The 114427-nt window shown below is 57.2% G+C and carries 106 protein-coding genes, 3 tRNA genes and 2 pseudogenes (1 of these 111 cut by a window edge); 58 read left to right on the top strand and 53 right to left on the bottom strand.

The window, feature by feature from the left end:
- Positions 1-467 carry the 5' portion of a ribonuclease D gene (gene rnd, locus CU103_RS15215; RefSeq protein WP_106664886.1) on the bottom strand. Its footprint begins 694 nt before the window's first position, so only the first 467 of its 1161 coding nucleotides appear in the window; the start codon lies at positions 465-467; its stop codon lies beyond the left edge, outside the window.
- Between the two features lie 158 nt (positions 468-625).
- On the opposite strand from rnd, the gene aspS reads away from it, so the two are divergent.
- Entirely contained in the window at positions 626-2416 is a 1791-nt protein-coding gene (gene aspS, locus CU103_RS15220) for an aspartate--tRNA ligase (RefSeq protein ID WP_106664887.1), read from the top strand.
- A 77-nt stretch (positions 2417-2493) separates the two neighbouring features.
- Here aspS and CU103_RS15225 read toward each other — a convergent pair whose 3' ends face one another.
- A complete protein-coding gene (locus CU103_RS15225; RefSeq protein WP_106664888.1) occupies positions 2494-3690 on the bottom strand; it encodes a hypothetical protein in 1197 nt (398 codons plus the stop codon).
- Between the two features lie 226 nt (positions 3691-3916).
- Here CU103_RS15225 and parC point away from each other — a divergent pair, with 226 nt between their 5' ends.
- From parC to CU103_RS15245, 4 genes are all read left to right on the top strand, one after another.
- A complete protein-coding gene (gene parC, locus CU103_RS15230; protein ID WP_106664889.1) occupies positions 3917-6196 on the top strand; it encodes a DNA topoisomerase IV subunit A in 2280 nt (759 codons plus the stop codon).
- Positions 6197-6275: 79 nt separating this feature from the next.
- Entirely contained in the window at positions 6276-7022 is a 747-nt protein-coding gene (locus CU103_RS31430; protein WP_170117041.1) for a TetR/AcrR family transcriptional regulator, read from the top strand.
- A gap of 27 nt (positions 7023-7049) precedes the next feature.
- Positions 7050-8258 (top strand): efflux RND transporter periplasmic adaptor subunit, encoded by a 1209-nt coding sequence (locus CU103_RS15240; RefSeq protein WP_106664890.1) that lies wholly within the window; start codon positions 7050-7052, stop codon positions 8256-8258.
- A complete protein-coding gene (locus CU103_RS15245; protein ID WP_245448814.1) occupies positions 8255-11398 on the top strand; it encodes an efflux RND transporter permease subunit in 3144 nt (1047 codons plus the stop codon). Before CU103_RS15240 ends, CU103_RS15245 begins: the two co-directional genes overlap by 4 nt.
- 6 nt (positions 11399-11404) lie before the next feature.
- On the opposite strand, the gene CU103_RS15250 is transcribed toward CU103_RS15245, so the two are convergent.
- From CU103_RS15250 to hemB, 5 genes are all read right to left on the bottom strand, one after another.
- Positions 11405-12304: a DMT family transporter gene (locus tag CU103_RS15250; protein WP_106664891.1), complete on the bottom strand. Its 900-nt coding sequence runs from the start codon at positions 12302-12304 to the stop codon at positions 11405-11407.
- Between the two features lie 82 nt (positions 12305-12386).
- Positions 12387-13133 carry an arginyltransferase gene (locus CU103_RS15255; RefSeq protein ID WP_106664892.1) on the bottom strand — a complete coding sequence of 249 codons (747 nt, stop codon included), beginning with the start codon at positions 13131-13133 and terminating at the stop codon, positions 12387-12389.
- Between the two features lie 101 nt (positions 13134-13234).
- Positions 13235-13585 carry a hypothetical protein gene (locus CU103_RS15260; protein ID WP_146147804.1) on the bottom strand — a complete coding sequence of 117 codons (351 nt, stop codon included), beginning with the start codon at positions 13583-13585 and terminating at the stop codon, positions 13235-13237.
- 117 nt (positions 13586-13702) lie between these two features.
- Positions 13703-14173 (bottom strand): RDD family protein, encoded by a 471-nt coding sequence (locus CU103_RS15265; RefSeq protein ID WP_106664894.1) that lies wholly within the window; start codon positions 14171-14173, stop codon positions 13703-13705.
- Between the two features lie 80 nt (positions 14174-14253).
- Complete coding sequence (hemB, locus tag CU103_RS15270; RefSeq protein ID WP_106664895.1) at positions 14254-15291, bottom strand: porphobilinogen synthase; 1038 nt, start codon at positions 15289-15291, stop codon at positions 14254-14256.
- 159 nt (positions 15292-15450) lie between these two features.
- Here hemB and CU103_RS15275 point away from each other — a divergent pair, with 159 nt between their 5' ends.
- The 3 genes from CU103_RS15275 to ldtR all read left to right on the top strand — a co-directional run bounded on the left by CU103_RS15275 (position 15451) and on the right by ldtR (position 17810).
- Positions 15451-16506 carry an enoyl-CoA hydratase/isomerase family protein gene (locus CU103_RS15275; RefSeq protein WP_106664896.1) on the top strand — a complete coding sequence of 352 codons (1056 nt, stop codon included), beginning with the start codon at positions 15451-15453 and terminating at the stop codon, positions 16504-16506.
- Positions 16503-16931: a DUF6163 family protein gene (locus tag CU103_RS15280; protein WP_106664897.1), complete on the top strand. Its 429-nt coding sequence runs from the start codon at positions 16503-16505 to the stop codon at positions 16929-16931. The genes CU103_RS15275 and CU103_RS15280 overlap by 4 nt, the downstream gene beginning before the upstream one ends.
- Positions 16932-17294: 363 nt before the next feature.
- Positions 17295-17810 carry a transcriptional regulator LdtR gene (gene ldtR / locus CU103_RS15285; RefSeq protein ID WP_106664898.1) on the top strand — a complete coding sequence of 172 codons (516 nt, stop codon included), beginning with the start codon at positions 17295-17297 and terminating at the stop codon, positions 17808-17810.
- 114 nt (positions 17811-17924) lie between these two features.
- Here ldtR and CU103_RS15290 read toward each other — a convergent pair whose 3' ends face one another.
- The gene (locus CU103_RS15290; protein WP_106664899.1) at positions 17925-18644 is read right to left on the bottom strand and encodes a hypothetical protein; all 720 of its coding nucleotides are present in this window, start codon (positions 18642-18644) and stop codon (positions 17925-17927) included.
- 719 nt (positions 18645-19363) lie between these two features.
- On the opposite strand from CU103_RS15290, the gene CU103_RS15300 reads away from it, so the two are divergent.
- The 8 genes from CU103_RS15300 to CU103_RS15335 all read left to right on the top strand — a co-directional run bounded on the left by CU103_RS15300 (position 19364) and on the right by CU103_RS15335 (position 28158).
- Positions 19364-20644, top strand: coding sequence for a L,D-transpeptidase family protein (locus CU103_RS15300; protein ID WP_106664901.1), 1281 nt, complete (start codon positions 19364-19366; stop codon positions 20642-20644).
- 180 nt (positions 20645-20824) lie between these two features.
- Positions 20825-22132: a serine hydroxymethyltransferase gene (gene glyA, locus CU103_RS15305; RefSeq protein WP_106664902.1), complete on the top strand. Its 1308-nt coding sequence runs from the start codon at positions 20825-20827 to the stop codon at positions 22130-22132.
- A gap of 158 nt (positions 22133-22290) precedes the next feature.
- A complete protein-coding gene (nrdR, locus tag CU103_RS15310; protein WP_106664903.1) occupies positions 22291-22773 on the top strand; it encodes a transcriptional regulator NrdR in 483 nt (160 codons plus the stop codon).
- 5 nt (positions 22774-22778) lie between these two features.
- Entirely contained in the window at positions 22779-23882 is a 1104-nt protein-coding gene (ribD, locus tag CU103_RS15315) for a bifunctional diaminohydroxyphosphoribosylaminopyrimidine deaminase/5-amino-6-(5-phosphoribosylamino)uracil reductase RibD (protein ID WP_106664904.1), read from the top strand.
- Positions 23883-23892: 10 nt separating this feature from the next.
- A complete protein-coding gene (locus CU103_RS15320) occupies positions 23893-24507 on the top strand; it encodes a riboflavin synthase (protein WP_106664905.1) in 615 nt (204 codons plus the stop codon).
- A 48-nt stretch (positions 24508-24555) separates the two neighbouring features.
- Positions 24556-25017: a 6,7-dimethyl-8-ribityllumazine synthase gene (locus tag CU103_RS15325; RefSeq protein WP_106664906.1), complete on the top strand. Its 462-nt coding sequence runs from the start codon at positions 24556-24558 to the stop codon at positions 25015-25017.
- A 4-nt stretch (positions 25018-25021) separates the two neighbouring features.
- The gene (gene nusB, locus CU103_RS15330) at positions 25022-25528 is read left to right on the top strand and encodes a transcription antitermination factor NusB (protein WP_106664907.1); all 507 of its coding nucleotides are present in this window, start codon (positions 25022-25024) and stop codon (positions 25526-25528) included.
- A gap of 476 nt (positions 25529-26004) precedes the next feature.
- Positions 26005-28158: a sodium-translocating pyrophosphatase gene (locus CU103_RS15335; RefSeq protein WP_106664908.1), complete on the top strand. Its 2154-nt coding sequence runs from the start codon at positions 26005-26007 to the stop codon at positions 28156-28158.
- Positions 28159-28224: 66 nt separating this feature from the next.
- On the opposite strand, the gene CU103_RS15340 is transcribed toward CU103_RS15335, so the two are convergent.
- Positions 28225-28731, bottom strand: a complete 507-nt coding sequence (locus CU103_RS15340) for an outer membrane protein assembly factor BamE (protein ID WP_106665001.1) — start codon at positions 28729-28731, stop codon at positions 28225-28227.
- Between the two features lie 125 nt (positions 28732-28856).
- Here CU103_RS15340 and CU103_RS15345 point away from each other — a divergent pair, with 125 nt between their 5' ends.
- The 6 genes from CU103_RS15345 to CU103_RS15370 all read left to right on the top strand — a co-directional run bounded on the left by CU103_RS15345 (position 28857) and on the right by CU103_RS15370 (position 33403).
- A complete protein-coding gene (locus CU103_RS15345) occupies positions 28857-29417 on the top strand; it encodes a ubiquinol-cytochrome C chaperone family protein (protein WP_106664909.1) in 561 nt (186 codons plus the stop codon).
- A 13-nt stretch (positions 29418-29430) separates the two neighbouring features.
- Positions 29431-30000: a YceD family protein gene (locus CU103_RS15350; protein WP_106665002.1), complete on the top strand. Its 570-nt coding sequence runs from the start codon at positions 29431-29433 to the stop codon at positions 29998-30000.
- A gap of 212 nt (positions 30001-30212) precedes the next feature.
- On the top strand, positions 30213-31298 hold the full coding sequence (gene plsX, locus CU103_RS15355; RefSeq protein ID WP_106664910.1) for a phosphate acyltransferase PlsX: 1086 nt from the start codon (positions 30213-30215) through the stop codon (positions 31296-31298).
- 7 nt (positions 31299-31305) lie between these two features.
- Positions 31306-32277: a beta-ketoacyl-ACP synthase III gene (locus CU103_RS15360; protein WP_106664911.1), complete on the top strand. Its 972-nt coding sequence runs from the start codon at positions 31306-31308 to the stop codon at positions 32275-32277.
- Between the two features lie 123 nt (positions 32278-32400).
- On the top strand, positions 32401-32721 hold the full coding sequence (locus tag CU103_RS15365) for an integration host factor subunit alpha (RefSeq protein WP_008128366.1): 321 nt from the start codon (positions 32401-32403) through the stop codon (positions 32719-32721).
- Between the two features lie 124 nt (positions 32722-32845).
- Entirely contained in the window at positions 32846-33403 is a 558-nt protein-coding gene (locus CU103_RS15370) for a MerR family transcriptional regulator (protein WP_106664912.1), read from the top strand.
- A gap of 141 nt (positions 33404-33544) precedes the next feature.
- Here CU103_RS15370 and CU103_RS15375 read toward each other — a convergent pair whose 3' ends face one another.
- Positions 33545-33856, bottom strand: a complete 312-nt coding sequence (locus CU103_RS15375) for a hypothetical protein (RefSeq protein ID WP_106664913.1) — start codon at positions 33854-33856, stop codon at positions 33545-33547.
- A gap of 25 nt (positions 33857-33881) precedes the next feature.
- The gene (locus tag CU103_RS15380; protein ID WP_113172748.1) at positions 33882-34133 is read right to left on the bottom strand and encodes a hypothetical protein; all 252 of its coding nucleotides are present in this window, start codon (positions 34131-34133) and stop codon (positions 33882-33884) included.
- 1041 nt (positions 34134-35174) lie between these two features.
- Between CU103_RS15380 and CU103_RS15385 the strand changes: the two genes are divergently transcribed.
- Positions 35175-35251: transfer RNA gene (locus tag CU103_RS15385), tRNA-Pro, on the top strand.
- 104 nt (positions 35252-35355) lie between these two features.
- Here the strand turns inward: CU103_RS15385 and CU103_RS15390 are convergent.
- On the bottom strand, positions 35356-35697 hold the full coding sequence (locus CU103_RS15390; RefSeq protein ID WP_162707080.1) for a DUF1344 domain-containing protein: 342 nt from the start codon (positions 35695-35697) through the stop codon (positions 35356-35358).
- Between the two features lie 255 nt (positions 35698-35952).
- Here CU103_RS15390 and CU103_RS15395 point away from each other — a divergent pair, with 255 nt between their 5' ends.
- Together CU103_RS15395 and CU103_RS15400 are read left to right on the top strand one after the other, a co-directional pair.
- A complete protein-coding gene (locus CU103_RS15395) occupies positions 35953-36330 on the top strand; it encodes a response regulator (RefSeq protein ID WP_106664916.1) in 378 nt (125 codons plus the stop codon).
- Between the two features lie 2 nt (positions 36331-36332).
- Positions 36333-36656 (top strand): Hpt domain-containing protein, encoded by a 324-nt coding sequence (locus CU103_RS15400; RefSeq protein WP_106664917.1) that lies wholly within the window; start codon positions 36333-36335, stop codon positions 36654-36656.
- A 1-nt stretch (position 36657) separates the two neighbouring features.
- On the opposite strand, the gene CU103_RS15405 is transcribed toward CU103_RS15400, so the two are convergent.
- From CU103_RS15405 to CU103_RS15440, 7 genes are all read right to left on the bottom strand, one after another.
- Positions 36658-38082, bottom strand: a complete 1425-nt coding sequence (locus CU103_RS15405) for a glycosyltransferase family 2 protein (protein WP_106664918.1) — start codon at positions 38080-38082, stop codon at positions 36658-36660.
- Positions 38079-39122, bottom strand: a complete 1044-nt coding sequence (locus CU103_RS15410; RefSeq protein WP_106664919.1) for a HEAT repeat domain-containing protein — start codon at positions 39120-39122, stop codon at positions 38079-38081. Before CU103_RS15410 ends, CU103_RS15405 begins: the two co-directional genes overlap by 4 nt.
- Positions 39122-40885, bottom strand: a complete 1764-nt coding sequence (locus CU103_RS15415) for a tetratricopeptide repeat protein (protein ID WP_106664920.1) — start codon at positions 40883-40885, stop codon at positions 39122-39124. Before CU103_RS15415 ends, CU103_RS15410 begins: the two co-directional genes overlap by 1 nt.
- Before the next feature lie 2 nt (positions 40886-40887).
- Positions 40888-41268, bottom strand: a complete 381-nt coding sequence (locus tag CU103_RS15420; protein ID WP_106664921.1) for a response regulator transcription factor — start codon at positions 41266-41268, stop codon at positions 40888-40890.
- A 70-nt stretch (positions 41269-41338) separates the two neighbouring features.
- Positions 41339-42823, bottom strand: coding sequence for a hypothetical protein (locus CU103_RS15425; RefSeq protein ID WP_146147805.1), 1485 nt, complete (start codon positions 42821-42823; stop codon positions 41339-41341).
- Between the two features lie 174 nt (positions 42824-42997).
- Complete coding sequence (locus CU103_RS15430; protein ID WP_106664923.1) at positions 42998-45433, bottom strand: ATP-binding protein; 2436 nt, start codon at positions 45431-45433, stop codon at positions 42998-43000.
- 394 nt (positions 45434-45827) lie between these two features.
- Positions 45828-46490, bottom strand: a complete 663-nt coding sequence (locus CU103_RS15440; RefSeq protein ID WP_106664925.1) for a VOC family protein — start codon at positions 46488-46490, stop codon at positions 45828-45830.
- A 262-nt stretch (positions 46491-46752) separates the two neighbouring features.
- Here CU103_RS15440 and CU103_RS15445 point away from each other — a divergent pair, with 262 nt between their 5' ends.
- Together CU103_RS15445 and CU103_RS15450 are read left to right on the top strand one after the other, a co-directional pair.
- Positions 46753-47679 carry a Gfo/Idh/MocA family protein gene (locus tag CU103_RS15445; protein WP_106664926.1) on the top strand — a complete coding sequence of 309 codons (927 nt, stop codon included), beginning with the start codon at positions 46753-46755 and terminating at the stop codon, positions 47677-47679.
- A gap of 81 nt (positions 47680-47760) precedes the next feature.
- Complete coding sequence (locus CU103_RS15450; protein ID WP_106664927.1) at positions 47761-48153, top strand: GFA family protein; 393 nt, start codon at positions 47761-47763, stop codon at positions 48151-48153.
- A 110-nt stretch (positions 48154-48263) separates the two neighbouring features.
- Here the strand turns inward: CU103_RS15450 and CU103_RS15455 are convergent, their stop codons facing one another.
- Together CU103_RS15455 and CU103_RS15460 are read right to left on the bottom strand one after the other, a co-directional pair.
- Entirely contained in the window at positions 48264-49778 is a 1515-nt protein-coding gene (locus CU103_RS15455) for a winged helix-turn-helix domain-containing tetratricopeptide repeat protein (protein WP_106664928.1), read from the bottom strand.
- 56 nt (positions 49779-49834) lie between these two features.
- A complete protein-coding gene (locus CU103_RS15460; protein ID WP_106664929.1) occupies positions 49835-50323 on the bottom strand; it encodes a RidA family protein in 489 nt (162 codons plus the stop codon).
- Between the two features lie 196 nt (positions 50324-50519).
- Between CU103_RS15460 and CU103_RS15465 the strand changes: the two genes are divergently transcribed.
- Both CU103_RS15465 and CU103_RS15470 read left to right on the top strand, forming a co-directional pair.
- Entirely contained in the window at positions 50520-51218 is a 699-nt protein-coding gene (locus tag CU103_RS15465; protein ID WP_106664930.1) for a TetR/AcrR family transcriptional regulator, read from the top strand.
- A 170-nt stretch (positions 51219-51388) separates the two neighbouring features.
- Positions 51389-52552, top strand: coding sequence for an MFS transporter (locus tag CU103_RS15470; RefSeq protein WP_106664931.1), 1164 nt, complete (start codon positions 51389-51391; stop codon positions 52550-52552).
- Positions 52553-52617: 65 nt separating this feature from the next.
- Here CU103_RS15470 and CU103_RS15475 read toward each other — a convergent pair whose 3' ends face one another.
- Both CU103_RS15475 and CU103_RS15480 read right to left on the bottom strand, forming a co-directional pair.
- Positions 52618-53880, bottom strand: coding sequence for a TIGR03862 family flavoprotein (locus CU103_RS15475; RefSeq protein WP_106664932.1), 1263 nt, complete (start codon positions 53878-53880; stop codon positions 52618-52620).
- A gap of 143 nt (positions 53881-54023) precedes the next feature.
- On the bottom strand, positions 54024-54305 hold the full coding sequence (locus CU103_RS15480; protein WP_106665003.1) for a hypothetical protein: 282 nt from the start codon (positions 54303-54305) through the stop codon (positions 54024-54026).
- Positions 54306-54656: 351 nt separating this feature from the next.
- Between CU103_RS15480 and CU103_RS15485 the strand changes: the two genes are divergently transcribed.
- The gene (locus CU103_RS15485) at positions 54657-56822 is read left to right on the top strand and encodes a mechanosensitive ion channel family protein (RefSeq protein WP_106664933.1); all 2166 of its coding nucleotides are present in this window, start codon (positions 54657-54659) and stop codon (positions 56820-56822) included.
- A gap of 4 nt (positions 56823-56826) precedes the next feature.
- Here CU103_RS15485 and CU103_RS15490 read toward each other — a convergent pair whose 3' ends face one another.
- The 6 genes from CU103_RS15490 to CU103_RS15515 form a co-directional block, all read right to left on the bottom strand.
- Positions 56827-57108, bottom strand: a complete 282-nt coding sequence (locus tag CU103_RS15490) for an EAL domain-containing protein (RefSeq protein WP_106664934.1) — start codon at positions 57106-57108, stop codon at positions 56827-56829.
- A gap of 156 nt (positions 57109-57264) precedes the next feature.
- Positions 57265-57462 (bottom strand): hypothetical protein, encoded by a 198-nt coding sequence (locus CU103_RS15495; RefSeq protein WP_146147806.1) that lies wholly within the window; start codon positions 57460-57462, stop codon positions 57265-57267.
- 248 nt (positions 57463-57710) lie between these two features.
- Positions 57711-59015 (bottom strand): O-antigen ligase family protein, encoded by a 1305-nt coding sequence (locus CU103_RS15500; protein WP_106664936.1) that lies wholly within the window; start codon positions 59013-59015, stop codon positions 57711-57713.
- The gene (locus tag CU103_RS15505) at positions 59012-60553 is read right to left on the bottom strand and encodes an undecaprenyl-phosphate glucose phosphotransferase (RefSeq protein ID WP_106664937.1); all 1542 of its coding nucleotides are present in this window, start codon (positions 60551-60553) and stop codon (positions 59012-59014) included. The genes CU103_RS15500 and CU103_RS15505 overlap by 4 nt, the downstream gene beginning before the upstream one ends.
- A gap of 84 nt (positions 60554-60637) precedes the next feature.
- Entirely contained in the window at positions 60638-61774 is a 1137-nt protein-coding gene (locus CU103_RS15510; protein ID WP_106664938.1) for a glycosyltransferase family 4 protein, read from the bottom strand.
- A gap of 7 nt (positions 61775-61781) precedes the next feature.
- Entirely contained in the window at positions 61782-62303 is a 522-nt protein-coding gene (locus tag CU103_RS15515) for a polysaccharide biosynthesis/export family protein (RefSeq protein ID WP_245448834.1), read from the bottom strand.
- Between the two features lie 241 nt (positions 62304-62544).
- On the opposite strand from CU103_RS15515, the gene CU103_RS15520 reads away from it, so the two are divergent.
- Positions 62545-64740 (top strand): GumC family protein, encoded by a 2196-nt coding sequence (locus CU103_RS15520; RefSeq protein ID WP_106664940.1) that lies wholly within the window; start codon positions 62545-62547, stop codon positions 64738-64740.
- A 102-nt stretch (positions 64741-64842) separates the two neighbouring features.
- The gene (locus tag CU103_RS15525; RefSeq protein ID WP_106664941.1) at positions 64843-65427 is read left to right on the top strand and encodes a carboxymuconolactone decarboxylase family protein; all 585 of its coding nucleotides are present in this window, start codon (positions 64843-64845) and stop codon (positions 65425-65427) included.
- Here the strand turns inward: CU103_RS15525 and CU103_RS15530 are convergent.
- On the bottom strand, positions 65421-66560 hold the full coding sequence (locus CU103_RS15530) for a GNAT family N-acetyltransferase (protein ID WP_106664942.1): 1140 nt from the start codon (positions 66558-66560) through the stop codon (positions 65421-65423). The two genes, CU103_RS15525 and CU103_RS15530, sit on opposite strands and share 7 nt — an antisense overlap.
- Before the next feature lie 165 nt (positions 66561-66725).
- Here CU103_RS15530 and CU103_RS15535 point away from each other — a divergent pair, with 165 nt between their 5' ends.
- Positions 66726-67745 (top strand): polysaccharide deacetylase family protein, encoded by a 1020-nt coding sequence (locus CU103_RS15535; RefSeq protein ID WP_162707104.1) that lies wholly within the window; start codon positions 66726-66728, stop codon positions 67743-67745.
- 69 nt (positions 67746-67814) lie between these two features.
- Here the strand turns inward: CU103_RS15535 and CU103_RS15540 are convergent, their stop codons facing one another.
- The gene (locus CU103_RS15540) at positions 67815-68030 is read right to left on the bottom strand and encodes a DUF2842 domain-containing protein (protein ID WP_106665004.1); all 216 of its coding nucleotides are present in this window, start codon (positions 68028-68030) and stop codon (positions 67815-67817) included.
- 169 nt (positions 68031-68199) lie between these two features.
- Between CU103_RS15540 and CU103_RS15545 the strand changes: the two genes are divergently transcribed.
- Positions 68200-69297, top strand: a complete 1098-nt coding sequence (locus tag CU103_RS15545; protein WP_106664944.1) for a COX15/CtaA family protein — start codon at positions 68200-68202, stop codon at positions 69295-69297.
- A gap of 79 nt (positions 69298-69376) precedes the next feature.
- Entirely contained in the window at positions 69377-70504 is a 1128-nt protein-coding gene (locus tag CU103_RS15550; protein ID WP_146147807.1) for an SGNH/GDSL hydrolase family protein, read from the top strand.
- 63 nt (positions 70505-70567) lie between these two features.
- Here the strand turns inward: CU103_RS15550 and CU103_RS15555 are convergent, their stop codons facing one another.
- The 8 genes from CU103_RS15555 to CU103_RS15590 all read right to left on the bottom strand — a co-directional run bounded on the left by CU103_RS15555 (position 70568) and on the right by CU103_RS15590 (position 77951).
- Positions 70568-71419: an aminoglycoside phosphotransferase family protein gene (locus tag CU103_RS15555; RefSeq protein WP_106664946.1), complete on the bottom strand. Its 852-nt coding sequence runs from the start codon at positions 71417-71419 to the stop codon at positions 70568-70570.
- A complete protein-coding gene (gene argC / locus CU103_RS15560) occupies positions 71412-72347 on the bottom strand; it encodes an N-acetyl-gamma-glutamyl-phosphate reductase (RefSeq protein ID WP_106664947.1) in 936 nt (311 codons plus the stop codon). Before argC ends, CU103_RS15555 begins: the two co-directional genes overlap by 8 nt.
- Positions 72348-72407: 60 nt before the next feature.
- Positions 72408-73361, bottom strand: a complete 954-nt coding sequence (gene speB / locus CU103_RS15565; protein WP_106664948.1) for an agmatinase — start codon at positions 73359-73361, stop codon at positions 72408-72410.
- Positions 73362-73514: 153 nt separating this feature from the next.
- Entirely contained in the window at positions 73515-73991 is a 477-nt protein-coding gene (rpsI, locus tag CU103_RS15570; protein WP_106664949.1) for a 30S ribosomal protein S9, read from the bottom strand.
- 2 nt (positions 73992-73993) lie between these two features.
- Positions 73994-74458, bottom strand: coding sequence for a 50S ribosomal protein L13 (rplM, locus tag CU103_RS15575; RefSeq protein ID WP_106664950.1), 465 nt, complete (start codon positions 74456-74458; stop codon positions 73994-73996).
- A 325-nt stretch (positions 74459-74783) separates the two neighbouring features.
- The gene (locus tag CU103_RS15580) at positions 74784-75320 is read right to left on the bottom strand and encodes a GNAT family N-acetyltransferase (RefSeq protein ID WP_106664951.1); all 537 of its coding nucleotides are present in this window, start codon (positions 75318-75320) and stop codon (positions 74784-74786) included.
- Positions 75321-75326: 6 nt separating this feature from the next.
- A complete protein-coding gene (locus CU103_RS15585; RefSeq protein WP_106664952.1) occupies positions 75327-75899 on the bottom strand; it encodes a helix-turn-helix domain-containing protein in 573 nt (190 codons plus the stop codon).
- A 90-nt stretch (positions 75900-75989) separates the two neighbouring features.
- The gene (locus tag CU103_RS15590; protein ID WP_106664953.1) at positions 75990-77951 is read right to left on the bottom strand and encodes an elongation factor G; all 1962 of its coding nucleotides are present in this window, start codon (positions 77949-77951) and stop codon (positions 75990-75992) included.
- Between the two features lie 201 nt (positions 77952-78152).
- Between CU103_RS15590 and CU103_RS15595 the strand changes: the two genes are divergently transcribed.
- Positions 78153-80369 carry an adenylate/guanylate cyclase domain-containing protein gene (locus CU103_RS15595; RefSeq protein ID WP_106664954.1) on the top strand — a complete coding sequence of 739 codons (2217 nt, stop codon included), beginning with the start codon at positions 78153-78155 and terminating at the stop codon, positions 80367-80369.
- 16 nt (positions 80370-80385) lie between these two features.
- Here CU103_RS15595 and CU103_RS15600 read toward each other — a convergent pair whose 3' ends face one another.
- The 3 genes from CU103_RS15600 to CU103_RS15610 all read right to left on the bottom strand — a co-directional run bounded on the left by CU103_RS15600 (position 80386) and on the right by CU103_RS15610 (position 82158).
- A complete protein-coding gene (locus tag CU103_RS15600; protein ID WP_245448815.1) occupies positions 80386-80910 on the bottom strand; it encodes a YHS domain-containing (seleno)protein in 525 nt (174 codons plus the stop codon).
- Positions 80911-80943: 33 nt separating this feature from the next.
- Positions 80944-81534, bottom strand: a complete 591-nt coding sequence (locus CU103_RS15605) for an ankyrin repeat domain-containing protein (RefSeq protein ID WP_106664955.1) — start codon at positions 81532-81534, stop codon at positions 80944-80946.
- A gap of 162 nt (positions 81535-81696) precedes the next feature.
- Positions 81697-82158 carry a hypothetical protein gene (locus CU103_RS15610; RefSeq protein ID WP_106664956.1) on the bottom strand — a complete coding sequence of 154 codons (462 nt, stop codon included), beginning with the start codon at positions 82156-82158 and terminating at the stop codon, positions 81697-81699.
- 399 nt (positions 82159-82557) lie between these two features.
- On the opposite strand from CU103_RS15610, the gene CU103_RS15615 reads away from it, so the two are divergent.
- Positions 82558-83274: a pentapeptide repeat-containing protein gene (locus tag CU103_RS15615; protein ID WP_106665006.1), complete on the top strand. Its 717-nt coding sequence runs from the start codon at positions 82558-82560 to the stop codon at positions 83272-83274.
- 35 nt (positions 83275-83309) lie between these two features.
- On the opposite strand, the gene CU103_RS15620 is transcribed toward CU103_RS15615, so the two are convergent.
- Complete coding sequence (locus CU103_RS15620; protein ID WP_106664957.1) at positions 83310-83882, bottom strand: HdeD family acid-resistance protein; 573 nt, start codon at positions 83880-83882, stop codon at positions 83310-83312.
- A 302-nt stretch (positions 83883-84184) separates the two neighbouring features.
- On the opposite strand from CU103_RS15620, the gene CU103_RS15625 reads away from it, so the two are divergent.
- Complete coding sequence (locus CU103_RS15625) at positions 84185-86356, top strand: CHASE2 domain-containing protein (RefSeq protein ID WP_106664958.1); 2172 nt, start codon at positions 84185-84187, stop codon at positions 86354-86356.
- A gap of 33 nt (positions 86357-86389) precedes the next feature.
- On the opposite strand, the gene CU103_RS15630 is transcribed toward CU103_RS15625, so the two are convergent.
- From CU103_RS15630 to CU103_RS15640, 3 genes and pseudogenes are all read right to left on the bottom strand, one after another.
- Entirely contained in the window at positions 86390-87385 is a 996-nt protein-coding gene (locus CU103_RS15630; RefSeq protein WP_106664959.1) for a FecR family protein, read from the bottom strand.
- A gap of 107 nt (positions 87386-87492) precedes the next feature.
- Positions 87493-87818: pseudogene (locus CU103_RS15635) on the bottom strand (MocE family 2Fe-2S type ferredoxin).
- 37 nt (positions 87819-87855) lie between these two features.
- Positions 87856-88914: a fatty acid desaturase gene (locus tag CU103_RS15640; protein ID WP_106664960.1), complete on the bottom strand. Its 1059-nt coding sequence runs from the start codon at positions 88912-88914 to the stop codon at positions 87856-87858.
- Between the two features lie 152 nt (positions 88915-89066).
- On the opposite strand from CU103_RS15640, the gene CU103_RS15645 reads away from it, so the two are divergent.
- From CU103_RS15645 to CU103_RS15660, 4 genes are all read left to right on the top strand, one after another.
- On the top strand, positions 89067-90098 hold the full coding sequence (locus CU103_RS15645) for a LacI family DNA-binding transcriptional regulator (RefSeq protein ID WP_162739735.1): 1032 nt from the start codon (positions 89067-89069) through the stop codon (positions 90096-90098).
- Positions 90099-90256: 158 nt separating this feature from the next.
- Positions 90257-90682, top strand: coding sequence for a hypothetical protein (locus CU103_RS15650; RefSeq protein WP_106664962.1), 426 nt, complete (start codon positions 90257-90259; stop codon positions 90680-90682).
- A 3-nt stretch (positions 90683-90685) separates the two neighbouring features.
- A complete protein-coding gene (locus CU103_RS15655) occupies positions 90686-91915 on the top strand; it encodes an HlyD family secretion protein (RefSeq protein WP_106664963.1) in 1230 nt (409 codons plus the stop codon).
- 69 nt (positions 91916-91984) lie between these two features.
- The gene (locus CU103_RS15660) at positions 91985-92446 is read left to right on the top strand and encodes an AAC(3)-I family aminoglycoside N-acetyltransferase (protein WP_106664964.1); all 462 of its coding nucleotides are present in this window, start codon (positions 91985-91987) and stop codon (positions 92444-92446) included.
- Between the two features lie 22 nt (positions 92447-92468).
- On the opposite strand, the gene CU103_RS15665 is transcribed toward CU103_RS15660, so the two are convergent.
- A complete protein-coding gene (locus CU103_RS15665; RefSeq protein WP_106664965.1) occupies positions 92469-92930 on the bottom strand; it encodes an Lrp/AsnC family transcriptional regulator in 462 nt (153 codons plus the stop codon).
- Positions 92931-93040: 110 nt separating this feature from the next.
- Between CU103_RS15665 and CU103_RS15670 the strand changes: the two genes are divergently transcribed.
- Positions 93041-93652, top strand: coding sequence for a LysE family translocator (locus CU103_RS15670; protein WP_106664966.1), 612 nt, complete (start codon positions 93041-93043; stop codon positions 93650-93652).
- A 246-nt stretch (positions 93653-93898) separates the two neighbouring features.
- On the opposite strand, the gene CU103_RS15675 is transcribed toward CU103_RS15670, so the two are convergent.
- The gene (locus CU103_RS15675; protein WP_106664967.1) at positions 93899-94330 is read right to left on the bottom strand and encodes a winged helix-turn-helix transcriptional regulator; all 432 of its coding nucleotides are present in this window, start codon (positions 94328-94330) and stop codon (positions 93899-93901) included.
- A gap of 88 nt (positions 94331-94418) precedes the next feature.
- Here CU103_RS15675 and CU103_RS15680 point away from each other — a divergent pair, with 88 nt between their 5' ends.
- Together CU103_RS15680 and CU103_RS15685 are read left to right on the top strand one after the other, a co-directional pair.
- Positions 94419-95234 (top strand): oxidoreductase, encoded by an 816-nt coding sequence (locus CU103_RS15680; RefSeq protein ID WP_106665007.1) that lies wholly within the window; start codon positions 94419-94421, stop codon positions 95232-95234.
- Between the two features lie 59 nt (positions 95235-95293).
- Positions 95294-96295, top strand: a complete 1002-nt coding sequence (locus CU103_RS15685) for an NADP-dependent oxidoreductase (RefSeq protein ID WP_106664968.1) — start codon at positions 95294-95296, stop codon at positions 96293-96295.
- Positions 96296-96331: 36 nt separating this feature from the next.
- On the opposite strand, the gene CU103_RS15690 is transcribed toward CU103_RS15685, so the two are convergent.
- Complete coding sequence (locus CU103_RS15690; protein ID WP_210203765.1) at positions 96332-96748, bottom strand: PaaI family thioesterase; 417 nt, start codon at positions 96746-96748, stop codon at positions 96332-96334.
- 253 nt (positions 96749-97001) lie between these two features.
- On the opposite strand from CU103_RS15690, the gene CU103_RS15695 reads away from it, so the two are divergent.
- From CU103_RS15695 to CU103_RS15715, 5 genes are all read left to right on the top strand, one after another.
- Positions 97002-97550, top strand: a complete 549-nt coding sequence (locus CU103_RS15695) for a hypothetical protein (protein ID WP_106664970.1) — start codon at positions 97002-97004, stop codon at positions 97548-97550.
- A 19-nt stretch (positions 97551-97569) separates the two neighbouring features.
- Positions 97570-98385: an enoyl-CoA hydratase gene (locus tag CU103_RS15700; protein ID WP_106665008.1), complete on the top strand. Its 816-nt coding sequence runs from the start codon at positions 97570-97572 to the stop codon at positions 98383-98385.
- Entirely contained in the window at positions 98382-98825 is a 444-nt protein-coding gene (locus CU103_RS15705; RefSeq protein ID WP_245448818.1) for a CoA-binding protein, read from the top strand. The genes CU103_RS15700 and CU103_RS15705 overlap by 4 nt, the downstream gene beginning before the upstream one ends.
- 239 nt (positions 98826-99064) lie before the next feature.
- Entirely contained in the window at positions 99065-100351 is a 1287-nt protein-coding gene (locus tag CU103_RS15710; protein WP_106664971.1) for an O-acetylhomoserine aminocarboxypropyltransferase, read from the top strand.
- Positions 100352-100355: 4 nt separating this feature from the next.
- Entirely contained in the window at positions 100356-100700 is a 345-nt protein-coding gene (locus tag CU103_RS15715) for a cupin domain-containing protein (protein ID WP_106664972.1), read from the top strand.
- On the opposite strand, the gene CU103_RS15720 is transcribed toward CU103_RS15715, so the two are convergent.
- Positions 100701-101951: a cytochrome P450 gene (locus tag CU103_RS15720; RefSeq protein ID WP_106664973.1), complete on the bottom strand. Its 1251-nt coding sequence runs from the start codon at positions 101949-101951 to the stop codon at positions 100701-100703.
- Positions 101952-102063: 112 nt separating this feature from the next.
- Here CU103_RS15720 and CU103_RS32775 point away from each other — a divergent pair.
- The 4 genes and pseudogenes from CU103_RS32775 to lon all read left to right on the top strand — a co-directional run.
- A pseudogene (locus CU103_RS32775) lies at positions 102064-102168 on the top strand (FAD-dependent oxidoreductase); the annotation flags it as partial.
- Between the two features lie 233 nt (positions 102169-102401).
- On the top strand, positions 102402-103031 hold the full coding sequence (locus CU103_RS15730; RefSeq protein WP_106664974.1) for an ATP-dependent Clp protease proteolytic subunit: 630 nt from the start codon (positions 102402-102404) through the stop codon (positions 103029-103031).
- A gap of 209 nt (positions 103032-103240) precedes the next feature.
- Positions 103241-104515, top strand: a complete 1275-nt coding sequence (gene clpX / locus CU103_RS15735) for an ATP-dependent Clp protease ATP-binding subunit ClpX (protein WP_106664975.1) — start codon at positions 103241-103243, stop codon at positions 104513-104515.
- Positions 104516-104992: 477 nt separating this feature from the next.
- Entirely contained in the window at positions 104993-107410 is a 2418-nt protein-coding gene (gene lon / locus CU103_RS15740) for an endopeptidase La (RefSeq protein WP_106664976.1), read from the top strand.
- 68 nt (positions 107411-107478) lie between these two features.
- Here lon and CU103_RS15745 read toward each other — a convergent pair whose 3' ends face one another.
- Positions 107479-108081 carry a HupE/UreJ family protein gene (locus tag CU103_RS15745; RefSeq protein WP_146147808.1) on the bottom strand — a complete coding sequence of 201 codons (603 nt, stop codon included), beginning with the start codon at positions 108079-108081 and terminating at the stop codon, positions 107479-107481.
- A gap of 140 nt (positions 108082-108221) precedes the next feature.
- Positions 108222-108297: transfer RNA gene (locus tag CU103_RS15750), tRNA-Val, on the bottom strand.
- A gap of 187 nt (positions 108298-108484) precedes the next feature.
- Here CU103_RS15750 and CU103_RS15755 point away from each other — a divergent pair.
- The 4 genes from CU103_RS15755 to CU103_RS32780 all read left to right on the top strand — a co-directional run bounded on the left by CU103_RS15755 (position 108485) and on the right by CU103_RS32780 (position 111372).
- Positions 108485-108561: transfer RNA gene (locus tag CU103_RS15755), tRNA-Asp, on the top strand.
- A gap of 237 nt (positions 108562-108798) precedes the next feature.
- A complete protein-coding gene (locus CU103_RS15760) occupies positions 108799-110055 on the top strand; it encodes a glycosyltransferase family 2 protein (RefSeq protein WP_106664978.1) in 1257 nt (418 codons plus the stop codon).
- A gap of 2 nt (positions 110056-110057) precedes the next feature.
- Positions 110058-111113: an HlyD family secretion protein gene (locus CU103_RS15765; RefSeq protein ID WP_106664979.1), complete on the top strand. Its 1056-nt coding sequence runs from the start codon at positions 110058-110060 to the stop codon at positions 111111-111113.
- A 13-nt stretch (positions 111114-111126) separates the two neighbouring features.
- Positions 111127-111372 carry a TackOD1 domain-containing metal-binding protein gene (locus CU103_RS32780; RefSeq protein ID WP_425350608.1) on the top strand — a complete coding sequence of 82 codons (246 nt, stop codon included), beginning with the start codon at positions 111127-111129 and terminating at the stop codon, positions 111370-111372.
- 409 nt (positions 111373-111781) lie between these two features.
- Here CU103_RS32780 and CU103_RS15770 read toward each other — a convergent pair whose 3' ends face one another.
- Positions 111782-113914: an adenylate/guanylate cyclase domain-containing protein gene (locus CU103_RS15770; protein WP_210203766.1), complete on the bottom strand. Its 2133-nt coding sequence runs from the start codon at positions 113912-113914 to the stop codon at positions 111782-111784.
- Positions 113915-114427: the final 513 nt, after the last annotated feature.

Genomic DNA, 114427 nt, shown 5'->3' on the forward strand with positions numbered 1-114427 from the left:
GTCACGTCCGCCAGTGCGTAATCCAGCTGCTTTTCCGAAAGGGGCCGGCGCCGCCAGTCGGTGAATCGAGAGGATTTGTCGATTTGCGCTCCGACGATCCGCTGCACGAGCTGGTCGTAGGCGATTGCATCGCCAAAGCCGCAAACCATTGCCGCAACCTGTGTATCGAACACTGGATGCGGGATCAGATTGCCAAGATGGAAGATGATTTCGATGTCCTGCCGCGCGGCGTGGAAAACCTTGACGATCTTTTCGTCGGCCATCAGCCTGAAAAACGCAGCAAGATCAAGGCCTGGCGCCAAAGCGTCCACGATTGCCGTATGATCGGGCGACGCGAGCTGGATAACGCAGAGCTCCGGCCAGAACGTGGTCTCCCGGATGAATTCCGTATCGACGGTCACGAAATCGGATTGCGAAAGGGCGGCAACAGCCTGTTCAAGCTGATCTGTGGTTGTAATCATGGTCATGAAATTTCTATAGCGAATGGATAAGCGTTTGTCTTGGCCCTCAATCCTGATCTTGACAAATCACCCTCAAAATGCGCTTGTCCGCCCAAATTCTCGGGCTTTGCCGGGGCTTATCCCACGCTGTCCGGCCACCAGCATACATATCAGAGGCACATATCATGCACCGTTACCGCAGCCATACCTGCGCCGCCTTGCGTAAATCGGACGTTGGTTCGACAGTTCGTCTTTCCGGCTGGGTTCACCGCGTCCGTGACCATGGCGGCATTCTCTTTATCGATATCCGCGACCATTACGGCCTGACGCAGATCGTCGCGAGTCCGGATTCGCCGGCATTCGAATTGGCGGAGACCGTGCGCGGTGAATGGGTTATCCGTGTGGACGGCGAGGTGAAGGCCCGCACGGACGATACCGTCAACCCCAACATGCCGACCGGCGAAATCGAGGTTTTTGCGCGCGAAATCGAAGTCCTGTCCGCCGCCAAGGAATTGCCCTTGCCAGTGTTCGGCGAGCTCGATTATCCGGAAGATATCCGTCTAAAGTACCGCTTCCTCGATTTGCGCCGTGACACCCTGCATAAGAACATCATGTCGCGCACCAGGATCATTGCCGCGATGCGCCGCCGCATGACCGAAATTGGCTTCACTGAATTCTCAACCCCGATTTTGACGGCTTCTTCGCCGGAAGGCGCGCGAGACTTCCTTGTGCCGAGCCGTATCCATCCCGGCAAGTTCTACGCGTTGCCGCAGGCACCGCAGCAATACAAGCAGCTGATCATGATGTCCGGTTTCGATCGCTACTTCCAGATCGCGCCGTGCTTCCGCGACGAGGACCCCCGCGCCGACCGTCTGCCGGGTGAGTTCTACCAGCTCGACCTGGAAATGAGCTTTGTCGAGCAGAATGATGTTCTGTCGACGATGGAACCGGTTCTGCGCGGTGTTTTCGAGGAGTTCGCCGACGGCAAGCCGGTGACGCAGGAATTCCCACGGATCACCTATGACGACGCCATGCGCCGATTTGGTTCGGACAAGCCTGACTTACGCAACCCGATCGAGATGCAGGCGGTAACCGAGCATTTCGCCGGATCCGGCTTCAAGGTTTTCGCCAACATGATCGCCAATGATCCGAAGGTTGAAGTCTGGGCGATTCCGGCCAAGACTGGCGGTTCGCGCGCCTTCTGCGATCGCATGAATTCATGGGCGCAGGGGGAAGGGCAGCCGGGCCTCGGCTATATCTTCTGGCGCAAGGAAGGTGAAAACCTTGAAGGGGCAGGACCTCTCGCGAAGAATATCGGCCCGGAACGGACCGAAGCGATCCGTACGCAGCTCGGCCTCGACGAGGGCGATGCGGTGTTTTTCGTTGCCGGCGATCCGAAGAAGTTCGTCTCGTTTGCCGGAGCAGCACGTACGCGCGCAGGTGAGGAACTGAACCTCGTTGATCGCGACCAGTTCAAGCTGTGCTGGATCGTCGATTTCCCATTCTTCGAATGGCTCGAAGATGAGAAGAAGATCGATTTCGCCCACAACCCGTTCTCTATGCCGCAGGGTGGCATGGATGCCCTGGAGAACCAGGATCCATTGACGATCAAGGCGTTCCAGTATGACATGGTCTGCAATGGCTTCGAGATTGCCTCAGGTGGTATCCGCAACCATCTGCCGGAAACCATGGTCAAGGCATTCGAGGCTGTCGGTCATTCGCGGGAGACCGTAGAAGAGGATTTTGGCGCCCTCTACCGCGCTTTCCAGTATGGTGCACCTCCGCATGGCGGCATGGCAGCTGGTATCGACCGTATCGTGATGCTGCTTGTCGGAGCGAGGAACCTGCGCGAGATCACCATGTTCCCGATGAACCAGCAGGCTCATGATCTGCTGATGAACGCCCCGTCGGATGTATCGCAAGCTCAGTTGCGCGACCTGCACATCCGGCTTAATCCGGTGAAGAAAGAGGATTAGAAACCTCTGCTAACCGACACCGAATAAACAAAAAGCCCGGCGTCGCTGCCGGGCTTTTTGTTAGAATCCCTGCCCGATCATTGGCTGGCGGTGACCGTAACGCCAAGCGTTTTGATCAGCGATTTCGGATCGGCCATGCCACCCGCGGCGATGATGGCGAAAGGAACCGGCTTGGCTGGAGCGGCCTTGATCTCGATGGTTTTCGGATTGTCGAGATAGGTGTTCACCGCCGCTCCGAGCGACTGCGCGAATTCTGCATTGCCGAGCTGGGCAGCTGCCATCGGAAGGATTGCCTTGGCCTGGTTGATCAGATCACCACGCTTGGCTCCCTGTTGCTTGGCGACATAGTCAAGCGCCTTGTATGTGACCGACGCGTCGTCGAAACGGATGGACGCACCCGTGAAGCTCAACTGCTGCATCAGGCCAAGCATCGCCATGCTCTGTGCATCGTCAGGCTTGCCTTCCATGTTCTTGGTCGCTTCCTGCAGACCTTTGATGAAATCGAGCGTATAGCCGGAAATATCGAACTTCAGGCCAAGCGTTCCAGCATTGTCGGCAACGAAGTCCATCTTTTCGAAGTTGAGACGGCCATCGGACACGTTCCATGTTCCGTTTATGTCTATCTTTCCCGAAATGGTCTCGTAGCCAAGCGCCTTAAGCGCATCCTTGGTCTTCGGGTCTTCGATGTCGGAGAGATCCGCCTTGAAGCTCTCGACATTGGTTGTGAATGCGACGGGACTGGTTTGGGTGAGCGGCGAAATTGTTGCAGTCACATTGTCGGCGGTGAATACATCCTTGCCCTTCGCGTTGACATTGAGATGCTTAACTTCCGCCTTCTCGTATTGCAGGATTTTTGCCAGAGGCTCGGTTGCGCCTTCAGCGGGAAGGGTGATGCCTTCGAGGCTTATTCCGTCGACGCTTATCTTGTTGTCCGGTTCGCGTTCCGGGCTGAAATCGATATCGGGCATCGTCAACGACCCGATCTTGAAGCCGCCGCCAGAAACATCGCTGACATCGTTCAATGTTACATCGCCGGCGTTGAAGCTTTCCTTTATCCCGGTCGTGGAGACCTTCGTGTCCTTGAGAATGACCGTCGAGCCGTTGGTTTCGACACTGCCATACTCGATTGTGCCGCCCTGTTCGGCATAAACTGCCTTCAATCGTGCGGCCACCGCGTTGCCATCCACCGCATAGGCTGAACCGGCAAACACGACGAGAGCTGAGGTTGCAGCGAGAACGCGCAAACCGGACTTCAGAGGGTGGATTGGAGGCATGATTTGATCCCTGTTATTTTCAACATTAGAAGCTATTGCATGGGGCGCGGCAAAACTATGACGGGCGCTGATCAATGGGCAATAATTGCAACTTGTGCGCTAGAAAGTCAGATTTGCGGATTGAACGCAAGCTTCCAGCCGTTCATCGCTCCAAATGGCAATAACTGCCTGTGATCTTGGCGAATCATCGCTTGCCCGGGATTCCCCGAATTGATAGTTCATTGACATGGGAAAAAGCCTGATTCCGCCAGACAATGGCGATGATAATGTAGAACCGGTTGATCTGAAGGCGGCTCTGGAAGAACGCTATCTTGCTTATGCGCTTTCAACGATCATGCACCGTGCCTTGCCGGATGTGCGCGACGGATTGAAGCCGGTCCACCGCCGCATCATGCATGCCATGCGCCTGCTTCGGCTGTCGCCTGACCAGTCCTATGCAAAATGCGCGCGTATTGTCGGCGAGGTGATGGGTAAGTTCCATCCGCATGGTGACCAGTCGATTTATGACGCGCTGGTGCGGTTGTCGCAGGATTTTGCTGTACGATATCCCGTTGTCGACGGGCAGGGGAATTTCGGCAATATCGACGGCGATAATCCAGCTGCGATGCGTTACACTGAAGCGCGGATGACCGATGTCGCCATGCTGCTTCTGGAAGGCATCACCGAGGATGCGGTCGATTTCCGCCCTACCTACAACGAGGAAGACGAGGAGCCGATCGTCCTTCCTGGCGCTTTCCCCAATCTGCTTGCCAATGGTTCATCGGGCATTGCCGTCGGCATGGCGACGTCGATCCCGCCGCACAATGTTTCGGAACTCTGCGCCGCGGCGCTGCATCTGATCAAGCATCCCGATGCTACGGTCGAAGAGCTGATGTCGCAGGCCGAGGATGAGGATCCGCTGAAGACCAAAGTTCGCGGCCCGGATTTTCCGACGGGCGGCATCATGGTCGAAACGCCGGATGCCATTCTCGAAGCCTACAAGACCGGTCGCGGTGGTTTTCGGCTGCGCGCTCGCTGGCAGGTGGAAGAGCAGGGCCGTGGCACATGGATCATCATCATCACCGAAATTCCCTACCAGGTACAGAAATCCCGGCTGATCGAGAAGATTGCGGAGCTGCTGATCGCCAAGAAGCTGCCGCTGCTCGAGGATGTTCGCGACGAATCCACTGAAGACGTTCGTTTGGTGCTTGAGCCGAAGAGCCGCAGCGTCAATCCCGACATTCTGATGGAATCGCTGTTCAAGCTTACCGAGCTTGAAACGCGCTTTCCCTTGAATATGAACGTGCTTTCCGCCGGCAAGGTGCCGAATGTCCTTTCACTGCGCGATGTTCTGAAGCAATGGCTGGAGCACCGCAAGGACGTGCTCATTCGTCGCTCGCGCCATCGCCTCGGCGAAATTGAGCGCCGTCTCGAAATACTTGGCGGCATGTTGATCGCCTACCTTAATATCGATGAGGTCATCCGCATCATCCGCGAGGAAGATGAGCCGAAGCAGGAGATGATTCGCCGCTTTGAACTGACGGATAATCAGGCTGAAGCCATCCTCAACATGCGCCTGCGGTCCTTGCGTAAACTCGAGGAGTTCGAGATCCGCAAGGAGTTCGATGGGCTTACCGCGGAAAAGCACGAAATCGAGCAGCTCCTCGGTTCAGAGCCCAAGCAGTGGCAGACGATCTCCTGGCAAATCTCGGAAATGCAGAAGAAATATGCGCCGGACACTTTGCTCGGCAAACGCCGCACGACCCTCGCCGATGCCCCCCAGCATGATCTGACCGACATTCATCACGCCATGATCGAGAAGGAACCGGTCACGGTTGTCGTTTCAGAGAAGGGTTGGCTGCGTGCAATGAAGGGTCACTTGGCGGACTTCTCTTCGCTGACCTTCAAGGAAGGTGACAAGCTGAAGCTTGCTTTCCATGCGGAGACAACAGATCGCATTCTTGTCCTTACGACAGGCGGCAAGTTCTACACGATCGGCGCCAACAGCCTGCCAGGCGGCCGTGGCCATGGCGAGCCGATTCGCATCATCGTCGACATGGAGAACGACCAGGACATTGTCACGGCCTTCGTGCACAACCCCGAGCGCAAGCTGCTTCTGTCATCGCATGTCGGTAACGGCTTCATCGTGCCCGAGGCGGATGTCATCGCCAATACCCGCAAGGGTAAGCAGGTGATGAACGTCAAAACGCCGGACGAGGCGCGTCACTGCATTCCGGTCGTTGGTGACTCGGTGGCGATCATCGGCGAGAACCGCAAGATGCTGGTGTTCCCGCTCACCGAAGTTCCGGAACTCGGCCGGGGCAAGGGCGTTCGCCTGCAGCGCTACAAGGACGGTGGTGTTTCTGATATTCGCATCTTTACGTTGGAGCAGGGGCTGACCTGGCAGGACGCATCGGGCCGTAGCTTCACGCGCGGCAAGCTGGAATTGCTCGAATGGGCTGGACCAAGAGCCACGGCCGGCCGCATGGTGCCAAAGGGCTTCCCGCGTTCAGGCAAGTTTTCGTGATCGTCTGAAATAGTATCGCCGAGTCGAACAATACGAGAATGATCATTCTCGTATTGACGAATTCGGGTCTTTGCCGTAAATGAGAGAGAACGTTCTCTCTCTTATTGCTGCCGCCATGGTTGATAACATCCTGCCCAAACAGCCAGCGAGCATTGCCGACGAGGAATCGGATGGTTCCCGGCATTGTTTCGTCGCTAAACTATTCGGAAAACGGGCACGCAATCGTGAAGCGCAGGAAGAGCGCATACTGAATGCCGCGATGACCTGCTTTATCCGCTCTGGATTTCGCGGTGCATCCATGAATGAGATCTGCTCCGAAGCGGGCATGAGCCCTGGCGCGCTCTACCGCTATTTCCCGTCGAAAGAAGCGATAATCGAGAAGATATCGGCGGCGCACCGGCAGCAAAGCGCTGAAATCCTTGATCGTATGTTGAGCTCCAGCAATATCATCGATGCCGTAACACAGGTCGGTATCGACCATGTGCGGAAGATGTCGCTGAACACAACCGGACCCGGGCCGCGCGATTCCAGCGCACGTCTTTTCGTTGAAGTCCGTGCCGAATCGATGCGCAACGAGGGCGTTGCCGCAATCTGTGAGCTCCACGAAGGCTTGATGCGCGAGAAGCTTCTCGCTGCGTTTACGGCTGCCAAGGAACGCGGAGAGATCGATCCGGTGACGGATATGGAGCTCCTTGTGGCAACGCTGGCGGCAATGGGCGAGGGGATCATCATGCGTAATTTCCCCGCGCAAGGTGTTCCGGTTGAAGCACTGGAGCCAGTGTTCCACGCCCTCGCTGAGGCCATGTTGCGCCCGACAAACAAGTGAATAATTGCTCTCACCCCGGATTTTCCAATGAGCCACTACCGCAAAAAAGTTCTGTTCTCCCTGGCTCTCTCCCTGAGCCTGGTGTCGTCGTTGAGTACCAGCGGGTTTGCTGAAGAGAATGCAGTTCCCGCATCGCAGGAAGCAAAGGCGCCGATTATCAACGTCACGCCAGCCAGCAAAGCCGAAATGGTGGCGACAATCACTGTGACTGGAACAATCGTGCCCCGTCAGGAGGTTGCTGTTGGAACTGATGTCGCAGGGCTGCTCGTTCTTGAGCTCAATGCCGATCAGGGCGATGTCGTCAAGGAAGGCGATATTCTCGCCCGTCTAGACAAGTCCTCGCTGGAAATCCAGCTGGCTCAGATCGAAGCGCAACGTGCCCAGGCCGACGCATCCATCGCCCAGTCCGAAGCACAGATTGTTGATGCCGAGATTGCCGTTCGCCAGGCCCTGGAAGCGCTTGATCGCGCTCGTGCCTTGTCGGCCAAGGGCATCAACTCGAAAATGGAGCTGGATAACGCTACAAATGCGCATGACAGCGCCAACGCACGTCTCAATACGTCCCGGCAGGCGCTTGTCGCCACCAAATCCCAATTGCAGCTGGTTGCTGCGCAAAAGCGCGACGTGCTGCTGCGGCTGCAAAAAGCCGACGTCAAAGCGCCTGCAAGCGGTGTTGTGCTGAGCCGCAACGCGCTTCTTGGCGGCATTGTCTCGTTCAATGCGGGCCCGTTGTTCCGGATCGCGCGCGACCAGGATTTCGAACTGGCGGCCAACATTCCTGAAGTCGATCTGCCGCGCCTGAAAGAGAACATGCCTGTTGCCGTTCGGGTGTCAGGGATGGATGAGCCGGTTGCTGGTCGGGTCCGGCTTATATCGCCGGAAATCACCGCAAGCTCTCGTCTCGGCTCCGTAAAGATTGCGCTCGACAGAAATCCCGCGATCCGGCCCGGCAACTTTGCCCGCGCGGTCGTCGAATTGACACGCCGCGAGGGGATCAGCGTTCCCCTTTCGGCAGTCGTCTATCACGGCCGGTCTGCATTGGTGCAGGTCGTCAAGGATGGCGTCGTCGATAGCCGCAAAATTGAGCTGGGCATCCGCAACGACCGGGCAGTGGAAGTGCTGAAAGGATTGGCTGAAGGCGAAGACGTCGTTGCCCGCGCCGGAACCTTCGTCGCCAATGGCGACCGCGTCACGCCGGTTCGCGTGACGGATGAGGCTACGGGGGCCGTCCAATGAACTGGAACATTTCCGCGTGGTCGATCCGCAACCCGGTTCCGTCGATCCTTCTTTTTGTCGTGCTCGTCGTACTCGGCTTGATGGCCTTTGCCAAGCTGCCGATCACGCGCTTTCCGAACATCGATGTGCCGCTGATTTCTGTCTCGGTCACGGACCCCGGTGTCGCTCCCACCGAACTAGAAACGCAGATTGCCAAGCGCGTCGAAGATTCGGTCGCCAATATTACCGGCGTCAAGAATGTCACCAGCAATCTGACTGAAGGCAATTCGACGACCCTCGTCGAGTTTCGCCTGGAAGTTGATACACAAAAGGCGCTTAACGACGTCAAGGACGCCGTTTCGCGTATCCGCGACGATCTTCCGGCGACAATCAAGGAGCCGATCATCAACTCTGTTGATGTGGAAGGTTCGGCGATTCTGACCTATGGCGTCTCGGCACCGGCAATGACGTCAGAAGAGCTTTCCTGGTTCGTCGATGACAAGATCCTCCGCGACATCCAGGGGCTGAAAGGCGTCGGCCGCGTCGAACGCTATGGCGGTGTAACCCGTGAGGTCCGCGTCGCGCTCGATCCAGACCGCTTGACTGCGCTCGGAGTGACGGCCGCGGATGTCAATCGTGCGCTGAAATCCATGAACGCCGACCTGACCGGCGGGCGCGGCGACCTTGGTACGACCCAGCAGACGATCCGTACGCTCGGCGCGTCGCGGACGCTCGATGATCTGCGAGCCGTGGAAATTCCACTGGCAGGCGGACGTTCGGTACGGCTGGATGCGCTTGGAACTGTAAGCGATTCCTATGAGGAGCCGAAATCCTTTGCCCGGGTGAACAATCAGACCGTCGTCTCACTCGGCGTGTTCCGCGCCAAGGGCGCCAGCGATGCCGACGTCTATGCGCTGGTGCAGGCGCGCATGGACCAGCTGCAGCAGAAATATCCTGACGCGCGTTTCAATATCATCGATAATTCGGTGAACTACACCTATGGCAACTATGAATCGGCCATGAGTTCACTGGTCGAAGGCGCGCTGCTGTCGATTGTCGTCGTCTTTCTGTTCCTGCGTAACATTCGCGCGACCTTGATCGCCGCGGTTGCATTGCCACTGTCGGCCATCCCCACGTTCTGGGCGATCGATATGCTCGGCTTCTCACTCAATCTCATCAGCCTGCTCGGCATCACACTGGTGACTGGTATCCTCGTAGACGATGCGATTGTGGAGATCGAGAACATTGTCCGGCACATGCGGTCGGGCAAATCGCCGTACCGGGCTTCCCTGGAAGCTGCCGACGAGATTGGTCTGGCGGTCATCGCCATTTCCGTAACCATCATTGCCGTCTTCGCGCCCGTCAGCTTCATGAGCGGAATTGCCGGTCAGTATTTCAAACAGTTCGGCCTGACTGTGGCGGTGGCCGTGTTCTTCTCGCTTCTCGTCGCTCGACTGATCACGCCGATGATGACGGCTTATCTTCTGCGTGATCGCAAGAGCCTGCATCATGGCGACCAGGAAACCGGCTGGATTCGCGCCTATACGCGGTTTCTGACTGTGACTTTGCGTTATCGCTGGCTTACGCTGATCAGCGGCGTCGCCATATTTGCTGTGGCGATCTGGGCAATGGGCTTCCTGCCTTCCGGCTTCGTGCCGCCGCAAGATGAGGCGCGCGTTGCCGTCAGTCTTGAATTGCCGCCTGGTGCGCCGATCGAGGAAACTCGCCGGGTGACCGATCAGGCGGCATCGCTTATGCGCGAAATCCCGGAAGTGCAGCAGACCTACGTTACTGGCGGATCGTCGCCGACCGGGTCGCTTGACACGCGGCGCGCCACGATGATCGTCAAGCTCAGTCACAAGAGTGAGCGCGACCGGACGCAGAAGCAGGTTGAGGCCGACATTTTCAACAAACTCTCCGAAGTACCTGATTTGCGTGCGAATTTCGTCAATGATCGCGGCGAGCGCGAGTTCGCTGTCGGCGTTATTGGCAGCAACGGCGACAAGGTGAATGAACAGGCGCGTCTGCTCCAGAGCGCGATGACGGCAACCGGCAGTTTCCAGGCGGTGTCCTCGACCGCTGCGCTCGACCGGCCCGAAATCATTGTCACGCCGCGTATGGACAAGCTGGCCGAACTCGGTATTTCAACGACCGCACTGTCGGACGCATTGCGCGTGGCAACACTGGGTGACCTCGATCCTAACCTTGCCAAATACACGGTTGGCGATCGCCAGATACCGATTAGGGTTCAATTGACGGAAGAGTCCCGCCGCGATCTTTCCATTCTCAGCACGCTGACCGTAACGGCTCCTTCCGGTGTCGTCGTGCCACTGGAATCGATTGCCGAAATCAGCTTTGGGCAGGGTCCATCCTCGATCGAGCGCTTCAATCGCGAACGCCGCATCGTTGTCGGTGCCAATATGGCGGGCGGCAAGGAGATCGGCGAGGGGCTCTCGATCGTCAAGAATCTGCCCGAGGCCAAATCCATGCCGGATGGCGTGCGCATTCAGGAAACAGGTGATGCGGAAGTCATGGGCGAAGTCTTTGCCGGCTTCCGTGACGCGATGATCATGGGGCTCATGCTGGTCTTCGTCGTGCTGATCCTGCTGTTTGGCAGTATCTTCCATGCCTTCACTATCCTGATGTCCTTGCCGTTGTCGATTGCCGGCGTTGCAGTTGCCCTTCTGCTGACCAACAACTCGGTCTCGATGGCGGTGGTCATCGGAATTTTGATGCTGATGGGTATTGTTACGAAGAACGCCATCATGCTCGTCGATTTTGCCATTGAAGAAGTGAAACATGGCATACCGCGAAACGAGGCCATCATCGATGCCGGCCGCAAGCGCGTCCGCCCCATCGTCATGACGACAATTGCGATGTCAGCCGGTATGCTGCCAGCGGCCATGGCTTTCGGCGATGGCGGTGAATTCCGCGCGCCAATGGCCATTGCGGTGATCGGCGGCCTGCTGGTCTCCACTGTTCTTTCACTGGTTTTCGTACCGTCCTTCTATACGATCATGGACGATGTGAGCCACTGGATGGGCCGGGCCTTCTATTGGTCGTTCCGGCCGAACAGTCCGGATGAGGCTACCAAAAACTCCGGCACGCGTACTGTTCCGCTGCATCCCTCGAGCGGGCCTATCGCCGAAGCAGCCGAATAGGTGATATCAGATTGGATGGCGGAGAGCCGCCATCCGCACCCGCTTTCGAGCGTGGTACATTTGCCAGAGTGAGTGGCAGATGAGGGCAGTGATGATGATGACGCCGCCCACAAGAGTTGGATCGCTTGGTCTTTCGGCGAAAACCAGCCAGACCCATATGGGCGTTAGCACCGTTTCCAGCAGATAGAACATCGCCACTTCCGGACCGGAGATGAATCGAGGGCCCGTGGCGAGACACAGGAAAGCGATGGTCGTCACCACCGCGCCGTTGAAGATGATCCATCCGGGCACGGCGACAGTGTAGCCATGCTGTGACACCATGAAGGCGGCAACCAGCATTGGCAGCGCCGTTCCCATGATCGCGGCGAAACCCATATCCTTGCCTGACGAGCGAGTGACGGTAATCGCCAGGGAAAGTATGAACGTAGATAGGAGTGCGACAAGATCGCCAAATACGTGACCGGAGGATAGCCCTTCACGCACAATGATTCCAACTCCGATCAGCATGAAAAACATGGCGACGAAGGTAATTGTCTTTGGCCGCTCCTTCAGGAAAACCCACGACAGCAGGGCCGAGAAAACCGTGTTGAACGCAAGGATAAAGACGAGGTTTGCCGTCCTCGTGTTGTAGACAGCGATCATGAAGGTAATGGACGCAAGGCCGTAGAGCCCGGCCACGACGAACCCGATGCGGCCCGGGACGATTGTGCGCAGTCTGCCGGTTGCAAGACTCCAGACCGCCCAGATGATGAGCGCGCTGATGAATGTTGTGACACTGCGCAACAGCAAGGTTGACCAGGTCTCACCCTGGCCAAGCCGGAGCAGAGGTATATCGGCGGAAAGGACAAGCCCGCCAATGCCCGTGATGAGCAGGCCCTTGCGGTGATCGAGCTGTAATTGGGACATGCGGCGTTTCCGGAATTTTTATTATTATACCGCGTGGTCTAGCGGGGATTGATATTGTCGTCCAGAGCGACCATTGCTGACCTCAGTCGCGACGCTCCCAGCCCTTGGGTCCCAGATGTTCTTGTGGCTTGTAGCGGATCTTGTATTGCATCTTGCGTGATCCCTCGACCCAGTAGCCCAAATAGACATGCGGTAGTCCCGCCGCCGCGGCGCGCTGGATATGATCGAGAATCATGAAGGTACCGAGCGAGCGGTTCGCATGCTCCGGATTGAAAAACGAATATACCATGGATAGTCCATCGCCCATCACATCCGTCAGGGCCACGGCGATGAGCTCGCCTTCGCCTTTCTTGGTGATGAAGGAATCCGGTCCGCGACGCCGGTACTCGATGATCTGGGTTGGCACATGGGTGTCCTCGATCATCATCGCATAATCGAGCACAGTCATTTCCGACATGCCACCCTTGTTGTGGCGAGCATCAAGATAGTGGCGGAACAGGGAATATTGCTCAGTCGAAGGTTCGGCATGGTGGATATTGCCGATCAGGTCGCGATTTCGGTTCCAGACGCGACGCATCGATTTGTCCTGCCGGAACTCACCGGCGAGAATACGCACCGATACGCATGCACGGCAGTTCTCGCAGGCCGGACGATAGGCGATGTTCTGCGAACGGCGAAATCCACCCTGCGTCAGGAGATCATTGAGTTCGCTCGCTCGGCCGCCAACCAGATGCGTGAAGACCTTTCGCTCAAGCTGGCCCTCCAGATAGGGACAGGGCGAGGGGGCTGTCAGGAAGAACTGCGGTGACTGCTGTGGTTGGTGCGTCATTCAAGGTCCTGGAACGGTCTGCAATGCCTATAGAATCGTACGACCGCTTCAAACGTCAATTCAATTATATTGCATTCAGCTGTGAATGTCTTCGTTGAGACTTATCTCAAGGAAAGACTGGTGCAGCGTGTCCCGTTCCAGGTGTGACTGGCTGCATCGAACCTGCCATTGTTCGAACCGCCCCAGCGTGCCTTGAATTCCTTATAGTCATCGGAAAAATCGAGTTCGAGTAATCCGGTGCCGTACTTGTCGGTCCACACCAGCGTTCGCGACGTACCGGTACCTGGTTCCTTTTCCGTCACCGTGCCCTCGACACGGCCGTCCGGTTCGTCGAGTTCGTACGTGCCCGTTATGCGGCCGTCCTTATCCACATTCAGCATGGTTTCCACGTCTTGATAGTCACCACTGGAAATCACCTCACCGCAAAAGCGGCCAGCTGGCGACGCGGCCATGCTGCTTGCAGTTCCAAAACCAAATAACGCAAGCGCCACCAGAGCGAATGCAATTGAACGTATATTCATCATAATCAAGCCGAATGAAGAAGGGCTCCAGATCGGGAGCCCTTGGGATCAGTTGTAAGCGCGGACAACCACTGTGCCCAGAAGCAGGTCATGCACAGTCCGCTTGCGGTCAAGAAACAGCGTTGCCAGCAGAATAAGTGGTGTCAGCACCACATTCAGCCCCCAGAAAAGGACCGTGTGCACGACAGCAAGCAGGCTATCGACTTTCTGCCCGTCGAGCCGCTCCAGCCTTAGCCCCATCATCTGCATGCCCTTCGTCGCCTGGCGTGGTCCGCCCATTGTCGTCGCGACATAGGCAAGGGCAACTGCAGGAAACATGATGCCGTAGAGCATCCAGCCGACGCCAAGCGTTGCCACGCCGAGGATTGCAATCAGGAGCGCCACGGGAATACAAAGAAAGAACACGATCAGGTAGTCGATCAGGAAAGCGAAGACGCGGCTGGTCCGCACACCCTGATACATCCGCCAATCATCCAGGCGGTTGGTGATGATTTCGCCATCAAGGGTCTTCGCGTTCATTTCGTTTCCTGTTTCAATGGGACGGGCACATTGCCGCCCTCCAGAAATTGGGAATTCCAGAACGATAATTCAAGAAGAAATCAGGAGCCGGCTTTCAACCGCTCTGCGACCGTCGGTGCGAAGTAGGTCAAGATACCGTCACAGCCGGCCCGCTTGAAGGCGAGCAGGGTTTCCATCATAACCCGTTCCTCATCGATCCAGCCATTGGCGCCCGCTGCCTTGATCATCGTGTATTCACCTGACACCTGATAGGCGAAGGTCGGCATCGCAAATGTGTCTTTCAAGCGGCGGATGATGTCGAGATAGGGAAGTCCCGGCTTTACCATGAGCGAGTCCGCGCCCTCGGCCAGATCCTGTCCGGCCTCGCGCACCGCTTCATCGGCGTTCGCCGGGTCGATATAGTAGGTCTTCTTGTCGCCCTTCAGCCGCCCTGAAGTGCCTATAGCCTCGCGGTATGGACCATAAAACGCCGAAGCGAACTTGGTCGCGTAGGCCATGATCGCGACGTCCTGGAAGCCATTCTGGTCTAGCGCGTCGCGAATGGCGCCAATTCGTCCATCCATCATGTCCGAAGGCGCAATAATGTCGGCACCTGCAACAGCTTGAAGCACCGCGCCCTTGGTAATCTGTTCGACGGTTTCATCATTGACGATGATGCCGTCGCGCAGGATGCCGTCATGACCATGGCTGGTGAAGGGATCGAGCGCAACATCGGTGATCATGCCGATTTCCGGTACCGCATCCTTGATTGCTCGTGTGGCGCGATTGATGAGGTTATCCGGATCGAGTATGCCCGAGCCTGCATCGTCCCGCCGGGCGGGATCAATGTTGGCAAAGGTGGCAATGGCGGGGATACCAAGTTTGGCCGCACGCTCGGCCTCGCGCACGGCCATGTCCACGGAAAAGCGCTGAACTCCCGGCATGGCACTGATGTCCTCACGCCGGTTGGTGCCCTCGCACAGGAATATTGGCCAGATCAGATCATTCACCGTCAGCTGATTTTCCTGAACCAGACGCCGTGACCAATCAGCCTTGCGCATACGCCGCAGGCGGCGGCTCTGCGTGATTTCATCGACAGATCTCGGCGCGCGGGCCTGAAATGCGGGGTGTTTGTTCATGATTGCTGCCTTGTCCGCCGATCGCAGACATTTTTCCTGTTGTTTGGAATGGTTTTAACAGGGATCGCGCTGTGGACCAAGATGCCAGCCAATATATGTGATCCATTGACGCGGTGCGCCGGAGTTTCCTAACCTCCGGCAGGAATCCTGGAGGGGTGCATGGAAATCGATTTTGGCGGGCAGGGCGAAATCGTGTTCGAACGGCGGGGCAAGGCCGGCCTGGTGCGTCTGACGCGACCCAAGGCGCTGAACGCATTGACCCGAACCATGGTCAATGCATTTCACCGGGCGCTCATCGCCTGGTCGACCGATCCCGACGTTCATTGTGTTGTTGTCGAGGGTGAGGGCCGCGCCTTTTGCGCCGGCGGTGACATCCTTGCTGTCTTTCACGCTGGCCGGTCGGGTAGCCCACTCTATGAATTCTTTGCGGACGAATACCGGCTTAACGCCTATATCAGGCACTTTCCAAAGCCCTATATTTCCTTGATTGATGGTATCTGCATGGGTGGCGGCGTTGGCATTTCTGTTCATGGCTCGCATCGAGTCGTAACGGAAAACATCATGTTCGCCATGCCGGAGGTCGGTATCGGCTTCTTTCCGGATGTCGGTGGCAGCGCCTTTCTGCCGCATCTGCCTGAGCACTTCGGCACCTATCTTGCCTTGACCGGCAATCGCATCCGGCAAGGGGATTGCCTGCAAAGTGGCATCGCCACCCATGCGATCAAGGCCGAGGACAAGGAAAGGGTGCGGCGGAGTCTGATCAGAACCGGCAATCCCGACATAGCTTTGCGGGGCAAAATCATTAATCCAGACTTTGAAACGCCCGAGAAAATCCGCGATATGATAGGTGTTCTGTTCGATTCGCGCACACTTGGTGGTTGTCTTATCCGCCTTGCGGCCGCAGGAGTGAACGGGAACGAGTGGGCGCAGCAGGTTCTTGATCTCATTAATGCGCGCTCCCCGACCAGTCTGCACGTGACGTTCAGACAGATCGAGGAGGGACGTGATCTCGAGATGGATCAATGCATGCAGATGGAGTACCGGATTTTGTCACGCATGCTCGAGAATCACGACTTCTACGAAGGCGTACGCGCTCTTCTCGTCGACAAGGACAATGCACCTGCATGGCAGCCTGCGAGTATTGACGACGTTACGCCGGAAATGGTGAATGCCTATTTCGCGTCACTGGGCGAGCGGGAACTGCAATTGACATGAACGAAAGACCAACGCACCTGCCATTCGACCCGACGATGGCCCAGATGGGCTTTGTCTGGTTCCTGCGGCTTGTTTCAATCTATTGTCTTGTCGCGGGTGTCGGTTATTGGGCGCAACTCAGTGGCTATTACGAGGGGATGCTGTGGCGCTTCGACCTCATGCCCTGGCAGTGGAAAGTCGCTTCAGTGTCGCTCGCAATGCTTTATCCCGTGGCTTCCACCGGGCTATGGATGATGGTTTCCTGGGGGCCGGTCATCTGGTTTGTTGCTGCACTGGGTGAAACGTTGATGTTCACGGTCTTCTCCAATTATTTCTTCTACAGACCACAGATCGCCATCGTGCATGGCTGCGTGGCTTTTCTTTATATCTGCTTCCGCGCCGTAATTTTTCTGCAGAAACGCCAGCAGGCGAAGCCGGTGCGATAGAGCAAAGCCAGGAAAAGTGGGCACCGGTTTTCCGTCCGGTTTTGCGGCAGGCGATGAGCAAAGCCAAGAAAAGTGGGCACCGGTTTTCCGTCCGGTTTTGCGGCAGGCGATGAGCAAAGCCAGGAAAAGTGGGCATCGGTTTTCCGTCCGGTTTTGCGGCAGACGATGAGCAAAGCCAGCACCGGTTTTCCGTCTGGTTTTGCGAATGGCGTGACTGCCGGGTAAGTCTTCATTAAGATTGAATTTGATTCATTCACGGTAAGGTACTGTTAAGTCTGTGTTTTAAGTCGAATTTTATGCGTATTGGATAGTGTTGCCTCAACGGTGAGAAAAATACACCGAAACAACAGTGAGGCAGGTAATATGAACAACACACAAAGAAAGTCTGGCGCAAGCTCGCATTCAACACCACGTGACACAGCATTGCGGACACTTTATCTTGAGGCGCTTCAGTTGGTCGAACGGTTACATCGCCGTTTGCTTGATGTGGTCAAGGATGAATTTGACCGCAATGGCCGCAGCGACATCAATGCAATTCAGGCATTGCTGCTTTTCAACATCGGCAATGCAGAATTGACCGCCGGTGAATTGCGCAGCCGCGGATACTATCTGGGTTCGAACGTTTCCTACAATCTGAAGAAACTCGTTGAACTTGGCTTCATATCCCATGAGCGTTCACGCACCGATCGCCGCTCGGTTCGGGTCAGTCTGACCGAAAAAGGTTCTGAGGTCGCGGAACTGGTTGCGGGTCTGTACGAACGTCACATTGCTTCGATCGAACACGTCGGGGGCATCAAGGCGGAAGAATTCCAGTCCATGAACAAGGCTCTTCAGCGTCTCGATCGTTTCTGGAACGACTCCATCGCCTATCGCATGTAGGGGATGGCGCCCTGTAATTGCATCACTGCGGAATTTAAAGTGCTACGGAAAGGCGTAACGATGTATGAGATTGCATACCGGTGCACCCGTTTTCGTGGCACTTCCGTCCCCGCCCTAGAATGGGATTTCGTCATCCAAATCCCGGTTAATCTTCGGGCCTTCAATTTGCTTGCGCGGCGCTTCGAGCTTTTTTTGCTCTTCGGGGGCAGGTAGCTGCTGCTGTTCCGGCTCTTTTTCCTTGGCAGAGCCCATTAGCTCGTTGATGCTGTTCACAAGCTCAGTAACGGGTTTTACGGCCTCGCCAAGCTTCTTTGCAAGGTTCGCTACGTCAATTCCCATTAGATACGCGTTGTCGAACCGTGTGCGGGCTTTATCTACATCAGCGGCGAACGCATTGAGCTTCTTGAATAGCGAGTTCTTTTTCCGCTCTTCGATATCGATGTTCTCAAGAGCTTCGCGTATCTGCCCGACTAGGAAATGAATGCGCTTCTTGTCTGCCGGTGCCAGGGCAACCGAGTAGACTTTCCTCCGCCTTGATTTTCGGATTTTCAGGCTGGTCAGGTAGCGTTCTACCGAAAGCGCGAATTCGTCAAACTCATCGAATATGCGCCCTCGCGGGGGCACTGCCCATGCCGCAAAAGGTTCGATATTGAACGCTTCTGCAGCACCTATAACCCTGTTCATAAATGTTATGTGGGCCTGCGTGGTGTCTGTATTTTGATCGGCATGATTGAGATAATCGTCCAGGTCTCCCTGATAGCGATGCACCAACTCCGCGAAAGCTATTTCGTCGTCGTCATCAAGCTCATTGAATTCATCCAGAATAGAAGCCATCGACACCCTCACCATTTACAAAAGAAATAGTGGGGTTTGGACGCTGCTACAATGGCAGGGCGGTCTAGCGTAGGAATTTTCCCATTCTATCCACATAATCGACAAGTCTAGGCTTGTATAAGTCGCAAGAAATGGCCAAGTACCAGCGATCGATTTTCAGAGCTTGGTAATAACCGTACCATCAAACTGCATCGACACTGTTTGGGCGTGGCCGCTCATTGGCGGACTTTCCACTGAGATATGCAAGGAATTTGCAATTGACTGGTTGGAAGGACTTAAGATGACAAAACTCGCTCAGGTTGCATTGGGGCTGTTCACGGCACTGTGGGGTCCGTAAGGATATGAGCGAACCGCGCCTAAACAAATCGCGATACAGGAACTTGATACGGCCGATCCAAGAGATGCCGAGAAGCACCGGGAAACCAGTCACCCCGCTCCAAATTAATGGCCCTAACGAAAGCTGGGGCCATGTTGGTCAAAGTCTTCCAGTCATTAATCCGCCATAATGGCGTGGAAATGCGGCTTCAGATATTTCATGTTCAGTGCAGCACCAACGACGGCTCGGTGAGGGCTGGTCCGCAGTTAAACCATCACGAACGCGCGATCAGATTGAAAGTTGCTGTTTGTTAAGGGTGTTGCTGATAATTTTGGTAACCGGGTCGCCGTTCCGTACCGTACGCGGCAGCTTGACTGCAGAACTTCCAAGGGTTGGACAAAATATGAAGAAATTCGGATCATCAGCAATCGATCGCCGCGCGTTTTTGAGGGGCGTCGCAACTGTTGGTTTCGCTGCGGCAACGTCTACCGCGTTCGCGCAGCAGTCTGATATCGGTGAGATTCTCGCTGCCCCCCGTCGCGGCAATTGGGACGATCAGTTCGATGCCCGCTCGAGCAACAAGGGCAAGGTCGCAAGCTTCCAGCCCATCGCAAGTCCAGATACGGCTTCCTTCATTGAAAGCGCCATCAACACCTACAGCCAGATTGTCAGCAATGGTGGATGGCCAAGGGTGGATGCAACGGTAAAATTGCAGCTTGGTGTCATTGATCCGTCGGTGGCCGCCATGCGCAAGCGCCTGATGATCGCCGGCGACCTCTCCGAGAGCGCTGGCCTCTCGAATTCCTTCGATACCTATGTTGACGCGGCTGTGAAGCGCTTCCAGGCGCGTCACGGTCTTCCTGCGGATGGTGTTATGGGCGAGTTCTCGCTCGCAGCGATGAACGTGCCGGCAGACGTTCGCCTGGGTCAGTTGCAGACGAATCTTGAGCGCGTCCGCACGCTGGCGTCGACCGATCAGGGCAGCCGCTACGTGATGGTCAATATTCCGGCAGCGCAGATCGAAGCGGTGGAAGGTGGCCGCGTCGTTCAGCGCCACACTGCTATTGTCGGCAAGATCGATCGCCAGACGCCGATCCTTGATTCCAAGATCCACGAGGTCATTCTCAATCCCTACTGGACGGCGCCGAAGTCGATCATCCAGAAGGATATCATCCCGCTGATGCGCAAGGATCCGACTTACCTTTCGCGCAACAAGATTCGCCTGTTTGACGAGCAGACCCGCGAGGAAATCGCGCCGGAGAGCGTCGATTGGACGACGGAAGATGCGGTGAAGCTGATGTTCCGGCAGGATCCGGGCAAGATTAACGCCATGTCGTCGACCAAGATCAATTTCCCCAACCCTTATGCGGTCTACATGCATGACACGCCGCAGCAGGGTGTATTCAACAAGCTGATGCGCTTCGAATCTTCGGGTTGCGTCCGCATTCAGAATGTTCGTGATCTCAACGTCTGGCTCCTGCGCGACACACCGGGCTGGGATCGCCAGACCATGGAAGCGACCATCAAGACGGGCGTCAACACCCCGATCAATGTCAACAACCCTGTTCCGTTGCACTTCGTTTATGTCACCGCCTGGTCGACAGGTGATGGCGTCGTTCATTTGCGCGACGATATTTACGAGCGTGATGGTCAGGCGGCGCTGTCGATCGGTACAAATACGTGACCGCACATGGTAGTTGAGCCGATGCAGACCGCCTCCGGGCGGTCTTTTCATATTTGAATCCCGAAAGGCGGTTTCGGGCTAGAGCTTTTCGCGTACCGGCCATTGGCCTTGCCCGTTTAAGTATGATAATGCGCCGGACAACCTATGAATTACCCACCGGCAAATGAGGGTCCAGACACCATGTCGAATGCAAGCGCTTCCATTGCAGATACCTTTTTCAACGCATCGCTCGAAGATATCGATCCGGAAATTTTCGGCGCAATTCGCAAGGAGCTAGGGCGCCAGCGCCACGAGATCGAGCTCATCGCCTCGGAAAACATCGTGTCGCGCGCTGTACTTGAGGCGCAGGGCTCGATCATGACCAACAAATATGCCGAAGGCTATCCGGGCAAGCGCTATTATGGCGGCTGCCAGTTCGTTGATATTGCAGAAGAATTGGCCATTGAGCGTGCAAAGGAGCTGTTTGGCTGCGAGTTTGCCAATGTCCAGCCAAATTCCGGTAGCCAGATGAACCAGGCCGTTTTCCTGGCACTGTTGCAGCCGGGCGATACATTCATGGGCCTCGATCTCAACTCCGGTGGTCACCTCACTCACGGGTCACCTGTGAACATGTCCGGAAAGTGGTTCAAAGTCGTTTCTTATGGCGTACGTCCGGACGATCATCTGCTTGATATGGATGCGATCGAGAGGCAGGCCCACGAGACCAAACCCAAACTGATCCTGGCCGGCGGAACCGCCTATTCGCGTATCTGGGACTGGAAGCGTTTCCGCGAAATCGCCGACGCTGTCGGAGCTTATCTGATGGTCGACATGGCGCACATTGCCGGTCTCGTCGCTGCCGGTGTGCACCCATCTCCGGTTCCGCACGCGCACGTTGTCACCACGACGACACACAAATCGCTGCGTGGACCGCGTGGCGGCATGATTCTCAGCAATGACCCGGAAATCGCCAAGAAGATGAATTCGGCCGTGTTCCCGGGTCTGCAGGGCGGTCCCTTGATGCACGTCATCGCCGCAAAGGCCGTGGCATTTGGTGAGGCGTTGAAGCCGGAATTCAAGACCTACGCGCAGAACGTGGCCGCCAACGCGAAAACGCTGGCCGAAACCTTGAAGAAGAACGGGCTCGATATCGTCTCCGGCGGTACAGACAATCATTTGATGCTGGTTGATTTGCGCCCGAAGAACGCAACCGGCAAGCGTGCCGAGGCCGCGCTCGGGCGCGCAAATATCACCTGCAACAAAAACGGCATCCCCTTCGATCCCGAAAAGCCCTTCGTTACCTCTGGCGTACGCCTTGGTACACCTGCTGGCACGACACGCGGATTCGGGGCGGCGGAGTTCACCGAAATCGGCAATCTGATTTCCGAAGTGCTGGATGGTTTGAAGGTCGCAAACTCGGATGAAGGCAACGCCGCAGTTGAAAAGGCGGTCCAGCAGAAGGTCGTTTCTCTCACGGATCGCTTCCCGCTCTATCCATATCTTGGATAGAATCGGGTCTGACTTGATATAGCTTGATTTTACTCGGGCGGAGAAGGATTGTACTGGATCGAACGGTCCGTTCACAATCCTCTCCGCCTGAACGCTTTTATCTCGTTGCGAAAGACACTATCTTCAGCCAAATTTGATTACGTTCAGAAAGCCGGTCAATGCGCTGTCCCTATTGCCAGTCTGAAGATACCCAGGTCAAAGATTCCCGTCCGGCCGAAGATGGTGCTGTGATCCGCAGGCGGCGTGTCTGTTCCGTTTGCGGCGGGCGCTTTACCACCTTTGAACGTGTGCAACTGCGTGACCTTTCCGTAATCAAGAAAAGTGGCCGCAAGGTCGCCTTCGACCGCGACAAGCTGATGCGCTCCGTTGAAGTGGCGTTGCGCAAACGTCAGGTCGATCCCGAGCGGGTGGAGCGCGCCGTATCTGGTATCGTCCGGCAGTTGGAGAGTTCCGGCGAACCGGAGGTGTCATCCGACGAAATCGGCCGGCTGGTCATGGACGCTTTGAAGGGTATCGACGATATCGCCTATATCCGCTTTGCCTCGGTCTATCGCAATTTCCGCGAGGCCAAGGATTTCCATGATGTCATTGACGAGATCACCTCCGGTGATGTTGTGCCTGATCCGGTCGAAGACGAGTGAGCCAGATGGCACGACTGGAGCAGAACGCGCTGGATCGCCGCTTCATGGCCGCGGCTATCCGGCTGTCGCGTAGCCATCAGGGACTGACTGGGACAAACCCATCCGTTGCCACGCTGATCGTCAAGGATGGCGTTATCATCGGTCGCGGCGTTACAGCCATCGGGGGGCGGCCCCACGCTGAAACGCAAGCCCTGTCGGAAGCCGGCGAGCGTGCGAGGGGCGCCACCGCGTATGTGACGCTTGAACCCTGCGCCCACCATGGTCGAACGCCGCCCTGTGCCGATGCGCTGGTCACGGCGGGAATTACGCGTGTCGTATCTGCAACGAACGATCCCGACGATCGGGTTGCAGGCAAGGGATATGCGATTCTGCGCGCTGGCGGTATCGAAGTTGAAGAGTGCGTGCTCGGCGCGGAGGCGGCGGATTATCTCGCCGGTTATTTGATTCGATCATCGAAAAAGCGGCCGGAAGTAACTCTAAAACTTGCACTTTCCAGTGATGGCTTCATTGGCAGGGGAGATGGACAGGTCGTCATAACTGGCTCGGTCTCGCGGTCGCAGGTACATTTGATGCGGGCTGAAACCGACGCAATTCTGGTCGGGATAGGTACCGTACTCGCCGACGATCCGCAGCTGACCTGCCGTTTGCCTGGGCTGGAAGCCCGTTCGCCGGTCCGCGTTATTCTTGACAGCCAGCTTCGCCTGCCGCTGGACAGTGCGTTGGTAAAGAGCGCGGGTAATGTTCCGGTTTGGGTTGCGGCGAGTGCGGCTGCCGCACCGGCGAGGCGGCAGGCGCTCGTTGCTGAGGGCTGCCGAATCCTCGCGACGGAAACCGATTGCGGCGCTACTGCGCTTCCGGAACTGCTCGATGATCTCGCCGCACAAGGCATTTCTACGTTGATGGTGGAAGGCGGTGCGACGGTCGCGAACTCGTTCTTGCAGGAAGGGCTGGTTGATCGACTCGCCCTGTTTCAAGGGGCAGCTGCAATTGGTAGCACCGCCGGGGTTGCAGTACCTGAACTCCACTCCCATATCGCCCGGGGTTTCAAACTGTTGCATGACTATCGCTTCGGCCATGACCAATACAGCGAATATGTCAGATCTGTCTAAGGAAGCACGAATGTTTACTGGAATCGTAACGGATATTGGCAGGATCGGACAGGTGAAGCCGCTCAACGAAGGGGTGTTGCTGCGCGTTGAAACCAGTTTCGACCCGGCAACGATCGACATCGGCGCATCCATCTCCTGCTCGGGTGTCTGCCTGACCGTCACGTCGCTCCCGGAAAAGGGATCGAATGCCCGCTGGTTCGAGGTCGAGGCCTGGGAAGAAGCGCTGCGGCTTACCACCATCGCTGGCTGGAAGACCGGTACGCGCATCAATCTTGAGCGCTCCTTGAAGCTGGGTGATGAGATGGGAGGTCATCTCGTCTCTGGCCATGTCGACGCAATGGCGGAAATTATCAAGCGCGAAGACGAGGGTGACGCTGTTCGCTTCACCTTGCATGTGCCAGAGCAACTGGCACGATTCATCGCCCAGAAGGGTTCCGTGGCGCTCGATGGCACGTCCTTGACCGTCAATAGTGTCAATGACAATGAATTCGATGTGCTCCTGATCCGCCATTCGCTCGAAGTGACCACGTGGGGTGATCGCGAGGTTGGCGACAAGATCAATATCGAGATCGATCAGATGGCGAGATATGCCGCACGGCTTGCAGAATATCCGAAATCAGCCTAGGACCGGAACCAGCGGCGGTGACGCCATCCCATTTCCTTCGGAGCTATCATGTCTGACAAAAAAGCGCGTGCGCCACACCTGTTGATCGTGGAAGCGCGATTCTATGACGATCTGTCGGATGCATTGTTGACTGGGGCCAAAATGGCGCTCGATGAAGCCAACGCCACCTATGATGTCGTTACTGTTCCTGGTGCCCTCGAGGTTCCCGCAGTCATTTCTTTTGCCCTTGATGCTGCGGTAGAAGGCGGAAGGGAATATGATGGTTATGTGGCGCTTGGTACCGTCATTCGCGGCGAAACCTATCATTTCGATATTGTCGCCAACGAGTCTTGCCGCGCGCTCATGGATCTGGCGGTCAATGAAAGCATTGCGATCGGCAACGGTATCCTGACCGTCGAGAATGAAGAACAGGCGTGGGCACGCGCACGCCGCGAAGACAAGGACAAGGGTGGCTTTGCAGCACGTGCCGCATTGACCATGATTGCCCTCAAGGAAAAGCTTGGAGCCTGAACGAATGCCTTCTCCGAAAGACGGGCAAAGCCCGACTGCGAAAACCGCCAACAAACGTGGCGTTGCCCGCTTGGCCGCAGTTCAAGCCCTCTATCAGATGGATGTCGCAGGCACAGGTGTGCTCGAGGTTGTGGCAGAGTATGAAGCGCACCGCCTCGGCAAGGAAGTGGACGGTACGCAGTACCTGGATGCCGATCCGCAGTGGTTTCGTGCCATTGTTTCCGGCGTTGTTGCCGAGCAAACTTTGCTCGATCCGATGATTCGCCAGGCATTGACCGAAGACTGGCCGCTTTCACGTCTCGATTCGACCTTGCGTGCCATCCTGCGGGCCGGAATATGGGAACTGAAGGATAGGGTCGACGTGCCGACTGCGGTCATCGTTTCCGAATACGTCGATATCGCCAAGGCCTTTTATTCCGAGGACGAGCCGAAACTGGTCAATGCTGTGCTCGATCGCCTGGCCTATGAAATTCGCGGCGAGAGCAAGGGCGTCAAAGGCCCGCGGCGCTGACATATGCGAAGGTTCTAGTGGGTATGTCGCGGACGGTGTTTACCCTTCGTTTTTGGGCGTGTGACATATAGGGCGACAAGCCCAAAGATCAAATCGGAAACCGGCATGATCAGCAAAGAAAGGGCTTGAAACGTCGTCATTGGGTCATCCTCTTAAGGAGAGCACTTGCTACAAAATGGCGACAGCAATGCTGTTCACGAATGTCGCCAACAATTTAATGCGCTCGTTGTGTATGACTTTCACTGGATAGCCCCTAGATTCTTATCCACTCCCACTATTGGCGTTTAAAACTTGCCCCGGCCAGCCCTACTTTCGTCGCCCATTTCACTAAGATGCGAAAGACCTTGACGTTTTCGCATTTGCTTCGCTACTCCTTACACATACGGTCGCGTTTCTGCCGGCCTGGCGGATTTCAGTGTGCCGTACCGAACCTGACCCGGGGAGGGGTTTTTCCGGTCAAAATCTGAGGGAGTGGCATGACAATACTGTTTCTGGTCATTGCCTGCGGTCTGCTGTCTATCGTCTACGCCGTCTGGGCCACCAAATCGGTGCTCGCGGCGGACCAGGGCAATGCGCGCATGCAAGAAATCGCCGGTGCAATCCGCGAAGGCGCACAGGCATATCTCACACGTCAGTACACTACGATCGCCATGGTTGGCGCCGTTGTATTCATCGCCGTCTGGTTTCTTCTGACAGGAACAGCGGCTATCGGCTTCATGATCGGCGCCGTTCTTTCTGGGCTTGCCGGGTTTATCGGTATGCATGTTTCCGTCCGGGCCAATGTCCGCACCGCACAGGCTGCCTCCCGCAGCCTCGCCGCTGGCCTTGAAATTGCTTTCAAGTCGGGTGCCATTACAGGCATGCTGGTTGCGGGCCTCGCACTGCTCGGTGTGTCAGTCTACTACTGGGTTCTGATCGGACCGATGGGCTATGCTCTCGCTGATCGTACGGTAATTGACGCGCTGGTCTCACTTGGGTTCGGTGCTTCCCTCATTTCCATCTTTGCCCGCCTTGGCGGCGGTATTTTTACCAAGGGCGCCGACGTCGGCGGTGACCTCGTCGGCAAGGTCGAAGCCGGAATTCCCGAGGATGATCCGCGCAACCCTGCAACGATCGCGGACAACGTCGGCGACAATGTTGGCGATTGCGCCGGTATGGCCGCAGACTTGTTTGAAACCTATGCGGTGACGATTGTCGCCACCATGGTCCTCGCCGCCATCTTCTTCGCAGCAGCGCCCAACCTCGCCACAGTGATGCTTTATCCGCTGGCCATCTGTGGGGCCTGCATCATCACCTCGATTGCAGGCACGTTCTTCGTCAAGCTTGGCGCCAACAATTCCATCATGGGGGCCCTCTACAAGGGTTTGATCGTGACGGGACTTCTTTCGATCGTTGGCCTGGGGGCGGCGACTTCTCTGACCATCGGCTGGGGCGAGACCGGAATTGTGGCGGGTCAGGTCATAACAGGAACGAACCTGTTCCTCTGTGGGATTATCGGGCTCGTCGTGACGGGTTTGATCGTGGTGATTACCGAGTATTACACCGGTACGAACAAGCGCCCGGTCAATTCGATTGCCCAGGCGTCGATAACCGGCCATGGTACCAATGTGATCCAGGGTCTCGCGGTTTCGCTTGAATCCACTGCGCTTCCGGCGCTGGTCATCGTTGGTGGTATTATCTCGACCTACCAGCTTGCTGGCCTTTTCGGCACAGGCATTGCCGTTACTGCCATGCTCGGTATCGCTGGTATGATTGTGGCGCTGGATGCGTTCGGTCCAGTCACGGATAATGCCGGCGGCATTGCCGAAATGGCGGGTCTCGATCCCGAAGTGCGTAAATCCACCGACGCGCTCGACGCCGTGGGAAACACCACCAAAGCGGTTACCAAGGGTTACGCGATTGGTTCTGCCGGTCTCGGCGCATTGGTTCTGTTCGCGGCTTACGCCAACGATCTGCAGTTCTTCATCAGCGAAGCCAATAAGGAAGGCGCCACCGCGTTCTCCTACTTCAAGGGGATCGGTGCCATTTCTTTCGAACTGTCCAATCCCTATGTGGTGGCAGGTCTCATCTTTGGCGGTCTCATCCCTTATCTCTTTGGCGGGATCGCAATGACGGCTGTTGGCCGTGCGGCGGGTTCCGTGGTTGAAGAGGTACGCCGGCAGTTCCGCGAAAAGCCTGGTATCATGCTGGGGACCGAGCGCCCGGACTACGCACGTGCGGTCGACATCCTTACCCGAGCTGCGATCAAGGAGATGGTGGTTCCATCGCTCTTGCCGGTTTTGGCCCCAATCGTCGTTTATTTCGGCGTTTTGCTGATTTCCGGATCGAAAGCCTCTGCTTTCGCAGCGCTTGGTGCTTCGCTGCTTGGCGTCATCATCAACGGCATTTTCGTTGCCATTTCGATGACATCGGGCGGTGGTGCTTGGGATAACGCCAAGAAATCCTTCGAGGATGGGTTCGTCGATAAGGATGGAACGCGCCACATGAAGGGCTCGGAAGCGCACAAGGCTTCCGTTACTGGCGATACGGTCGGAGATCCCTACAAGGACACGGCAGGTCCTGCCGTCAATCCGGCGATCAAGATCACCAATATCGTCGCACTGCTCCTGCTTGCCGTGCTTGCGCACTGACTCCAGCGAACATTGCAACAAAAAACCCACGATCTGGTTTCGTGGGTTTTTTGTATTGAGTGTTTTTTATTGCGGCGGAGCGCCGCCTCCGCCAAGCGAAGACGGTGCCTTGCCGACACCAGCCAGCATCTGGCCGAGGAAAGAGAGGTCTTTGCCGCCCGTCGGCGTCGTACGGGAAATAAAGTCAAACACCTTGCCGTCCTGCAATCCGTAGTTGGAAATGCTGGAAACTTTGCCGTCTTTGTCAAAATAGACGGCCAGAATACGGCGTTCCGTCACTTTCGGCATCATGAAGGCGACACTACGGTGGCGCTTCTGCGAAATGTAATAGAAAACCTCGTTGTCAAAGGTGGCTGTTGTCGACGGGCTGCCAAGTGACAAAACGACCTGTTCGCGGCTGGAGCCCACGGGGACGAATTCGAGCGTCTTCTCGTCGAGCACATAGCCTTGTGTCAGTGTCTCCGATGGATTGAGGTTGGCGGTGTTACAACCCGCAAGCCCTGCGGCTAAAAGAAGGGTTCCAACGAGAAGGTATTCCCGTGAACGATCGGTCTTGAAAATCCGCTCCAGCAACGACATCTCCATTTCAAACTGGGCGCAAGTCTTTCGCCGCCCGCAGAACTTCGGTAAACCACCTTGAAGTCCGATGCAACACGCGACATGTGTTGCGTACCAGACCCAAGTGAAAGCACAACTCTATGATTCTCAGTCTTTTTAGCCGCAAAGCCAAAGCAAATGAGGCGATTACAATTGCCCTCTACGATGCGATCGTGGCAGCGGCGCGGCAGCCATACTTTTATTCCGAGCTTGACGTTCCGGATTCACCGTTAGGCCGCTATGAAATGCTTTCGCTGCATATTTTCTTGTTCATGCGTCGGATCAAGGGCCGAACGCCGGCGTTGAAATCGATCGGCCAGGAGGTAACGGACGAGTTTTTCAGGGACGTCGATCACTCCTTGCGAGAGCTCGGCATCGGAGATTCGGGTGTACCAAAGCGTATGAAGAAGCTGGCGCGCATGTTCTACGGCCGGATTGAATCTTATGACATGGCGCTTCAACACAACGATCACCCGGCGCTCGCCGCAGCGCTTGCTCGCAATGTCCGGCCGGATGCTCAGGCCTGGCCGGGTGCAGATGCACTTGCAAGTTATGTCGGGCAAACGGTACGGCACCTCGAAGATCAACCAGATGATATAATCGCTGGCGGCAAGGTTACATTTCCTGATGCCGCGGCCGATCGTCCATCATCGCCGCTTTGAGAGGATGAAGCTGATGACACGGAATACAGACGGGACAATGAGTTTTCCGGTTTCGGTTCAACGGCTCCCGCCAAAGGGGCTGAATGTCAAAATCGAGGCAAGTGCCCGCGAGCGTGAGGCATTGCGTGACTTTCACGAACTTGAGGATGTCAGATCCTTTCGGGCCGACCTGCAGGTCATACCGTGGAAGAAAGATGGTGTTCGCATTCGTGGCGTGGTCAAGGCAGAGATCGTCCAGTCCTGCATTGTCACACTGGAACCCATTGACGCAAAGATCGATACGGAGATCGACGCGATCTTTGTTCCGGAAAACTCGCGCCTCGCCCGATTGCCGCTTGATGAGAATGGTGAGCTGATCATCAGCGCCGAGGGTCCGGATATACCGGAGACATTTTCCGGCGATACGCTGGATGCGGGTGCCATTGCCGAGGAGTTTTTTGAACTTGCGATCGATCCCTATCCGCGTAAGGACGGTGTGGAGGCCGCCGCTCCAGTCGTTGTGACCTATGGGGAAGGTAATGACGACGCTGAAAAGCCAGCAAACCCGTTCGCAGCTCTGAAGGATTGGAAACAGAAGACTTGATCGGGGGCACGTCCTGCGACTAAGTAGCTGCATGAATGGTCCGGGGAGGACCGCATAACACTGTTTATTGGGGCGGGGTTTCACGATAATTCAGCTCAAGGAACCGGCAGACGGGCAGAAACCAGTTGTGCACCAATGCAAAATGACTATTTTCGCCGAGTCTTTTCAAAAAATCTTACTGACAAGCACTGAACAGGACAGGACAATCGAGAGTGATCAGAATTTCCATTGACGCCATGGGCGGTGATTTCGGTCCCGAGATCGTTATTCCCGGCATGGCAACGGCGCTGGAGCGCCATCCTGATATCAGGTTTGTAATCTTCGGACGCGAAGAAGAAGTAAAACCTGTCCTGGCCCGCCATCAGGCTTTGTCCAACGCCTCGACGCTCCACCATTGTGACGTTGCGGTCCGCATGGATGAAAAACCGAGTCAGGCTTTGCGAAATGGCCGGTGGAAATCATCCATGTGGCGCGCCATCGAAGCGGTCAAGACCGGGGAGGCCGATGCCTGCGTTTCCGCCGGCAACACTGGCGCCCTGATGGCCATGTCAAAATTCTGCCTGCGCACGATGGCGAATGTAGAGCGGCCGGCCATTGCCGGCGTCTGGCCGACCTTGCGTGGTGAGAGCATCGTGCTCGATATCGGCGCCACCATCGGCGCCGACGCGCAGCAACTGGTCGATTATGCCGTTATGGGAGCGGCGATGGCGCGCTCCCTGTTCGAGATCGAGCGTCCCACCATCGGCTTGCTCAATGTCGGCGTCGAAGAGATCAAGGGGCAGGACGATGTCAAGGACGCGGCGCGCATCCTCCGTGAAATTCCGCTACCGAGCCTCGAATATTACGGTTTCGTCGAAGGGAACGACATTGGCAAGGGGACCGTCGACGTTGTCGTGACTGAAGGTTTTGCCGGAAATATCGCTCTCAAGGCAGCCGAAGGAACCGCAAAGCAGTACACGCAGTATCTGCGCGAGGCCATGAACCGCACGCTCATGTCGAGGATAGGCTATCTCTTTGCCAAGGGCGCGTTTGACCGCATGCGTGAGAAGATGGACCCCCGCAAGACCAATGGCGGTGTGTTCCTGGGATTGAACGGTGTTGTGATCAAGAGCCATGGCGGCACCGATGCTTTAGGCTTTGCTTCGGCTATCGATGTGGGCTACGACATGGCCCATAACAAGCTCTTGGACAAGATCGCTGCGGATCTGACCCATTTTCACAAGAGCCCGGTTGGCGCGGCTTTCCAGGATGAGACCGAGAGCGCCGCCGAAGTTGAAATAGAGCAACAGGAAAAGTAGAGCTTCGATGATCCGATCCGTTGTAAGAGGTATAGGCGCAGCCAAACCGGCACGTCTGGTAAAGAACGCTGATCTTGAAGGGATCGTTGAAACATCAGACGAATGGATCGTGCAGCGAACGGGTATCCGGCAACGCTACATTGCTGGCGAGGGCGAAACGACGGCTTCGCTGGGCGAAGCAGCCGCACGGGCAGCCTTGAACAATGCGGGCCTGACGCCGGACGATATTGATCTGATCATCCTGGCGACTTCGACGCCAGACAATACATTCCCCGCCTCGGCCGTGGATATTCAGTCGCGCCTTGGTATGACACACGGCTTTGCGTTCGACATGCAGGCCGTCTGTTCCGGCTTTGTCTATGCCGTTACCACGGCAGACCTCTATATTCGTGGCGGCATGGCAAAACGTGTCCTGGTAATAGGGTCCGAGACCTTCTCCCGCATACTGGACTGGAACGACCGCACCACCTGCGTGCTTTTTGGCGATGGCGCCGGAGCGCTGGTGCTGGAGGCCAGTGAGGGACGTGGGCTGACCTCCGACAGAGGCGTTCTTACAGCCAATCTGCGCTCCGATGGCTCGCACAAGCAGAAACTATATGTTGATGGCGGGCCGTCCTCGACGCAAACAGTCGGCCATCTCAGAATGGAGGGCAGGGAGGTCTTCAAGCACGCTGTCGGCATGATCACTGACGTTATTGAAGCCTCCTTTTCCGAGGCCGGAATCACCGCTGAGGATATCGATTGGTTCGTCCCTCATCAGGCCAACAAGCGCATCATCGATGCCTCCGCAAAGAAGCTCAATCTTGCGGAAGAAAAGGTCGTTATCACCGTGGACCAACACGGAAATACATCAGCCGCTTCAGTACCCTTAGCACTAGCGACCGCTGTCGAAGACGGCCGCATCAAGCAGGGCGATTTAGTGCTCCTCGAAGCCATGGGTGGGGGCTTTACGTGGGGTGCAGTTCTGCTACGGTGGTAGCAGCTTGATTGGGCGGGCAGATTAGTTCACGAACTTTTCCAAGCTGCTTGCCCGATCGGTTTTCATCCTATAACTTCCGCTGTCACCTGGTAGTTTTGCAACAAACGAGAGCTTTGAGATCGTATGGGGGGTAAGACCATTACGCGCGCTGATCTGGCTGAGGCGGTCTATCGCAAGGTAGGGCTTTCGCGAACAGAGTCAGCTTCACTGGTCGAGACAATTCTCGATGAAGTGTGTGACGCAATTGTTCGTGGCGAGACAGTAAAGTTGTCATCGTTCGCCACGTTCCAGGTAAGAGACAAGAACGAACGAATTGGCCGGAATCCAAAGACCGGTGAAGAGGTTCCAATTCTACCGCGCAGGGTCATGACGTTCAAAGCGTCCAATGTTCTCAAGCAGAGAATTTTGCGTTCGCACCAGACGCGCAAGAAGAAATCTGCCTGACATTTAAGGTTTATGGCCCAATGAGCGAGATTACTGTGCGGTAATCTCGCGTCACGCTTGAAAAATGGACCACAAACCGCTGAAATGGACGTCGAATCAGAATTTCTCCTGAAAGGGTGAAATCATGGACAAGAGTCCCGACGCATTTAGAACCATCAGCGAAGTCGCTGAAGACCTTGATCTGCCACAGCATGTGCTGCGCTTCTGGGAAACACGGTTCACCCATATAAAGCCAATGAAGCGCGGCGGTGGCCGCCGTTATTACCGTCCTCTAGACGTTGACCTTCTCAAAGGTATCCGCCATCTCCTGTACGATCAGGGTTATACGATCAAGGGCGTGCAGCGTCTGTTGCGGGAGAATGGCACCCAGTTCATCATTGCCCTCGGCAGCGGTGACACGGCAGCGGCTGAGGCGATCAGCCAGCAGAGGCAGGCCACCGCACGTCAAGAAGAAGCGCTGGCCGCCGAACAGAGCAGGGCGGATGCAGACGAAGAAGCCGCGGTCATGGGCACGCCCAAATCCGCACCGCAGGGCCGGCGCCTGTTTGGATTGATCAAGGGCGATGATGAGGGTCCGGTAGCGGCTGATGGCAAGCGGCTTTCCAAGGACAATCGAACCTTGCTCCAGGAAACGCTTTTCGACCTGCTTGAGTGCAAGCGTCTCCTCGATCAGGTTCGTTAACGCCAAAAAAAGCCCAGCTTTCAAACAAATGAAAGCTGGGACTCGGGGGTTGGCCGTGGGGTGCGGCCTAACTGGTTGGGGGACCAGTTCCGGGAAAACGCAAGACTGGCTTAAAGGTTCCCGACAGAATCGGTTTATTTATCACCTGGCGGCCAACATGCCGATGATGACGCCAAGACCGGCGATAATCATCAGTGTCGACACCGAGTTTTGTGTTGGCGTGTTGGCAATCTTGCGCGCTTGATATCCCAACCCTATCGCTGCACGCTGGCCGCGCTCTTTAATCTCATCAAGGGTTGAACGGTCCCCGTCCGTAAAATCGTCCAATAGTTCAATACCTTTGTCAGAGAGCGTTTTGGCGATAGCAGCCAAGTCGCGTTTGAGGTCGGCAATCTCGCTTCTCAGCCGCGCCTGGTCGGTTTCACTTTGCATTGCATCGGTCATGTCGTCCATTGTGGTCGTCCTTCGTAAGCCAAGATTAGCGGCGTGAGAAAAGCCCGATCAGGAGAGCTGCACCTGCAACGAGCGCCAAGGTAGCAACCGGATTTTCCTTGGCAGTGTCTGCGGCATAGCGTGCCTGCCTGGTTGCAACCCGCTTCATGTCGTCAAATCGTTCACCGCTTAAATCCGAAAGGCTTGCAGTGATTTTCGAGATTTCTTTGCGCAAGGCCGCAATCTGTGCCTCAACGTCACCCTGTATCTCATCCGCATTCTTCGAGAATATCGCCATATCAAAGCTCCTTTTCATTGAGGAGGTATAACGGCGCGTGCCTTGCATATGTTCCGCAATTGTTTGATGGAACTTCGGAAGGGAAGCCAGCGGCGGGTTGGCATATGGCATAGACGCGAAAGTGCCCTTGCGCTTGTGGTCAGGCAGCACGCGGGTGTTTTCTGTTTGGCGATTGCGGTGGCACCTACATCGAATTGCCCCGCTGACGGCAACCGTCGTCAAGGTGTATTCTACTTTCGCTTGCCGCTCATAAGCCCCAAAGCCCACGGCAAGCCATCTGGGAGGGGTTGAGGCAACTTATCGGCAGCCGGGATACCCCATCCCCAAGGGCCAATGTCTCATCTCTCCCCTTTTTGGGAACACTCTCGTCTCCCTCATTATCGGTAAGCTATGAGCCGGAGTGATCCCGTAGGCTGCGTGTAGGCTGGTGATGGGAAGTGCCCAAAGGCGCTTGATCCATCACCCGAAACTGGGGCGCCCCCAAAGCGGACTGGATAATAAGGAAATGCCAAAAGGCCAAATGGTCGATCTGTGCCCGATTTAGTTCAATCAAATTCATTAGACTGAACTAATCTCTAAGGTGTAAGATAATGAAGGCTTGGCTCCGATCCCCCAATCCGGTCAAGCCTCTTGGGAGGAAGACCGCCACTGCACCCCCCCGCAGGCTCGGCTCTTCCTCCCCACTTTTTTGGACGCTTGTCTCAGCAAAAGGCCACGTCCTGATCAAACTCCGCCTCAGCACAGGTCTTGAAAACCTCCAGCTGGTCAAGCGCATCAAGGATCGTAAGTCATCGGCGGGCGTATCCTGGATACCCCATGCGCCCACCGGCTCGGATCGCCGCCGGATTTTTCTTGTCCGCACTTCCGCGGGGCCCTTGCCTCCTGTAGCGCCATAGGGTAATTGCTCCGCTGTCGATAGTGGTTTCCCCCAGAAGCCTCGCAAATAATCGGCAAGACTGTTGCCCTCAGCATTCCCCGGCAAACAAGCCGAACATTCTGAGGAGCAGATGCCCGGCTAAGTCGTTGATTTAGCAATAGTGTCGGAGTGTAGCGCAGCCCGGTAGCGCACTTGACTGGGGGTCAAGGGGTCGTCGGTTCGAATCCGGCCACTCCGACCATTTCGTGTAATGTTTTCAACGTTGAGCGGAAGTACGCTGCTGGCCAGCGTGAGGCCCGGCAGTCCGCCAACTTCACGCTGGCGGACTATAAGTTTCAAGGTCAACTACCGCACGACAACCAAACGATTTGCGTGGAATTCGTCGGACTCGCTGTTGCCGAACGAGGTGCCGTAAGGATCTTGAGCGGTCCAGCTGATCCGGACCTTCTCCCCGACCGCCACGCCTCGTAAGTCAGCCGTCTTCGGCAGTTGATATTTTGTGCCAGTGGTCAACTGAACAGTTTTTGATCGCGGGTCCAAGCTTTCGACAGTTCCTGTCGTGCTGAACAGCTGAGCGGCGGGATGGGCCGCCCTCATTGCGGATGGGTAACTCCTCGGCGCTTGCGCTGCGGCGGCGACACCTGTCGCCAGGGCGAGTGCAGAGATTGCAAGAATGATTTTTTTCATCACGAACCTCCCTGGTCCTGTTTTGGACGGGAGCCGATGTGCCAGTCCGAGCTTCGACAAGGACTGCATCGTCCCGTCCCCACACCGGCACATCATGTGTCAGCTAGCGAGATCATACGTCTCAAATATACGCAAAAACAATGAATTGCATGTAATGTTGTTCAACTTCCGTTGAGCAGAAATTGATAATTGCGACTGGACACGGGGAGCCGAATTGAAGCAAGTTCTCAACTCGATAATGGATTGGAGGACGTATTGGCATCCTGGCGCGTGATCTATGTTGATGATGAGAGCGACATTCGCGAGGTCGCCTCAATGGCATTGGAACTGGATGCTGCTCTTGAGGTGAGAACCTGTGCTGGAGGCCAGGAGGCCCTCGAGGTGGCGAGGAGCTGGAAACCAAACCTGATACTGCTCGATGTCATGATGCCTGGCATGGATGGACCCATGACCTTGGAGGAGCTTCGCAGGGACGCGATCACGCAGAAAATTCCGGTGGTCTTCATTACAGCGAGAACCCAGGCGCGCGATGTCGAGCGCTTTCTGCAACTGGGTGCAGCAGGCGTTATCGCCAAGCCGTTCGATCCTATGGCACTGGCGAAAGACGTGCGCAAATACCTGCCGGCGAGTTGAACATGGAAGACAAGCTTAATGAGCTGCGTCAGCGGTTTCTTGAGCGGTGCGGAACAAATCTTCCCCTGCTTCGCGCTGGCTATTCAATAGGCGAAGGTGCGGCAGTGGACGAGCAGGCGGATTTCCTGCGGCTCATACATTCCCTGGCTGGCTCCGGTGGCATGTTTGGATTTCCGGCGATCAGCAACGCTGCGATGGAACTCGAGACGGTTCTTCAGGAAAATGGCGGCCAGACAAACGAAGATATGGTAAAGACCTTGCTGGATGGTCTCATCGCGGCAATGAATGACGCGCTGGAGACCAGGCAGGACGTCGGGAAGTCCTGATTTATTTCGTCTGCTTGGCAAAGCCTTTTCGGGTCATCTGGCCCCATTCGCTGCCGCCGCGTGCGTATTGCCACATGCCCTTCAGGCGCCAGTAATTGTTGATTTGACGATAGCCGAAATTCTCCAGAACCGCTGCCCCGGTGAGAATGACCAGATCCCGTGCCCTCGGAAAACGCCGTAGTTCGACCTCCTCAAGGATCAGGGACATGACGCTGATGAAGACGCCGTAAGTGAAAACCAAGGCGGTGAAGGCGAGGAGATAGTCGAGCGCGAGAATACCAAGCAGCCAAAAGGCCGGCATGAGAATGTAGCCGAGAACCTCGATAACCGGCCCGATGACATCGACCAGGAATATGTGGCCAAAGCCGAGAAAGCCTATGCGGCCATAGCGGGGATTGAACAGCATTGAGCGGTAGCGGAAAAACACTTCCAGTGATCCCCGCTGCCAGCGCGACCGCTGCCGGCCGAGAACGTCAAGGGATTCGGGCGCCTCGGTCCAGCAAACGGGCTCCGGAATAAATTCAATCCTGTAATCGCGGTCGTTGTCCCGCATGTGGCGATGCAGCTTGACGATAAAATCAAGATCCTCGCCCATTGAGCCTTTTGTAAAGCCCCCCACCTCAACTGCCTCGCGGCGGCGAAATATACCGAAAGCTCCCGAGACGAGCATCAGTGTATTGATGCGACTCCAGGCGAGCCGCGTCATCAGGAATGCCCTTAAATATTCGACGATCTGCAGGAGCGGCAATAGTTTTCGGGGGAGCCGCACGTTCGAGACACGTCCGCCGCTGACCTCGGAGCCATTGGCGATCCGAATGGTTCCTCCCACCGCAATGGTCCGGACTGGATCATCCACGAATGGATGCACGGCGCGCAACAGCGCATCCGGTTCAAGAATCGAGTCTGCGTCGATGACGCAGAACAGGGGCGCCCGGGAAACGTTGATGCCAGCATTTTGGGCGTCGGCTTTTCCACCATTGTCTTTATCGACGACAAACAGGCGGTTGCTAAGCTGCGATGCGTAGATTCCCCGGATCGGCGCGTGCGACAGGGCTTCTTCGTATGGGCGGGTCACAAGACGCAGCTGATATGCCTCCTTTAGCCGGTCCAGTGTCGCGTCGCGTGAACCGTCGTTGACGACGATCACCTCGTAGGCAGGGTACTCCAGCGACAGCAGCGAACGCACGCTTTCAACGACATTCATTTCTTCATTGTACGCGGGCACCACCAGCGCAACCGGCGGCGCCACGTCGCTGTAGCGGCGCCACAGCAGTGTTGCCCTCGCAACCGGAGGGCGGCTGGAAAGTGCCATCGCTGCCAGCAGCAGCTGTAACAAATACACCGTCGTTTGTGCCAAACCGCACGTGATCACGAAACCTGCGATGATCGTGGCGCCCGTTGTGATCCAGTACAGCCAATCGTTCATTGTGCCTCGTACCCTTCTTCCGCGAGGAGCAGCGCGGCCGCCCGTTGACTGCGAGGTCTGCCACCCTTGGCGATGTCGACCAGCACAGTGCGGCCATCGACCCCCAGATCGAAAAGCGCCTTGCTGGCCGCGTACCGGACCAGCCACTGGTCATCCTCCAGGAGCTCGCTCAATTGCCCGCTGGCCCTGTCGAGGCCAATGCGAGCCACCGCCGTCGCTGCTTCCGCACGGACCTGCCAATCAGCGTTCGTCAGCGCCCGTTCAATTGCAGTTGCTCCTGCCGGATGTGCGAGTTCGCCTATTGCATGGATTGCTGCTGCACTGACCTCTGGCTCCCCATCCGCGATGCAGGCGGCAAACAGCGGCAAGAGCGAGTAATCGCCTGAAGTACCGAGCGCTTCGATCGCTGCGGCCCGGACGATCGAGGGCGTCTCTCCCGACTTCAGGATTTCTCTCAATTCATCCAATCGCTCCGCCGGAAGGTGGCGAAACAGACCAACCAATCGGCGCGAAGCCAAATCACCAGTGCCGAGTTGTTCCAGCAATTCCGCAAGTGGCACGTTGCTCCCGCCGGCGACAAGTCCAATTGCAGCTGAAAGTCGAACGTCTGCCGATCGATCCTTCAGCGCATTCTGAAGTGATACAGTGGTCTCGGGTCCGGGAAAAAACGGCAGAGCCTCAACCGCATGAATTCGGCTGGTCCGGTTGCCCCGGGCGGTGCGAAAAACGAGCTCTCGAGCGACCCCCGCGCGGGTCAGGACATTTACGAGGTTTGCATGTTCGTCCCCCCGCATGAGATTGAGAAATTCGAGCGACAGATCGACGGTTGTCGACATTGGAACTGTAGCCGCCTTGCTTAGAAATGCCTCTTGATCGCCGTCTTCGGTAAAGGCGAGAAATGCGGGAAGCAGTCGTTTCCGGGCCAGTTCGCGCCGTTCCTGCCTGTTGGCTCGAAACATACGCGCCGCGACAAGGCCAGTCATTACCAGTAGCGAGATGGCGGCAAGCAAAAGGGAAATGATCCAAAGGCCATACAACATCAAAACCGCCAGGTCATGCCAACGCCGTAAACGTCGCGATTGTAAGCATTCTCCCGTTCTTCATGGGCGAAGTTGGTCCGCAGCGTCACTTGCTCGTTTAAGTCGAATGAAAGGCCTCCGAAAATCGACTGTGTTGGGATCATTATGCCATCGGACGGTTCCAGCGCGTCGGAATAGCCAGCAAAGAGGCGCAGGCGATCGACGACGGACCAGTCCGCGCGGACCAGATAGCCTCCCGCATGGTGCTGCTGTTGATCGAACACATTGATCCATTTGGCCGTCAGGACCAGTTTGTCCGACCATAGCGACTGCTGCAATCCTGGTGAAACCGTTTCAACGTCGCCATCGCTATAGCGCTCGTATTTAAGATCAAGCGTTGCCGACAGGGGGCCGAAACGATCGGCGCCCTTTGTCACCAGAAGCGCACCACCCCCGCCAATGGCATATTGCGGTAGAAAATCCGCGTCGGGTGTGACTGAGGCAAACGCGTATCCGGAGAAGAGATCGCTGAATTTGTGCGCGATGCCGAGCTCCGCCTGCTGGTCCGAATGATCGAAGCGCGTGGCGGCGAAGAAGCGGGCGGTCAGTGTGGTATCTGGACCGAACGCACGCGACAGGGCGATGCTACCCTCTGACCAGTCTGGTTGCGATCCCGTCAAGGTGCTGTAGTTGCCGTCGATATCCAACCGCCAAAACTTGGGTGCAGGCGCATCGAGACGCTGTTGAACATCCACTGAATCCGGATCGAGGACAAGTGCCGCCTGGTAAGCCTGCAGTGCCGCCTTTTCCCGCCCTTGCGCGCGGCGGGCATCCCCCAGGCCAAGAACGGCATCGACATCGTTGCCATCAGCGGCAACGAGAGCTGCAAAGGCCGCTTCCGCTTCGGCTGCGTGACCCTCTAGAAGCAACACTCGAGCGCGCAAGCCCAGTATCTCCCGGTTATCCGGGGACGTTGAGGAGAGCGACTGCAACTGGGCCGCCGCTGCTTCGGTACCGCCTGTCCAGATTGACAAACGGACAAGACCGATCTTGGCATCAAGTGAATTCGGCGCAATGGCCAATGCTTTTTCGAAGCTGAGCCGCGCATCTTCAAATTTCTGTTGGTAGCCTTGGACCATTCCTAATGCGACCAACAGGTCGACATTGCGCGGGTCATGTGTCAGCGCCTTGTTGTACAAAACTTCCGCTTCGCCAAACCGCCCCTCCATACGCCGTTTGCGTGCTTCATCTGCCAGTTGAACAACTGGATCCGGACGCGGAACCGGAGCCGCCCCGCGTACAAGCTTGTCTGACTTTTGTGCTGCGGCGCGCGGCCGGGCTTTTTCCGCTTCTGCTTTGGCAATGTTCACTTGAAGGGCTTTGGCATCGGCATCATCGGGCCGTTCTGTCAGCACCTGATCAACGAACATCTTTGCCCCGGGAAGATCGCCACGCCTGAAAGCGATCTGGGCAAGACCAAACTTGGCATCAACATAAGCTGGCGATATTTCAAGCGTTCGCTTGAATGCCGTTTCTGCGCCTCCGATGTCTCCCAGAGCGAGGAACGTGAAACCAAGCTGAACCAGGACATCGGCATTGGCCGGCGCAAGTCTTGCGGCTTCTTCCAGCTTGGACCTTGCCTCGTCAAACCGGTCATGGAGCCGCGCGTCCACTCCTTCCTTGTAGAGGCGTTCTGTCTCGCTCGTCTGCGCCAGCGCCCAGGACGCACAGAAATTCAACGCGAGCGCGGCCGCAATCCTCCAGATGAAGCGTCGCGCCGGCATGCCTATCGCCTCGCAGCAAGCAGCCGGGAGATACGCGCGAGCAGTTCGTCTGGAATGAACGGTTTGACGAGATAATCGTCAGCACCCCGATCAAGTGCACTGACGATATCCTTCTCACTCTTGCGCGCGGTAAGCATGACAACCGGCATTTGCGCGAAATCCGGATGTTGCTTGATGTGCCTTAAAACCTCAAACCCATCCAGCATCGGCATCATTGCATCCAGAACAACAAGGTCTGGCTTTTCTGCCGCCATAGCTATGAGTGCGTCCTCTCCGTTTTCAGCGCGGATGACCAAATAGCCCTTGGCCTTCAGCTTATACTCAACGAGCTCAAGCAGCAGGGGATCATCATCGCAAATGAGGATTTTTGTTTTTTCGGTCATACAGATACCCAAGCCATGTCGTCGTTCAAAAATGTCGAATCACATTTAAGATTTGCACCGCAGGAATTTGCTACCTCAGCCCATGCAGGGCAAACCCGGAAAAAGATCGCCATGAAGGAAAGGTGGTACGGAGTCTGTCGATCGTTGCCAGCAACAAAGGCAGTTTCCCTTTAAAACTGATTCTGTCGCCGGAAACCTTTATCTCATGACTGAACGCATAAATCATCCCCCGGTCTAATGAAATCGGCTTATCTGACACCAACACAGCATCGGCTTCGGAAAAACGCACGACCTCAGCTGTGCCGGTGTTCGACCGAACATAGGTGCGGTGGACCTCGTCCGGAACCGGACCACTTTCCAATGCTATGATGATGTTGACACCGTGCAGGACGCCAAAGTTCAGCCACGGCTCGGACGCTTCCACAATCGCCTCATCACTGGTCCTGTAGGCCATCACGGTGAAGGACGATACAAATGATTGTATACGCTCGATCGCATCCCGCCCGTCAACATCGTCAATAAGCCAGAACGGAACGACGACCTCTATGTTGCTGCGCCATAGCCTGTGAAGTTCCTCCAGTGTGTAAGACCAATCTTTCCAGATTGCCTGTCGATCAAATGCATAGGCCGGCGATATGTATGGCTCGATATCATATTGGATGCCTGCGAGCCGTCCATTCGGCATGGCTGCGTCCTGAAATCTTGAGATAGCACTCGTGCGCGCCAGCGCATTCGTTCTTCCGTCGCCGCGAACCATCTGGGGATCGCCTTCAACAGCAAACACTGCAATGCCAGCATCGGCTGCTTCAGTCAAAAATGTCCCTAGCAACTCAGGATGCGCAACTTCACCCGCGGCGATGTCGAGCTGGAGATAAAGGCGATTGAGTTGCATGGATGTGGCCCAAGCGAGAATTTCGGCCGGGTTTTTCTGCCAGTCTTCCGGTTGCCAGACCCAGGATGCCAGGATAGGGCGGGTAGCCAGCTTCGCACCCGGCCGAAGGGCGATCGACCGGATGTCGATCGTGCCCGCTGTCTCAGGACAGAGGAGCACGATCTGTTCAGTGCCATGTCCAGGCAAGCCACGCCCGGCCGGATCCGGCAGCCACAATTCAACCGGTGTTGTCTTACTCTCGGGAAAGAACGGTGCAGTCGCTGGAACATCCGCTCCGGCCGCAACCGCTGCAGATCGGAACTGGCCGCGGGCAACACCCCCCATCACGATGGATTGGTCGAGGCCTTGCGGGATACGGTGGGCCGTTGGCTTCAGAATCAGACCCGCGGGCGCCGTGCCAGGCTTGCAGGTCAACTGCAGTCCATTGCGCTTGTTCTTGAACGACACGCGCTTTTCCCGCCCGAAGACCGTTCCATCCAACAGAGGCAACACGTTGGTTTCAAATGGCAAAAGGGGCAAACGCGGCGTTGCGCCGGTGTTTTCACCATGTGCCCGCTCGGGAACGAACTGCCCGTCTTTTGTCAAACCCTCGATGACAAGGCGGGAGGGCGCTTTGGCGCTTTTAGCGATGAGATCCATCCAGATGATGTCCGCTTGGTTCATAACGCTGTCTTGCCATTCGCAACCGGCACTATGTCGTTCGGTCTTGAGCAGGACCGGACCTGACCTTTCTTTGCACAAATTGAGCCCATCAGCGTTCGCGGATAATGCGCACCCGATCAGTAAGGCGGCTTGCAGCACCAGTGGTTCGACGCGAAGACGCATGGCGGCCATTCGTCATGTTTTCTCAGAGATTTTCGGCGACACGCTATTGGCCATGACATCGCGAATGACACGGGCAACGTCGATTTCTGTAGTTCTGGTCTTGGTCAACGCTGCCGTAACACTCTCTCTGAGGGCGTCGCTGATGTCCATCGCCGAGAAAATGATGACTGCTGTGCCTGTGGGGATAAACGGAAGGAGGTCGGCGCCGGAACCGTCCGGTAGGGAGAGGTCGAGGATGACGGTTGAATAGTTATTGCCGGCCAAATGCTCCAGGGCTTCAGCGCTTGTGGTCACCCCATCGATCAGAACATCATCGCCCAATGCGGCCGCGATCACCTCTCTGACGCCGGGATCATCCTCGATGTGCAGGATCCTTGGTTTACCGGCGGATGTTTGGCAAGCCTTGCGGATCGCCAGACCAAATCGCTCGGGATCAACCGGCTTTTGTATCCAATCCACCACACCAAATGCCGAGCCATTGATCGCGGCCTTGGCTTCGTCGACGATTGCAGAAATGACCACGACGGGTAACTGTTCAGTGGCTTTGTTAGCTCTCAGCTCCCTGAACACGTCGATGCCGCTTTCACCGGCAAGCCGGATGTCGAGGGTCATGGCCTTATAGTCGTTTTCTTGAATCATCCGGCGAGCCGAGGCAACACCGTGGGCGATATCGCAATCGATCCCTTCATTTGCGAGTAGAATTCTGATGAGCCTTGCAACGTCATGATCGTCTTCGACGACCAGAACGCGGTCCCATCCCTCGGGGACAGAAGGCACGGGCAATTCGACTTGCTCGGCCACGGGAATATCGATGTAGAAAGTGGTTCCCTGACCCATCTCGGATTCAAATGAAAGTGCTCCGCCAAGGCGCTCCGCGATCGCCTTGGAAATGGATAGCCCGAGCCCGGTGCCGCCTTTTTGTTTGGTATCGGAGGAATCGGCCTGTTCAAATTTGCCGAACATTCGCGATCGGAACGCTTCGGGGATGCCCGGGCCACGGTCACTGATGGCTACGCGGATGCCTTTCGGCCGGGGGTCGAGGGATATCGACACTTCCCCGCCTGGAGGAGAAAACTTGATGGCGTTGGACAACAGATTGTTCATCACCTGGTGGAAGCGGTCGCTGTCGACGAGCACCTCCGCTCCTGCTGTATTGTCCGTGACGGTCCAGCCGATGCTGTGCTCGTTGAAATAGCCGCTATTGGCCTCGACCGCCTGATCGATGAGCTGCCGCAAGCCATAGCGCTGGATATGGAACGGCATGCGACCGGATTCGATCCGTTCCATGTCGAGAATGTCATTGATCAATCTGACGAGGCGCTCGCTGTTTGCCTGGGCTATCTGGAGGAGCGCATTGGCCTTGGGCGGAAGCTCGCCCGCCGCTCCGCCGGTTATCAGACCCAAAGAGCCCCGGATCGAGGTCAGTGGTGTCCTCAGTTCGTGACTGACGGTCGAGATGAATTCGTTCTTCATCTGCTCGGCCTGCTTCTGGGCGGTAATATCGATCAGAAAGCCCTCCCACAGCGTCTGGCCGTTTTCATCTTGGCGCGGCTGTGCTTGACCGCGAACCCAGATTTCCGAGCCATTGCTCATGGAATAAGGCGTTTCCAAATCCCAGGCGGTTGAATTCAATGCAGCTTCCCGCAGCTTGGCGGTGACCTCGTCTCTGTAGGCGTCGGGCACCCTCGACATGGGATCGATGCTGCCGTTCACGAAATCCTCGGGCGAAACACCCAGCAGCCGCTCCACGCCTTTCGAGACGAACAAGAGCGTTGGCTTTCCTTCGGGAGATATTCTTTGCTGGAAGAACATGCCCGGCGCATTGTCGGTAACGCCTTGAAGGCGTGCGACGGCATCGCGCATCGACGCAAGGGCCCAGCGCCGCTGACGATCTCCGAGAACCAGCAGCCCGATCAGGATCGTCGCGGCAAAGTTTATCGGCAAGGTAAAGGGCAGAACGTTCTTCATCAGGAACAGAGCGGTTTCTCGGGGCAACAGCACGAGCGCCGACAGGGGCAGCACCGTGGCAACCAGACCCAAGGCTATAAGATCCTTAAGCGCCAGTGGCCGATTCCGTGCCACGAAATGCCGGTATGATGCGCCTCCGATCGCTGTTATCACGATGCCAACGACAGCGGTAAAAGCCCCGGCATCGAGCCAAAAGCGTACGGCAATCACGATCGCCGCGGTGACCGCTACGCCCACAATTCCGCTGAATCCGGCGGACAATGCGATCACGACATTTCGTGCATCCAAAAACATCCCCGGCAAGATTTCCAGGGGGTCGGCCATCGAGAGAAAACCGGCAATCCCGAAGATCAGCCCGACGATCAAACGTCTCGCCAGCGGCTTGCGATCCAGATTCGACCCGAGCAGGGCCAGAAGCAGCGCTGCCACTACGAGGACACTCGCGCTCTGGATGAGGTGAATAACTGTTTCGAATGACATCGGGCTTTTCCCTGTTTGGCTTGACGATAATAGAACCTAACCTAATAATTTACTCTGCAAACAGGTTTGGCGAGTGGAGACCGGTCGCAAACTGTCGCGATCAATGAATGCCGGCCGTCCGATTGGGGGTGTTCATCTGGCTCTGCCTGCAGCTTCCCGGCAGTTTTTGTTGCTCCGGCGGGCGTTGCCGCGATCTGGGAAGATATGGGGTTCCGGGGTGGAAAGTTCATCTGCAGGAAACACGTTCGCTCCTGCGAAACGCACACGATTCGATGCGGACGATGGGTTGGTCAGCAAAGGCGCAGCGGAGGAGAACGCCATAGTCGAACCGCGCTATATCTGAGAACGTTGGATTTGAAGGCGCGATCCACATCCTGAGTTGAGTGGGGACCGGTTATGTGGGGCGTGGTTTGCCGGACTGCTCCTGGACCATGTACTCCGCGTACCAGTTGGGCCAGTCCTCATCCCGGTGGCCGAGCCCCTTTTCGAATTCCCCGTGTGCCGTCTCCGCACGGCGTAGCGCGCCCGCGAGTTCCGTCGACGAGGTGAACGTCGTTTCGTTTACGTCCACGCGTCCGGGCAATCGCGCAGTCAATTCCTGGAACAGCCAGCCATTGCCGTCGGGGTCGCTGAAGGACGCGAAGGAGCGGTAGCTGCCGCGCGCGGGATCCGGACCGCCAACCCGCGTGCGTCCAAACAGATAAGGTTCGTCCGGACCTGTATATACATCGCCGGCGGGGTGAAACACGTCACTGACGTTGACGCCGCGACCACGCAGCTCTTTGCAGGCCGCCTCGATGTCGGAGACGATCAGGTACAGCCCTTGGGCGGAGCCGGGAGACGCCGCGGTGACGTTCTTGCCGAAGATGACCGAGCAACCGGAGCCAGGCGGTGTGAACTGGATCACGCGGAAGTCATTGCTGGCGAAATCGGCGTCGAGCCTCCAGCCGAGGCCTGCGTAGAATTCCTTGGCGCGATCAACGTCCGAAACCGGAATGACGACGATTTCGAGCTTCATGTCGACTGTCCGCGATCCAGGTGTCTCTGCTGTTGTCATGGCATCGTCCTCCTTGAGGCGTACTAAGACCACAGATAAGGGTAGTGCGGACAAAGATCGGTGTAAAATGAATTATTGTGATCATGCTCAACCCCATGGTAGCGTCCGGCCCTCATCGGATTGGATGTCGCGACTCCCGTAACCCCCAGTATTTCCTCTATCTATCCAGCGATTTTTTCCGGCGTGAGCGTCAATGGACTTCTTCAAAAGTCGGCCGTAATACCTCATACTTTCAAGCGAAATAGCAAAGCGAGTTCACAATATGCCACCTATCAATCTCGCCATCGTTGGCGTTGGCAAAATCGTCCGCGATCAGCATTTGCCTTCGGTGGCAAAAAGCGCGGATTTCAATCTTGTCGCGACGGCGAGCCGCCGTGGCACGGTCGATGGCGTGCCCGCCCACAAGACTATCGAAGCGATGCTGGACGCAGACCCTTCGATAGATGCAGTGTCTTTGTGCATGCCGCCGCAATATCGTTACGAAGCTGCTCATAAGGCGCTTTCGGCCGGTAAACATGTTTTCCTGGAAAAGCCTCCTGGAGCCACACTTTCCGAAGTCGCTGATTTGGAAGCGACGGCAGCAGCCAAGGGGGTATCACTCTTCGCGAGCTGGCATTCGCGCTATGCTCCGGCTGTTGAGCCCGCCAAGGCTTTCCTCGCTTTGACGCGTATAAAAAGCGTGAAAGTCATTTGGAAGGAAGACGTCCGCCATTGGCACCCGAATCAGGCCTGGATCTGGCAGGCAGGCGGGCTTGGCGTTTTTGATCCAGGTATCAACGCCCTGTCGATCGTCACCCATATATTGCCGCGGGCCGCCTTCATCACCGCCGCGACACTTGAATTCCCGGAGAATTGCGACGCGCCCATCGCGGCTGAGCTGCATTTGACGGACGCCGGCAACCTGCCAATACATGCCGTGTTCGACTGGCGGCAAACTGGAAAGCAGACCTGGGATATCATCGCGGAGACCGAGGCAGGTACCATGGTCCTCGCCGAAGGCGGCGCGAAGCTTTTGATCGATGGCGATCTCAAATTTGCGGAGCCTGAGCAGGAATACTCTGCGCTCTACGCCCGGTTTGCCGAAATCATAAAATCGGGGACGTCCGATGTCGATCTGGCGCCGCTCCGCCACGTGGCCGATGCGTTCTTGCTTGGGAAGCGGAAGCTTGTGGCGGCTTTCCTCGAATGATTTCATATGGGATGGTTGCAGGTGCTTTCATCCTGTTTTTCAAAGAGTTGGCTGCTTGCCTTGATGTAGAGGAGGCCCAGCATGGATCGATTCACCGGCGGTTGCCTGTGCGGTAACGTCCGAATTGTGGCGTCGGGACCCCCATACCGGGTCGGCATTTGCCACTGTCTTGACTGCCGCAAGCATCATGGCGCCCTTTTTTACGCTTCTGCGGTGTTCCCTCAGGATGCGGTGACGATCGATGGCGAAACGGGCGACTACGCCGGGCGTTATTTCTGTCCCCGCTGCGGCTCGTCCGTTTTCGCACGCACCGCAGATGAAATCGAAGTGTACCTCGGATCTCTGGATGCCCCTGATCAACTGATACCGACTTACGAAAGCTGGATCGTCCGACGCGAGGCCTGGTTGCCGCCATTTCCGCTTACGCGACGATACGACCGCAATCGCGAGGCCACGAGCCGTTTTGAGGAGTAGGCCGTGGGAGCGGTGCAAAGCCATCGTTACAAGGCAACACAGATGTATGCCCTGATCGGCATCTCGAACCAGATGCTTTCAAAGACGGCGCGTTCGGTCACGCCGCTGCCTCACTCTGGAAGACCGGCCTTGCGGTAGCCATCAACGAAATGTTCAAGCGTCGCAGCGTCGCGGAATGGCTCCGTCATGGCCCAGTGGCGGGTCGTGAAATGCGGGTTGCCGACGAGAAACAATTCGGCCTCTGCGCGCGCCTCGTCGAGACGGCCGAGTTGTGCGAGGCTTGCCGCCAGGAAACGGCGTGAGCTTGTGCGATAAGTCTCGTCCCTGCGCAGGGTCTCGACAGCGGCTTCGTATTCGCCGGCGGCATATTGCGCCTGGCCGAGCGTCAGGTAGTACCAGCTCGCCGGAAACGGGTTCAGCCGGAACGCCTTGCGAATGTACTCAAGGCCTTCATCGATCCGCCCGGCCAGGACCGCGATGTCGGATAGTGCCGCCCAAGTATCGGCTTCGTTGGGGTCGAGCTCGATCGCCTTGGCGAATTCCGCCTCCGCCTCGGCGAAGCTGCGCTCATAGGCAAGCAGGTAAGCCAGGATCCAGCGACAGCCGGCATCGTTTGGATCGATCGCGACAGCTTTGCGCGCCAGTTCCAAGGCAACGCTGCGGGTAGGTTCGGTTGGTCCACCGGAATGTACCCATCCCATCCAATGGTTCATGGCAAGCCAGCGATAGGCCTCGGCGTATCCCGGATCGAGTGAAATCGCACGCGTGAGCATCAGATGTGCTTCCTGCGCCGCCTGCGGCGAGTCATCCATCAGCCTTCGCGCCCGTACGCAGAGATCGTAAGCCTCGAGATTTTTGGGCCGATTGCGCGGAGGCGGTGCGCGCAGCCGCCCGAGCAGCGCCTCGACGATCTTGGCCGTCACCTCGTCCTGGACGGCAAATATATCTCCCAGGCTGCGATCGAAGCGTTCCGCCCAGAGATGATCGCCACTCACCGCGTCGACCAGCTGTGCGTTGATGCGCACGCGCCCCGCGGCGCGTCGTGCGCTCCCCTCCAGCAGGTAGCGGACGCCAAGGTCCTGTGCAATCTCGCGCACGTCCATCGCCTTTCCTTTGTAGGCAAAGGCCGAGTTGCGCGCGATGACGAACAGGCCGGAGGTCCTGGAAAGCTCGGTGATCAGGTCTTCGGTCAATCCGTCCGCGAAGGATTCCTGTTCGGGATCGTTGCTGACGGTAACGAAAGGCAGCACGGCTATCGATGGTTTGCTGGGTAGCGGCAAAGGTATCCGCTTCGCGCCACCGAGCTGTTCGATGGCCCCCGTGAAGCGGTAGCCGACGCGCGGAACCGTGACGATCCATTGACCGCCGTTGCTGGCCGGACCAAGCAGCTTCCGCAGCTGCGCAATCTGCACGGTGAGGTTGCCTTCCTCGACGGCGGTGCCCGGCCACGCGGCGTCCATCAACTCGGCCTTGCCCAGGATTTCGCCTGGCCGTTCGACAAGCGCCGCAAGCAGCTTTAGCGCGCGGTAGCCAACGGCAACGGAAACACCGTTCCGAAGGAGCGTTCCCGCACCCGAATCAAGCACGAACGGACCAAAGGCAAAATGGGATCCCATACGGCGCATCAATAGCCCGTCTAAAGGTTTTTGGAAACTATTGGGGCGCCAAGAGCGCGGTCCGGCTAGTCAAGCAAGACCACGGCCTCCACCTCGAAGAGCATGGGGTCAACGGCAAGCTTGGGAACGGGAATCAGAGTCTGCGCCGGCAGCGCGTCACCGAACATTTCCTTGACGTTCCGGGTCAAAATCTCAAGCTTGGACATATCGTGATTGACCACGTAGACCGTGAGCTTGGCGACCTGATCCGGTTTCGCACCAAGCCCCTCAAGCGCAGTGCGCAGATTGGCATAAGCCTGCTTGACCTGCGCGGCGAAGTCGGGCGACAGAGCTCCCGTGCTATCTTGGCCGCCTTGTCCGGAGATGTAGGCCACTTGGCCTCCGCTGGGCACTATCACCGCCGTGCTGTAGCCATTAGGCGACGGATCGTAGAGGTTTTTTGGATTGACGATGGTCAGCTTGAGATCATTCTCATTCGCTGTTGTCGCAGTGGGAACTCCCATGGTCATGAATATTAGCCCTCCGATGAGCAGATGCTTGGTTGCGCGTGACATGATTTTCTCTTGGCTCTGCGGACTGCGAGCAACGTACCTTCGTGCCGGCAGGATTGATCTTTAATCATAGCCGATGCGATTGACTCGTACGGCGTACGATTCAATCGCATCGTACGCCGTACGAGTCAATCGGTCAGGATCGACATTCGTCGCATTGTCGGCTTAAATCGACATTTCTGGTCAGCAAGGAAGACGGATGGCAGCCAAACGTAGCGGCGCTCAGGGCAAACGGTCTCAACGGATAGGTGTGTCACTTCAATCCGTGCAGGAACCACGAAGTGAAACGCCTCTGTCTCTGGAACGTATCGTGGCGACCGCGGTAGAAATGCTGGACGCCCAAGGGGTCGAGGGATTGACGATGCGCAAGTTGGCCGATCGCGTCGGCTCCGGCGCGATGAGCCTGTATTGGCACGTCGACAACAAAGAGCAGGTCTTTGATCTGGCACTCGATTCAGTGCTCGAATATCGCGGATCGCCGCAAACAGTTGAGTCTCAAGACTGGCGCGGCGAAGCCGTTCATATGCTCGAAGACTGGCGTGCGAGCATGCTACGCCATCCCTGGTCGGCAGCGCTGTTGCCGCGCCGGGCACTCGGCCAGAACATCCTCAACCGCCTGGAACTGTTGGGCAAGACCTTGTCCAGAGCCGGTGTAGCGGACGCAGATCTGAACGTCGCGATATGGTCGCTGTGGAACTATGTGATGGGCGCCACCATCACCCGGGCGAGCTTCGACCGCTCGGACGACGACAGGGCCGCCGCGCAGCAGCGCCTTGAGCATCTCAGCGAACGCTACCCGACAATCGAACGCACTCGTCTGCTGTTGGACAATGATTGGGATGGCGCCTTCCGGAAGGGACTCGACTTCGTGCTTGATGGCCTCTCGCCACGACAATGAACTCTTCCTTCCTCTCCCACGCAAATGAGTAAAAGGCGAGACTCAACGCGATTGCATCCGGTCCGCCGGTTTTAGAAGTTTTTGGAACTATTTGGGAGAGTTTAAGTACGGCACCGTTTGGATACTGCAAAGTCCGGCTTCATTCAAATAGAGGCTGTTTCGAAATCCACATGACTGCCGAAAGCACGACATCACAGCGAGAGTATCGGGTTCCGTTGGCAGCAATGGCGGGCCTCATCGCGACCGTCACGTTGGGCGCGGTGGCGGCCGGGGTGACCTATCCGCTGCTCAGTTTCATCCTCGAGCGCCAAGGCACATCACCCAGCCTGATCGGCCTGTCGGCAGCGATGATGCCACTGGGCTTCATCGTATCGGCGTACTTCACACCGGCGCTGGCGCGGCGCGTGGGCGAGGCGCGGCTGGCCATCCTGTGTTCGATCCTGGCAGCAGCCACCCTGGTTGCGATTGCCTGGACGCAGGATGTCTGGGCCTGGATGCCGCTGCGTTTCCTGCTCGGATTCTTCACCAAACCGCCTTATGTGATCAGCGAAACCTGGCTGATCTCGATCACGCCCGCGTCGCGCCGGGGCCGCATCATGGGCCTCTATTCAGCAATCGTTTCGGGCGGCTTCGCTATCGGTCCGTTGTCGCTTGGCCTGGTCGGCACGGAAGGGTGGCCGCCCTTCATAATCGCCGTCATGGCTCTGCTTCTTTGCGGTCTGATTGTGCTTGCCGTCGTTCCGCGCCTGCCGCAGATGCCGCACGAAGGCCAGGCAACATCGGTCGGCGGCTTCTTCGCACTGGCGCCGCTCCTGTTGTTTGCGGTTTTTGCCGCAGCCGCTTTCGAGCAGACCCTGATTTCGTTGTTCGCGGTCTACGGCGCCGCGCTGGGCAGCTCCGAAAGTCGCACCGCTTCGCTGATCGCCTGTTTCATCGCAGGCGATGCCGCGCTGCAGATTTTGCTCGGGCGGCTGGCCGACCGGTTCGGCTCGACGCGGATCATGCTGTTCTGTGCCCTGACTTCGCTGGCCGGTTGCCTGGCTCTGTCGGCTTTCTTCCACTCGTGGCTCATCTGGCCGCTCGTCTTCGTCTTGGGCGGGGTTTCGTTCGGGATCTACACCATGACATTGATCCAACTCGGCGAGCGTTTCGCCGGTCGGGCCTTGATCGCCGGCAACGCAGCGTTTGCGCTGGTCTGGGGATTCGGCGGCATTGTCGGCTCGCCCGCGACTGGACTGACGATGCAACTGATCGGACATCAGGGGCTGCCATTGTCCCTTGGCCTGTTATGCTGTGTACTGGCGGTGTTTCTGATGGCGGAGAGGCGTGATTGAAGCACTTGCCCGTGCCGCATATCCGGACCCGTCCAAATCGCCTGTTTGCGGCGCGACGGGCGCGTTCAACGATAGCCGTCTCCGGTTTGTTGATTATTACTTGCGAAGTCGGGTGCGGATTGACCCTGTAACCATGCATCGATGCCTTGTGCCGCCGCTCGGCCGGTGGCAAAGCAGGCAGTAAGGAGATAGCCTCCGGTCGGCGCTTCCCAGTCAAGCATCTCCCCGGCGACAAAAACGCCTGGGATCGTCTTCAACATGTATCCGCCATCAACGGCGTTCCAATCAACGCCGCCCGCCGATGAAATAGCCTCTTCGATAGGGCGCGGCCGCAGAACCGGGACCGGCAAAGCTTTGATAAGCTGGGAAAGGCGTTCCGGATCGGCAAGATCAGCGTCACTTCCGAACTCCCGCAAGAGCGCAGCTTTTACGCCTTCAATGCTCGCCCCCTTGCGGATACGACTGGAGAAACTTGCCTTGCCGTCTTGCCGCGCGAGGTCCCTTGCCAGCCGTTCCGCGGTTCTCCCGGGCATAAGGTCGAGTATGAGCGCCGCCTTGCCCTCTGTTTCAAGACGGTCGCGCAAACTCGCAGCGTGCGCATAGACGAGGCCGCCCTCAATGCCGTCCCGTGTTACGACGAGTTCGCCAGGAAATACACCCGCGTCCGATGAAGCAGTCACCGATTTCACCGGCTCGCCGGCGAACCGATCCCGCAACATTGCGGTCCACTCGATATCGAAACCACAATTTGCAGGTCGGAATGCGCTGACCTCGACACCCTTGTCGCGCAACCAGGACATCCAGGCTCCGTCGGATCCCAGCCGAGGCCAGCTTGCACCACCAAGTGCCAGCAGCACCGCATCGCATTGGACGGTCTTTGACCCGGCAGGAGTGTCGAACGCGTAACCGTTCTCGGCAAAACCCGTCCATCGATGCCGGGTCAGCAGCTTGACACCGCGCCCTTCGAGCCTGCCAAGCCAGGCACGCAGAAGCGGCGAAGCCTTCATGACCCTTGGAAAGACGCGGCCGGAGGATCCGACGAAAGTCTCCGTGCCAAGTCCGGTCGCCCAGTTGCGCACATCATCCGGCGTGAAGGCGTCAAGGGCAGGGCGCAAGCGCTGTGCGGCGGGGCCGAAGCGTTGCACGAAGCGCGCATAATCCTCGGCATGAGTGATGTTAAGGCCCGACTTCCCCGCAAGCAGAAACTTGCGGCTTACCGTCGGCATGCTGTCATAGACTGTCACGGAATGTCCGCTGGAGGATAGAACCTCCGCCGCCATGAGGCCCGCGGGCCCGCCACCGATAATTCCGACCTGTTTTGTTTTCATAGGGCTGCCTGACCACCGAACTCGTTCGGCCAAGTCATGGCCTGCGCGGGCATGAAGTGCAAGGCAACTTGATCAGCGTGACAATAGCCGGTGAAGATACTTTCCGGCGATCGGGAGCCCCAGATCAGCCATCACCCATCCGCTTATTTCCAGACCTCGATCTTGGCGATCTTGTTGTCTTTGGTCATGGTGAGCTTGTACTGCTCGAACCGTGTCCTGTCGTCGCACGTCACACGGACAACTGTCGGCCCCATCGACGACAACACTTTGTCGACTTGCGCGTTGGAGACCTGATCGCACCAGAAACCCGCATTGCGGATTGCTCTGGCGGTCCTGCGTTCAAGCATGTTCGTCTGTGCTGATTGGGCGGACGCAACATCGCTGGCGCACAGAAAAACCAGAAGAGCGGGGAGGATATACTTCATGCTGACCCCATCGAGATGTTGCGCAGGCACGCAAAATAGTACCGGTCCTGAATGGAAACCCATTATGCGTTGCAGCATGCTTTGCCGTGGCAATCATTGCAACGATGTTACTGTAACAGCTTTGACGCGGCAAATATTTTGCACCAACATTTGGCGGGGCAATGGGGTGCCTCCCTCCTGTTGCCTCACCTGAGCGGGTCCGGTTATTGATGGCTGGCCTCCCTTGCCAGCCAAAGCCGCATTGGCGGATAATTCTGGACCCGCTCGGGTAGATTGTGTGTGATTTATTCTTGGGACGGCGCAGAATTTTGAGGGCATAGTAAGTAAAAGAGTCTTTCAGGGGCAAAACGAATGAATACTGCGGCGATCCGGGACATCACCATCAAGGCGAGCGTCCTGTTTGCACTCGGCTTGGCTCTCGTATTTGGCTGTATAGCGGTTTCACAAGCACAGACCGCAGTGTCATCACCCCCTCCTGAAAAGGTCGAACAGCTCCTGAAGCTGTTGGACGATCCGGATGTCAAAGCCTGGATCACCGCAAAGGGTGCGCCGCAGGCGGCGGAGACTCCGGCCGCCCCTGCAGCGGATGAGATTATGCTTTGGTCGAACGCCGTTCGAGCGCATTTGCGGGGACTGGGGCAAGCCGTTCCGGCAATTCCTGCCGAGTTTTCGGGGGCAAGCTCCACGATAATGACCGAGATCAACGGGAGAGGTCCGGGAGCAATCCTGCTCCTGTTCGGCGCATTTGCGGCCCTCGGCTTCGGCGCCGAATTTGTCTTCCGGCGACTGGTCAGCCAGGCGATACGGCGGAACGTTACACCCGATGCGGTCGAGGGAGGCACGCCCGCACGGCATCACGTGATCGGCCGGTCGATCTTCGCAGCCATCGCACCCTTGGTGGTCTTTGCTTTGGCCAGCATCGGTGCGTTTCTTGCTTTCACCTGGCCCCCGCTGCTGGCCATGCTTGTCCTTCCCATGCTTGTCGGCCTGATTGCCTGGCGCGTGATCACGCGGTTGACCGCCATTCTCCTGGGATTTCATCGCGGGCAATCACCGGCAGGTGAGCACGGCAAAATGCGTCTCATTCCGATGGATGATGTGATGGCCGGCTTCTGGTATCGGCGCGTTGCCTTGTTCACAGGCATCTTCTTGACGGGATGGGCGGCTGCGAGAGTGATGACCGCACTCAATTTCACACCCAACGTCAAGAGCCTGATCGTCTACTTCATCGGCCTTGGGCTTCTGGCGGTTGCACTCGAAACCGTATGGAACCGCCCTGAAGCCCCCATTGCTTCAAGAGCCTACCGCGTCAAGGAGTGGCTGCTCACATTCTATCTGTGCCTGCTCTGGTTGTTGTGGGTCGCCGGCATGAGCGGGGCGTTGTGGGTCGGCATCTATGCGCTCATCCTGCCACCGATTTTGAAGTCAACCAGCACGATCGTGAAGTCGTTCTTCTCTGGCCCTGATGATCAGGCAAAGCCCAGGAATCCGGTCTTCGAAGTCCTCATAGAGCGTGGGGTAAGGGTGGTCATCATCGCGCTCGCGGCGGCTTGGCTCGCCGCAGTCATTCGCTTGCGTGCAAGCGGATTGATGGAGGACGAGGCTGCCAGCCGGATCATCCGCGGCGTACTGAGCGGCGTGGTGATCCTGCTTGCCGCGGATCTGATCTGGCATATGGTCAAGGGCCTCATCAATCAGCGCATCGAGCGCGCCCGCATCGAAGGCGGCGACGAAGCCGCGCTGGCCCGCAGCGGACGGCTGATGACCCTGCTGCCGATCCTGCGCAATTTCCTGGCCGTGCTGATCGCCGCCATCGCCGTCATGATGGTTTTGTCCGGGCTTGGCGTGGCGATCGGTCCATTGATTGCCGGCGCCGGCATATTCGGCGTTGCTATCGGCTTCGGCTCGCAGGCGCTGGTCAGGGACATCATCAGCGGCGTGTTCTATATGACCGATGATGCGTTTCGCGTGGGGGAATATATCCAGAGCGGCAGTTACAAGGGAACCGTCGAATCCTTCAGCATACGCTCTGTCAAACTGCGCCACCATCGCGGTCCGATCTTCACCGTTCCGTTCGGTACCCTGGGTGCCGTGCAGAACATGAGCCGGGACTGGGTCATCGACAAATTCCTGATTTCGGTGAATTACGACACGGATATCGCCAAGGTCAAAAAGCTGGTGAAGGGCGTTGGTGCCGCGCTGCTCGAAGATGAGGAATTCGGCCCGCAAATCATCGAAACGGTAAAAATGAAGGGCGTTGAGGCTTTCGGCGATTATGGCATCAACCTCAGCTTTGCCATGATGACGAAACCCGGCCACCAATCCACCATCCGGCGGCGTGCATACGCGATGATACGCGAAGCGTTCGCGGAGAACGGTATCGGATTTGCGTCACCGACCGTTCAGGTTGCCGGCAACGAGGATCATTCTGCCGGTGCTGTTGCGGCGGCCACAAGAGAAACCATGGCTCGCAAGAAGGCTGCAGAAGCGGCGAAAGCAACCGAGGGGGAAGGCTAGGTCGTTACAGGCCTCGGCGTTCCTTGTGAAAGATTACAAGTTGCGCAAGTGTCAGTGGAGGAGAAATGAACCAGCCCTGACCAGCGTATGACACGTCTGCAGCGGCGAAATAATCACGTTGTTCCTCGGTCTCGATGCCCTCGACGATGACGCCGAGCTTGAGGGCGTCTGCCATGTCGAGGATTTGCGGGACAATCGAAACCTTCACGGAAGCTGTTCCGACCGTACCGGTAAAGGCGCGATCGATCTTGATCGTGTCGACGTTCAGCTGTTGAAGATTGGCCAAACTTCAATAGCCAGTGCCGAAATCGTCGAGATAGACAAGGTGCCCAAGTCTTTGCAGCATGGCGACGGCTGCGACGGCAACATCGAGTTCTGCGGTCGATCGCTCCGTCGTGAATCGCGGCGGCCCGGGCGGAAAGGTCCGGTCTGGCAGGTCAACTCAAGGTGCAGGTTTGTTTCTCGATGTACGTCGGCGCCGCGTCAATACGGCATTCACGGCAAACTTGGCCATCGCTTCTGAATCGCGGTTGCCAATAATGAACGCCGCCCGCACAAATCGCGCCAGCGTGCCGAATTCAGGATTAGTCATATCCGTAATATTCAGCCGCTTGGCGGCGTCTTCGAGTGCCACCTGCATGAGTTCGCCGTCCGATTTCGAATAATTCGGATTATCATCTCCCAGAAATGTCAAATGCGTATCCCACCCATTCCGTCACGGTGTTCTGAACGTCTCTGCTCAGTAAATAATTCCAAGCGATTGGCCGTGCGAAGTAATATTATGAAAATAACTTGCTATTTAGCCAGCACGCATAGGTTGAGCCGTTAAGCGGGATTCAACTGATTGGATATTATACATTGGAAACGTACTATCTCCGATTGAATATTTCACTCATGAGATCCAATACGATCACAAGATCGCTGCGCATGTTCTGGCGGGAACACCTCCGTTGACTTTTGACGGTTCTGGTGGCGCACTTCCAGCGCAGCACACCCCCAGACTATGCCGATCAGCAACCAGAAGTGGCGCCAGTGATCGGTGTCGATGACATTGCCTATTGCCACGTGCATCACATAGACGAGATATGCGCACAGCAGGAATGGTTGCCAGGGTCGTTCGCGGAAGAGAATGCGCAAACCCAGCGCCAGCGTCAGCATTGTCAGTGTCAAATAGCTGATGAACCCGATCCAGCCATAGTCCAACGCCGCCTTGAGCCAGATATTGTGCGTATCCTCGCCGAAGATTGGACCAAACTCCAGCGGGCCAATGCCAAAAGGATGATCGATAGACATCAGCAAGCCGTACCAATGGCGTGCGAAGCGTCCAAATTGGGCATCGTCATAGTCCTGGACCAATTGAGCTCGCGCGGTGAACAGTTCGGCGACGCTCGGAATTTGCAGGGCAACAACAACAGCGAGCACCACCACGACGACCGCGAGGCAAGCGAGGAGAATGATCCGCAGCCGAAACAGCCGGTCTGGGTTTCTAACGAACAGGAGCAAGGCAAGACCCGCAATGATCAGCGCTGCCATGCCCCATGCCGCTCGCGAGAAGGAAAGGAATATGCCGAGCGTGATGATGAGAATGGGTATCAGGCGAATGGGAAGTGCGCGCAGGTCACCCACCAGTACGCCGTGCACGAGCCACGCCAAGGGCAGCATCAGAAAGGGGCCAAACACGTTAGGATCTTGGAATGCGCCCATGGCGCGGCCATAGCGTGTGAAAACTTCAGCGCCGGGAAAGGCATCGAAATAGCCGAGTATCCCCAACAAGGACGTGCAGACCGCGGCGAGAATATAGGCGTTGAAGATAACCGGCAGGATACGGTGGTTGGCGTTGATGATTGCCGCGAAGAAAACCGCCGTGACACCGAGGAAGAGCGAAACGGCAATGTACATGGGCGCCGTCTTCAGGTCTGGCATCTGTCCCATTGAAATCACACCGCCGATATTGAAGACGACAAGAATGGCGAGCAGAACTGAGACGGTCCGCGACAGACGCAGGCCAAACAGTGCCCAAATGCCGATGAGGCCCGCCATATAGAGCTCGTAGGGCGCAGGTTCGTCGATGACAAACCCGCTGAGAAACACGCCGAAACCAACCGCCGTCGTCGAAACAAGCTTGACCAGGGCGCGGTTCTTCGCGGCGTGACTGACGCCGGCATCCCGCCCTTGGTCAGTCGTTGCGCTCAATAGGCATTGTCCGTGTTGAGGAGGCGGATCGGCGTCAGGAACAGGATCTTCAGATCGAACCACAGCGACCAGTTCTCGATATAGTGCAGGTCAAACTCCGTGCGCTTCTTGATCTTGTCGTCGGAATCGATCTCGCCGCGCCAGCCATTGATTTGTGCCCAGCCCGTTACACCAGGCTTGACCCGGTGGCGGGCAAAGTAACCGTCAACGACCTCGTTGTAGAGAAGGTTACGTGTATGCGCGGCAATCGCATGCGGCCTTGGACCGACAAGTGAAAGCGTCCCCATCAAGGAATTGAAGAATTGCGGCAGTTCGTCGATCGAACTCTTGCGAATGAAGCGGCCGACGCCCGTAACACGCGGGTCATTCTTCACCACGGCATTGCGCGCCGTGGGATCACACATCTCCGTGTACATGGAGCGGAATTTCCAGACTTCGATGATTTCGTTGTTGAAGCCATGCCGCTGCTGCTTGAAGATGACGGGGCCCTTGCTCTCAAGCTTGATCGCTATTGCGGTGGCGATGATGATTGGGCTGAAGACCACAATGCCGAAGAGGCTGAAGAATATGTCGAAGGCCCGCTTGGCCACCGAATCCCAATCGTTGATCGGCTTGTCGAACAAGTCGATCATCGCGACGGAGCCGATATAGGAATAGGCGCGGGGCCGGAACTGCAGGTGATTGTTGTGCGCGGACAGCCTTATGTCGACCGGCAGCACCCATAGTTTCTTGAGCAGCGACAGCACGCGCGCTTCCGCGGTGATCGGCAATGAAACGATCAGCATATCGATATGGGCGATGCGGGCGAATTCGATCAGTTCGGCGATATTGCCAAGCTTGGGATATCCCGCAACGATCGCCGGCGACCGTTTGGCGTCACGATCGTCAAAGACACCACAAATGCGGATATCATTATACGGCTGCTGTTCGATCGAACGGATCAGGTCCTCTGCGGGTTTGCCACCGCCGACAATGACGGCACGGCGCTCCATCTTGCCGTTGCGGGCCCAGCGCCGGATCAGCCGCGACATGACCAGCCGGAACGCCATGAAGGTGATCAGTGAAGCGATGAACCATGTACCAAACCAGACGCGCGAAAAATCCTCGGATATCTTTAGAAAAAACCCGGCCAGCGACATCAGGGCGAACGCACCGGAGACAATCAGGATCAGTCGCCCGAACTTGCCGAACGGATCGCGTATGACCGCAAGCTGGTAGCTATCCGTAAATTCCAGCAGCAGCACACTGAGCGTCGCCGTTGTCACGATCGAAAGGGAATAATGAAAGAGCGCATTCGCGGAGGGGCCGACATAGATAAGGAAGACCGTAAACCCGGCCAGAACCAGGATCATGAACTCGATAATCCGCATGGTACCGCTAACCATGACCGGCGAATTCGTATTGCGCGCATATTGCGAGGCGATTGCATGAGCCATCGGGCTCAGTTTGGCTTTGGCGCTGGACAATGTTGCAGGATCAGGCGAGAGGTTGCGAACAACATCGCGCGAAAAACCGTGTTCCGCTTTTCTGTCTTTCATGATGCATCCTGAAGCGTCGAAGGGCTTCTCACTAGCACAGATCAACTAAGAAAAGCTTGAGAGAAAGCAAGAATACAGCGTGAATTACCGGCCAAGAGCAGCAAAATATTCTGCTTCGAGACGCATCGCCATATTTTCGACGCTGAACTTCTGCCGCAAAACCTGCGTGCCCGGAAGCAATTGCTGAAAGCCTTCCAGATCATTTATTGCGGTAACCATACCGCCGGAAAGACTTTCAGCTTCCGGTTTTACGAGGGCGGGAGATGCTTCACCAAGGATTTCCGGAATTCCTCCGATCTGGCTGGCGATCACGGGCCGTCCAGCGGCGAGCGCTTCAAGCACGATGTAGGGCAGGGCTTCTGCCCGCGACGGGATGACCACCACTTTCGCGAGCCGGAACGCTTCGCGCGCCTTCATTGGCATCAGAAAGCGAATGTTCCCGGACATTTGTCCTGCTTGGGCTTGTTCGATCAAATGGTTGCGGTCTATGCCGTCGCCGACCATTACGGCCGTCAACGCCCGCCCGCTCATCGCGCTCCCGCGTGTGAGAGCATCGATGAAGATGTCCGGCCCTTTCAGCGCACGCATTTCGCCGATGAAAAGGAAGTCTGCAGCGTCTGGACCGGGTGTGACGGGTTCGAACTCGCGGTTCGCCAGTCCATTATAGATCAGCGCGTGACCGCATCGGGGTTCGCCCACCTTCCGCGCGTAAACGCCTTGTTCGAACTTCGAAACGAAAATGATCCGGTCGGTCATCCGCTCCATAAGTCGTTCGACACAAAAAATGAACCGCCCCTGCAGCGTTGCCAGATCGAAGTGAAGGCTACCGCCATGCGGCGAATAAAAACGGGCAACGCGAGAACCGGATGCCCGCAGCAGTGAGCCGAACAGACGCGCGTAGGTGCCACCTTTGGCGCCATGCCCGTGGAGAACGTCCGGCCGCGATTTCTTGATGATCTTGTAGGTGCGGATCGCCGCCACCGCATCGCCGGGACCGATCTGCCGCTGCATGGCGATGCGTTCCAGTCCAAGCTCGAGCTTGCCACGCATTTCGCCCAGCATGGATTCTTCGAAATCGCCACCCGATGATGCATCGCAGATAATGCCAACCTTGTGGCCGGCCGCGACCTGAGCGTCGATGAGATCGCGCACATGGCGAAAAATCCCGCCAACCGGGGCGCGAAAGCAATGAACGATCCGGAGGGAATGGCTGTCGGGCATACAATAATCAGAAGAAGCGTTCGCGCACGTAAACCGTGTCGCCGGGCAGCACCTGATCAGAAATTGTCACCCGCCCGGTCAGGCTTTCACCGTTGAACTGGCGGGTTATGTCAACGTCGTTCTGTTGCGCCCGCGGAGTGAAACCGCCGGCCGCTGCGATGGCTTTCTGCGCCGTCATGCCAGGAACATAGGAATACTGGCCGGCTGCGCCGACTTCCCCCATGACGAAGATGGGGCGATAGCGGTCGATCTCCACAGCGACATCCGGATCGCGCAAATAGCCCTTGCGTAGCTTGGCTGCCACGTCGGCCTCGATTTGCTGGATGGTCTTGCCGCGGGCAGGAACGCTGCCGATAAGCGGAACCGAGATATATCCTGCCTGATCAACGCTGTACGTATTGGTGATGCCTTCCTGCTCGAAGACCGTCAGCCGGATTCGGTCACCCGCATCGAGCATGTAAGGTTTGTTGATTGCTTCATTGAATGCTGCTGGGGCCGGCCGGTAACTGGCGCATCCGCCAAGCGTCATCGCGAGAACGCCAATGGCCACCAGTAAAATCTGCTTGCTGAACACGTCTGGAACCCTAACAACAGTTGCGGAGAGTCTTTGTCGATTCTTGCCGGGATTATCAGTTCATTAGGGTTAATGGCTGGTAAAGTATCGGGAAACTAAGCAGATTGCGGCACGCCAGGGTTGTGGCCAGACAGTTCTTAACTCGCTGGTTACCATAGGTCTTTACCATTATGCTATTCGGATTGGAGTGTTTTGGATGCCTGCGGCGAGCTCTGTCGGTAACGATGTTGACATTGATATAGGCGCGTTGTTCGCCAGCCTGTGGCGTAACAAGCTGCGGATCATTCTTGGTTCGCTGCTTCTGACGGCGCTGGCGTTTCTGCTCCTGTCCCTGGTGGCTCCGAAATATCGTGGTGAAACCCGAATCCTTATCGAAACGCGCGAATCTGTCTTCACCCGTCCGGCAAATCAGCAGGGTGATGACCGGCCCATACTTGATCAGGAGGGCATCAAGAGCCAGGTGGAGCTTATCGGCTCGTCGGATCTTTTGAAACGGGTCATCACAAAACTGGAGCTTGGCAAGATTGAGGAATTGTCCGCAGGGGCGGAGCCCTCGGCGCTATCGCGGCTTTTGGGTGCCGTTGACATTGGCAACAATCCCGGCGGGGACGCCAGGGACGACTATATTTTGCAGGCGGTGCGCGATCGCCTTATGGTCTTTAGCGTCCAGAATTCCCGCGTCATCGTCATCCAGTTTTCTTCCAAGGATCCCGGATTGGCGGCTTCAGTGGCCAATGCGATCGCGGACGAGTATGTCGCGACCCAGCAGGCGTCAAAATCCCAATCAAATGAGGATGCCACCGGCTGGCTGCAACCGGAAATCGCTGATCTCAGCAAGCGCGTAAAGGATGCCGAGGCGAAAGTCGCTGCCTATCGCAGTTCTTCCGACCTGTTGATCGGCCAGAACAACGCTGTACTGGCGACGCAGCAGCTTTCGGAACTGTCTTCGGAACTGTCGCGCGTGCGCGCCAATAAGGCGGCCAGCGAGGCCAAGGCGGAAAGTGTGCGTTCGGCCCTGGCCAAGGGTGCTGCGGTCGAAACGCTTCCCGATGTCATGGCTTCCCCTTTGATCCAGCGTCTGCGTGAGCGTCAGGTGCAACTCAACAATGATATAGCCGACCAATCGGCGGCGTTGCTCAGCGGGCATCCGCGCATACGGGCCCTGCGTTCGCAACTCGCCGATCTCAATCAGCAGATCCGGCTGGAGGCACGCAAGGTGCTCGGCAGTCTGGAAAACGAGGCACAGACAGCGCGCTTGCGAGAGACGGAATTGACGCGCTCTCTCAATGAGTTGAAGGCGCAATCTTCAAAAGCAGGTGAGGAAGAGGTCGAGCTGCGCGCGCTGGAGCGTGAAGCTACGGCACAGCGGCAACTGCTTGAAACCTATTTGACCCGCTACCGTGAGGCGTCGTCCCGGACAGCGAGCGATTCCTTGCCGGCCGATGCACGTATATTCTCCCGCGCCGATCGCCCGATAGAACCATACTTCCCAAAGAAGATACCGATGACGATAGCGGCCTTCGTCGCGTCGCTGCTGCTCTTGAGCATTGGCACGTTGTTGCGGGCGCTGTTCAGTGGCCAGGCCTTGCGTCCCGCCTACACCCGGCCCTCGCCAGTTGAATCGGCCGCAGAGCCGGTCGTTGCTAGCAATACCCTCGAGCCGGCAATCTCCGCCAGCACCGGCACCGAAGAAGCGCCGGAGCAAACGATTTTGACTGAAGATGCGCCTGACGGCCCCGATATCGCGGTGCCAGCGCTTGATCCGATCGTCGAAACGCCGTCGGCCCATGCCGATCATTCCGGCGTAGCGAATGTCGCGGACCGTTTGATGGCAAGCGGTGCAGCACGCGCGGTGGTCGTTTCGCCAGAAGGGGACGAGGCGTCAGCACTGACAATCCTGCTCGTACGTGAGTTGGCCGACCGCGGCGTTCGCGTCATTCTCATCGATATGACGGGTTCGGGCGAAATTGGCCGTTCGATGCTCGACGACAAGAATCTCCCGGGCATCACCAATCTCCTCGTGTCCGAGAAGCATTTCAGCGATGTCATTCATACCGATCACTATTCGCATGCGGAGATCATACCGCTTGGCAATCACGACCCTGCGAAGGCGATGCTGTCGGTCGGCCGCCTGCCGATGATCCTCAATGCATTGCAATCCGCCTACGACCTGGTTGTGGTCGATGGTGGTCCGGCGACGGTCGCGGAATTGAAGCATTTGCTGGCGGATGGCACGGAGCTTATTCTCGGGGTAGTTAACCCCGACGATCCTGACGTTGCCGCAACTGCGAAGGCCGTATTTGACGCCAAGCTGCTCGAGCCGGAATTGTTGACACCGTTCAACAAGGAACACTTGCGTCTCGACGCCGGCAGGGTTGTCCGCTCGGCCTGAATCTTGCGCCAGGGCCACCTCGGTAACGTCGCCCGTTGTATTGAATGCTAAACCACACGGCTTCTGCTAGATTGCCGCGCAAAGCATTGCACGGAGGGGCAGATGTACTTGCACACAATAGCTGAAGCCGAAGCAACTGGCCGGGTGGCCGAAATTTATGCCGCGCAGATAGCCCAACTTGGTTTTGTCATGGCCACCGCCAAATCATTTACGCCTCGGCCCGACCTGCTGCCGGTCTATACTGATTTTGTCGACAAGATTCGGGCGGGGTTCTCCCTGGGTGTGCGGGAATGGCGTCTGATCACCCTGATCGCTGCGAAACATATCCCGTCTACCTATTGTTCCTACGTCTATGGCAAACAATTGATCGGCGACTTGGGCTCGAAAGAAGCTGTGATCGCCGTTCAGCGCGACTTTCGAAGCGCCGGTTTGCCGGAGAGGGACATTGAGATGCTCTCATATGCGGAAAAGATCGCCAAAGATGCATCGCAGGTCACTCAAATCGACATCGACAGGCTGCGATCGGCCGGCTTCACGGACCAGCAGATCTGCGATATCGCGCTCTGCGCCGCGTTTCGCTGCTTTGTAAGCCGGTACTTCGACGCAGTGGGTGCTGGTCCAGAGGCCGTCTTCGTCGACGACAACGAGGAATTTCGAAATGCGATGAGCGTGGGCAAGACTTATTGAGGATCTCGTCGCTTTCCGAACAGGCGCGACCGGGCTTTTCGCACGCTGGCCCAGATTACGTCATTCTGTTTGATGGTTCGCACCAGTTTGCCGCGTGCCGCAAGATAGCCGGCATATATCCGGCCCTTGGTCGTTAGGCTGACATCCGCGTCGTAGGTCGGGACTTCGATGTCGCTCCAGCTTCGTTTATATGGCTCGTCGCCGATGCCAAAACTGTAAACCGCGAGATTGGTATTGCAGCTGTCCTGGATATCCTCAAAAAACAGGAACTCACCGGGGCTGGCGCTGACAAGCCCATCTTCGGATATACCGATGAAGTCGATGAAGGTCTGGTGCTGCGAATATGATTTGCCGAGAACCGCCCGGTATTTGCCTGCGACCTCCAGGGCCTTGAGCTGAAATCGCGGCGCTTCCAAGCCGGTTTCGTTCGCAAACAGCCGGTGAAAGAAATCCTTTATGCCTGCAGGCTCGTAGGTGTTCCTGATACCTGCCTTGGCAAGGCGGTCCGCTTTCCAAACGAAATAGTTTTCAAGCATTGCCTCGGCCTCGGATGCCGTCGCTGCAGTTACGATGCGATACCCGCCAGCGTCCTCGAAACGGCGCATGTTCTGCCGGTGTTTTTTCTTCTTCCTCTTGGAGCTGTTGCGGGCGAGTACGGTCTCGAAATTCCGGTCCAGCGTAATTGCGAGACTGACATTGGCGTTTTCCCGGCCTGGAAGCTGGCTAAGGGGATTGGTTATGCCGTCAAGTTCACCCAGTTGCCTTGCCAGCGACACCAGATCGATATCCGGCCGGGCCTTACGCAACTCTTCGAAGAGCGTTGCAAGGTCGTTGCGGCCAATTTCGTGAGTCCCCGAAATCGCCGGAAAATTGCAATTGGCGTGCGGCCCACCAGCAAAGATGGCGACGCGAACCGGGCCTTTTTGGACGATCTCCAGCGGCAGGATGAATACCGGTCTGTCGGCCGCACACAACACCGCAACCAGGCAATCCGCGTTGACTGATGATTGCCAGAAAGAAAACCAGCCTGCCGTTTGTGCCGGACCAGCAAAAAAGCCTTCTCCAAGTCCAGCCCACAACATGTTGGCTTCAGCCGCGAAAACGATCTTTGCTTTTAAAGGAGGAAGCGGCATGACTTGGTCCAGTGGAGGAGGGGTAAAACGGGGCGGGTTCGTTGATCAACCATATATAAACATTTACGTTGCATGACTTGATGAATAGAACCCTCCGATTATCCCTGAATAGCGCAAATTGGTGAAGGAATGGTCCACGCGGCTGACTTGATACGAAAGGCCGTGATGAGACTGGCTTGGCACAGCGGTTTCGCGTCGCGCACGCGTGATCGTTTTGGCGGTTTGGGTTCGATCATCATGTTGCACCGTGTCCGCCCGGACTGTATCAGCCCGCTCGGCGTTACGCGTTCACTGTCGATCACGCCGCACTTTCTCGACCAGATCCTGGTCTCGCTGAAATCCGAAGGCACCGAGCTTGTTTCGATGGATGAGATGGCGGATCGTGTCAGATCGGGGTCGCGTCATGACCGGCGCTTTGCCGCAGTCACGCTCGATGACGGCTACAACGACAATCTGCATCATGCCTGGCCGGTTTTTCAAAAGCACAATGTGCCCTTCACCATCTATGCTGCGCCGGGTCTCGTCGAGGGGGCGGCGGTCCTTTGGTGGGAGGTCGTGGAAAAGCTCGTCGCTAAGGCAACCTTCATCAAAATACCGGGTGGTGGTCCCGAGTGGCGCTGCGGAACGCTCATCCAGAAGCGTGCCGCCTTCCACGCCCTGATGCGATATTTTTCCTACACGCTGACCGAACTTGACCAGGTTCCTGTCCTGCGCGAGATGTGCGCCGCCGAAGGAATGATCTGTGGCGTATCCGCGGATCGGGACGTCATGAACTGGAAGGAGTTGCGCCAGATCGCCAGCGATCCGCTGTGCACGATTGGCGCCCACACCGTCCACCACTACAACCTGAAGAGGCTGACCGCAGGTATGGTCTCACAGGAGATGCGCCTTTCCGCCGACATGCTGGAAGACAAACTGGGAAAACGTCCCCTTCATTTCGCTTATCCCTATGGCTCGGCCAAGGCCGCCGGAAAACGCGAAGCCGAGATCGCGGCCGGGGAAGGGTTCCTCTCCGCCGTCACCACGCGTCACGGCACCATTCATCCGGAGCACCGCGCCAATCTGCACGCCCTGCCGCGCATCTCCATCAATGGCCGGTTTCAGAAGCTCGTCTATGCGCAGACGATGATGAGCGGTGTGACGACGCCCATTGCCAATGCCGGCCGCCGCGTCGTACAGGCTTAGTTTTTCTAAGGAATTCAGCCTGATCCGGTAGCTGGGGTGGTTCGGGAACCGGAGCGCAGCGGTCGATTCTCAAGCCTTCTTCTTGGGGGCTTTTTCCATCCAGCTGATGATAAACATCGCGGGTACGACCCAAAGAATACCTGTCCCGAAGAAATAAATGAGGTGAACCCACGGGCTGGCGTTGCCGAGCAATGCCACGGCAAAGATGGTCGCGACGATTGCGTAAACGCAGACGAGTGCCACGAGCAGAAATGTACCGATGAGTTTCTTCAGCCTTACGGGCATCGCGCCATCCATTCTCTAGCTTCAGTGCCACCCTCTACCCGTTAACGTTTCCTGCGGAAAGCAAAAAAGTCCTGGCTGCGTTATAAACGCGACGGCGTGTCGCGTGATCGTCGCCTTGTCATGGATCATCTAATGCTGCACCTATCCGCTGGATACAGGAGTGTTCTGCATGGCCGCCCAGACAATTTCCGAAGGCAGGATTGCCTCGGTTCAGAACCAGGAAGCCCGAAATCGCCGATATATCCGCATCTGGCTCTATCTGGTGCTGATCGTATTGGCGACAATCGTAATCGTCGGTGGGGCGACGCGCATGACAGGCTCCGGTCTTTCCATCACCGAATGGAAGCCGATCCATGGCATTATCCCGCCACTCGGCCATGACCAGTGGATGGAAGAATTCGACAAATACCGCCAGATCCCGCAATACGAGCGGCTTAACAAGGGAATGAGCCTGGCCGAGTTCCAGCAGATTTTCTGGTGGGAGTGGGCGCACCGGTTTCTCGCGCGCGGCGTCGGCTTTCTTGTGGCATTGCCGCTGGCTTTCTTCTGGCTCACAGGCCGGCTTGAGCGCCGTTTGAAACCGCGCATGGTCGGCATTCTGGCGCTCGGCGGTCTTCAGGGTGCGGTCGGCTGGTGGATGGTTGCATCAGGGCTTGTCGATCGCGTGGACGTCAGTCAATACCGGCTCGCCACACATCTGACGCTGGCCTGCATCATTTTTGCTGCCGTCATGTATGTGGCCCGCGGTCTCGCCGTCTATTCGCAAGCGTCCGCCAATCGTCAGCTCCAGCGGTTCGCAGGCTGGTTTGTGCTCTTCGTCTTCATCCAGATCTACCTGGGCGCGCTTGTCGCTGGCCTTGATGCGGGGCTTTCATACAATACATGGCCGCTGATGGATGGGTCGGTCATCCCGGGCGATCTCTTCCCGATCCAGCCGATTTGGCACAACTTCTTCGAGAATCCAAAGACCGTGCAATTCGTCCACCGGTTCTTCGCCTATTTCGTCTTTGCCGTGGCCATTTGGCAGGCCATATCGACCATGCGGCAGGCTCCGGGCACAACCCATGCGCGCCGCGCCATGCTCCTGGCGATTCTGGTTGCGCTGCAAGCGGCCATTGGCATCACGACGCTGCTCTTGCAGGTGCCGATCAGCCTCGGTCTGTTGCACCAGGCCTTTGCCATCATACTGCTTGGCTTCTCGATCGCGCACTGGCGCGCGACGAAGGGAGCCTATCCGCTTGAAACTGAGGTTGTTTCCGGGCGGTAATGGGGTCAAATTGCATAGTACTTTGTACCAATTGTGTTGACCTCACCTAGGTGTCATCCTCCGGTCATCTTGGAGGAATATGGCTATGTATTTATCTTGCCGACTACAAAATCATATTCGTGCAGCGATATACGTATGCATTTTAAGCATACTATCAGTGTTACATGGCAACAGCGCTTTTGCTGGTGAATTCAGGCGCCTATATTCATTTGGTGACAGCTATACGGATATTTCCAATAACGGTCCCGGCACCGCCACCTACCCCTCTAAACACGAAGCGCTGTCGAAGTTCTCTTCAAAAAGTTACTACCCACTTTCTTACTCTCTTTTTAGCGCTCTCGGTCTAACCGATAGCGAAGCTTATTTCGGTTATGGTCAAAGCGGAGCAACCGCTCAAGAAATAATCGATCGAGGCTCGCTTAAGGGACAAGTAAGCGCGGCAATAAAGACGATAGATGTTTCCACAGAAAAGAAATTTGACAGCCAGGATGTGATCATCATCAATATCGGCATCAATGACGCAGACATTTTCCGCAAAAAATATGACAAAAATACAGCCGCGGACCAGCCCGCCAAGGATGGTTATGAAACCGCGGCAAGCGCTGCCGCGCAGGTGAAACTCCTTGTCGAAAAGGGCGCCAAAAACATAGTCTTCTCAGGGTTCAGCTCGGTTGGCTTTGTGAAGAAGTATTTTGAGAGCAAAAATTTAGCACAAGTAAATCTTTTCGCCGCGTCTTATTATTCCGGATTACAGAAAGAGCTCGCCCCGTTAACTAAGGATGGTGCACGGATTTTTCTCGTCAATATTGATAGTGTATACGCGCGCGTCGGAGAAAAGCTCTCGGCATACGGCTTCAAGACCTATAACCGGCCTCCAGATTTACCCGATGGCGCTGCTCAATCATGGCAATCGGAAACGATCTTGAGTGACTCACTTCATCCGTCCACAGGCGGGTTCAAATTAGTGGCAAATTATATGGCCAGATTTCTTAACAATCCCGGCAATGTCCAATACGGCAGTACATTGATCCTTCGTAGCGAAGATCTGAAAGGTTATGTATCCAATTTGGGCTCGATCTTGGTCCATCAGGAAACGGCCACGAAATTTGACGCCGACATCGACGGCAGTGGACTCGTGACCTCGGTGGGATCAGGCCCAATTTCGCCCGTCTCTCCTGTAACAAACTTCGTGCAACATATACAGTGATCAAACCCACTGCACCGTGCCGGAGCGGTTCGCTGCATGTCTATGTTATCCAGCGCATAACGTTCACAGGGAATTCAGGACTTTTCGGATTGCCTCTGCAACGCCGAGACTGCGCGCCGCCTCGTCGTAATTCCCGTCCTCATCGTGCCACGATGCTGAAAGGCAGGCGTGCGCCATGCCGAAGCCGAGTATGGTTCTGATATCTCGGTTGAATGCCTCTGAGAACGTCCGCGCCATCGAAGCGATGCGGCTTTCGCTGGCGCGCAGATCGTCGCGGTCCAGCGGATTGTAGAACATGTTGGCAGCGTCATACATCGGATCGCCGATCAGGCCCTTCGGATCCAGCACCAGCCAGCCGCGCATCCCGTGCAACACGTTCTCATGGTGCAGGTCGCCATGCAACGGCTGAACGTCCCGTTGATTGTTCAACAACCTGTCAGCAAGTTCTGCCGCTTCGGCAAACTGGCTTTGCACGCCGCGATTCCGGTCCGCCTCGGCCTTCTTGAACAGGCTGGCGAACATCGTTCGCAATGGTATGAGATCCGGCGGCACCGGGCGGCCGGCTTGTTTGGACTGCAATAGTTTAAGGAAGACGTCGACGAAGATTTGCGTCGCTGCGTCGTCGCCATGTTCGTTGAGGTGATCGAGCAGCGTGCGCTCACCCGCATATTCAAGCAGCAGATTGTTGTGCGACTGCGCGAGCAGGCGGATACAGCCATTGCCCTCGTGCCATTCGAGATAGTGCGTGCCTCCCAGTTCTTCGCGCATGCCGAGCGGCGTCAGATGCTTGATCACAGCGGCTTCACCGTTTTCGAGCCGCACCTTGACGATGCGGCTGGTGACCGTTTCGGCCATCAGTTCGGGCGAGGAGACTTTCCACTCGGGCGGGAAAGTCTCCGTTATCGCATCAAGCATTGCCCAGCATCAAATCAAGGTTCTGCACCGCAGCACCCGACGCACCCTTGCCGAGATTGTCGAGGAGCGCGACCAGATTGACCTGGCCTTGACCCTCGGTGCCGAAGACGTAGAGCTTCATGATGTCGGTGTCGCGCAGCTCTTCCGGATCGAGGCGTGGCAACATGGCGCTTTCGGCCAGCGGCACCACCTGCACGATGTTCTGGCCCTCATAATGCGCGCTCAATGCGGCATGGATATCCTGCATCGACGCATTGCCGTTGAGGTCATCGGTAAACACCGGAACCTGCACGATCATGCCTTGCGGGAAACGGCCGACACTTGGGCTAAAGATCGGCTTGCGTTCGAGATGTCCATGCGTCTGCAGTTCCGGCACATGTTTGTGCTTCAGCGGCATCGCATAGAGGAAATGATTGGCGGCGATGTGGTCCGGACTGTCCGGGTTTTCCATCTGCGCGATCATCTGCTTGCCGCCGCCGGTATAGCCGGAGACTGCATTGACCGTGACCGGATAATTGCCAGGCAAGATTCCCGCGTCGCGTAATGGCCGAACCAGGGAAATCGCGCCAGTCGGATAGCAGCCGGGATTGGCGACGAGCCGCGCATCGATGATCTTCCGCCGCTGGGCACGGTCGAGTTCGGCAAAGCCATAAGCCCAGTCCGGATGTACGCGGTGCGCCGTCGAAGTGTCGATGATTTTCGTTGAATTATGACCTTCTAGAATTGACACTGCTTCTTTCGACGCATCGTCCGGCAGGCAGAGAATGGCAACATCCGCTTCCTTCAGGAAGTCGGAGCGCAAATCCTTGTTGCGCCGCTCGGCTTCAGGAATGGAAAGGACTTCGAGATCGCCGCGGTTGGCTAACCGCGTCCGGATCTGCAGACCAGTGGTGCCGTGTTCGCCGTCGATGAAGATTTTCGGTTTCATGAGGATATCCTTGGGAAGCTTGAAATTCAGATAGTTGGCGTGGGAACCCGATTCAATGTCTCAGCTTCGTCGAGCCTTCTTTTCTGCAAGGATACCAAGGTAATACATCGCGATTGTGGCACCTGCGATCGCGGTCACGTCCGCATGGTCATAGGCAGGCGCAACTTCAACCACATCGGCGCCGACGATGTTGAGGTCCGTCAGATGCCGCAGCACGGAAAGGATTTTTGCCGAAGACGGGCCGCCGGCGACAGGTGTTCCCGTACCCGGTGCGAAGGCGGGATCGAGGCAATCGATATCGAACGTCAGGTAAACCGGTCTGCCTGCGGTGCGCGCGATGATCTGCTTGGCGATCTCCGCCGCTGACATTTCCTCGACCTCGTAGCCGTAGACGATCTTCAACCCGCAATCGTCCGGCGCATGGGTGCGGATGCCAACCTGGATCGAGTGGGAGGGGTCGATAACGCCGTCACGTGCCGCACGCCCGACGAAGGAGCCATGATCAATGCGCTTGCCATCGTCGTACCAGGTATCCTGATGCGCATCGAACTGCACGAGCGCCACCGGTCCGTGCTTGGCGGCATGCGCCTTGAGGATCGGCCAGGTGACGAAATGATCGCCGCCGAGCGACAGCAGAAACGCGCCGGATTTGATGATCTTCGCCGCTTCGCGCTCGATCGTAGCAGGTGTCTTTTGATGATTGCCATAGTCGAGCAGGCAATCGCCATAGTCGATCACCGCGAGATCGGCAAAGAGATCGCGCTGGAACGGATATTGCGGATCATTGTCGAAGATCGCCGAAGCGCGCCGTATCGCCTGCGGGCCAAACCGCGCGCCGGGCCGGTTGGAAACCGCGGCATCGAACGGGATTCCCCAGACGACCGCCTCGGCCCCATTGAGATTTTTCGTATAGCGCCTGCGCATGAAGGAGAGGGCGCCCGCATGGGTCGGATCAGTCGCCGCGCTGGTCAATGTTCGCGCTGTGAAGGCGTGGTCGATGGACTTCGATGGCATCGGGTTCTAGGCTCCGAGGGGTGTTTGATGCACGACATTTATCTCCCCATCAAGGGGAGAGATAGGCGGCGAAGCTATCGCAAACTTGTATCGGCGCAACAAAAAAGCGGACCCAAGGGCCCGCTTTTTGTTCTTGTCCAATTGAGGCGCGAATTAACGCTTCGAGAACTGGAACGAACGACGGGCCTTGGCCTTGCCGTACTTCTTGCGTTCGACAACGCGGCTGTCGCGTGTCAGGAAGCCGCCCTTCTTCAGAACGCCGCGCAGTGCAGGTTCGAAATAGGTGAGGGCCTTGGAGATGCCGTGACGAACGGCACCAGCCTGACCGGACAGACCACCACCGGCAACGGTAGCGATGATGTCGTACTGTCCGGCGCGGTTGGCAGCCACGATCGGCTGCTGCAGGATCATCTGCAGAACCGGACGGGCGAAATACTTGCCGTATTCCTTGTCGTTGACGACAATCTTGCCGGAACCTGGCTTGATCCAGACGCGGGCGACCGCGTCCTTGCGCTTGCCGGTTGCATAGGCACGGCCTTTGGCGTCAAGCTTCTGGACGTGAACCGGCGCAGCAGCCTGCGTCGTTGCGGCAACAGTGCCGAGGTCTGCGAGCGAGTTGAGCTCAGCCATTCTTATGCGCTCCTTTTGTTCTTGGCATTCAGCGCGCCGACGTCGAGGACTTCGGGGGACTGAGCTTCATGCGGGTGGTTGGAACCAGCGTAAACGCGCAGGTTCTTCATCTGGCGACGGCCGAGCGGGCCACGGGGAACCATGCGCTCTACAGCCTTTTCAACGACGCGTTCCGGGAAACGGCCTTCGAGCAGCTGGCGGGCAGTGCGTTCCTTGATGCCGCCGGGATGGCCGGTGTGCCAGTAATAAACCTTGTCGGTAAACTTCTTACCGGTAAAGGCAACCTTGTCGGCATTGATGATGATGACATTGTCGCCATCGTCTACGTGCGGGGTGAAGGTTGCTTTGTGCTTGCCGCGCAGGATATTGGCGACGATGGTAGCGAGGCGACCGACGACGAGACCTTCGGCGTCAATCAGGATCCACTTTTTCGTCACTTCTGCCGGCTTCTGAGAGAAGGTAGCCATTGTGTTCGTCCTTGAGATCATCCTTCACGAAGGAAGGCTTTTCTTGTTGCTTGGGTTAAGCAGATCGATGAAATCCGCATAACAATGAAAAACGGCGGGAAGTCCCACCGCAGTCGAGGGTTTCAATAAAGGGCTATGGCGCTCGCGTCAAGTGGTGGATATTTGGTGATGGTATAAATATAGCAACAAAAACAAGTGGTTATGGAAAAGGTATCATATTACCACATCATTCTCCAGCTGCTTGGCGCGTGCCGGTGCGGTAAAAGACTGTTTGTAGCACCCTGACAGTGGCAATGCCCGACGGCTTCGAAGGGCGCTGGACAATTCAAAGTGCCCTGTACATGAGCGTGGTAGAATCGAGATTGCCCTGAAACGGATCGCGGCAATATCCAGGAATGATGCCGGCCGTCTTGTAGCCCAGTGAGGCATAAAGCGGTTCGGCTTTGTCCCCGGTCCGCGTGTCCAGCGTGAGCAGGCTTCTTCCGCGTTCCCCTGCTTGCCGCTCGAGTTCGGCCATGAGCGCCTTCGCTAACCCCAGGCGCCGGAAATCAGGATGCACCAGCAATTTGCGCACTTCCGCCCGATGGGGCTGATTGGGCGGCGTGTCGTAATCAAGTTGGCCAGATCCCGCAATCCTTCCATCCCGGTGCACGACGAGCAGCAGCCGCACACCACGCTGCACTGCCGGAAGCACATTATCGATCCAGAATGCCTCGCTTTCTTCTTGCGGGAACGGCAGCACAAATCCGATGCTGGCCCCGTCATGGACGCATGCATGCAACAGCGCGCCAAGTTCGCGGACATTGTGGGCGACATCGTCGGCCCAGAAGATCGAAATGGTGGTTTGTGGGTCAGTCGACATGGTTCCTCACACGATAAGGAGAATGTATTTGGCCGCGCAATGCTCGGGAGTTTCGAATGAACTGGCGTCAAAGAGTTGGTAGCGCAGGCAGTCGCCGGGCAGCAGCTCATGAGATTGGTCGCCGATACTCACTCGCAACTGTCCCGCTGTCAGGATGAGATGGTGTTCGAGACCCTGCCGTGGCGGGTGCTCATAGGTGATGCGCGTACCGGGTTCGAGTTCGCATTCAAGGACTTCGCCAGCCAGTGATTGGGCGGGGGCCGACACGGAACGCCGGCGGAATCCGGTCTCCGGATCCGTCCATACGGGCTGGGTGTCGCGGCGGAGAAGCGGCGCAAAGCTGTCTTCAACCATGTGCATCAGCCGCGACATGGTCATGCCGTGGGTGGCGCACAATTTGCCAAGAACGCTCGCTGTCGGGCTCACCTCAGCGTTCTCGAGCCGGGAAAGGGTGGCGCGGCTCACATCGCTGCGCCTTGCAAGCTCGTCCAAAGCCCAGCCACGCTCAACACGCAACGCTCTGAGCCGCTGCGCGATCCGCTGGTCCATTCCGCCATCATCTGCGAGAAGATTTTCCATATGTGAGAAAATGTCTCGTATATGGGAATATGTCAAGGTCCGACAATGGCAGGATGCCGGTCGTCACCTTGCCCCAACCCACTAAGGCTTTTAGTGTTCGCTCGCGTGGGAGGCGTGGGCAGTTATGATGGCATCCGCTTCCTTGCCGTACAACTCCTCGAAATGATCGAAGGCCTTGGAGTAAGTGCCGATGCCCTGCGTTGCGGAGCGCAGTGAACGCGCCAGTTCGTCCAGAACGCTGCCGGGAACGAGAGCCCGGAAAATATCCCATCCTTTGGCAGTTTCGTCCCGGTCGAAGCCGAGTACCTGACCTTTGAATGCCGAAACGATCGGCACAAGATTGCCGGAATAGATGGATGGGATGTGGAACTCGACCCGGAATATCGGCTGCATCAGCACCGACGAGGATTGGGCGAGCGCATCACGGACCCCCATTTTGCCCGCTGCCCGAAATGCGAATTCAGAACTGTCGACGGAATGATGCTGGCCGTCCGTCAGCGTGACGCCGACATCGATCACACGCAGCCCCAACGGGCCTCGTTCCATCGCTTCGCGCGCACCGGCCTCGACCGCAGGTATGAAGTTCCGCGGAACGGCACCGCCCTTGACTGTCTCGGCAAAGGTAAAGCCGTCGCCGCGCCCATTCGGATGAACGCTGAGTTTGACGTCAGCAAATTGGCCGGCGCCGCCAGTCTGCTTGCGATGCCGGTAGTGGACATCCGATGACTTCGCGATTGTTTCCCGGTAGACCGGACTGGGTTGCCGGTCCGTCACCTCGACGTGGAAAACTTCGGACAATGTCTTGCAAACATCGCGCAGGTGCACAGGCCCTTGAGCACAGATCAATTGAGCGCCGGTCCCTTCTTCCTGCATGACCTTGAGGCCCCGATCCGTCTCGGCGAGCTTCGCCAGCGTTTCGGAAAGTTTGGTTTCATCGCGCTCGCTGCTGGGCACCAATATCCTTTCAAGCATCGGCGTCGGGGGCGCAATCCAATCGGGCGCCGCCATGGTGGTTTCGGACGTGAGCAGGGATGGGACCGGCAAGTGGTCGGACTTGACGGTGGCGAATACATCGCCGGGTGAACCTACGCCCGCGGGTATCGGCTTGCCGTTTCCCGGGTCCTGTACCGGGCCCAGCCGGGCACCGCCCAAGAGCGCCCCCTGTTTCAACCCTTCGCCGAGGGCCCGGACCAATACTGTTTTGCCTACATTTTGGCGATGATAGGCGTGAAAGCTGACGGCCGCCAATGCACTTGCCCCAGCAGTGCCCGTGGCGGCGAGGCGGTTTCGAAGGGTCTCGACCGGAGGCGCTTCGTGGCGCAGGGCTTTCATCAACCGCATGATGCCATTGCTATGACTTGCTGCCCCGACGAGAACCGGGATGATCTTGTTCTCTCTGAGAACCCGCGACGAGATCGCATAGATGGCATCGTTTGCCGGTTCGCGGTCTTCTATAAGTTCCTCCAGCAGCCAGTCGTCGAATTCGGAAAGATGCTCCAGGAGCGCCGCGCGGGCCTCATGTTCACGCTCGATGACATCTTTGGGAATCTCGATCAGCGATGATGTCTGGCCTTCGCGGTAGCGCCAGGCGCGCTCGGAAATCAGGTCGCAGCTGCCAACAATCTTGTCACCCTCGCGGATGGGAATCTGCCGAAGCAGCAGCGTGTGGCTGGCGTAGTCCTGAAGAGCAGCGATGACGTCCCGAAGCCGGCCCCTCGGCTCATCCATGCGGTTGACGAAGAGGATGCATGGTGTCCCGGAGGCTTCGATGACCCGCAAATACGGCGCAGCGAGAACGGCCTCTTCCGGGGCAGGCGATACGCATAGGATACAGGCGTCGCTGGCAAGCAGTGCATGCTGCGCGTGTGCCAAGGCTTCGCCCGATCCTGGCGCATCCAACGCGCACCAGGTTTCGTTTCCGAATTCGAATTCCGTAAGGCCCAACCCATATGGTGAGACGGATTTTCGTGGTGGCCCTTCGAGCGAGCCAAGCTTTTCGACGAGTGTCGATTTTCCGGTTTGCGAAGGTCCGAGTACGGTAAAGCAGCGCATGGCGTTCCTCCCTCTGCCACGAACACAAATCTCCAGTACCAACATGCCCTAGACCGGCGCGAAGCGCCAGAGATGGCTTATTTTTCTTCGGAAATTCACGACAACTGTTCGATCCGTTACTCCAGAGTGCGGTAATGCATCTGCGGTATAGCTGCGGTAAGATATCGATCGGAGTCTGTCGCACTCCGGGGAAAGATGGGCATGGAACGTCACCTGGCAGCCGTCCTGATCGCCGATGTCGTTGGTTATGGCCGCTTGAGCCAGATCGACGAGGAGGGCACGCGCGCCCGTTTTCAAAGCGATCTGAAGGAAGTCTTTGAACCGAAGATCGCCAGGCATCACGGCCGGCTGGTCAAGACCATGGGCGATGGCCTTTTGGTCGAGTTCCACAGCGTGGTCGATGCATTGCGCTGCGCGGTCGAGGTGCAGCAGCAGAAGGCGAAGCGGAATGCCGTTGCCCCGGCTGAACAGCGGCTCGACTTTCGCGTCGGCGTCAATCTCGGCGATATCATCGTCGAGGGTGAAGACATTCACGGCGACGGCGTCAACATCGCGGACCGGATACAGGCACTGGCGGAGCCTGGTGGAATTGCCATTTCCGGGACGACCTATGATCAGGTGAAATCGAAGCTGCCGGTTGGCTACATCTCGCTCGGCGAACAGAAGGTCAAGAGCATTACCGAGCCTGTCCGGGTATACCGTGTCGTGCTCGATCCGGCAGCAGCGGGCAAGACAATCGGCACGCGGAGTAACCTGCGCGCATGGCGTATTGCGGTTGCCGCCGCGGCGGCCGTCGCTTTTATCCTTGCCGGTGTGGCGCTCTGGTGGCAGCCATGGACTCTGATCTGGCCGCCGTCGCCAACCGAGCGGTTCGCCTATCCACTGCCTGACAAGCCTTCGGTCGCGGTGCTTCCCTTCATCAATGTCAGCGGCGATACGAAGCAGGACCATCTGGCGGAAGGTCTGACCGACGATCTGATAACCGAGCTGTCGAAGGTTTCCGGCCTGTTCGTGATCGCCCGGCATTCCGTGTTCGCGGTTCGCGATACGGCCGGCAAGATCCAGGATGTGGCTGCGGAACTCGGCGTCCACTATGTTCTCGAGGGCACGCTGCAGCGGGCCGATTCACGGCTTCGGATCAACGTCAAGCTGATCGACGCGCTCACGGGTCTCTCATTATGGGCCGAGCGATACGATCGCCAATATGTCGACCTCTTTGCGGTACAGGACGATGTTATCGGCAAGATAATTTCGGCCTTGGCGGTCAAGCTCAGCGAAGGAGAGCGCGACCAGCTGGCGCGGATACCGACGGACAACCTTGAGGCCTATGACTACTATATGAGAGCCGAGCAGGAGGGTTTCCTTTACAGCGACGTCGAGACCTATCGCCGGACCCTGTCATTCTACCAGAAGGCAATCGATCTCGATCCGGGTTTTGCCAATGCGCATGCCGGGATTGCCCGCGTTGCCGTCGATGTTTGGCGCAACGATTACAACTATCTGTGGTCGGCTGCAGTGGCAAGGAAAATTGCCTATGACGCGGCGGGGCAAGCCTTGAAGCTGGACCCGAACAACGCGCGCGCGCACACCGTCCTGGCTTTGCTGCAGCTGGTAGACGGTCGCGAGACCGAGGCGAAGGAATCGGCGAACAGGGCAGTGGAAGCACAGCCGAACGATGCGGAAGCAGTTGGCAACTTGGCGTTGATCCTTGCTCAGACCGGCAGCAGGGCTCAAGCGGTTGCGGAAATGGAGAAAGCACTGCGGCTTGATCCCACGCCGGCGCCGGCCTTTCAGTTGCTGGCTGGCATCGTTTTCTATACGGCGCGCGACATTGACCAAGCCATCCCCCTGATGGAGGCCGCGCGCGACGCCCTGCCCAATGCCGAACCCGCGCGCGAATATCTTGCGGCGGCCTATGTCGACCGGGGCGAACGGACGCCTGCGGCGCGGGAAACGGAAAAATTACTGCAGCTGTTTCCGGACAGCAATCTAACCTACTACAGCTACCTTTACGACTACTGGCGCGAAGACGATCTTCGCTATCATCTGACTGGCCTGCGGGAGGCAGGCATTCCCGAGTGGCCCTTCAGCTTTGCCGGAAAGGACGCAGATCAGATCGGCGGCGAGGATCTGCGCAATCTGGTCGATGGCAAGACGTGGGCCGGCAAGCACAAGAACGGTACCGAGTTCATGCAGTATTTCGACAAGGCCGGAAACACAGCCTATCGCAGCTCCAACACCAACATCACCGGCGTCGTTGAGGTCAACGAAAACCGCCTGTGCGAAAAGTTCGTGGGATATTTCCAGGATCGTATGGTGTGCGGCTATGTTTACCGCAATACGTCGCCCGAGCAGCGTGACATGCAATACGTTCATGTCACGCCACAGGCATTGAAATACTTTTCACTGACAAATTGACAGGCGTGTCTAAACGTCAGTTGGCGGAAGGTGCCTGCCAGTTCTTTTGCACTTTCTCCGTAACCAGCGTGCGTTCGACATCGGACCAATGCTTTTGCGAGTCGGTGAGCTTGGTCGGGTTCTTCTCGAAGCCATCGGCCGCCCCCGGATCGTAACTTATGTAGAGCTTGCCTTCGATGATGCGCCAGGCTTTGGGGTCAACATTGGTGGTAACCGTGCCGAACGAGACACCATCAGCGCAGTATCCGCCGTATTGCGGGGCGTACTTGGCCGGATCAGCAGCAAAAAGGTCGCGATTTTCCGCGCTGGCGAAATGCCAGGTCGCGCCCAGCCACTGGTGTGAATATTTGGCAGATCCCTGCATGGCCTGGTGCTGGGTGAAATAGGCGACCGGGTCGTATCCCTTGATCGCAACATTACCGAAATAGCCGGTATTGACGAATTCTTCGGCTATAGCGGGCTGAACGAGCGAGAGTGCAAACGCGGCGGCACCAACTGCCACGCCCAATCGAAACCCGCGTTTCATAGTAGAATCAGACATTGTGTTTTCTCCGTTTCCTCCTGCAGCGAAACGTCATTTTCGCTTCGTGCATTCGGTATAAAGCCACTGGCCGACAAGATCGGCCGGCTGACAGACCGCGCCCGCTTTCATCAGCAGGCCCGCTGCATCCCAATGTTCACGCCATCCCGCTTGCGTTAGCGGCGAATAGCCGTTCCTTTCCTTTGCTTCGATGTCGGCCTTATTGGCCAGCAGGAAAGCAACTACATCCGCATGTCCCTCTTCGGCGGCCGCATGCAGCGGTGACATGTGGTAGAAGTTCTTGGCGTCGTTGACTGCAGCTCCTTTGATGACAAGCAATTCCACGACATCGAGATTTCCGCCGTATGCCGCCGCGTGCAGCGCCGTCAGACCGCCCTTGTTGCGAATCTCGATGTCGGCCCCGCGTTCGAGCAGTAGGGCCACGACATCGGCATGCCCGGCCAGCGATGCAATCAGCAGCGCTGGCTCACCCGCATTGTCGGGCTCGACAACGTTGGCGCCTTGGTCCAGCGCCTGTTTCACGCGCCCGACATCTCCGTCTTTCGCCGCGTCATGCAAAGGCCCCGCCAGTGCGGCCGAGATCCCGAGCACGATGCCAGCAATTACAATGCAAAGAAACTTCACTGCACGTCCCTCCGCTCTATCTCGGTTTCTCTTGAGCGGAATTGAAGGAAATTATCACGTACACATTCCACGAACAAGGATTAGGCATTTAACTCATCCCTTAAGCGGCGCTTCGGGAGCCCGGCGAAGGCCTGCTGTTTCGACGCGATCTCCGGGCCCGGATTACCTCGAGTGCGAGGTCCTGATCGTCCTCAAGCGTGCCACATTACCCGTATGGCCGAAATCCACGTCGTGCCAACCCGGGGCGGAGCTATCGGTTCTGGAGCATGCCCGGGCAATCTCGGGATGCCGCTTGACCCACCTTTTCAGAGCGCTCCAGGCGGGACTTTCTGCGAACGATAATTTCCGCAGCCGGCCCGCAATCGGTATGCCAAACTCTCGCGCAAGGACTTCCACGTCCTCGTCGCTGAATAGTGGCAGGACGATGAGTGGATGGTCATGCTTGCAGATGGCATACCAGCGCCTGCCAGCACTTCTTGAAATGACCAGCGCGCTTCCGAGTGGGGCGCCTTGACCAAATGTTCGATTCTCCAGCATTTTCAGATATGGACCGTCGGCATAAACGGTCCCCGTAAAAAGGCGGCCGCAGATCTCAACCCGATAGAATTCATGTCTGTCCGGCATCCGGTTCTCCTTTGAAGAGGATTTGACGCAGGTACAACGTTAGCTACTCGGCAAATCATACATGGCTGCAAGCGCGGATATTGATGAGTATCCGGATTCGGCGCATCACCCTCCGGGGTGATCCCTTTGGGTTAAGCGATGTCCGGAAGAGGCGTCCTTGCACGGCCATCGGCAATATGAAGGGCCATTCTCAACCACCAAATTGACTGGTGCAAGCAGCGCTCCACTTTATTGCGTTGTGAGCTGTATAATACAGCGGCAAGAGTCGGTCCCATGTGCGCGGCAACCGGCTCACTGCAGCGAAATCGGAGCGGTATGATGGGTATTTTTGTCGAGAAGCTGATTGGACTGGCCGGGAGGCAATCCGGGCGTGCCAAGTGCGATGTTCCAGCGGGGACCATGAATGATCTGGCATTGCGCAAGCAATCGCCCGCCATCGCCATCGCCATAGCCTTGTTTTGTATCCTGGCTATTCCGGGCCGGCCGGCTGTCGCTGCCGAGTGCAATACGTCGCCTTCGCCCGGATTGGATTGGGGCGATTGCAACAAGCGAAACCTGATCATACCCGGTAGTGAGCTTGAGGGCGCCAATCTGTTCAGCACCGATTTTACCCTGACTGACCTTAGCGGCGCCAATTTGAAGTCAGCGAATTTGGAAAAGGCGACACTGGTACGCTCGTTGCTCGCAGGGGCCAAGGCGGAGAAGGCCAACTTCGCCAGAATTGAAGCCTACCGCTGCAGTTTCGCCAATGCTTCGGCCGATGGCGCTACCTTCGCCGCCGCGGAACTGCAGCGCGCCAATTTCAGCGGGGCACAGCTCACCGGAGTCAGCTTCGAGAAGGCGGAACTTGGACGCGCCGATTTCAGCAAGGCAGTGTTGACGGGTGCCCGTTTTTCGCTCGCCAACCTTTCACGGGCTAACCTGAGTAACGCGATTTTTGAGGGCCCGATCGTATTTGATCGCGCGTTCATGTTCCTGACCCGGATAGAGGGGATGGACCTGACGGCTGCGCAGGGCCTCGAGCAGCAGCAGGTCGATCTTGCTTGCGGAAATACCGCCACCAAGCTGCCAGCAGGTCTGAAGACTCCGGCCAGTTGGCCCTGTGCATCTGAATGACATCGCTCTGGAGCAAGTTTTGGACAAGGCCTGCTCTAGGTGCGCCGGACCTGCCAGGCGAGCTGTGTCAGTGCCGCGCCGACGCTGATCAGTTGAATCCCAAGCAGCAGCCCGACGAGCCAAAGCGCCGTGACCGGGAGACTGGCCCAGAGAACCAGCGAGAGCAGAATCCCGACCAGTCCGCTGGCAAGCACCCATCCCCAGTTGGGAAATGGCCGGATCGTTAGCGAGAAGACGATCTTCGAGATACCCTCGATCATGAAGAACACGATCAGGAGAAGCGTGACCGTCAGCAGGCCCTGTGCCGGATCCCGCAAGAAGAGGAAGCCGATGAGCAGGGCAAGGATGACGGAGACGAGCTGCAGCCAGAAATGCGGCACGTGTCGCGCGCCAAGCAGGCCGATGCCCTGCGCAAGGCCGCTGATGATCAACAGCCATCCCAGAAGGATGATGACTGCGACCGATGAGATCACGGGATAGATGATCGCCAGGATACCGGCGGCGACCAGTACGATACCTTGGATGAGATACCATAACGAGTATCGCTTGACCGTTTCCCGCATTGCCTCACGGAAGACTTCCGCAGCGGCGTCCAATGACATTGCCATGAACCTTCTCCCTTTTGATACTGCTGGGGTAACGCAGCACGGCGCACGCATCGCCACGCTCCGGAACTCGTCCGGCAATCATGATTCTTGATGGTCGCAACGTGCAAGTACGTAACGGTAACAGGTCCTGACCTCCTTGGGCTTTGGAGACTCCTCCTGACGTTGGTGATTGCATAGTATACCAGAACAATGCAGCATACCGCTCCCTTGGCATGTGGGGGCAAGCCAATGGAGCCGGACGATTTCTCCCGGGATTGGCACTTGTTGCCGTAAGGCCTCACGAGAGGGCTGATACAGCAGTCATGACACGCGCGCAGCAAGTGGGTGTAATTATCGGTCTCGCGATCGTGGCGGCGCTCACGATTCTGCGGGCGAGTGATCCGCCACTGCTCAAGCAGGCGCGCGAAGTAACATTCGACGAATATCAGCGCCTGGCGCCCCGCGCATTCGAGAACCTGCCCGTCCGGGTCATCGACATCGACGAAGCATCGCTGCGCGAGTTCGGGCAGTGGCCATGGCCGAGAGACCGGATTGCCACCCTCGTAGACAGACTCTCCGACATGGGAGCATCGGCAATTGCGTTCGACATTCTCTTCGCTGAACCCGATCGCCTGTCGCCGCGCACCGTCGTTCGTGACGTGCCCGGAATTGACGCCGGACTGCTTGGCCAATTGCCGGACAATGACGAGATCTTCGCGCGCGCAATTGCTGGAAAGCCGGTCGTGCTGGGCTTTGGCCTGTCCAACGAGGGAAACTATCGCCCGCCTGTGAAAGCGGGCTTTGCCTTTACAGGTGAAAGTCCCCTTGGCGCGCCTCCCAGTATCAAAGCCGCGACACCCTTGCGACCGCAACTCGAGGCCAATGCCGCGGGCATAGGGCATATCAGCCTCAATCCTGGTGCCGCTTCGAACGTGGTTCGCGCTGTACCGCTTGTCCTGAGCGATGGCGAGCAGCTCTATCCCAACCTTGCGCTTGAAGCGCTGCGCGTCGCTCAAGGTGCGTCGACCTACCTTCTGGCCGACGCGCCGAACGTGCCGGACACCATAACCCAGGTCAAGATCGGCGACTTCATTGTACCGGTGACGGCGGCGGGCGAACTATGGCTCTATGTCAGCCCCGACACTGCAGAGAGATATATTTCGGCCAGACAAATCCTTGCGGCCACGGGCGCGTCGCCCGCGACGAGGGCCGGCGTCGAAGGCAGCATCGTGTTTGTCGGCACATCGGCTGCAGGGCTCCAGGACATCCGTACGACCGCACTTGGGCAAAATGTCCCCGGTGTATCGCTGCACGCGCAAACCGTGGAACAGATTCTGTCCGGACGCTTTCTTTCACGGCCCGATTGGGCGGATGGCCTTGAAATCCTGTCAATCGCGGTAGCCGGAAGTTTTCTCGTGCTGGTAACCACCTTCGTCAGCCCTGCCGTTGCTCTGGCGTGCGGTCTCCTGATCACCGTGCTTGCCCTTGTCGCCTCATGGCTTGCCTTCTTCTATGCGGGGCTCCTCTTTGATCCGCTGGCTCCAATCGTCAGCGGATCGATCACCCATTTCGGTGCCACGGCGTTCCGGTTCCTGGTGATCGATCGGGAGCGCCGCGAAGTCCGGCGGGCCTTTGGCCACTATCTTTCACCATCGTTGTTGTATCGCATTGAGCACACGCCGAACGCTCTGCGCCTCGGCGGCGATGATCGCGAACTGACGGTCATGTTCGTCGATGTCCGAAATTTCACCCAGATCAGCGAGCGCCTGCCGCCTGCCGCCGTTGTTGGTTTCCTGAACACTCTTCTCGACGCGCTTAGCCATCACGTCATTGCGAACGAAGGCACCCTCGACAAGTTCATCGGGGACTCGATCATGGCCTTCTGGAACGCGCCCATCGATGTCGACAAACATGCAAGCAAGGCGGTTCACGCTGCGCTGGCCATGCGCGAGACGCTTGCGCGCCTTAATGCAGACGACGCATTCGGCTTCGGAGATGAGCAAAAAGTCGGCATTGGCATCGGTATCCATACCGGCCTTGCCTGTGTCGGGAATATGGGCGCCGAAACGCGATTCAATTATTCGGCTGTCGGCGATGCCGTCAACATAGCCGCGCGGATCGAGTCATCCTGCAAAGAGGTGAACTTCGACATTCTCGTGTCCGAGAGCACGGCCAAGATGTTGCCGGACTGTGCCTTGCTCGAGGCAGGGGCACTGGGCCTTAAAGGAAAGAGCACCCGGACGAGACTTTTCGCCGTCGCTGGCGACGAGCACCTGGCGGCGACTGCCCAATTTGCTGAATTGCAATCGATTCACCGGCAGCTGGTCGAAGCCTTGCGTTCACGGTCGGCAGCCAGCCGCAAGATCGTTAGCGCCGCAAAACTCGCGGCTGCTGGACTAACGCCCGAATTGCCTGAATTCTATCGCCGGATTTCCCGCAGGTCCGAACACTTTCTTCACGAGTCCGCAGAAAGAGCCGACCGGTCAGCGGAATAGCCGGAAGCCATGCCTGCACTGCTTCACAGAATGCTATTTGCCATGTCCGCCTCTGCCGTGGTGCCCCCTGTCATGGCGGTCGCTGTCGTAACGGCCGTGATCCGTGTCGCGGTGACCCCTGTGGTGCCTGCTATGGTCCTTGTGCGGCTTGTCATGCTTCACCTTATCCGGTTTGTGCGGTTTTTCCGGCGGGGCGGGATCATCCGGAGGAGCCGGTTTGTCAGGCGGGGAGGCCGGTGCAGGCCGGTCCGGTGGAGCGGGCCGGTCTGGCGGGGCTTGCGGGGCCCGCGGTTCCGGACTGGATTGCGGGGCAGCGCGCTCAGGGTTGCGATCCTTCGGGTTTTCAACCGATGCGAGGCCGCATCCACCAACTCCTGCAATACCTAGTCCTCCCGTGAGCTGTTGGCTGCCGGAGAGGAACGGCAGGGAGCGCTGGCTGCCAAGCGTTCTGAGCACATCCCTGGTGACCCGGCGGGGGTCAGTCATGCTGCCATTGCGTTTGGCGACGACACAATCGCACCGCCGCGTTAATTGCCTGCAGCCTCCTGGACCGCAGAATTCTGCCCGGCCGCTCAACAGGACGACGGCAGTCGTACCATCGGCGCCGATGGAGAAGTCGAAGGCAGTTCCGCGCACTCCAATCGTTCCGGCGGGCGTCAAGATCTCATAGGCCGAGGATTTCGAGTTTCCGCTGATCCAGCGGAACGTTCCCTTTGCCGCTTTGATGGTTAGCCGTTTGAGCGATTTTGTGTCGTCGTAAACAAATCTGTCGATGACCACGGACGAGCCCCATCCCACAGCAAGCTTGGTGCCGTCCTGGAAAAGAAACTGGCCAAGTCCGGATTGGGATGTCTTGATCCGTTCATCCCGGTGGACCGGGTCTTTGACCGCCAGTGGACCACTGGCACCCCTCACTTCGGTCTTGATCAGCACGGCTTCGCCGACTGGCTCGGCCGCCATTGCCGGCAACGGATTGCAAAGCGTGAGACCGAGCGCCGCGATTGCGGCGGCGCCGCACATATGCCACATCACACCCCTCCTGAACGGTTCAGTCTAACATGCTAGGGAGTGCGGGTCTCTTTACCCATTTTGGTTAGATCGTACGCAACCGTTTTCATGAGGAAGCCGGCAACCGGTCAGCCGATGTTAATGAGCACTTTTCCGCCTTCGACCTTAACCGGGTAGGTCTTGAGGTTGACGCAGACGGGCGCACCTTTCGCGTCGCCGGTCCGGTAATCGAACCGCCCGTTATGCTTCGGACATTCGATAATGTGGTCCATGACGAGACCATCTGCCAAGTGTACGTGTTCATGAGTGCAGAGTCCGTCCGTCGCGAAGTACTGGTCCTCCGGGGAGCGATAGCGAATGTCCGGCCAGCGTGATCGAAACGGATGACATCCTCCTCTTCGATGGCATCAGCATCGCAGGCGGGGATCCAGGTGTTTGCTTCAAGCGTAATCATCGCGCGCTATCCTCCTTGAAAATGATGAAGTTGCTGCTCATTCGGCCGCTACGACCGTCAATGGTAGCGGACGGCGGACATACCAGCTCGGGTCCTCCACCTGCTTGAGCACCGCGGGAATGATCTCGGCGTAACAGGCCAGAAGCCCAGGATAGGCCGGCGGGCATTCCTCCTTGATCATCTCGTGCAGTTTGGGAAGATTGTAGAAAGGCACCATTGGAAACATGTGGTGTTCGATATGGTAGTTCATGTTGATGTACATGAAGCGGAAAAAGGAATTGGTGTACCAGGTCCGCGTGCTGAGACGGTGGTCGCGAATATCCTCCTGCATGCCGGCATGCTGGGTCAGGTTGAACAACTGAGCCATGAACCCGCCGTAGAAACGGGGCAGGACGATAAACATTGCCGGCAGGATCGAGCTGGTGATGATGCATCCCAGGATAACTCCGGCAAAGATCGCGACATAGACCCGCGACGACCAGAAAACCTTGCGTTTCTCACCGTCGGGAATGAAGTGACGGCCTTCTTCGTTCAAGCCGCCGAATGCCTGCCGGAAAATGGAGCCGATCTGTTTCAGACCCGATTTGATAAAGAAGAGATCGAGGAACATTCCGGCAATGTCTGGTGGGCGCGGCACGGCGATCTCAGGGTCACGGCCGACGATAAGCGTCTCGGTATGGTGGCGGGAGTGGCTCCAACGCCAATAATGCCCTTCATGCAACGTCATGAAGCCGTTGAGATGATAGAGGATTTCATTGATCCGGCGCGTCTTGAACGGGGTTCCGTGCGACAGCTCATGTGCATGGTGATCGGACATCGAATAGACGAGACCGTAGACGAGGAAAGCAGGGACACACCACAATGTCCCCCAGGTGAGAAACGCCGCAGATCCTGAGCCGGCGAGCAAGGCCAGCCACATGCCGAAGTGCCGCAAGCCGGCAGCGTCGGATCGCTTGATTAATTGCTTGAACGCTTTCCTGTCTACCCTGGCGGAAAACCACTCCGCTTCGACTTTGTCCTCGAACGTGTCTCCAGTGATGTCAGCTGCGCCGCTCGCATCGCCGACGAGCGCGTAGCTGCGATACGTTCTTTCCATGATGGCCTCCCATTCCTCCCGCCAACAGCGAGCCGGCGATGAGCGATCTTATGTTTCTGGAGAGATTCATTCAACAGTTTGACATTTTTTCTTTCAAAAATTGCCGAAAACGCCGATACTCAAGATGAAAGAATAGTTTCATGGAGATCGGTATGCGGCGTCCAAACATGTCTGCTCTGGCGAAGGAGGCCGGTGTTGGCCTTTCCACGGTCGATCGTGTGCTGAACGGACGCGCCGATGTGCGCGAAGAAACGGCGCGGCGTGTACTCGATGCGGCCGAACGCATCGGCTTCTATGCAACCCCGCTTCTGAGGCAGCGTCTGAAGGCGGATCTGCCGCAGCGGACATTTGCCTTCCTGCTTCAACAGAAATCGACTGCTTTCTACAAATTGCTTGGCGAGGCTCTGCAAAAGGCAACAGACGAATGTGCGTTGGTCCGGAGCAAGGCCGTCATCGAGTTTATGGACGATCTCACGCCGGGAGCCATAGCGGAAACCCTGCTGCGGATGGGCAGGATCGCAGACGGTGTTGCAGTGGTGGCCGCCGACCACCCCAACGTGACTGCGGCCATCGAAACGCTCAGCTCGAAATCGATCCCGGTCGTCGCGCTGATTTCCGATCTGACGGCGGCGTCGCGGGCGGGCTATGCCGGTCTTGATAACAGGAAGGTAGGGCGAACAGCCGCTTGGTTCCTGTCGAACATGCTGCCGGCAAATTCGACTGTATCGATCTTCGTAGGCAGCCACCGCTATCTTTGTCAGGAGGCTTGCGAGAGCGGGTTCAGGTCGTATCTTCGGGAAAGCGCTCCGGACTTCGTTCTGATTGATCCTGTCGCGACGCTCGAGCGTGACGAATACGCTTTTGAGGCGACCCTAAATCTGTTGCGGCAGCGTCCCGGCATAAACGGCCTGTATATCGCAGGCGGGGGCATCGAGGGCGTATTGAAGGCGGTGAGGGAAGCCGGCCGGGAGCGCACGCTTCCAATCGTCGGGCATGATCTGACCGAAACCACGGCTCGCGGATTGATTGATGGAACCTTAAAGATTGTCCTCTCCCATCCGATCGACGCTATCGCAAAAGGGACAGTGGAACTCCTGGTGGAACGGAGCCTTCAGCCGCAGACCGGGTGGCAGTACGCACACCAGAATTATCCGATGCAGATTTTTTCTCCGGAGAGCTTGTAGCGATCAAGAGTATTCGCGCATGCTGTCGCGCTGCGGACGGCGAGGGCGCTTCACTTGCGTAGTTACTGTTACGTACTTTTCTCCAGTTGCAATCAAATGCATGTTGGGGGGTAGGCTGACATGATGTACTGTGGCGGCAGTCTTGGAGGGGCGGAACATTGGACAGCAGTCTACATCCCGCGGCGGTGGAACACCTGCCAGCTTTTGTTACGGCGCCTGGCCAAACTGACTGGCTATTCAACGTCGTCGTCGTTGTCCTCCTGGCAATGATCCTGCTCATCGGCAATATCTATTTCAAACTCCATGCACTACCCGAGCAAATGGCCCATCGCACGAAAAAGGTGCAAATGGAGTTGGTGGCTGTCCTGGCGCTTATCTCCCTGTTTACCCATAACCATCTTTTCTGGATTGCCGGTTTGTTGCTTGCGCTGATCGATCTGCCGGATTTTTCGACACCAATGGGTTCAATGGCACAGTCGCTCGAAAAACTCTCGGGTCGTAATACTGAAGTAAAGGAGGAGGCCATCGTCCCACCGCCCCCTGATGTGTCACCGAAATCTGATGCTGCGGGCGGAGGTATTTGAGTCATGTTTGAGCTCATTCTCTGTTCCATGCTCACGGTGTTGCCCGATTATCTTTTCCGCCGCTACGTCCAAGGAAAGCGCATCGGGCGCGAGATTACCCTCTATACGATGTGGTACGAATTACGCTGGGGAATTACGGCGTGCCTGTTGCTGACTGTTTCGTTGATCACCCTTATCTTTTACTATCATCCTTCGACAAAGAACGTCACCGCGATATTCCGTACCGTGACCATCCTCCCGGAAACCACCGGCCGCGTTGCCGAGGTGTTTGTTGGCGTCAATGCGAAGGTAGAATCAGGCGCGCCGCTATTCCGGCTCGACAGCTCCGAACAGGAGGCGGCGCGGGAGACGGCGCAACGCCGCATAGCTGAAACCGTCGCCGAGACGACAGTGGCGCAAACAGAACTGGCCGCGGCGGACGGTCTCATTCAGCAGGCGCAGGGCGCATACCAGCAAGCTTTGGACGAGTTGGCGACGAGGCAAGAGCTTCTGCGGCGCAGGGCGGACGTTTCGGTCCGCGAGGTTGAGCGCTTGCAAGTCGTCGCGGACGGCCGGAAAGGTGGGCTTGACGCCTCTGTTGCAAACAAGCGGACGATCGAGACGAAACTGGACTCGCTCCTGCCTGCTCAGAAGGCGAGTGCAGAGGCAGCGCTCGCGCAGGCACAAGTCGAGCTGGATAAAACCCTGGTTCGGGCCGGCGTCGCTGGAACCGTCCAGCAGTTCACGCTTCGGCCCGGCGATATTGTAAACACGATGATCCGGCCGGCCGGCATTCTCGTCCCGCAAGAGGCCGGACGTGGAGCACTGATTGCCGGCTTTGGTCAGATCGAGGCGCAGGTGATGAAAAAGGGGATGATTGCCGAGGCCACGTGTATCGGCAAGCCATTTACGATCATTCCCATGGTCGTCACTGAAGTACAGGATGTTATCGCCGCGGGACAATTGCGGCCGACAGACCAACTTGTCGATGTACGGCAGATTGCCCAGGGAGGGACACTCACCGTCTTCCTCGAACCGCTCTATCCCGGTCTGCTGGCCGGCTTGCCGCCAGGCAGCAGCTGTATCGCCAATGCCTATACCAACAATCATGAAGCTCTCGCCGCAAAAGATATTGGCACAGCAGAATGGATGTTCCTGCATGTCGTCGATGCGATAGCGATCGTGCATGCGATGATTCTTCGAATTCAGGCGCTGCTGCTGCCCGTCCAGACGCTCGTGTTGGGAGGCCACTGAGACTCTGAGATTCAGGAAAGGCGCCAGACCGCAAGTAAAAGCGTTTCAGAACTGTGGTAGAACTATTTCATGGACTTTCAGCACTTTACGCTCAAGCGGCTCACACCGGACGACATCTCGCTCCTCCGCCAGTTGAATGCCTTGTTCGGCAATGCATTTTCTGATCCCGGGGCATATGGAAGCGAGCCGCCGACTGATGTGTATTTGAGGGGCATTCTTGCCAAGGATCACATTGTGGCCCTGGTTGCACTGGCAGGCGAAGGTCTCGCCGGCGGGCTCGTCGCCTACGAACTCGACAAGTTTGAGCAGGCGCGGCGTGAGTTCTATATCTACGACCTCGCGGTTGACGAAAACTATCGCCGTCAGGGAATAGCGACGTCTCTGATCCACCGCTTACGGGATATTGCCAGGCACCGCGGCGCCTGGGTCGTATATGTTCAGGCGGATCACGGTGACGATCCGGCGATCGCATTGTACGAAAAGCTCGGGGTACGCGAAGACGTACTGCATTTCGACATCGGCGTGGACTGACATGGGCATCGACAGGCAGCCCTTATCGTAGTGGCAGCGCGTACGTCTGTTTCACGATCTGGCTCGGTATGTCCGTCTTGACGTTCTGGATACCGTTGACCTTGGTAAGGTGCGTTGACTGGAAGTGCCGGTAGTCGTCGAGGTCAGCAACGGCGACACGCAGCAGGGCGTCGCTCTCGCCCAACATGATGTAGCACTCCAACACCTGTGGGAGCTTCTTCATTGCCTCCATGAAATGGTCGATGGTCTCCGCATCCTGTGCGGTCAGCCATACGCGCGCAAACATCGAGAGCGGCAATCCCACTTTCTCCGGCTTGAGCACCGCCACATAGCGGTCGATGATCCCGGCGTCTTCGAGAAGCTTGACCCGCCGCAAACAGGGCGATGGAGACAAGCCGACTTCCCTCGCCAGCTCGACATTTTGCAGCCGGCCGTCGCGCTGCAGGGCACGTAAGATACGCTTGTCCAGTTCGTCGAGGCGCATTGGCATTTCCTGCTAACAATAGCCGGTTCCCTGATTTCGATTCCAATTATGTAATAAAAATTGGCATCTACGCAACCCGGTTGCGTGCATCCGGGCCTATGATGCCAGTCATGGAAACGACGACTTTGCTCCTTTTCGCTGCCACTGTACTCCCGCTCATCTGTACCCCGGGTCCGGATATGCTGTTCGTGGCTTCGCAAGCACTTTCCGGCGGAGCACCGGCCGGCCTGCGGTCAACGGCAGGTGTCTGCATCGGCTACATTGTGCACTCGGCGCTGGTGGCCCTGGGTGTAGCCGCCATCGTCGCGGCCTCACCGGGTCTCTTCGCCGCACTTCGCTGGGTCGGCGTCGCCTACCTGGCCTACCTGGCTTTCCAGCTTATCAAGTCGGCCATGAAGGCCGGCATGCTTACTCTGGTGACCGCGGCGAACAAAAATCAGCTTCAACGGGGTTTCTTGACCGCGTTCCTCAACCCCAAGGGGATGATGATCTATTTTGCAATCCTGCCGCAATTCATCCACCATGAAGGAAACATCGCCCTGCAAGCGTCGATGCTCTCTGCACTCTTCATTGGCTTGTGCGGCCTTATCTACACAATTCTGAGTTTCGTCGTTGCGGCCGCTGGCAAGCGCGGCGGTTTCAGCGATCATCATCGCAGATGCGTTGAAGGCGCGGCCGGTGGGCTTCTGATCGTTGCCGCCGCGAGGCTTGCTGTGAGCTAGCGGTTGCGGCCGGAAATGGCCGGCTCCGCGACTTCGTCCTCTTCAACGGGGATCGACGGCAAGGCCGTCGCCGCAGATTACTCCGAAAGGATTACACCTTTTGGGTGAACCAAACCGCCGGTGTCCCGACGACTCCACGGCTGCGCATCGCCTCCCAGCCTCTTTCCTGGTGCAAGCTTGAGTTGATGCGGGAACGGGGCTTCCAATGGGCATCGTCAGGCGCTGCTTCATGTCCCGTGCCGGCGCTCATTCGGGTGCGGCAATACGAATGGGGCGTGTTCCGACGGGAGCGCCGGTCTCACGATCAATGGTAACCGGGTCGATCTCCGTTCCGGTCTCGGCGTCGAAGAAACGGGTGACATTTCCCCCGCCGCGATGCTTGCGTCCCCACGCACCGATAGCAAACAGCACCGGCAGAAAATCGCGGCCAGCTTCCGTCAGCACATATTCGTCCCGGGGCGGGCGGTCGGAATAACGGCGTTTCTCCAGCAGCCCCTCGTCAGTCAGGGCTGAAAGTCGCCCCGTCAGCATCGTCGGCGCGATACCCAGACTCTTGCGGAATTCATCAAAACGGGTGAGGCCCGCATGGGCATCCCGCATGATCAGCATGCTCCATGCATCGCCCACGAGGGCGAGGCTTCGGGCGATCAGGCATGGCTGGTTTGAAAGATTCTTCATGTCGATATCTTTTTGATAGTGACTTACTACTAAATCCATAGTAACTGATTATTCATCGATGTTCCACGACAAAATGAAGGCAAAAGCAATGAGCAAGACAGAACCCCGCGTCGCCTTGGTAACGGGCGCTTCCTCCGGAATCGGGCTGGTGACGGCAAAAGCGCTGCGGCGCGATGGCTATCGTGTCTTCGGCACCAGCCGAAAGCCAATGTCGGATACCCCGGACGGGATCACGATGCTGATCTGCGATGTAACCGATGACGCATCGGTACAGGCGGTCGTGGATGACGTTCTAAGCCGCACCGGGCAGATCGATCTACTGGTCAACAATGCCGGGATCGGGCTGCTCGGCGGCGCTGAAGAGTCCTCTGCGGCACAGGCGAAGGCTGTGTTCGACGTGAACGTGTTCGGCGTCCTGCGAATGACAAATGCAGTCCTGCCCGCAATGCGACGCCAGCAAAAGGGCCGAATTATCAACCTGAGTTCGATACTCGGGCTCATTCCCGCTCCCTATAATGCGCTCTACGCATCGACCAAACACGCTATCGAGGGCTATTCGGAATCTCTCGACCACGAGGTTAGAACGCAGGGCATCCGCGTTGTGCTTGTCGAGCCAGGTGCGACCCGCACATCCTTTGAAGAGAACCTCACCCGGCCGGACCAGCCGCTTCCCGTCTATGAGACTATTCGTGCCTACGCGGAGACGCAGATGCGGGAAGTCATTGAAAAGGGTGACGCACCCGAGGTGGTCGCCGCAGCGGTGGTAAGGGCCGCCAATGCGGCATCGCCCAAGAGGCGCTACACTGCAGGCAAAGCGGCCGCGCAAGTCCGGTTTATGCGCCGCTTCCTGCCGGAGTCCTTCGTCGACAAGAACTTGCGGAAGTTCAGTAGGCTTCCGGACTGAACGTCCATCGCCACATTATTGGCGTCGCCGCCTGACCGCAGAATCGAAAGTTTGTTCTTATGAAATCATTCCTGATCGACCGCTATGTCAAAAATGGTGCCCTGCGCTTCACGGAAAGTCCGGCGCCGGAACTGCGTGAGAATGATGTGATGGTGGAGATTCATGCCGCCAGTGTGAATGTTCTGGATGCCAAGATCAGAGATGGCGAGTTCAAGCTCATCCTGCCATACCGCCTTCCACTTATCCTCGGCAACGATTTGGCGGGCGTCGTGGTCCGGGTCGGCGCCAATGTCCGGCGGTTCAAGCCCGGTGACGAGGTCTATGCACGTCCGGCCCAGGATCGCATCGGGACATTTGCCGAATATATCGCCATGGACGAGGCCGATGTAGCGATGAAGCCGGACAACCTGACCATGGAAGAGGCCGCATCGATTCCGCTTGTCGCTCTGACGGCATGGCAGGTGCTTGTCGAGCGGGCCAACCTGCAGAAGGGGCAGAAAATCCTGATCCATGCCGGCTCGGGCGGCGTGGGCACGATCGCGATCCAGCTTGCCAAGCATCTCGGGGCTTATGTGGCGACGACCACAAGCACAGCAAATGTCGATCTCGTCGAAGGGCTCGGCGCAGATGCCGTGATCGACTACAAGAAGGACAACTTCGAGGAGGTCCTGCAGGATTACGACGTCGTACTGAACAGCCTCGGCAAAGACACGCTGGAGAAATCGCTTGGTGTGCTGAAACCGGGCGGGAAACTGATCTCGATTTCCGGTCCGCCGGACCCGGATTTCGCGAGGCAGAACGGTTCCGGCTGGCTGCTTCGACTGGTCATGCGCCTGCTGAGTTTCGGCATCAGGAGAAAATCGAAACGCCAAGGCATCGGCTATTCCTTCCACTTCATGACGGCCAATGGCGCGCAGCTTGGTCAGATTACCTCTCTGATCGAGGCAGGTGCCCTACGACCCGTTGTGGATCGGGTCTTTCCGTTCGAGAAGATCAATGAGGCGCTGGACTATGTCGAAACGGGTCGTGCGAAGGGAAAAGTGGTCGTCGCTGTCAAATGATGCGTGGGCCAGGGGCGATCACTGGCAGTGTGGCAGCTATGCCTGCGGCGGGATCGAATAGGTCGAGGTTGCATGTGCCACCAGTTCGCCGTTGACGGCGCTGGTCATAAAAATGTCGACCACGGCGAGCCGCTTGCCGAGTTTCAGCAGCTTGGCCGTGGCGTCGATGGGCCCGAGCTCAGGCTTGCGCAGGAAATTGATGTTCAGGTTTGTCGTTACCGCCAGGGCCACCGGCCCGATCTGCGCAAGGATGGCGACATAGGCGGTTAGGTCGGCCAGCGCAAAAAGGGTCGGTCCGGAAACCGTGCCACCTGGGCGCAAATGGCGGTCCATCGGGTCGAGCCGCATCGATGCGAAGCCGGCACCGGCATCCGTTACGGTGAATGCCATTCCATGAGCATTTACCTGCGGAAATTCACGTTCCAGAAAGGATGAAAGCGCTTCCACATCCATCAATATCCCCACAAACCTGCCTCCGCCTGTTTTCTTAAAGATTTCACTGCTATTTGTAGGGCAAGTTTTGTCCATACGGGTTGTTCTGCCGGAGGGAATTTGTGGACAAGGTCGAGGCATTTGGCAAGACCGATGTGTTTTATCGGCTTCGCCACTTTCCGCGTGGATCGCCTCGCCATCCGGGAACAGAACGGGCTCTATATAGGACAAGAATGCTCTTGTAGTTCGCATCGTCTTTACAAGGATGCCACTGATGAAACCGCCAGGATTAATTGTTGCAACCTGTTTTGCCGCGCTTGCCTATGCGGGGTTCCTCGCGACGCAAACGCCGCCACCGCCTGTGCAAACCGTTCAAGCCTTTAGTCTGCCTGACCACCCAGTCGCTTTGACCGAAGATATGGTCACGCGCTTTCTCTATGGATTTGCCCCCGTGGCCGCCACGATTCGGGAACTGGACGGCAAAGGTGAAGCGGAACAGAGAAAGGCGATATTGGATAAGAAGGCAGCAGAATTTGGCTTTGCCAGCTTTGCAGACTGGGTCGATACTACCAATACAATTATGGTCACTTATCATTGGGTGACCAATCCCGATCCGCGGCAGGAAGTGGACAAGGCGATCGGCGCGATTCCTGCGATGTCCAATCTGACCGATCAGGAAAAGGCAGATATGATCGAGGGCTTGAGGGCTGGACTTGCCAAGGTGGAGAATGCAAAACCGGACGAGGCGAACATGGCCATTGTCCGGCGCCATTTGCGCACATTGAAACCATTCTATGAGCTATGGGCGCCGCCTGCGCAATAGTCGCCGAAAGAGGAACGAAATGGGAGAAGTCCACGCCATCCGCCAAGGAGAGCCGATCGTCGGGTATGAATTGTCGGGCGGAATATTGCGGCTGACTTTGCAGAACCCGCCGGCCAATGCACTTTCTCTGGCAATGATGCAATTGCTGCTCGATCATCTCCAATCGGCGCGGGATGACGTCGCGGTTCGTGTCATTATCGTCGACTCCGCGCAGAAATTGTTTTCCGCGGGACATGATCTGAAGGAACTCAGTGCCCATCGTAAGGATGCAGATCGGGGCAGGGACTTCTTCGAAAAGACCATGCAGCTTTGCGCCGAGCTGATGCAAGCGATCGTCCGCCATCCCAAACCTGTTATCGCCGCTGTCAATGGTCTGGCGACCGCGGCGGGTTGCCAGCTGGTCGCGTCTTGTGATCTCGCGATCTGTACCGACAAATCGACGTTCTGCACGCCCGGCGTCAATATCGGCCTTTTCTGTTCGACGCCGATGGTGGCTCTTTCACGCAACGTATCCCGCAAGCAGGCGATGGAGATGCTCCTGACCGGCGAGACCATCGATGCTTCGACGGCCCGTGAATTCGGATTGGTCAACCGCGTCGTGCCCCAGGAGTATCTCGGACCGATTGTCAGGAAATATGCGCAAACCATTGCTGCCAAATCACCTTTGACGGTGAAGATCGGCAAGGAGGCGTTCTACAGGCAGGTGGAGATGGGGCTGACGGAGGCTTACGAATATGCCGCGCAAGTAATGGTAGACAACATGCTGGCGCTGGACGCGGAAGAGGGCATCAATGCATTTATCGAAAAGCGTCAGCCCGAGTGGAAGGGCGAATGATGCAGGATCATAATCACTACTCCGACAGTCTCATCCGCAGCATCCTTTCCTCGGTCAGGAGCATCGCCCTGGTCGGAGCGTCGGCCAAGGAACAGCGGCCGAGCCACACCGTCATGCAATTCCTGCTGGCCAAAGGTTATCAGGTTATCCCGGTCAATCCGGGCCTGGCCGGCAAGGAGCTTCTCGGGCAGAAGGTCTACGCCCATCTTGCCGACATTCCGGTACCAATCGATATGGTCGATGTCTTCCGCAACTCCTTTGCGGTCCCGGACCTGGTCGGTGAGGTGCTGGCGGTGAAGCCTTTGCCGAAAGTGATCTGGATGCAGCTTGGCGTGCGCCATGAAGCCGCGGCAGTCAGAGCCGAGGCGGCCGGTATCACGGTCATAATGGACCGCTGTCCGGCGATCGAATACGCCCTGCTCGGAATGGATGAATCCTGAATTTCCGGCTGTCGCATTGGTACGCACCGCGCTTCGGCCATACTGACGCGGAAATTTCTCGTGTGCAGGTAATTCCTGCTCAACTACGAGGGATTCGTGCTCAAGAATCCACAAAAATGGCTTACGAATCTCAATTGCAGGACGAATATAGATTGTATTCGGTTGCGGAAATGCCTGCTTGGCGCCAGCCTCGCAATCCCATAGCCTGATCAAACCAGCCCAATGACATGGAGACAAATATGGCGCATCGCGCACCTGGAATCGAAACACTTGCGGTCCATGCGGGCGCTAAACCAGACCCTGCGACCGGGGCAAGAGCGACGCCAATTTACCAGACGACAGCGTTCGTATTCGACGACGCTGATCATGCCGCGTCATTGTTCGGGTTGAAAGCCTTCGGCAATATTTACACCAGAATAACCAATCCAACCAACGCGGTATTGGAAGAACGTGTAGCAGCACTTGAGGGCGGCACGGCGGCGCTTGCGGTGGCATCGGGCCATGCAGCGCAACTTCTGGTATTTCACACGCTGATGCAGCCAGGTGACAATTTCGTTGCCTCGAACAAGCTTTACGGCGGGTCGATCAACCAGTTCGGCCAATCGTTCAAGTCCTTCGACTGGCGCGTGCGCTGGGCCGAAGCGGATGACCTTTCCTCCTTCGAGACCCAAATCGACGAGCGTACCCGCGCCATCTTCATCGAGAGCATCGCCAACCCTGGCGGCATCATCACCGACATCGCCGCTATTGCCGAGATCGCCCATCGGCATGACCTCCCGCTCATCGTCGACAACACTCTGGCATCGCCTTATCTCGTCCGGCCGATCGAACATGGTGCTGATATCATTGTGCATTCTGCAACGAAGTTCCTTGGCGGCCATGGCAATTCGATGGGTGGCGTCATCGTCGACTGTGGTACGTTCGACTGGTCGAAATCGGGCAATTACCCGCTGCTGTCGGAGCCGCGTTCGGAATATAACGGCGTTGTCTTGCATGAAACCTTTGGAAATTTCGCTTTTGCAATCGCCTGCCGCGTGCTTGGCTTGCGCGATCTCGGGCCGGCGCTCTCGCCCTTCAACGCATTCCAGATTCTGACGGGGATTGAGACCTTGCCTCTGCGCATGCAGCGTCATGTCGATAATGCATTGATTGTAGCTAAGTGGCTGACGAGAAACGAGAAAGTGGCGTGGGTCAGTTATGCTGGACTTCCCGAAGATCCTTACAATGCGTTGCAGAAGAAATACGCTCCAAAGGGGGCGGGTTCCGTCTTCACCTTTGGGCTCAAAGACGGTTATGACGCCGGCGTTAAACTCGTGGAAAATCTGGAGCTCTTCTCGCATCTCGCCAATCTTGGCGATACGAAATCACTGATCATCCATCCAGCATCCACGACCCACCGGCAGCTGAGCGACGAGCAAAAAATTGCCGCCGGTGCGGGGCCGGATGTGGTACGGCTATCTATTGGTATCGAGAGCGTCGAGGACATTATCGCCGATCTTGAACAGGCACTTGCAAAAGCAGGTTAAATCCATGAAACAGTTTATAAAAATCGATTTCGACGGCATCGATCCGGAACATGGAACGCCCAAACCCGAGCGCGTCATTTCCGGCGATCCGCAGTTCCGCACCTGGAATTGCGACGAGGCCGAAGGCGGGATCTATGCGGGGATGTGGGAGGCAACTCCCGGCAAGTGGAGAATCGCCTATGACGAATGGGAGTTCTGCCATATCCTGTCAGGGCGATCGATCATCGCGGAAGATGGCGGCGAAGAACACCACGTCGCAGCAGGCGATAGTTTTACATTGCGACCAGGATTTCGCGGAACATGGGAAGTGCTTGAGACAACCCGCAAGGAATACGTGATCAGGCTTTGATCACCACTCGACATCCAGCCTCTCCAGACCACGAAAATGGTAAGTATCACGGCAAATTGGCGCTTTCTTGAACCGCAGGCCGGGCAAGCGTTCGAACAGCACCTTCAATGCAACCTGAAGTTCGAGCCGCGCGAGTGGTGCGCCGATACAGAAATGAATACCCGCTCCGAATGACAGGTTCTTCTGATCGTCACGACCTGGCATAAACGCATCAGGTGAAGCAAAGGCACTCGGATCGCGGTTGCCGGCGCCCAGCATCAGCCCTATCTGGTTGCCTGGCTTGAGCAGAACGCCCCCGCCAAGATCGATCTCCTCATAGGCATAACGCGTGAACATGTGCAGGGGCGCGTCGAATCTAAGGCACTCCTCCACTGTTTTGACCGTGCTTTCCGCGTCCGCGAACAATCTCGCTGGATCGCTACCGCATTCGAGGACCGACTTCACGGCATTGCCAGTCTGGTGCACGGTGGCCTCATGCCCTGCATTGAGCAGCAGGATCGCCGTGGTAATAAGCTCGTCTTCCGAAAGTCTTGAACCATCGGATTCGGCCGCAAGCAGCAGGCTGAGAAGGTCGTCGGCCGGATCTGCGCGCCGGCGTCCGGCATAATCGCGCAAGAAGCTGGCGAATTCCGCCGCCGCTGCATTGGCACTGTTTTCCGACTGGCGTTTGCGGCCATGCATATACATCGCGACAATGCGATGCGACCAGTCGAGCAGTTGCGGTGTAGTCTCCGTCGGGACTCCTAGCATCTCCGCAATGATCGTCACCGGGATTGGCGTTGCGAATTCGCCGATGAGATCGGCTTCGCCCTCCGGCTCAAGCCGGTCGATCAATTCATGAGCAAGCGCCTCAATTCGTGGACGCAAACGCTCGACCTGACGCGAAACGAACGCGCGGTTGACCAGCGTGCGCAGGCGTGTGTGGGCCGGCGGCTCCAGCTCCAGCATCGAGAATTTTTCGATATGGTCGAAATGCTTCAAGTGCGAGCGGTCGCCGGCAACGCGTTGTGAATCCGCTGCGCTGTAGCGCTTTTCCCGGCCGAAGCGGCGGTCGCGCAGCAATTTATTGACAGCGTCATAGCCGATGAAACACCAGAAGCCGTAATCCTCCCAGAAGAAAGACTGCGTTTCCTCATGAAGCAACGCGTAGGCGGGATAAGGATTCTGGAAAAATGTCCGGTCGTGCGGATCAAGGCGCAGACGCCGGTTATTCGGGTCGAAATGGAACGATGAAGGACGGGACAGGGACATCGATGAATTTTCCGTCTATGCAAAATTGACCGCAGCCATTGAGAACTGGCCACAATCCGTTTCATATTTGGCTCGAATCTCGCTCTTTCCCAAGACATAGCAGGACCTGATCATGAAAATCACCATTGTCGGCGCAGGAATAGCCGGTCTGTCGACTGCGTGGTCATTAACCAAGGCGGGCCACTCGGTAACACTCATTGAGCAAGGGGGGATCCCCACGCTGCGGTCGGTCGTCGCGTCGCCCGGTTCATTAACGATGGTGACATGCCTTTGCTTCGGCGCTGGCTGAGGGCAGAAGCGCTTGATCGTCAGTCGTGAGTAATCACCTTGCGAAGGATCACAGCGCGAACATCTTGCGGAACCGGGTGGCTACGCCCTATGTATCGAATGTGTAATCCACGAATCTGGGGTATTTGAGCTCCTCATTCTCCAAAACGCTGAGGCCCACCGATGAGAGATCCAATCGAAACAGCTATGAACCTCGTGCCCATGGTCGTCGAACAGACCAATCGGGGCGAGCGGGCCTATGATATTTTCTCGCGCCTGCTGAAAGAACGCATCATCTTTATTACCGGACCGATCGAGGACGGCATGGCGACGCTGATCTGCGCGCAGTTGCTTTTCCTTGAATCGGAGAATCCGAAAAAAGAAATCAGCATGTACATCAACTCGCCAGGTGGTGTTGTCACCTCCGGCATGGCGATTTATGACACGATGCAATTTATCCGCCCGGCCGTATCCACGCTTTGCTTCGGTCAGGCAGCATCAATGGGATCGCTACTCCTGACCGCTGGTGAAAAGGATATGCGCTTCGTTCTGCCGAACGCCCGCATCATGCTGCACCAGCCTTCGGGCGGTTTCCAGGGGCAAGCATCCGACATCGAACGTCATGCCCAGGACATCATCAAGTTGAAGCGCCGTCTGAACGAAATCTACGTCAAGCATACGGGCCGCGACTATGACACGATCGAGCGGACACTGGACCGCGATCATTTCATGACCGCGACGGAATCACTCGAGTTTGGTCTGATCGACAAGGTGCTTGAATCGCGTGCGATCATCGAAGGCGAAGGAAAGTAATCGGCTAAATTGCCCGGCCGGGTCGAAAATGAACATTTTTTGACCCGGTTGCGGACTTTCTGCCACACATCCGGCTTGCATAGAGGCCAACAGACGTTACGTTAAGTCATTGGTGAGTTAGGAAGCCTATTCTGCATATGACTATTCACTTCCACCTGGAGGAAGTGGCGGACCCGGGAGAGCGGGACCGATATTGAAAGGAAACTGCAATGAGCAAAGTCAGCAACGGCGGCGGCGATTCCAAGAATACGCTTTATTGCTCGTTTTGCGGGAAGAGCCAGCATGAAGTTCGCAAGCTGATTGCGGGCCCGACTGTATTTATCTGTGATGAGTGCGTCGAATTGTGCATGGACATCATCCGCGAGGAAAATAAGTCCTCGATGGTGAAATCCCGTGAAGGCGTCCCGACGCCGCAGGAAATCATGGCTGTTCTCGATGACTACGTCATTGGTCAGAGCCATGCCAAGCGTGTTCTCTCTGTCGCGGTGCACAACCACTACAAGCGGTTGGCCCACGCATCGAAAAACAATGAAGTCGAACTGGCAAAATCCAACATTCTCCTTGTTGGCCCAACCGGTTGCGGCAAAACCTATCTGGCACAATCGCTTGCCCGCATTATCGACGTGCCGTTTACCATGGCTGATGCGACGACGCTCACCGAGGCTGGCTATGTTGGCGAGGACGTCGAAAACATTATCCTGAAGCTGCTCCAGTCGGCCGACTACAATGTCGAACGAGCGCAGCGTGGTATTGTCTACATCGACGAAGTGGACAAGATCAGCCGCAAATCGGACAATCCTTCGATTACCCGGGACGTGTCGGGCGAGGGTGTCCAGCAGGCGCTGCTGAAGATCATGGAAGGCACTGTTGCTTCCGTGCCGCCGCAAGGCGGGCGTAAGCATCCGCAGCAGGAATTCCTGCAGGTGGACACAACGAACATACTGTTCATCTGCGGCGGTGCTTTTGCGGGTCTCGACAAAATCATTTCGGCTCGCGGCGAGAAGACGTCGATCGGATTCAGCGCTGCAGTCAAAGCGCCGGACGATCGCCGCGTTGGTGCGATCTTCCGCGAGCTCGAGCCGGAAGATCTGTTGAAATTCGGTCTGATCCCGGAATTCGTCGGTCGTCTTCCGGTCATTGCAACGCTGGAAGATCTGGATGAAGTCGCTTTGGTGCAGATCCTGTCTGAGCCCAAGAATGCCTTGGTCAAGCAGTATCAGCGCCTGTTCGATATGGAAAACGTCGAGCTGACATTCCATGAGGACGCACTGAAGGCGATTGCAAAGAAGGCGATTGCCCGCAAGACCGGTGCACGCGGATTGCGTTCAATCATGGAGAAAATACTTCTCGACACCATGTATGAACTGCCAACTCTCGATGGCGTGCAGGAAGTCGTGATCTCGGGGGATGTGGTCGAGGGTAATTCGAGACCTCTCTACATCTACGCTGAGCGTAAAGAAGAAAAAGGCAATGTTTCCGCCTGATGCATTGGAGATATTGTGACCGAAGGGAAAGCTCCGCATCACGCGGAGCTTTTCTGTTTTTCGCCGCATCTTAATTGTGCCACGAAACAATATTTACGTGGGTTCGGATGTAGTGCAGGATTTTACAGGGAAACGTGGGGTCTCGAAATGCCGCGACTGATTGGCAGTGCGATGATTTCCACGAAAAATCGCCTGTTCGAAAGGTGTGTTGCGTTGCAAAAGATTGCGCTCCGGCTTTTGCAGGAGCAGGATAGATTACGATTCTGTGAATACGCTTGAAGCCGGGATGCTTGAAACAAGCAGGCCGCCACTCCAAGTAAGGGTTAAGCTGCACAACTGGTAGTACGCCGCTCAACGCATGGTTCTAAAGACCCGGGTTGTACTCCTGACAAGGGGATCCAGTCTTGGTGAAGATCATGTAATCAAAGGGTACCCGGATGTGGCGATCTGGCCAAATGGCCTGAGAAAGGACACGAAATGACCGTTGCAAGCAAGAAGACACTGGCGGGTGGCGAGAGCGGGCTTTATGCCGTTCTGCCGTTGCGCGATATCGTTGTCTTCCCACATATGATCGTTCCACTCTTCGTCGGGCGCGAAAAATCCATTCGCGCGCTTGAGGAAGTCATGGGCGTCGACAAGCAAATCCTGCTTGCCACACAGAAGAATGCTGCGGACGACGATCCGCAGGCCGATGCGATCTACACGGTAGGAACTATCGCCAACGTTCTGCAATTGCTGAAATTGCCTGACGGCACGGTAAAGGTCCTGGTCGAGGGTATCGCCCGCGCTGAAATCACCAGCTTCAGCGAACGTGAGGATTACCACGAAGCGAATGCGGTGACGCTCGCCGAACCGGACGAGGATCCGGTCGAAATCGAAGCGCTCGCCCGCTCGGTCGTGTCGGACTTTGAGAACTACGTAAAACTGAACAAGAAGATATCGCCTGAGGTCGTTGGTGCCGCCGGACAGATCGAGGATTACTCGAAGCTGGCTGATACGGTCGCCTCACATCTCGCGATCAAGATTCCTGAAAAGCAGGACATGCTGTCTATCCTTTCCGTGCGTGCACGGCTGGAGAAGGCAATGTCGTTCATGGAATCAGAAATTTCCGTTCTGCAGGTCGAAAAGCGTATCCGCTCGCGCGTCAAGCGCCAGATGGAGAAGACCCAACGCGAATACTATCTGAATGAACAGATGAAGGCGATCCAGAAGGAACTCGGCGACGGTGAAGATGGCCGCGATGAGGCCGCGGAACTGGAAGACCGGATCAAGAAGACAAAACTGTCGAAGGAAGCGCGCGAAAAGGCCAATGCCGAGCTGAAGAAGCTGCGGCAGATGAGCCCGATGTCCGCCGAGGCGACTGTCGTTCGCAATTACCTCGACTGGCTGCTGACCATCCCATGGGGTAAGAAGTCGAAGATCAAGAACGACCTCAATCTCGCCGACGAAATTCTCGATGCCGAACATTATGGCCTGGATAAGGTCAAGGACCGCATTGTAGAATACTTGGCAGTGCAGGCCCGTTCGACCAAGATCAAGGGCCCGATCCTCTGCCTCGTTGGCCCTCCCGGCGTTGGCAAGACGTCGCTCGCCCGCTCGATCGCCAAGGCTACCGGCCGCGAATATATCCGCATGTCGCTTGGCGGCGTGCGCGATGAGGCCGAAATTCGGGGGCACCGCCGCACGTACATTGGCTCGATGCCCGGCAAGGTCATTCAGTCGATGAAGAAGGCGAAAAAGTCCAACCCGCTCTTCCTGCTCGATGAAATCGACAAGATGGGCCAGGATTTCCGCGGTGACCCGTCATCGGCTTTGCTCGAGGTGCTTGATCCGGAACAGAACTCAACGTTCATGGATCATTATCTCGAGGTTGAGTACGACCTTTCGAATGTAATGTTCGTAACGACCGCCAATACGCTGAATATCCCGGGTCCATTGATGGATCGTATGGAGATCATCCGGATTGCCGGTTACACCGAAGATGAGAAGCTGGAGATCGCCAAGCGGCACCTTTTGCCGAAGGCTATCCGTGATCATGCATTGCAGCCGAAGGAGTTTTCGGTCTCTGAGAGCGCCATCCGCGCCATCATCCGCAATTACACGCGGGAAGCCGGTGTCCGTAATCTTGAGCGTGAATTGATGAAGTTGGCCCGCAAGGCCGTTACCGAAATCATGAAGACCAAGAAGAAGTCGGTAAAGGTTACGGAATCGAACATCGATGAATATCTCGGTGTTGAGAAGTTCCGGTTTGGCCAGATCGATGGTGAAGATCAGGTTGGTGTGGTCACGGGTCTCGCCTGGACTGAAGTGGGCGGCGAATTGCTGACTATTGAAGGCGTCATGATGCCTGGCAAGGGCCGCATGACAGTGACAGGCAACCTGCGCGACGTGATGAAGGAATCGATTTCCGCGGCGGCATCTTATGTCCGCTCACGGGCTATCGATTTTGGTGTCGAGCCACCGCTGTTCGATCGGCGTGACATTCACGTCCACGTGCCGGAAGGTGCAACACCGAAGGATGGTCCGTCGGCGGGTATAGCGATGGTTACAGCCATCGTCTCGATACTGACGGGCATTCCGGTTCGCAAGGATATCGCCATGACCGGCGAGATCACGCTGCGGGGCAGGGTGTTGCCGATCGGTGGTCTGAAGGAAAAGCTGCTCGCCGCTTTGCGCGGTGGTATCAAGACGGTTCTGATCCCGGAAGAAAACGCCAAGGATCTGGTGGAGATTCCGGACAATGTGAAGAACGGGCTTGAGATCATTCCGGTCTCGCATGCCAATGAGGTGCTCAAGCACGCATTGATACGCCAGCCGGAGCCGATCGAATGGACCGAGCCGGCCCATGTGCCAGCTGCTGTCGAGGACGACGCGGCAGCGCAGATCGCTCACTAACAGCTAACAAAGAAAAGGCCGGGCAAGATATTGCCCGGCCTTTTTGATACGCGGGTCGTGGGCGGTGCTCAGAGCGCGCCGCTGAGAATTCCGACACCAGCAAGCGCAAAAACACTGCCGATGACGCGCAAGGCGTATGAGCCTGCCTGTTGGCTGTTTCTGCCCACGACCTGTCCGAGGCCGATGCCGGCAACGTGGAGCAGCGCCGTGGAAAGCATGAAGCCACCTGCATACTCCAAGCCCCCCGCGCCGCCGGGCATTTCCGCGACGTGTGCGTAGCCGTGGAAGATTGCAAACAATCCGGCCAGACCAGCGGCAATGGCCACGGGTGCCTTCACCTCAAATGCGACCGCTGTGCCAAGTACGATGACGGAGAGGGCAATCCCAAGCTCAATAAGCGGCACATGAATGCCATTCATGCTCATGATGCCACCAGCGGCCATCATGCCGACAAAGCTGAGTGGAACGAGCCATAGCGCCCGTCCGCCAAGCTGGAAAGCGAACACGCCAACCAGAATCATCGCCAGCACGTGATCAAGGCCGGAAATGGGGTGGGTGAAGCCATGAGCGAACCCGCTGGTTTCGCCAACGCCGACATGGGCGTAGGCGAGTGCAGGATAAAGCGTGGCTGCGAGGACGAGGGCAGTTCGTAAGGTGCGGTTCAGTGGCATCTGGGGTTCCCATGGTTCAGCGTTCTTGGAAGGAGTGCTGATACCATTGTTGCCGTAGAAACCGCGCCCGCGAAAGAGCAAAATGCTGCGCCTGCTCAATAAGGATGCGAACCAACGTTTGCCAGCAGAAATGAATGGAATGGTGGGCGATGAGAGACTCGAACTCCCGACATCTTCGGTGTAAACGAAGCGCTCTACCAACTGAGCTAATCGCCCTTCGCAAGGGTGCGTGGGGAGCGTTTATGCGTTTAGAACGCTGTTGGCAAGAGGGATGCGACACTTTTGTGATTTGTTTGAAGAGTTTTTCACAATCGCATTTTTCATGCTCGGTTGTGCTTGACACTCTCCTTCGAACGCCTTAAACGACCGCTCACGCCGGACAAATTGTTCGGTAAGAAAGTGCGCGGGTGTAGCTCAGTTGGTTAGAGTGCCGGCCTGTCACGCCGGAGGTCGCGGGTTCGAGCCCCGTCACTCGCGCCACTTTTCTCTCAAGTAAATCAAATAGGTATTGCTTCTGAGAAAAGTGGCGGCCCGCACATCGGCAGCTCGGACAGCCGCCAAATCACTGTGTGCCGCTTAGCACGGCGCCCCACGTGGACATTCCGCAGTCACATTTACTGTAACGTACTTCCCAAGTTTGTTGCCATTTGCTTGTTTCTGGATCACGTCGAAATCCTACGTCGTCAACATCTCGAACAAGAGAAAGAGGCGCGGAACGTGTACGGGATCCTTCTCCTCTTATGGCACTCCGATTGGGTGCTGTTGGCTTTTTCCGTTCTCATTTTTGAAATACCCCGCTACACCATTTCGCTTGTCTCTCTTGCCGTTCTGGTAGCCGGCAGAAGTCGGCCACGCGCAGCCAAGCCCGACTTGCGCATCAGTGTCGCGATTCCCACGTTCAACGGTGCCGGTGGTCTTCGCCAGACAATTGCGTCGCTTCACAATCAGTCATTACCGCCTTACGAAATAATAGTCATAAACGATGGCTCGCTGGATCAAACACCCGCAATAGCCGAACAGGCGCTCGCCGAGGGCATGGTCGATCTTGTCATTCACAATCCCAGCCGCTGCGGCCGCAGTCCGGGCGTCAACGTCGCAGCGCGTTTTGCCCGTGGGGATCTGATCCTGACCGTTGATCCGGACACGGTGTTTTCCTCCACCGCGCTCGAACGCATGTCGGCGGCGTTTATTGATCCACGTCTAGCTGCGGTGAGCTGCAACATAGGTGTCAGGAACGAGAGCGCTACTATCTGGACAGAATTGCAGGCACTCGAATACCTGATGTCCATAAGTGCCGGAAAATCCTTTCTCGCGCAGATCGGTGCAATCTCCTGTTGCTCCGGTGCCTGCTCGCTCTATAGACGCGATGTCTTCCTCGATCGCGGTGGGCTCGATGTAGGACCGGGGGAGGATCTCGAAATCACGTTGCGATTGCGGCGGTTCGGTCATCATGTTGGTTTCGTGCCAGATGCATGGGCATCAACGATGGCGCCTGAAACATTCATCGCTCTGGCCCGCCAGCGACTGCGGTGGGACCGTGATGCCCTGAGGGTCCGTCTCATCCAGTATCGCGAGTGCTGGCCCTTCAGGTCGGAAGGGCTCGCGGACACACTTCAGCGACTTGACTTCATTGTCTTCGATGTCGTTCCGACGCTTTCTCTGCCATTCTATCTCGCCTATTGCGTCCTTGTGTTCGGTCCGGACACGCCGAAATTTCTTGCGGGAGTGAGTCTACTTCTTATGGTACTGGGCTTATTCAATCTTGCGCTTACCGGCCTCCTGTTTAGCCAGCGACCGAGACTGTTCAGCGTGCTGGTCGCTCCGATCTTTCCAGTTTACCAAGGCATGTTGATGAAAGGTGTGCGCTTTTGGGCATTCTCTTCGGAACTGCTATTTTCAGCCTCGCGTCAAGATGATTACGTGCCGCCTCGCGTCCGACGAGCGCTGGCGACCGCGTCGCCGCGGGAGATTTGACCATGAATCGCGAGGTACATCGCCTCGGCGTGAACGTACCCGACCCGGTCGAAAGCCGCCGGGCTGGTGCGGGAAGAATTGTCCGATTCGTCTATGCCGCCCTCGTGTTCGGGATACTTGGGTTCTTTGTCGTCCGATTTGGTGCGCCGCTCGTCTTACTCAATGGGCCGGGTGTGGTCACCGCCCAGCGCTCGGTGATTTCCTCGCCATATGTGGTACGGGTGGAGCGTATGGATGTGCGGCCCGGTACCAAAGTTGAGGCAGGCACGCTGATCGCCATGGTGAGCTCGCCCCAAGTCAATCAAACCTCCTCAGACCTTCTGCTGGCGCTTGCGGAGATCACGGGCAGTGAGGCCGAACTGCGGGTCAAGGCGCGCGTCGCACGCGATTCGATCGACGCTGCCCGGTCGCGATTCCGCATGGCTGATGACACGCTCCAACGTTTGGAAAAAGCAAATAGTGCAGAGGATTTTGGCCTGATTTATCGCGCCGATGTGTACCGGGAGCGCGCAGTGGCCGTCCAAAGCCTGTTGGCACTTGAGGCTGAGGCTGAGGAGGCGGCGGCACAGCTGGTACGACTTGAGGCGGTTCGACGGGAAATCCGCGGACAATTCGATGCGGTCAAAAGCGAATTCGATGGCGGGCGCATTTTGTCGCCAGCAAGGGGCATCATTGCGCCACGTACAAGTTACGCCGGTGAGACGATGTTGGCCGGCTCCTCGATAGCGGAGATTTTTCTTGATGGCGACACGTTCGTCGATTGGTACATCCCCAACTTTCGGCTGGTCGACCCACGTCCCGGCCAGCGTGTCATCGTCGTGTACGGTCGCACGCGGCTACCAGGTACGATCAGTGAGATTCTTCCGATCTCCGACCAGCTCGAATCCCGGCGCAGTTCGATCTTGCGCGAGCCGTCGGCTGGACAAATCGGCCGCATTCGATTTGACCCTGGGGTGTTGCCACCAACGCTGAACGCAACCGTGCATGTTCACATGTTTTATTCGGAATTCACCGATCATATCGCTTGGGCCCTCGTAAGGCTGTTCAATTTTAACTGACAGGGTAATGACGATGAATGACCGGTCTTTCATTGAACGGTGCCCTGCATGCAATTCCACTGAGCTGGAACGGCATGTGATCGTCCACCACATGATTTGTGCCTATGTGGGACCCGAATACGATTTCGGGCGGAATTCAGAACGAAAGCACTGCCCCAAATGCATGCGGGGATTGGTGGCCCGCGGGGAAGATTGGGAAGTGGTGGGAACGAGCGTGCTGTGTGGGCAGTGCGGAAGCGAACGAATTCTGCCACCTTGACGGACTGCCCGAACGCGCGACGACAAAAAGCAATTCTACCGGCGTCAGCCGTCGCCTTCCGATCTTTGGCATAGGGCGAGCACCGGACTTTCGATCCAGATTTGCAGTTCGATGACACCCGTGCAGCTCGCACCCATCGCAAGGGAGAGGAGAGTGCGAAACACAGAAAGTGGTCCTCTCCTGGTCGATCGATTTTGGTCACCGAGAGGAACCCTTTTGCTCCGTTCGGCGGTGTCGCAGTCACAATGCCAATCCGGCGCAAGACCTGACGGCTGTGCTCGTCAATTCAGAGGGGCCTCGTCCGCGATGTCGAAGCGCAAGGCGGCGAATGCGGCCTGGTCGCGCCCGCGGCGAAAGTCGATGAGGGCGGATAGGCGGAGGGACAATTGGGATAGGAGGTGTCACGGCTCTACAATCTCAAGAGCCAGGCCTCCACTTTCCCCTTGCCTTTGACTTCGATAGCGCCGCGGGTCTCGAAGACGAACTGACCCTTAAGCTGGTCGTAGACCGGGCGTGTCACCTGAATGGAGTCGGGGATTCCACCTGATTCCATCCGGCTCGCGAGGTTCACTGTGTCGCCCCATAGATCGTAGATGTATTTGCTCTTGCCGATGACGCCGGCCACCACCGGGCCGCTGTTGATGCCAACCCGGAGCTTCATCGAGACGTCATGCTCCATGGCGTGCTCGCGGGTAATGTGGACCATACGTATTGCCATGCGGACCATACGCTCGGCGTGGTTGGCTACCGGCTCGGGCAGGCCACACACCGCCATATAGGCGTCGCCCACCGTCTTGATCTTTTCGATTCCGAGATCATTGGCGGCGATATCGAAGCGCGTGAACAGTCCGTTCAGAAACGTCACGACCTCGTGTGGTGGCATCTCCGATGTCAGCGCCGTAAAGCCGACCAAGTCTGCGAAGGCGACCGTTACCTCGGCAAAGCCGTCTGCGATTGCCTCCTCGCCGCCGCGCAGCCGATTTGCGATCGGTGCCGGCAGCACGTTGAGCAGAAGCTCTTCGTTCTCGCGGTTTTTGTTCTCGATCATGAGATTCTTCTGACTGAGATCCTCGACCATGCCGTTGAAGGCCAAGCAGAGCTGGCCAATCTCGTCGCGCGTGCGGACCGGCACGCTGGTCCCGTAGTCACCAGCAGCGAAGCGTTTTACTCCGGCAGTGAGCTCGCGCAGCGGTCCGAGCAGCGCGCGCGACAGCCACGCGGCAGTGGCGGCTATGACCAGCAGCGCCAAGCCGCCGACGAGCAGCAGATCCCGGCGGAGCCGGTCGATCGGTGCGAAGGCCTCGGCGCTGTCGATCTTCGCGACGAGGGCCCACTTGACGCCAGGAATCGCCAGCGGTCCCCAGGAAGCGAGCGTTGGGACGCCACGGTAGCCGATGATCTCGCCTGTGCCCTCGACACCGGCAAGCGCGGCACGGGTAGCCTTGGTGTCTATGCGCTGATGCAGCACTGGCGTCCCGTAACGCCCGATGGCGGAGATCTCATCGTCCGAGGCACCGACGGATTTGAGCTCAGCGAAGTAGTTATCCCGATTCTCGTAGTAGGCCCGCGGGCCAGAGCGCACCAGATAATCGGGACCGACGAGATAGGCTTCACCCGTGCCGCCGAACCCTTCCTGCTGCCAGCGGCGGCCACCGGTGACGACATTGTCGATCTCCTCGTTCGACAGTTGCGCGATCAGCACGCCGATGACGGCGCCCTCGTCGATCACCGGTGCCCCCATGAAAGCGATTGGTGCGCCGCCGGATGGGGAGTAAGAGGCGAAGTCCTCAAGGCACACGGCCGAGCGGTCGGGGGTAAGGGCGCAACGGGCAACGGCGGCGGCGACATTGGAGCCGCGGTAGGGACCGACTTGGAGGGACGTAGTGAAATCGACTTCTTTTTCGACTGTGTAGATCAGGCGACCTGATTTGGCGTCGGCCACCATGAAGTCGAAGAAACCGACCGTTGCGGCTGCGGTGCGCATCAGTGGATGGTACACGGCGTGCAGCCTGCTGTAGTCGCTTCCGTCGCCCGCGTCGTCGAGGAGCTTTCGCCGCTCGGCCGGATTGGGATTGGCGACGATGTAGTGATACTGCAGATAGTAGGGCGCGCCACCGACTGGCAGGTAATCGGCCAGAGCAGCCTCCTTACCAAGAATACGCGTCATTCCGGGGATAAAGTTCTCAGCATACCAGTTGCTGACCTTCTGCCGCAATTCGGGTGACGCGCCTGCCCGGTCGATCTGATCGACTGCGATCCGGAATTCGCGCGTTGCATCGACCACCATCTTGGAGGTGGCAAGGAGGCGCAACTCGGCATGGATCGTGCGAAAATAGGTTTCAACCTGACGCGCCTTGGTCTGACGGGCGGACGTGAGCTGGTCGAAGACTGCTTTTTCGAGGGCGTCGCGTGCGCGAAAGTAACCGAGCACTCCGGTCACAAGGACCGCGATCGCGCCAAGCAGGACGAGGGTTGTAAACAGCTTTGCCGCCAAGCCCCAGCGCGGGGGGCGGGATGAGTCACTCAAATCAGCCGAAGACATGAATCAACTCTGGCCGATAGCGCAAGTGCCGGGCAGATATCGCCGATGATGATGATGATCCGAACGTCCGCACAACCCCCGCTGTTGAAGACCGTTCAATCCAGAACGTATGACGGATGCTACTGCATTCGCAGACGGAGGGGTAGCGCAATCTTCGGGCCGGCGCAGGGGTCATTTTGACATCAGTCGGCCGCCAACGTCCATTTTGGATTCCTGACATCAGGCTTGACAGTTGCCGATCCGTACCTGGCCGCATGCTCTAGGGTGCGGGCAATACGAGCCGCGGCAATAGCCAGCTGTGATGGCTTGGATTTGCCAAATTGAAATCTATCGATTGGCCGTCTTCAACATGGTCTAATATTCTCTGACAGGCCACGACAGGTACCGTAGGAGGCATTTCAGGTGAAGTAAATTCAGCTCGCCAAGGCCATATCGGAAACCGATCAGCATCCATGTATACAACCCAAGAACCGTAACACTCAGCGCCGTCATCAATCGCTTTTCCAAGCGCCC

It is taken from the genome of Phyllobacterium sophorae (assembly GCF_003010965.1).
Classification (GTDB): Bacteria; Pseudomonadota; Alphaproteobacteria; order Rhizobiales; family Rhizobiaceae; genus Phyllobacterium; species Phyllobacterium sophorae.

Coding starts and splice junctions, on each gene's coding strand:
- aspS (WP_106664887.1), top strand. CDS start 626: ATGCACCGTTACCGCAGCCATACCTGCGCCGCCTTGCGTAAATCGGAC.
- CU103_RS15225 (WP_106664888.1), bottom strand. CDS start 3,690: ATGCCTCCAATCCACCCTCTGAAGTCCGGTTTGCGCGTTCTCGCTGCA.
- parC (WP_106664889.1), top strand. CDS start 3,917: ATGGGAAAAAGCCTGATTCCGCCAGACAATGGCGATGATAATGTAGAA.
- CU103_RS31430 (WP_170117041.1), top strand. CDS start 6,276: ATGAGAGAGAACGTTCTCTCTCTTATTGCTGCCGCCATGGTTGATAAC.
- CU103_RS15240 (WP_106664890.1), top strand. CDS start 7,050: ATGAGCCACTACCGCAAAAAAGTTCTGTTCTCCCTGGCTCTCTCCCTG.
- CU103_RS15245 (WP_245448814.1), top strand. CDS start 8,255: ATGAACTGGAACATTTCCGCGTGGTCGATCCGCAACCCGGTTCCGTCG.
- CU103_RS15250 (WP_106664891.1), bottom strand. CDS start 12,304: ATGTCCCAATTACAGCTCGATCACCGCAAGGGCCTGCTCATCACGGGC.
- CU103_RS15255 (WP_106664892.1), bottom strand. CDS start 13,133: ATGACGCACCAACCACAGCAGTCACCGCAGTTCTTCCTGACAGCCCCC.
- CU103_RS15260 (WP_146147804.1), bottom strand. CDS start 13,585: ATGGCCGCGTCGCCAGCTGGCCGCTTTTGCGGTGAGGTGATTTCCAGT.
- CU103_RS15265 (WP_106664894.1), bottom strand. CDS start 14,173: ATGAACGCGAAGACCCTTGATGGCGAAATCATCACCAACCGCCTGGAT.
- hemB (WP_106664895.1), bottom strand. CDS start 15,291: ATGAACAAACACCCCGCATTTCAGGCCCGCGCGCCGAGATCTGTCGAT.
- CU103_RS15275 (WP_106664896.1), top strand. CDS start 15,451: ATGGAAATCGATTTTGGCGGGCAGGGCGAAATCGTGTTCGAACGGCGG.
- CU103_RS15280 (WP_106664897.1), top strand. CDS start 16,503: ATGAACGAAAGACCAACGCACCTGCCATTCGACCCGACGATGGCCCAG.
- ldtR (WP_106664898.1), top strand. CDS start 17,295: ATGAACAACACACAAAGAAAGTCTGGCGCAAGCTCGCATTCAACACCA.
- CU103_RS15290 (WP_106664899.1), bottom strand. CDS start 18,644: ATGGCTTCTATTCTGGATGAATTCAATGAGCTTGATGACGACGACGAA.
- CU103_RS15300 (WP_106664901.1), top strand. CDS start 19,364: ATGAAGAAATTCGGATCATCAGCAATCGATCGCCGCGCGTTTTTGAGG.
- glyA (WP_106664902.1), top strand. CDS start 20,825: ATGTCGAATGCAAGCGCTTCCATTGCAGATACCTTTTTCAACGCATCG.
- nrdR (WP_106664903.1), top strand. CDS start 22,291: ATGCGCTGTCCCTATTGCCAGTCTGAAGATACCCAGGTCAAAGATTCC.
- ribD (WP_106664904.1), top strand. CDS start 22,779: ATGGCACGACTGGAGCAGAACGCGCTGGATCGCCGCTTCATGGCCGCG.
- CU103_RS15320 (WP_106664905.1), top strand. CDS start 23,893: ATGTTTACTGGAATCGTAACGGATATTGGCAGGATCGGACAGGTGAAG.
- CU103_RS15325 (WP_106664906.1), top strand. CDS start 24,556: ATGTCTGACAAAAAAGCGCGTGCGCCACACCTGTTGATCGTGGAAGCG.
- nusB (WP_106664907.1), top strand. CDS start 25,022: ATGCCTTCTCCGAAAGACGGGCAAAGCCCGACTGCGAAAACCGCCAAC.
- CU103_RS15335 (WP_106664908.1), top strand. CDS start 26,005: ATGACAATACTGTTTCTGGTCATTGCCTGCGGTCTGCTGTCTATCGTC.
- CU103_RS15345 (WP_106664909.1), top strand. CDS start 28,857: ATGATTCTCAGTCTTTTTAGCCGCAAAGCCAAAGCAAATGAGGCGATT.
- CU103_RS15350 (WP_106665002.1), top strand. CDS start 29,431: ATGACACGGAATACAGACGGGACAATGAGTTTTCCGGTTTCGGTTCAA.
- CU103_RS15360 (WP_106664911.1), top strand. CDS start 31,306: ATGATCCGATCCGTTGTAAGAGGTATAGGCGCAGCCAAACCGGCACGT.
- CU103_RS15365 (WP_008128366.1), top strand. CDS start 32,401: ATGGGGGGTAAGACCATTACGCGCGCTGATCTGGCTGAGGCGGTCTAT.
- CU103_RS15370 (WP_106664912.1), top strand. CDS start 32,846: ATGGACAAGAGTCCCGACGCATTTAGAACCATCAGCGAAGTCGCTGAA.
- CU103_RS15375 (WP_106664913.1), bottom strand. CDS start 33,856: ATGGACGACATGACCGATGCAATGCAAAGTGAAACCGACCAGGCGCGG.
- CU103_RS15380 (WP_113172748.1), bottom strand. CDS start 34,133: ATGGCGATATTCTCGAAGAATGCGGATGAGATACAGGGTGACGTTGAG.
- CU103_RS15390 (WP_162707080.1), bottom strand. CDS start 35,697: ATGAAAAAAATCATTCTTGCAATCTCTGCACTCGCCCTGGCGACAGGT.
- CU103_RS15400 (WP_106664917.1), top strand. CDS start 36,333: ATGGAAGACAAGCTTAATGAGCTGCGTCAGCGGTTTCTTGAGCGGTGC.
- CU103_RS15405 (WP_106664918.1), bottom strand. CDS start 38,082: ATGAACGATTGGCTGTACTGGATCACAACGGGCGCCACGATCATCGCA.
- CU103_RS15410 (WP_106664919.1), bottom strand. CDS start 39,122: ATGTTGTATGGCCTTTGGATCATTTCCCTTTTGCTTGCCGCCATCTCG.
- CU103_RS15415 (WP_106664920.1), bottom strand. CDS start 40,885: ATGCCGGCGCGACGCTTCATCTGGAGGATTGCGGCCGCGCTCGCGTTG.
- CU103_RS15420 (WP_106664921.1), bottom strand. CDS start 41,268: ATGACCGAAAAAACAAAAATCCTCATTTGCGATGATGATCCCCTGCTG.
- CU103_RS15425 (WP_146147805.1), bottom strand. CDS start 42,823: ATGAACCAAGCGGACATCATCTGGATGGATCTCATCGCTAAAAGCGCC.
- CU103_RS15430 (WP_106664923.1), bottom strand. CDS start 45,433: ATGTCATTCGAAACAGTTATTCACCTCATCCAGAGCGCGAGTGTCCTC.
- CU103_RS15440 (WP_106664925.1), bottom strand. CDS start 46,490: ATGACAACAGCAGAGACACCTGGATCGCGGACAGTCGACATGAAGCTC.
- CU103_RS15445 (WP_106664926.1), top strand. CDS start 46,753: ATGCCACCTATCAATCTCGCCATCGTTGGCGTTGGCAAAATCGTCCGC.
- CU103_RS15450 (WP_106664927.1), top strand. CDS start 47,761: ATGGATCGATTCACCGGCGGTTGCCTGTGCGGTAACGTCCGAATTGTG.
- CU103_RS15455 (WP_106664928.1), bottom strand. CDS start 49,778: ATGCGCCGTATGGGATCCCATTTTGCCTTTGGTCCGTTCGTGCTTGAT.
- CU103_RS15460 (WP_106664929.1), bottom strand. CDS start 50,323: ATGTCACGCGCAACCAAGCATCTGCTCATCGGAGGGCTAATATTCATG.
- CU103_RS15465 (WP_106664930.1), top strand. CDS start 50,520: ATGGCAGCCAAACGTAGCGGCGCTCAGGGCAAACGGTCTCAACGGATA.
- CU103_RS15470 (WP_106664931.1), top strand. CDS start 51,389: ATGACTGCCGAAAGCACGACATCACAGCGAGAGTATCGGGTTCCGTTG.
- CU103_RS15475 (WP_106664932.1), bottom strand. CDS start 53,880: ATGAAAACAAAACAGGTCGGAATTATCGGTGGCGGGCCCGCGGGCCTC.
- CU103_RS15480 (WP_106665003.1), bottom strand. CDS start 54,305: ATGAAGTATATCCTCCCCGCTCTTCTGGTTTTTCTGTGCGCCAGCGAT.
- CU103_RS15485 (WP_106664933.1), top strand. CDS start 54,657: ATGAATACTGCGGCGATCCGGGACATCACCATCAAGGCGAGCGTCCTG.
- CU103_RS15495 (WP_146147806.1), bottom strand. CDS start 57,462: ATGCAGGTGGCACTCGAAGACGCCGCCAAGCGGCTGAATATTACGGAT.
- CU103_RS15505 (WP_106664937.1), bottom strand. CDS start 60,553: ATGAAAGACAGAAAAGCGGAACACGGTTTTTCGCGCGATGTTGTTCGC.
- CU103_RS15510 (WP_106664938.1), bottom strand. CDS start 61,774: ATGCCCGACAGCCATTCCCTCCGGATCGTTCATTGCTTTCGCGCCCCG.
- CU103_RS15515 (WP_245448834.1), bottom strand. CDS start 62,303: ATGACGCTTGGCGGATGCGCCAGTTACCGGCCGGCCCCAGCAGCATTC.
- CU103_RS15520 (WP_106664940.1), top strand. CDS start 62,545: ATGCCTGCGGCGAGCTCTGTCGGTAACGATGTTGACATTGATATAGGC.
- CU103_RS15525 (WP_106664941.1), top strand. CDS start 64,843: ATGTACTTGCACACAATAGCTGAAGCCGAAGCAACTGGCCGGGTGGCC.
- CU103_RS15530 (WP_106664942.1), bottom strand. CDS start 66,560: ATGCCGCTTCCTCCTTTAAAAGCAAAGATCGTTTTCGCGGCTGAAGCC.
- CU103_RS15535 (WP_162707104.1), top strand. CDS start 66,726: ATGAGACTGGCTTGGCACAGCGGTTTCGCGTCGCGCACGCGTGATCGT.
- CU103_RS15540 (WP_106665004.1), bottom strand. CDS start 68,030: ATGCCCGTAAGGCTGAAGAAACTCATCGGTACATTTCTGCTCGTGGCA.
- CU103_RS15545 (WP_106664944.1), top strand. CDS start 68,200: ATGGCCGCCCAGACAATTTCCGAAGGCAGGATTGCCTCGGTTCAGAAC.
- CU103_RS15550 (WP_146147807.1), top strand. CDS start 69,377: ATGGCTATGTATTTATCTTGCCGACTACAAAATCATATTCGTGCAGCG.
- CU103_RS15555 (WP_106664946.1), bottom strand. CDS start 71,419: ATGCTTGATGCGATAACGGAGACTTTCCCGCCCGAGTGGAAAGTCTCC.
- argC (WP_106664947.1), bottom strand. CDS start 72,347: ATGAAACCGAAAATCTTCATCGACGGCGAACACGGCACCACTGGTCTG.
- speB (WP_106664948.1), bottom strand. CDS start 73,361: ATGCCATCGAAGTCCATCGACCACGCCTTCACAGCGCGAACATTGACC.
- rpsI (WP_106664949.1), bottom strand. CDS start 73,991: ATGGCTGAGCTCAACTCGCTCGCAGACCTCGGCACTGTTGCCGCAACG.
- rplM (WP_106664950.1), bottom strand. CDS start 74,458: ATGGCTACCTTCTCTCAGAAGCCGGCAGAAGTGACGAAAAAGTGGATC.
- CU103_RS15580 (WP_106664951.1), bottom strand. CDS start 75,320: ATGTCGACTGACCCACAAACCACCATTTCGATCTTCTGGGCCGACGAT.
- CU103_RS15585 (WP_106664952.1), bottom strand. CDS start 75,899: ATGGAAAATCTTCTCGCAGATGATGGCGGAATGGACCAGCGGATCGCG.
- CU103_RS15590 (WP_106664953.1), bottom strand. CDS start 77,951: ATGCGCTGCTTTACCGTACTCGGACCTTCGCAAACCGGAAAATCGACA.
- CU103_RS15595 (WP_106664954.1), top strand. CDS start 78,153: ATGGAACGTCACCTGGCAGCCGTCCTGATCGCCGATGTCGTTGGTTAT.
- CU103_RS15600 (WP_245448815.1), bottom strand. CDS start 80,910: ATGTCTGATTCTACTATGAAACGCGGGTTTCGATTGGGCGTGGCAGTT.
- CU103_RS15610 (WP_106664956.1), bottom strand. CDS start 82,158: ATGCCGGACAGACATGAATTCTATCGGGTTGAGATCTGCGGCCGCCTT.
- CU103_RS15615 (WP_106665006.1), top strand. CDS start 82,558: ATGAATGATCTGGCATTGCGCAAGCAATCGCCCGCCATCGCCATCGCC.
- CU103_RS15620 (WP_106664957.1), bottom strand. CDS start 83,882: ATGGCAATGTCATTGGACGCCGCTGCGGAAGTCTTCCGTGAGGCAATG.
- CU103_RS15625 (WP_106664958.1), top strand. CDS start 84,185: ATGACACGCGCGCAGCAAGTGGGTGTAATTATCGGTCTCGCGATCGTG.
- CU103_RS15630 (WP_106664959.1), bottom strand. CDS start 87,385: ATGTGGCATATGTGCGGCGCCGCCGCAATCGCGGCGCTCGGTCTCACG.
- CU103_RS15640 (WP_106664960.1), bottom strand. CDS start 88,914: ATGGAAAGAACGTATCGCAGCTACGCGCTCGTCGGCGATGCGAGCGGC.
- CU103_RS15645 (WP_162739735.1), top strand. CDS start 89,067: ATGCGGCGTCCAAACATGTCTGCTCTGGCGAAGGAGGCCGGTGTTGGC.
- CU103_RS15655 (WP_106664963.1), top strand. CDS start 90,686: ATGTTTGAGCTCATTCTCTGTTCCATGCTCACGGTGTTGCCCGATTAT.
- CU103_RS15660 (WP_106664964.1), top strand. CDS start 91,985: ATGGACTTTCAGCACTTTACGCTCAAGCGGCTCACACCGGACGACATC.
- CU103_RS15665 (WP_106664965.1), bottom strand. CDS start 92,930: ATGCGCCTCGACGAACTGGACAAGCGTATCTTACGTGCCCTGCAGCGC.
- CU103_RS15670 (WP_106664966.1), top strand. CDS start 93,041: ATGGAAACGACGACTTTGCTCCTTTTCGCTGCCACTGTACTCCCGCTC.
- CU103_RS15675 (WP_106664967.1), bottom strand. CDS start 94,330: ATGAAGAATCTTTCAAACCAGCCATGCCTGATCGCCCGAAGCCTCGCC.
- CU103_RS15680 (WP_106665007.1), top strand. CDS start 94,419: ATGAGCAAGACAGAACCCCGCGTCGCCTTGGTAACGGGCGCTTCCTCC.
- CU103_RS15685 (WP_106664968.1), top strand. CDS start 95,294: ATGAAATCATTCCTGATCGACCGCTATGTCAAAAATGGTGCCCTGCGC.
- CU103_RS15690 (WP_210203765.1), bottom strand. CDS start 96,748: ATGGATGTGGAAGCGCTTTCATCCTTTCTGGAACGTGAATTTCCGCAG.
- CU103_RS15695 (WP_106664970.1), top strand. CDS start 97,002: ATGAAACCGCCAGGATTAATTGTTGCAACCTGTTTTGCCGCGCTTGCC.
- CU103_RS15700 (WP_106665008.1), top strand. CDS start 97,570: ATGGGAGAAGTCCACGCCATCCGCCAAGGAGAGCCGATCGTCGGGTAT.
- CU103_RS15705 (WP_245448818.1), top strand. CDS start 98,382: ATGATGCAGGATCATAATCACTACTCCGACAGTCTCATCCGCAGCATC.
- CU103_RS15710 (WP_106664971.1), top strand. CDS start 99,065: ATGGCGCATCGCGCACCTGGAATCGAAACACTTGCGGTCCATGCGGGC.
- CU103_RS15715 (WP_106664972.1), top strand. CDS start 100,356: ATGAAACAGTTTATAAAAATCGATTTCGACGGCATCGATCCGGAACAT.
- CU103_RS15720 (WP_106664973.1), bottom strand. CDS start 101,951: ATGTCCCTGTCCCGTCCTTCATCGTTCCATTTCGACCCGAATAACCGG.
- CU103_RS15730 (WP_106664974.1), top strand. CDS start 102,402: ATGAGAGATCCAATCGAAACAGCTATGAACCTCGTGCCCATGGTCGTC.
- clpX (WP_106664975.1), top strand. CDS start 103,241: ATGAGCAAAGTCAGCAACGGCGGCGGCGATTCCAAGAATACGCTTTAT.
- lon (WP_106664976.1), top strand. CDS start 104,993: ATGACCGTTGCAAGCAAGAAGACACTGGCGGGTGGCGAGAGCGGGCTT.
- CU103_RS15745 (WP_146147808.1), bottom strand. CDS start 108,081: ATGCCACTGAACCGCACCTTACGAACTGCCCTCGTCCTCGCAGCCACG.
- CU103_RS15765 (WP_106664979.1), top strand. CDS start 110,058: ATGAATCGCGAGGTACATCGCCTCGGCGTGAACGTACCCGACCCGGTC.
- CU103_RS32780 (WP_425350608.1), top strand. CDS start 111,127: ATGAATGACCGGTCTTTCATTGAACGGTGCCCTGCATGCAATTCCACT.
- CU103_RS15770 (WP_210203766.1), bottom strand. CDS start 113,914: ATGTCTTCGGCTGATTTGAGTGACTCATCCCGCCCCCCGCGCTGGGGC.